The sequence below is a fragment of the Janthinobacterium sp. GW456P genome (assembly GCF_002127655.1).
Taxonomy (GTDB): Bacteria; Pseudomonadota; Gammaproteobacteria; order Burkholderiales; family Burkholderiaceae_D; genus Janthinobacterium.
The window spans coordinates 57,672-169,671 of the sequence record NZ_NEHB01000002.1 but is presented as its reverse complement, the minus strand read 5'-3'; the positions used below and the strand labels follow the sequence as shown (position 1 = coordinate 169,671).

Here is a 112,000-nt window from a genome sequence, read left to right as displayed (position 1 = left end):
GCCCGCGTCATGTTCAAATTCAAGGAGTTGCTGGAGCAAAACGCCGACAGGCTGGCCGAGCTGATCACGCGTGAACACGGCAAAGTGTTTACGGATGCGAAAGGGGAAGTGACGCGCGGCATCGAAGTGGTGGAGTTTGCCTGCGGCATTCCGCAGATGATGAAGGGCGAGTATTCGGAACAGGTGGCCGGCGGCATCGATGCCTGGTCGATCCGCCAGGCGCTCGGGGTGTGCGTCGGCATCACGCCGTTCAACTTTCCCGTGATGGTGCCGATGTGGATGTTCCCGATGGCGATTGCCTGCGGCAATACGTTCGTGCTGAAACCGTCGGAGCGCGACCCGTCGGCCAGCCTGCTGCTGGCCCAATTGTTGACGGACGCGGGCTTGCCCGACGGCGTCTTCAACGTGGTGCAGGGCGACAAGGAAGCCGTCGACGGCTTGCTGCACCACCCGGACGTGCGCGCCGTCAGCTTTGTCGGTTCCACGCCGATTGCCGAATACATCTATGCGACGGGCTGCGCGCAGGGCAAGCGCGTGCAGGCCTTGGGTGGCGCGAAAAACCACATGGTCGTCATGCCCGACGCCGACATTCCCCAGACGGTCGACGCGCTGATGGGCGCCGCCTTCGGTTCGGCCGGCGAGCGCTGCATGGCCATTTCCGTCGTCGTGGCGGTCGGCAATGTGGCGGATCAATTGGTGGACGCCTTGGTGCCGCGCATCGCGGCGTTAAAGATCACGCAGGGCATGGATTTACAAGCGGAAATGGGCCCCGTGGTGACGCAGGTGCACAAGGACAAGATCGCCGGTTACATTGCCACGGGGGTCATGGAAGGCGCCAAGCTCATCTGCGACGGGCGCGGCTTCGTGCTGCCCTGCCATGAGCGCGGTTTTTTCCTCGGCGGCAGCCTGTTCGATCACGTCACGCCGGAGATGACGATCTACAAGGAAGAAATCTTCGGCCCCGTCCTCTGTATCGTGCGCGTGCCTGATTTCACGGCGGCGCTGGACCTGGTCAACGCGCATGAATACGGCAACGGCACGGCCATCTACACGCGCGACGGCAACACGGCGCGCGAATACACGCACCGGGTGCAGGTCGGCATGGTGGGCGTCAACGTGCCGATTCCCGTGCCGATGGCTTTCCATAGTTTCGGCGGCTGGAAGCGCAGCCTGTTCGGCGACCACCATGCGCATGGCCCCGAAGCCGTGCGCTTCTACACGAAACAAAAGGCCGTCACCCAACGCTGGCCCGCTTCGACGGCGGCCGGGGCCGAGTTTGCCATGCCGACCCTGAAGTAAAGCGCGCTGGCGGCGCGCTGCATCAGCGCGTCAGCGCGCCGCCACGTGTCCGTAGCAGGTCTTCAGTTTCGCATAGTCGTAAAAGACGCTGCCCGGCGCGATCCGGGCGCCGTCGCAAGCGGCCTGGAAGTCCGTTTCCTTTTCGTTGTACAGCAGGCGCACGATGAGCTGCCCTGCGTCGTTGCGGTACACATCCCACTGCATATTGGCCGCCAGCGGCGAGATGCTCTGGCCGCGCCATGGATTGTTTTCATAACTGTAGCTGAGCGATGCCGGCAAGGGGGCCAGCGCCTGCTGCAAGCCCATGGCCGACGCGAGCGGAATGATCATCTCGGCGTGCGTGAAGCGCAGTTTGGCCGCGTGGCGCACATCGCCCCTGGCCAGCGCATCGACCTCATTGAAAAAATCGTCGCGCAAGGCCAGCGCAAAGCGCCAGGTCACGCCGCGGCTTTCTGTGGTGGACGGTCCCTTCTGGTAAAAATCCTCATGGTCGGCGACATGGGCGTAGTAGCGCGCGTCCTCTGCGGGCATGTAGCGGCTGAAATCGGCCGGCACTTCATGCCGCATGCCGGCGGCGATCGCATACAACTCATACAGTTTTGTCGCGGCCGCATTCAGGCTGCGGATGACGGTCTTGCCGCTGCCCGTCATGGTGCGCGTGAGCTTGCCGTCGGCGCTGGTGAAGGTGTAGCTGCCCGTGTCCGCATAGCTGGCGCGGCCGCCTTCAAACTGCTCGAGGAAGGCCGGAGAAAACAGCCGTTCGAGCACGTGCCGCGCATGCGCGGTCGCCGCAGGCAGCCTGGCGGGGGCGTCCATCAGTGCGTGCAGCTGCTTGGTGCTTTCATAGTACTGGTAGGCCTGGCTGGCGGCATAGGTGGCGTAATACGGATTGGCCGGATCGGTGACGCGGTCCGTCTGCGGCGCCAGCTTGTGCGCGTACAGCAGGAAGCGGTTGACGCCATCGGGCAGTGCTACAGGTGCGCGTCCCTGCGGATACGGCGCCGGCGCGGGCGGCAGGTATACCAAGGGCGCCAGCGCGGGCGCGTGCTCGAGCAGCGACTGCGTGAAAAAGCGTGCGCTGTCTCGCGCGCGGTCCACGCCCGAATGGATGGTGACGAGCTGGCGCGGCGCCGTCGCGGCGTCTTGCCCCACCTGTGCGAACAGGGCGGGCAGGCGCGCCAGCATGCGCACGGCCAGCTGCCGGTGCTCGTCGATACCCGTCTGCGACAGATTGCCGTAGCCCGGTTGTTCGATACCGGCCACGCCATAACCGAGCAAGGCATTCGCCTTCATCAACGCCAGGATGTCGGGACCCAGCTCGCGGCCCAACGGCGTGAGCGCATCCTGCGCCGCCGCCTGCTGCCACATCGCGTACAGGGCCGCGTCGTTCTTCATGCCCGTCAATCCGCGCGAACCGTGGCGCGCCACCAATTGCGTGTAGATGGGCAGGAAGCCGGCCGGTGGCGCGGCATATGTGGCCGGGTCCTGCTGCGGCGCATACGGCGTCTTGGTCTGGTAGTGGCCTTCGACGGCCAGCGCGGGACCGGCGCCTATGGCGAGGGCCAGGGCCAGCGGGATGCTGGCCAGGGAAAGCGATGGAGGCATGGGATTCCGTGACGTGATGATCCAGGCGCCAGCCTAGCATCAAACGTCAATCAAGCGGGCACGGCTGGAGCCGGCCCGCCCACGCTTCCCGCCTACTGCGCCACGTGGCCGTAGCAGGACTTCAGCTTTGCATACACGTAGAAATGGCTGCCGGCCGCAAAGCGCGCGCCATCGCAGGCGGCCTGGAAGTCGGTTTCCTTTTCGTTGTACAGCAGCTTGACCAGCACATTGCCGCTGGCGTCGCGATACACGTCCCACTGCATGTTGGCCGCCATCGGTGCCACGTACAGGCCGCGCCAGCTGCTGTTGTCATAGCTGTAGGTCTGCGCCGCCGGCAGCGCGCCGACGACGGTCTTCAGGCCCATGGCCGTGGCCAGCGGGATGATGGCTTCCGCATGCGTGAAACGCAGCTTGGCGCCGTGCGACAGGTCGCCGCGCGCGATGGCGTCCACTTCCGTGAAAAAGTCTTCGCGCAGCGCGCGCACGTAGTTCCAGGTGACGCCGGCGCTTTCCGTGGTGCCGGGACCCTTGTTGTAAAAATCCTGGTAATCCTGCACGAAGGCCTGGTACTTGGCCGCGTCCGACGGCATGTACTGCACGAAGTCGGCTTTGACCTCGTTCGTCATGCCGGCCATGATGGCGTACAGGTTGTACAGCACGGAAGCTGCGTCGGCCAGGCCCTTGATGGTGGTCTCGCCGTCGCCAGTGACAGTGTTGGTGAACTTGCCGTCGTCGCTGGTGAAGCTGTAAGTGCCCGTATTGGCGAAGCTGTAGGTGCCGTTGTCGATCTTGTCGACAAACGCCTTGGTGAACAGTCGTTCCAGCACTTCACGCCCCAGGGCGCGCGCCGTGGCGTCAGTATCAATGGCCGTGTATTTAGCCAGGAAGTCGGGGCTTTTCAGGTAGTTCTGGTAGGCCTGGCTGTCCTGGTAGGTCTGGTAGTAGCCATCGAGGGCATCGGTGACCAGGTCCGTCTTCGGCACCAGCTTGTGTGCATACAGCAGGAAGCGGTTGGTGCCATTTGGCTGCGCCACGGGCTTGCCGGCCGGGTAGCCGGCGGGCGCGGGCGGCAGGGTGATCAGCGGCGCGACGTTTGGTGCCGTGGCGGCCAGCGACTGCGCAAAATATGCGGCGCTGTCCTTGGCGCGGTCCACGCCGGAACTGACGGTGACGATCTGGCGCGGCGCGCTGGCGGCGCTCGCGCCCAGTTGCGTGAACAGGGCGGGCAGGCGCGCCAGCATGCGCACGGCCAGCTGCTTGTGCTCATTGATGCCCGTCTGCGACAGGTTGCCGTAGCCGGGCGCCGTGATGCCGTCCACGCCATAGCCGAGCAGCGCGTTGGCCTTCATCAGTTTCAGGATGTCGGCGCCCAGCTTTTGCCCCAGCGGCGTGAGCGCATCGTCGGCGGCGGCTCTTTGCCAGACATTGTAGAAGGCGGCATCGTACTTCATGCTCGACAGGCCGCGTGAACCGTGGCGCGCCACCAGTTCGGTGAACACGGGCGCGTAGCCGGCCGGCGCGGCTTCATACGTGGCCGCCTCCTGCTGCGGCGTGTACGGCGTCTTGGTCTGGTAGTAGGTGGCGGGCGGCGGCGTCACAGGGGGCGTCACCGGCGGCGTGACAGGGGGCGTTACCGGCGGCGTTGTCTCGCCGCCGCCACAGGCGGCCAGGGAGAGCATCAGGATGGACAGGGGAAGATGGCGTGCGTGCAGCATGGCGTTTCCTTTGGATGTGAGTTGCCCGGGCGCGCCGCGCAGGACGGCGCACCCAGGGTAGACAGGCAGGAGGGGGGTGTTACAGCTTGAGGGCCTTGGCCAGGCTGTTGGCGCGCGCATCGCGCTCGCTCAATGGCGCCAAGCCATGGCGTTCCTCGATGAACTTGAGGATCGACACGGTTTCATATTCGGTATGGTCGATATGGCCGCCTTCGCTGAACGGCGAGATGACGAGGGCGGGAATGCGCGTGGCCGGGCCGAAGCGATCGCCTTTGGGCGGTGCCACGTGGTCCCAGAAACCGCCGTTTTCATCGGTGGTGACGATGATGACGGTATCCTTCCATTGCGGGCCTTCCATGATGGCGTTGATGATGGCGACGCCCTCGTCGTCGCCTGCCGCCACGCTCGATTTGTCCATCCCCGGATGCATGTTCTTCTTGCCCATGGGCTTGTAGAACGAGACGGGCGGCAGCTTGCCCGCCTGGACGTCGGCGATCATGTCGGAGCGGTCCTTCAGGTGCGTGGCGCGCTGCTGCGGGCTGTCGATGAAGCGCTTGAAGTAGGTGAACGGCTGGTGGTGATACGAGAAGTCGTCGGCCTTCTTGCCCGACTTGGTCGAGGCGACGGCGATGTCGTAGCCGTCCGCATAATAGACCCACGAGATACCCTTGTCCGTCAGGCGGTCGCCGATGGTGGGCATGGTTTGCGGCGGCAGGAAGGTCTGTTTCTTGGTCGGATCGAACAGCAGCGGGCCCTGCATGGTGTTGACGGCGTAGCCGTCCTGCGTCACTTCGGCTTCCTCGCCCTTCTTGTGGCCCGTGCCGCGTTCATCCTGGGCGACGATGGACTTGGGCGCGTTCGGGAACACGGGTGTGCAGGCGCAGGTCAGCCACATGTGGTTGAGGAAGGAGCCGCCGTAGGCGGACTGGAAGAAGCGGTCGGCCAGGGTGTAGCGCTGCGCCAAGGCCCACAGTTTGAGCTTGCTGCCGTCGAAATAGCCCATGGGCAGGGCGCCCGTATTGCCCTCGACGACGAAGCGGTCGTTCTTGCCGTCGTTGATCTGGCGCTTGTGCGTCCAGAACGCGTGCACGGGACTGGCCGTCTTGTCGCCCAGCGACACGCTCGGCTCCATATGGAAGGGCGCGTTGGCGATGTCGCCCTTGAAGCGCTGGTCCAGGCCGCCCTTGTCGAGCGCCACGGCAGGCAGCATGGCATACGGCTTGCCGTCGGGGCCGGTCTGCGTGGTGGTGTCCGGCGAGCGGCCATTGGCGATGCCGTCGGCGCCGGGAAAGGTGCCGAACAGGTGGTCGAAGCTGCGGTTTTCCATGTACACGACGACGATCTGGCCGATCTTCGCCAGCTTCGGATCGGCGGCGGCACTGGCAGCCGTATTGTGCTGCATGCCGGCGGGGGTGGTGCAGGCCGCCAGGCCGATGGCCCCGGCGCCGAACAGGGCGATTCTTAGAACGTGGTTCAACATAACGGTCTCCTTGATACGCCTCCGTGGACGGGGCGCTTTTTTTAGTGGTGTGGCCAGAACAGGCATTTTGAAGAAATTGCACACGTGTGCAGTACACGTGTGCAAACAGTAACCCGGATTTTTTTTGATGTCAACAAGTACAGGCGGAGGATGAAAAAGTGTGGAAAACGGGGAACGGCGGGCGATGCGGGGCGGTGGCGGCGGGCAGACAGCGTTGCGCCATCTGCCGTATTGAATCGCTTAGCGCGTCGTGCCGCGCCGCACCAGGGTGACGGGGACTTCCTTCAGGCGGCCCGGCATGGCAAATTTTTCCATGCGCTCGACCAGGCTCTTGACGGCGCGGCGCGCCAGTTCGCCCGCATCCTGGCGGATGGTGGTCAGCCGGTAGGCATCGAGCGATGCCATGGGAATGTCGTCGAAGCCGATGACCTGCAATTGTGCCGGCACGTCGATGCCGTACTTGCTGCGGGCCGCGTCGATGAAGCCGCAGGCGATCAGGTCGGTGGCGCAAAAGACGCCGTCGGGCAGCTTGCCCGAGGCGAGCAGGGCGTCGGCCGCTTCCTGGCCCGCCTGGTAGCCGATGGCGTCGGCCAGGTATTCGCCGGCCGTGCAGCGCTTCTTCGCCACGGCCGGCGCCAGATGGTCGAGGAAGGCCTTGCCGCGCGCGATGCCGCTGAAACTGCTGGCGCGCGTGTTGACGAAAGCCAGCCGTTTGGCGCCGCTGTCGAGCAGGGTGCTGGCCGCGAGTTCGCCGCCATGGCGGTTGTCGCTGTTGACCACGTCCACGCCTTTCAGGTCGCGCGCACGGTTGATCATGGCCACCGGTACTTGCCGCTGCAGGTATTCCGTCGCCACGGCGGACGGCGGCGAGCCGGACGTCATGATGACGCCGGAAATCTTGTAGCTGAGGAGGATGCGCAGCAATTCGCTGAGGCGCTCGGGATCTTCCGCATTCATCAGCAGCGGCACCAGCGCATGTTCGCTCAGGCTGCGCGTGACTTCGCCCAGCAGGGCCACGCGGAACGGGTCCGTGAAGCCCGTGATGACGACGCCCACCAGATTGCTCTGGCCCTGGTTCATGCTGCGCGCCAGGATGTTGACCTGGTAGCCCAGCGACTGCGCCGCTTCCATCACGCGGGCCCGCGTTTCGGGCGCCACGCTGGCGCCGGGCGTGAACGTGCGCGAGACGGCGGAGCGCGAGACGCCGGCCCGTTTGGCGACGTCGACCGAAGTGACCCAGGACTTGTCTTTTTGTTCCATTGACGGTGTAGATGATTGAGAGGCTGATGCACGATGCGGTGCGGCGCAACGCCGCGCCATCATCTTAGCCGAAAATCCCGGCCGCGGCGCGAACTGAATGCCAGTCCCGCGCCTTGGCCATCGTGCCGGTGCTCAGCTTCTCAATCGCCTTACCACTTCGGCGTGTACTTCAGGGTGAACTGCACGTTGCGCGGGTCGCCATAATAGTTGTTCGACCCGGTGGTGTTGTAGGAAGGGATGATGTAGCGCTTGTCGAACAGATTGTTGACGTTGACCGACAGGGCCACTTGCGGCGTGGCTTGCCAGCCCAGGCGCGCACTCCAGATCGAGAAGCCGGCCACCTTGAAGGTGCGCTCGGTATCGAGCGTATGGCTTTGCAGGCTGGCGCCGGCGCCCACGCTGAACTTGTCCCATGCACCGGGCAGGGTATAGCTGGACCAAAGGCGCAGCATGTGCTTTGGCGTCCAGGTGGAAAAGACCTGGCCCTTGTTGTCCGGATCGTCGAGGTAGGTCGTCGTCGTGTAGGCGTAGCCGGCCGACAGCTGCAGGCCGCGCGCCACTTCGCCCGATGCTTCCGCTTCCAGGCCCTGGCTGCGCACCTTGCCCGAGGCGCGCGAGCAGTACCAGCCGTCGCAGGCGAAGCCGGCAGCGTAGTCGGTGACGGCGCGGTCCTTGTGCTCATAGCGGAACACGGCCAGCGCGGTGTTGACCTTGCCGTCCAGCAGTTCCCCCTTGATGCCGGCCTCGTAGTTGCTGCCCGTGATAGGCTTGAGGGTCCGGCCCGCCACGTCGTGGTTCGTCTGCGGCGTGAAGATGTCCGCATAGCTGCCATACAGCGACCATTGCGGGTTCAACGCATACAGCAGGCCCACCGATGGCGTGAATTTGGCCGTGGTGCGGGTGGCGTCGCGGTAGCCGTCCGGCGTGGCATACAGGAAGTCGTACCAGCTGAAGCGTCCGCCCAGCAGGGCTTTCAGATTGCCCGTCAACTGGCCATTCCAGGTGGCGTACAGGCCTTTCTGGCGCATGTCGTAGGTGCTGTAGCTGGTCACGCCCGCCGGGCGCGCGGCGATGGTGTCGAAATCCTGCCACGGCCGATTGTGCTTGATGTTGAAGATGTCGGCGCCCGTCTCCCACGCGCGCGCATAGCGGTCGTTCGACGTCATGCTGACATAGCTGGCGCCGACGACGATTTCCTGCGCGATGCCCATGCCGTCGAATTTGCCGCGTGCGAAGGCGTCGATGCCGCGCTTGCGGTTGTCGAAATCGGTGGAAAAATCGCCATAGCGCGCGCCGCTGCCATCGGGCTTGATGGCGAACGCCGTGCGCTGGTGCGTGGAGCTGGTGCTTTCATTCATCCCCAGCGCCGAAGCCTTCAGGCTCCATTGCGTGTTGAAATGGTGTTCCAGGTCCAGATAGACGGTGCTCTGTTCCACCAGGCTGCGGTTCCAGTCGGCGCCCGTGAAGGTGGAGCGCGGCAGCGGCAGTTCGCTGCCATCCGCGTAGCGGGGCAGGCCGATGAAGGTGGGGCGGCCGTGGGCCTTGACATGGCTGGCGGCCAGGCCCACGGTGGTGGCTGGCGCCAGGTCGTAGTCGAGCGCCGCGTACAGGGTGCGGTTCTTGCTCCACACCTGGTCGATGAAGGAGTGGCTGTCGTCCTCGTCGACGATGGCGCGCCCGCGCAGCGTGCCTGCCGCATTCAGGGGCGCGCTGATGTCGGCCTGGACGCCGTAGTGGTCCCAGGAGCCGGCGCGCCCTGTCAGCGTGATCGCGCGCGTGGCCAGCGGGCGCTTGCGCACCAGGTTGACGGAGCCGCCGGGGCTGCCCGTGCCGACCAGCATGCCGGAGGCGCCGCGCAGCACTTCCAGGCGGTCGTAGATGACCATGTTTTCCTGGCCCCAGTTCCCCAGCGCATAGGTGTTGCGGTCGATCGGCACGCCATCGTACTGCCATTGATCGATCTGGAAGCCGCGCGCCGTGATCACCACGCCCGGGCCCACGCCATGCACGCCCACCACGCCGGTGACGTTGTTGACGGCTTCACGCAAGTCCGTGATGCCCTGGTCGTCCAGGCGCTGGCGCGTCAGCACGCTGACCGATTGCGGAATCTCCTTCATCGACTGCTCGCCCTTGCCGATGGTGAGCTTGCGCGCCGTGTAGGAGCCGCTGCCTTCCGTCGTGGCGCCTTGTTCGGACTGGCCGACGATGGTAATCGACGGCATCGTGCGTTCGCCAGCAGAGGCGGATGCCGCGGCGGCCGTGGGCGCGGGCGCCGGCGCGGCCACCAGCACGTAGCCGGTGGACGTCTTGCCGATGGCATAGCCGCTGCCGCGCAGCAGCGCGGCAAAGCCGTCATCGAGGGCGTAGCTGCCCTGCAGGCCTGGGCTCTGCAAGCCCTGCACCCTGGCGGCATCGATGACGATGGACACGCCCGCCTGCTGCGCATAGCGGTTCAGGGCACCGGCCAGCGGGCCGGCGGGGATGCTGTAGCTGGCGGTGGCCGGATGGGCCTGGGCGAGGGCCTGGACGTGCATGCCGGCGCCGGCCAGCAGCAGGGCGGCCAGGGCCAGCGGGCGCAAACGCGTGCGCAGGGTATGCGGGGAGGAAGCGGCAACGACTTGAACGTACATGGTGACAGCCTTTTTTGATTGATCTCAGCTGCCTTGACGCGCGAGATGCGCAAAGTGGAACTGCGAATGCCAATTATTTTTATTTATTTTTTTGCGGGGCCGCTGGCGGGCGCGTCGACCATCACCAGGTAGCGCGTCAGCATGCGGATGCGCAGCTGCGGGAAATTGTCGATCAATAGCTGCAGCGCCTTGTCCGTATCGTCCAGCGGCAGCACGGCCGCCACGCGGATGTGCGCGATCTGCGCGCGGTCGTAGCGCAGCTGGCCGGGGCGGTGGCGCGCCAGTTCGTCGAGCACCTCGGCCAGCGGCTGGTCATCGACCACCAACTGGTGCGCGCGCCAGGCATCCTGCAGGCTGGCCGCATCGATGTTTGTCAGTGGCCCGACGCCGTCGCTTGTGATGCGTGCGCGCTGGCCCGCCTGTACCACGACGGCCGGATGCCGCGGCACTTGCGCCGACACTGTTGACTCCAGCATGTTCAGGATGGTGGCGCCGTCTTCCCTGCGCACGCTAAAACGCGTGCCCAGCGCGCGGATCGCCGCCTGGCCGCTGTCGACGATGAAGGGGCGCTGCGCATCCTTGGCCACGTCGACGAGGATGTCGCCACGCAGCAGTTCCACATGCCGTTCGCCCCTATTGAAATGCACGTTGACGGCGCCGCCGCCGGCCAGGGTGATCTGGCTGCCATCGGCCAGGGTGTGCGTCGACCATTGTCCCGTGGGGCTGCGCAGGTCGGCCAGCAGGTAGGCGGGGCGCTCGCCGGCGAGCATGGCGCTGCCCAGCACCAGCACGGCCACGGCGCTGGCGGCGGCCAGCTGGCGCAAGCGTCGTGGCCGTGGCCTGATGGCCTTCAGGGCGGCGCGCGCGGGACGATGGTCGCCGCCGGCCGGTTCGCGCACGGCGTGCAATTGCCCCAGCAGGTTTTCCATGCCGGCGGCTGCGTTCGCGTGCAGCGGGTCGGCCGCCTTCCATGCGGCGTAGCCGGCCTGCGCGGAGTCGCGCTCGGCCGGGTCGTCCGCGCTCAGGCGCACGATCCAGCGCGCGGCCTGTTCGGCGGCCGCGTCGGTGCGCGCGCCGCTCATGCCGCCATGCCCGGGCAGGCGTGGCGGCAGGCCAGCAAGGCTTGTACCAGGTATTTCTGCACCATGCGCGTGGAGACATTCAGCTGCGCGGCGACGGCGGCCTGCGGCAGCTCTTCCAGGTAATGCAGCAGAAAAGCCTCGCGCGCCCGGGCGCTCACCCCGGCCAGCGCCGAGGCGATCTGTTCGAGCGCCTGCACGGCCATCAGGACCTCGTCCGGCGACGGCGCGCCGGGCAGGCTGTCGGCCAGCAGGGCCAGTTCCGCCAGGTAGCTGCGTTCGAGCACTTGCCGGCGCGCGCGGTCGAGCAGCAAGCGTTTCGCCGTGGTGGACAGATAGGCGCGCGGTTCGCGCATGCCGAACAGCGCGTCGCGCGAGCTGATGATGCGCACGAAAGTGTCTTGCGCCACATCGGCCGCGCCATGCGGGCAGCTGAGTTTTTTGCGCAGCCAGCCGAGCAGCCAGCCGTGATGCTCGCTGTAGAGCGACTGCACTTGCTGTTGCAGGCTGGGCTGAATGGCGGACATGGGCGGCGAACAATATAAATGAGAATTATTCTCATTGTAAGCGCCAGCGGCGGATTGCCACAATCCCCGATTGCATGTGGATGGGGCTGATGTTGCGCGCAGGCCGCATGCACGGCGGCTGGACATGAAAAAACCCGCCGCTGCGCAAGGCAGGGGCGGGTTCATCAATGCTGCAAATTCTTGGTGGTGATAGGTGGACTTGAACCACCGACCCCAGCATTATGAATGCTGTGCTCTAACCAACTGAGCTATATCACCAAACAGACCGGTCAGACCGGATGCTGGTTTGACCAGGATAAACCTGATCGATGTTCTTTGGTGGTGATAGGTGGACTTGAACCACCGACCCCAGCATTATGAATGCTGTGCTCTAACCAACTGAGCTATATCACCCAACAGCCGAGCATTATCCAGTCTTCCGATTTCCTTGTCAATGCCGGCCAAGAAAAATCTGTGGATTTTTCGCGATGGCGGGCCGTTGTGATTATTTCAGCAACGCTTGAATCTGCGCCAGCATCTGCGCTGCCGGATCGCTGCCCAGGCAATCGATGACGCTGCGTTCCGGCATCGAGCGCAGCCAAAGTCGAGCCTAGCGCTTGGCCAGTTGTTCCGTGGCGTTGCTTATTTCAGCAGAGGACCGATCTGCGCCAGCATGGCGCTGGCCGGATCAGCGCCCAGGCAATCGATGACGCTGCGTTCCGGCATCGAGCGTAGCCAGGTCAGCTGCCGTTTGGCCAGCTGGCGCGTGGCGATGATGCCCGTCTCGCGCAAGGCGGCGCGGTCGATGCGGCCATCGAGGTATTCCCAGGCCTGGCGGTAGCCCACGCAGCGCATCGAGGGCAGGCCAGGATGCAGGTCGCCGCGCCGGCGCAATTGCTCCACTTCGTCGAGCAGGGCATCGTTCTTCAGCATGAGGTCGAAGCGCGTGGCGATGCGCGCGTGCAGCACGGCGCGGTCCGACGGCTCCAGCGCGAACGATTGCAGCTGGAACGGCAGCACGGTCTTTTCGCGCCGGGCCAGCAGGGCCGACATGGGCTGGCCGGACAGGGCGATGATTTCCAGCGCGCGGCCGATGCGCTGCGCATCCTGCGGTGCCAGGCGCGCGGCCGTGACGGGGTCTTGCTGCGCCAGGCGCGCATGCATGGCGGGCCAGCCGATGGCGGCCGCGTCTTCTTCCAGCCGGGCGCGCAGCACCGGATCGGCGCCGGGCAAGTCGTCGAGGCCGTCGGCCAGGCCCTTGAAGTACAGCATGGTGCCGCCGACGAGCAGCGGCAGCTTGCCGCGCGCGGAAATCTCCGCCACCAGGCGCAGGGTGTCGTTGCGGAACTGCGCCACGGAATACGCGTCGAGCGGATCGATGATATCGATCAAATGATGCGGTACCTGGGCCAGTTCTTCTTGCGAGGGCTTGGCCGTGCCGATATCCATGCCCCGGTAGACGAGGGCGGAATCGACGGAAATGATCTCGGACGGGATGGCTTGCGAAATGGCCAGCGCGCTGGCTGTCTTGCCGCTGGCCGTGGGACCCATGATGGCGACGGCCAGGGGGAGTTTTTTGATTGTTGTCATATCGATTTTAATATCGTGCAAAAGAGCCTGGCAAAACGTTCAGGGCAAGGCGCACCGCCGAAGACAGTACGGCTAGTACGGCGAGGCGGTGCAACGCCGCCATGGACGTTTTTCAGGCTTTTTTATTGGCCGCGAAGGAACAGCTTGTCCAGCGCATTGATCTCGACCTGCACCCACGTGGGCCGGCCGTGGTTGCACTGGTCGGCGCGTTCCGTGCTCTCCATCTGGCGCAGCAGGGCGTTCATTTCCTGCACCGACAAGATCCGGTTGGCGCGCACGGCCGTATGGCAGGCCAGGGTGCCCAGCAATTCGTTCTGGCGCTCGATCAGCACGCGCGAGCCGCCGTATTCGCGCACGTCGCGCAGCACGTCGCGCGCCAGCGTCTGTGCATCGGCGTTCTTGAGCAAGGTCGGCACGGAGCGCACGGCCAGGGTGGTGGGCGACAGGGCGGCGATGTCGAAGCCCAGCGCTTTTAATGTCTCCTGGTTTTCATTTGCCGTCGACACTTCGATGGCGTCCGCATAAAACGTCACGGGGATCAGCAAGGATTGCACCTGCATGTCCTGGCCGGAGACCTGCGCCTGCAGCGCGTTTTTCAGCTGTTCGTACAGGATGCGCTCGTGCGCCGCGTGCATGTCGACCAGCACCAGGCCCTTGGTGTTCTGCGCCAAAATATAAATGCCGTGCAGCTGGGCCAGGGCAAAGCCCAGCGGATATTCTTCGCGCGCCATCGCTTCGGGCGAAGCGATATACGGCTCGACCTGCGTGATCGGCGAGTTGGCGGCACCTGGGCCGCCGCCGAACAGGGCGCCGTAAGCCGCCGTGTCCTGGGCCACGCCTGGCGCGTCCGCAAAGAAGGGGCGGGCCGCGCCGGGCGAGGCCGGCGCGAAGGTATTCGTAAATTGCGCGCCGAACGAGGTCTGCGTCTGTTCGCGGCGCCAGATGCCGGGGCCACCCAAACCCGCGCCCGCAGTATCTCCGCCGAGGCTGGAGGCGGCGGGCAGCGGTGCCGGCACGCTGCCGAAGGCCGTGGCCGAGGTCTGCGCCAGCGCGCGCTGCACCGCATGGAAGACGAACTGGTGCACGGAACGGCTGTCGCGGAAGCGCACTTCGATCTTCGACGGGTGCACGTTGACGTCGACCAGGGCCGGGTCGAGGTCGAGCGCCAGCACGTATGACGGGAAGCGGTCGCCATGCAGCACGTCCTGATAGGCCATGCGCACGGCGTGCACGAGCAGCTTGTCGCGCACGAAGCGCCCGTTGACGTAAAAGAACTGGCCGTCGGCGCGCGCTTTCGATGCCGTCGGCAAGCCGGCAAAGCCGTGAATGCGCAGGCTGCCAGCCGACTCGTCGAGCGCCAGGCGCGCTTCGGCGAAGTCGTTGCCCAGGATGTGGGCGCTGCGCTTGGCCAGTTCGCTGATATTCCACTGGTCGATGGTGCGGCCGTTGTGCGACAGCGAGAACGACACGTCGGGCCGCGCCAGCGCGATGCGGCGCACGACTTCGGCGCAGTGGCCGTACTCCGTCTGCTCGGATTTCAGGAACTTGCGCCGCGCGGGCGTATTGAAATACAGGTCCTGCACGTCGACCGTGGTGCCGTGCGCGCCCGACGACGGCGAAACGCTGCCATTGTGCGAGCCGACGATTTCCCACGCATGGGCCGCATCCATCGTGCGCGAGGTCACGGTGACGGCGGCCACCGAGGCGATCGAGGCCAGCGCCTCGCCCCGGAAGCCCAGCGTGCCGACGTTTTCCAAGTCGTGCAGCGAGGCGATCTTCGACGTGGCGTGGCGCGCCAGAGCCAGCGGCAACTGGTCTTTATCGATGCCGCGCCCGTTATCGGTGATGGCGATGCGTTTCACGCCCCCTTCTTCCAGCCGCACCGTGATCTGCGTGGCACCCGAGTCGAGGGCGTTTTCCAGCAGTTCCTTGACCACGGCCGATGGCCGCTCGACCACCTCGCCGGCGGCGATTTGCGAAATCAGCTGGTCAGGCAGGGCCTGGATCGGGCGGTGGGGCGTGATGGGAGCGTTCATGCGGTCATTATACCGGGGTCAGACCCGCAACGCCGCCTACGCAAAGCGTAGAGCCAACGTACCTGGGGTCAGACCCTCAACACCGTTAACACAAAATTTGGTGCCAACGTACGCGGGGGGCTGACCCCAGCCTTGGTCCATATTTACTTCGCCACCTCGCGCACCGGTATCGGCGCATTGCACAGGTCGACGTGGCCGGCCGTGACCTTGCTCCACGGGCCGCCGCGATGGCGCTGGGCTTCCAGCACGGCCTGGTAGGCGGCGCTGTCGGTGCGCATCACTTCCAGGTGCGCGCGCTGCTCTGGCGGCACGCTGGCGGCCAGGCGGATGGACTTGATCGGCACGTTTTTCTCGGGGCTGTCGTAAAAGCCCATGGGCGCCGTGCCCCGTGGCAGGGTCGACAGCAATGGCATGCCGGAGACGACCCTGCCGACGACCGTGATGTCGCGGTCCAGGTGGCGCGGCGACTGGCCGATGACGGCGTACAGTTCGGTGCCGCCGCCGCTGTCGCTGGCGCTGTCGCGGCCCACGCCCACGGTGGCATAGCAGTGCGTGAGCCAGGCCGTGCCCGTTTTTGGATCGCGCGCGGACGGAAAACCGTTCGAATGGCCCACCTGCGGCGCATAGCCGTCGACATCCGGCAGGCGCGTGAAGCTCCTGATGTTTTTCAGGGGGACCGTGAATTCGCCGGGCAGGGTGCGCTGGGCGTGCTGAATGGGTTTGGGATTTTTCTCGTTCGGATCGCCCCACTGCGCCACCCAGTTGTCCTGCGCGCGCGTGATGGCCAGGCCGTCGTAATACTGTTCAGCCACCAGGGCCTTGATGTTGGCCACGTGCTTCGGTGCGAAGTCGGGCGCCAGTTCGATCACCACGCGGCCGGCGGGAATGTCCAGGTACAGGGTGTTGTCCGGGTCCAGCGCACGCCAGTCGGACGGCTGCGAGGCTTTGATCACGTCGGCCAAGGTCGCCTTGGCGGGCAGTTCGGCGGGCGCCTTGATCTGGACAGGGGCTGCGTGGGCCGTCAGATGTGCAAGGCCCAGTACGGTGGCCATGGTCAGGCCGCTCAATGGGTGTCGATACATGTTTTCTCCTGGTGGGCGCGGGTTGCGCCGTGCAGAAAGTGTATACCGGAATGGCAATATTTCGTTGTAAAAACATTGCAGATGGCAATCCTGACAGTTGCCTGCCGATATGGCGTTTCCTTAACCTTTACTTAAAATGCCACATCGCCAAGGGCGCTGCCGAATTAATCACGAAATATCGGCCCGGGGACTGCCGTTGCGCTGGCCGGGTGGTGTATGATTCCGCCGCTACCTTTAGGGAAAAATATATGGATTTTGTGCAATTCCTCGACATGATCGTGCATGTCGACAAGACGCTGGGCCTCTTGATCGAGCAGTACGGTACTCTCGTGTATGCGGTGCTGTTTGCCATTATTTTTTGCGAAACAGGCCTCGTGGTGCTGTTTTTCTTCCCTGGGGACACCTTATTGTTTATCGCCGGCGCGTTTTGCGCGACGGGACAGATGCACCTGGGCTTGCTGATTGCCTTGCTGGTGACGGCTGCCGTTACGGGCAACACGCTCAATTACTGGATAGGCGAGGCCATCGGGCAAAGGGTGTTTACCCACGATTACCGCTGGATCAACAAGGATGCCATGCGCCGCACGCATGAATTCTTTGAAAAGCACGGCGGCAAGACCATCATCCTGGCCCGTTTCGTGCCGGTGGTGCGCACCTTCGCCCCCTTCGTGGCGGGCATTTCCGACATGACGCATACGCGCTTCCAGATGTACAACGTGACGGGCGCCCTGTTGTGGGTGGTCGGTCTGGTGACGGCGGGCTACTTCTTCGGTAATATTCCATGGATCCGTGACCACCTGACCTTGATCGTGCTGATCGGTGTCGGCGCCGCCGTCGTGCCGGTGGTACTGGGCGGCTTGTGGAAACTCTACAAGCGCATGGTCGGCAAGTCGGCGTAAGGCCGCATGGATCCGGGGCAGGCGCGCTGCGGCACAGCCCGCAGCCGGCCCCGGATCCCGTTCTTCTCTGCGTTGTTTCTGTTTTACGCCTGCGCTGATTCAAGTTTTGTTGCTTTCGAGCCGTAAACCAGAAGGTATTCTCACTTTCTGGATTTCCATGCGACATTTGAGCGCCCTGTTAGCTTGCAGCCTTGCCGCGATGGCGGCCATGGCAAGCGCCAAAGATGCCCCCGCTGCGGCGAGCGCGGCCGCCTCCGCGCCGATGTCGGCGTCGGCGCGCGCGGCCGCCATGAAAACCCTGACCGAATCGGTGAAGGGCAAGGAGGCCAAGGCGCCTGTCGTCGTCGCGCCCACGGCGCGCGAGAAGGAAGAAGCGGCCGAAGTCGACCTGTCCGAACGCATCGCGGCGCGCCTGGCGGAAATGCGCGCCACGCAGGCGGCCCGCGCCGCCGCCCGCGCCAAGCGCGCCGCCGTGGTGAAGGCCGCGCCGCCGCCACCGCCGCCCGTGCCGCGCGGCACGCACTGGTCGTATGAAGGCGACAGCGGCCCGGCCAACTGGAGCAAGATCAATGTCGACTGGGCCAAGTGCGGCAATGGCAACCGCCAGTCGCCGATCGATATCCGCGATGGCATGAAGGTGGAACTCGAGCAGATCAGCTTTGACTACCACCCTTCGTCGTTCAGCGTGGTCGACAATGGCCACACGGTGCAGGTGGGCGTGAGCGGCGGCAATTACATCACGGTGCAGAACCGCATGTTCGAGCTGCAGCAATTCCATTTCCATCGGCCGTCCGAAGAGCGCATCAATGGCAAGGCATTTGAAATGGTGGTGCACCTGGTGCACCGCGATGCGGAAGGCCGGCTGGCGGTGCTGGCCCTGTTGCTGGAACGGGGCGCCCCGCAAGCGACCATCCAGACCGTGTGGAACAACCTGCCGCTGGAAAAATTCGACACCATGCAACCGACCATCCTGCTCGATCCGGCCGAGATGCTGCCGGCGCGGCGCGACTACTACACGTATATGGGATCGTTGACGTCGCCGCCGTGCAGCGAGGGCGTGCTGTGGCTGGTGATGAAGCAGCCGGTGCAGGCGTCGCCGGCGCAGATGGCGCTGTTCAGCCGTTTGTATCCGCTAAATGCGCGCCCGGTTCAATCCGGTAATGGCCGCATCATCAAGGAATCGAACTAAGAGCGCCTGAAAAAAGCCCATGGCGTTGTTGCCATGCCTCGTCGTACATGCGTACTGCCTTCGGCAAGGCGCCTAGCCCTGGACTTTTTCAGTCACTCTTACATAAATTCGAGATGCTGGCGGCCGACCCATTCGGCGCCAGCGGCGAGCAGGTCGGGCTGGATCAGGGCAGGCTCGATGCAGATGAAGCGCTGGTACTCGTCGTCGGCCAGGTCGGGCAGGGCGGCCGCGTCTTGCGCGCCCGGGTTCCACACGACGGCATCCGTGAAGCCCTGCTGCTCCAGGCGCAGCGTGTGGCCGCCGGATTGCAGGGTCAAGGCGCCCGGCAACTGGTAATAGATGCGGTCCAGCTTGTCCGAAAATTGCAGCTCCTCTTCCGCCTGCAAGGCATCTTGCGGCGTCTCGTCCGAATAGCGCACGCGCTGCAGGCCGCCAACGCGGGCCTCGCTCAATCGATCGATCGCAAAATAGCTGTGCAGGGCGGCCGAGAACGGAAACGCCTGCTCGCCCGTGTTGTGCACGGACAGGTGCAGTTCCAGCGATTGGCTTTGCACGGCCACGCGCAGGCGCAGGGTAAAAGCCCAGGGCCAGCTGGCGGCGATCGCCTCCGGCAGGTCCGTGTGCTGCAGGATGAATTGCGCCCATGCCGCGCCATCGGTGTCGCCCGTCGATTCCAGCTGCCAGGCCGCCACGCGCGCAAAGCCGTGGCGCATGCCCGTGCCGCGCGCGCCGAATTGGGGGAAGATCACGGGCACACCGCCGCGGATGGCGCGGCTGCCGTCGAGGGAGGACTCCCGGCTGCAGAACAGGCGCTCCCGGCCATCGCTGGTCTGCCACGAAACCAGATGGCCGCCGTACAGGGTGACGGTCGCCTGCGCGCCATCGGCCGCGCGGATGGTCACGGCTGGCAGCTGGCCAAAGGTGCTGTTGCTCATGCTAGGCTTTCATGTCAGGTCAAACGGCTTTTCGCCAGCGGCGGATTCTTGGCAAAGTAATTCTTGATGCCCGTGACGATGGCGTCGGCCATCTGGTCCTGGTAGCCATTGTCGGTCAGCTTGGCTTCTTCTTCCGGATTCGAGATGAAGGCCGTTTCGATCAGGATGGACGGGATGTCGGGCGCTTTCAGCACGGCGAAGCCGGCCTGCTCGACGGAGCCCTTGTGCAGGCGGTTGATGCCGCCGATTTCGCGCAGCACGGCCTTGCCCAGCTTCATGCTGTCATTGATCTGCGCCGTCGTCGACAGGTCGAGCAGCACGCTGGCCAGCTGCTTGTCGTGGTTCTTCACGTTCACGCCGCCGATCAGGTCGGCCTGGTTTTCCTTGTTGGCCAGCCAGCGCGCGGCCGTCGACGTGGCGCCTTTTTCGGACAGCACGAAGACGGACGAACCGCGCGCCGTCGGCTGGATGAAGGCGTCGGCGTGGATGGAGACGAACAGGTCGGCCTGCACCTTGCGCGCCTTTTCCACGCGCATGCCCAGCGGGACGAAGAAATCGGCGTCGCGCGTGAGCATGACGCGCATGTTACTCTGCAGTTCCAGCTTGGTCTTGAGGCGCTTGGCGATGGACAGCACCACGTCCTTTTCGCGGCTGCCCTTGGCGCCCATGGCGCCCGGGTCTTCGCCGCCGTGGCCCGGATCGAGCGCGATGGTAATCATGCGCACGACTTTCTGACCCGGCAGGGGGCGCGCTTCGGGGCGCTGTTCCGGACGCAGTTCGGGCACCGGCGGCACGGTGGGCGCCACCGGCGGCGTCACGGCGGCCACGGGCGGCTTGCCGCTCTCGGGCAGCGGCAGCGCGGGCGGCGGCGTATGCGTGCCGGCCATGGGCGGCTTGGCCGGATCGCTCGACCAGTCGCCCTTTTCGATCATCTGCGCGATCAGGTCCGGCTCGCGCACGGGATACAGGTCGAAGATCAAACGGTGGTTGTAGGAGCCGGCGGGCGGCAGGGTGAACAGCTGCGGCGTGACTTCCTCTTTCAGGTCGAACACGAGGCGCACCACGTTGGGCCGGTTCTGGCCCACGCGCACCTGCTTGATGTACGGGTCGTTCGACTGGATCTTTGCCACCAGGCCCTTCAAGGTGGGATTGAGTTCCAGCCCTTCGATGTCGACCACCAGCCGTTCCGGATCCTTGACGATGAAGTGGGTCGCCTTGAGGATGCTGTCGTTTTCCAGGGTGACGCGCGTGTAGTCCTCGGCCGGCCAGACGCGCACGGCGAGAATTTGCGCCGCCATCGCCGACATGGGCGCGAACACGGACAACAGCAGGGTGCCGCCGGCCTTGAGTACCGTGCGCCGGGTGATGGGCGAGGAGATCAAAGGTTCGGGGCGAATTTGAGACGGTGAAGGCATGACAGACCCAATTCAGAAGACGCTTGCAATTCTACATCACGTCCTGTACCCGCAACGTTCAAATAAATATTCAGGTCGGCAGGCGGCAGCACCGGTTCGGCTTTCTCCGGCCATTCAACGATGCAGATATTGCGTCCGTCGAAGTCTTCGCGGAAGCCCGCGTCGAGGAATTCCTCGGCGCTGCCCATGCGGTACAGGTCGAAGTGGATGACGTTGACGCGCTCGCCGTCGAGCCGCACCGTGTACGGTTCGGACAAGGTGTAGGTGGGGCTTTTGACGTGGCCCGCATGGCCGGCCGCGTGCACCAGGGCGCGCGTGAGGGCCGTCTTGCCGGCGCCCAGGTCGCCGTGCAGGTAGATCGCCAGGCCCGGTGCCAGCGCGCGCGCCAGCGCGGCGCCCAGCGCGGCGGTGCCGGCTTCGTCGTGGAGGTGGGCTGTGAAGTGTTCGGTCATTATCTTCCGTATCGCATAAAATGGAGGCTGCTGTCATTGTAACCGCCCGCGCGCCTGCCGTTTTCCGTAAAGTCCCCTATGTCCGCCACCGTCACCGATCTCGCCGTCCTGGCGCGCACCATCAAGGAATGGGGGCGCGAGCTGGGTTTTGCCGAGGTGCGCATCGCCGACGTGGACCTGTCGCACATGGAAGCGCCTTTGCAAGCCTGGCTCGACGCAGGGTATCACGGCGAAATGGATTACATGGCCAGCCACGGCATGAAGCGCGCGCGCCCGGCCGAACTGGTGCCGGGCACGGTGCGCGCCATCAGCGCCCGCATGAACTACCTGCCCCCGGCGCTGGGGCCGGACTGGCGCGAACGCGAGGCGGCGCGCGACGCCGATCCCGCGGCGGCCGTGATCTCCGTGTATGCGCGGGGCCGCGACTATCACAAGGTGATGCGCGCGCGCCTGCAACAGCTGGCCGACCGCATCAAGGGCGAGATCGGCGACTTCGGCTACCGCGTCTTCAGCGATTCGGCGCCCGTGATGGAAGTCGAGCTGGCGCAAAAAGGCGGCTTGGGCTGGCGCGGCAAGCACACCTTGCTGATCAACCGCCAGGGCGGCTCTTTCTTTTTCCTCGGCGAGATCCTCATCGACGTGCCGCTGCCCGTCGACCCGCCGGAGATTGCGCGCTGCGGCCAGTGCTCGGCGTGCATCACGGTGTGCCCGACGCAAGCCATCCTTGGGCCGTACCAGCTCGACGCACGGCGCTGTATCTCCTACCTGACGATTGAGCTGAAAGGCGCCATTCCCGTCGAGATGCGCCCCCTGATCGGCAACAAGGTGTACGGCTGCGACGATTGCCAGACCGTCTGCCCGTGGAACAAGTTCGCCCAGCGCGCCGTCGTGCCCGATTTCGACGAGCGCCACAGCCTGGGCAGCGCCGGCATGGTGGAATTGTTCGCCTGGACGGAAGAGGAATTCAACCGCCGCATGGAAGGCAGCGCGATCCGCCGCATCGGCCACGAACGCTGGCTGCGCAACCTGGCCGTCGGCATGGGCAACGCTGCCGCCCAGGCCCGGGGCCAGGCCGACCTCGTCGCGGCCCTGCTGTCGCGCCGCGCGCATCCATCGGCCATCGTGCGCGAGCACGTCGAATGGGCGCTGGCGCTGCACGGCATCGATTAGCGCCGGTTTACGCCTGCTTCAGGCGCAGCGCCGACCAGTCGCTGTCGATGGCCACCATCGCCACGCTGTCGAGTCCAACGGCTTGCGCAAAGGCGCGGATATCGTCGCGGTGGATATCGCTGCCCACCTTCACGCCGCCCTTGCGGTAGGCCACCCAGACCGCGCCGCCGGGCGCCAGGCGCGCCTGCGCCAGCGGCAGATACTGCGCCAGTTCCGCGCGGCTGCGCGCGAACAGCAGCAGCCAGTCGGCGTGCTCTGCTTCACTGACGCACCGTTCCGCCGGCAACTGCGCCAGCAATTCGCCGTGTTCGCCGCCGTCATTGAGCACGGCCAGGGCCTTGGCATTTTTCACATACATTTTTTCAGCAATGGTTTTTTCAGGCATGGCAGGGGCGTGTCGATAGTGAAAAGACGAGCATAGCAAATTTCTCCTTGACTTATCGATATATCGTTATAAAATGACGATACCTACTAACGATATATCTTTAATGAGGCAACATGAGAAACTCACACCACGCAGAACACGGCCATTGCGGCCACCATCACCATCATCACGGTGAACATCGCCACGAACACAACCCTGATTACTTCATGCATGGCCGCGGCCCGCGCGGCTTCGACGAGCGCGGCGATGGCATGGGCGGCATGGGCGGTGGTCCTGGCGGACGAGGCGGGCGCGGCGAACGGGCCGAGCGCGTCTTCGGCCGTGGCGACCTGCCGCTGATCGTGCTGGCGCTGATCGAAATCAGCCCCCGCCACGGCTATGAAATCATCAAGGCCATCGAAGAGCGTTGCGGCGGCGCCTACGCCCCCAGCCCGGGCGCCGTGTATCCGACCTTGACCTTGCTGGAAGAGCAGGACCACGTGACGTCTTCCGAAAGCGCCAGCGGCAAGAAGCTCTACACGATCACGGACCTGGGCCGCGCGTATCTGGGCGAAAACCGCGCCCAGGTGGACGGCATCCTGGCCCGCCTCGACATGTTTGCCCGCGTCCAGGCGCGCAAGGCCTTGCCCGAGCGCGTGCACCAGGCCATGCACACGCTCAAGCATGCGCTGTTGCTGAACAAGACCAACTGGAGCGAAGCGGAAGCCGAGCGCGTCTCCGCCGTGCTGGAACAGGCGGCGAACGCCATCGTCGACGGCCACTGAGCCCACTTTACAAGGATACGCAATGACTATCGCATCCCCTGCAACACCACGCCCGCATGCCATCGAACGCGTGCGGCATGACTTGAAACTGCGCGTACTCACCGTCGTGCGCACCGAGCAGCTGACACCGCACATGCGCCGCATCACCTTGGCGGGCGACGACCTGGACGGCTTTGTCTCGCCGGCCCATGACGACCACGTGAAACTGTTCTTCCCCGCGCCGGGCCAGACGACGCCCGTGTTCCCCGTGCTGGGCAATGGCGCCAATCCCATCGAGTATGCGCAAGGGCCGCGTCCCATCGCCCGCAACTACACGCCGCGCCGCTACGACGCCGCGCGGCGCGAGCTGGAAATCGACTTCGTGCTGCATGGCGACGGCCCCGCAGCCAGCTGGGCGGCGCAAGCGGCGCCCGGCCAGACCCTGGGCGTGGGCGGGCCGCGCGGCTCGATGCTGGTGCCGCCCGACTTCGACTGGTATGTGCTGGTGGGCGACCAGACGGCCTTGCCGGCCATCGCCCGCCGCCTGGAGCAGTTGCCGGCCACGGCGCGGGCGATTGCCGTGATCGAGGTCGTCGAAGACGGCGAACAGATCGCGCTCGATAGCGCGGCACAGGTGGATATGCATTGGGTGGCGCGCAATGGCCGCCAGGGGCCGCTGCTGCTCGACGCCTTGCGCCGGATCGCGCTGCCGTCAGAGGGCGACGGCTACGTGTGGGTGGCGTGCGAGCACGCGCAGGTGCAGGGCTTGCGCGGGCACTTTATCGACGCCGGCGTGCCGAAGCAGCACCTGCATGTGGCCAGTTACTGGAAGCATGGGGCGGCGGAGCACCATGAGCATCACGACGAGTGATCTTGGTGTCGTCGGGTTACGCGCGCAGCGCTAACCCGACCTACGCCATATGGTTTGTATGACATGTAGGTTGGATTAGCGGCGCGCGAGCGCCGCGTCATCCAACGTTACCAGAATTATTTCAACAACCCCGCCAGCTCCACCGCCGTCTTGACCTGCATCTTGTCGAAGATATGCGCGCGGTGGACTTCCACGGTGCGCATGCTGATGCCCAGCTTGTCGGCCACCACCTTGTTCATCTTGCCCGCCAAAATCAGGTCCAGCACTTCGCGTTCGCGCGATGACAGGGTGGCCAGGCGCGCATGCACGGCGGCCAGTTCGCCGGCCTGGCGCGAGTTGGCAAGGCCTTGCTGTACGCGGTCCATCAGGTCGTTGTCGTTGAACGGCTTTTCGAAGAAATCGAAGGCGCCCCGTTTCAGGCTGTCGACGGCCATCGGCACGTCGCCGTGGCCGGTCAGGAAAATCACGGGCAGGCGCGCCGTCAGGTCGCGCTTGACCAACTGGTCGAACAGGGCGATGCCGTTCATGTCGGGCATGCGCACGTCGAGCAGCACGCAGTCGCCGGCGGCGTCGAAGCCGCCGTCGAGGCTATCGAGAAATTGCTGGGCGCTGGCGTAGCTGCGCGCCTCGATGCTGCGCGAGGCGGCCAGCCAGGAGAGGGAGTCGCGCACGACTTCTTCGTCGTCGATGATGTGTAGCATGGTGTCTCCGGCTTGTCGGTTATTCGTTATTGCTTGGTGCGGCGCGCGGCGCCGCCGGCACGCTGAAGGTAAAGATGGTACCGCCAGCGGGATTGGCGCCGAAGGTCAGCGCGCCGCCGTGAAACTCGATGGCGGTGCGGCAGATGTTCAGGCCCATGCCCATGCCTTCGGACTTGGTCGAGAAAAACGGCGAAAACAGCCGCTCGGCCACGTCCACCGGGATGCCGTGGCCATGGTCGATCACGTCCACCGTCACCATGCCTTGCTGCGCGTCGTGGCTGGCCCGCAGACGCATGATACGCCGTCCGGGTGCCGCGTCCTGCATCGCCTCGATGGCGTTGCGCGTCAGGTTCAGCAGCACTTGCTCGATCATCACGGGGTCGGCGCGCAGCAGCGGCAGGTCCGGCGGCAGCTCTTCCTGGATGGTGACATAGTATTTGCGCGCCTGCAGGTCGATCAGCGCGCGGATGCCGTCGATCAGCGTGCGGAGGGCGATATCCTGGCGCTGCGGCTCGCTCTTGCGCACGAAATCGTGCACGCTGCGGATGATCTGGCCGGCCCGCTGCGCCTGCGCGCTGGCCTGTTCCAGCGCCGGTTTCAGGGGGCCCGGATCGACGGGCGCGTCATGCTCGATGGCGCGGCGGATCAAATTCAAGGCCCCTGTCGTGTAGCTGGAAATGGCCGCCAGCGGCTGGTTCAGTTCATGCGCCAGCATCGACGCCAGCTCGCCCATGGTGGCCAGGCGCGAACTCGTTTGCAATTTTTCCTGCTGCTGGCGATTGAGTTCCTCAACGCGCTTGCGGTCGGAAATATCGAGCACGGAGCCCATCCAGCCTGTGTGCTGGCCGTTCTTGTCCACCAAGGGCGCCTCGAAGATCAGCACGGGCACGCGCGTGCCGTCCGGGCGCTGGAAATAGGTTTCGAACTGCGGCGTGGGATTGCCCGCCAGGGCCTTGACGAAGCGCTGCTGGTATTCTTCCAGCGCTTCCGGCACCCAGTAGGGCATGGGCGGCAAACGGCCGAGGATTTCCTCGGGCGGATAGCCGACGATCTGGCAAAACGCGGGATTCACGTAGGTGACTCTTCCTTCCAGGTCGCGCGCGCGCATGCCCGTCACCAGCGAGTTTTCCATCGCCGTGCGAAACAGCATCTGCTGGCGCAGCGCGCCTTCGGCCACCAGGCGGCGCGAGATGTGGCGCCACAGGGCCAGCAGGCTCCATAATAAACCCAGCGACAGGGCGATGACGGAGCCGACCAGCAGATTGGGCAGCAGCTTGGGCTGGCTTTTCACGCTGTCGGTAAACAGGGTGATGGTGGCGCCGGGCACGTCGAGCGCGCGCTTGTGCGTGTACACGCCGTGGCCGGGACCGGCGGCGGCGCGCCGCGCCAGCACCTTGTCGTCGCGGTCGATCAGCGAAATCTGGTTATCCTGCGCGAACCACCACGGCACCATTTCATCGAGCAGGCTGCTGATCTGGTAGGTGGCCACCAGGCTGCCGACATAACGCTGGCCATCGAACAGAGGCTGGTGGTAATCCATCAGCATGGCGCCCGGCGGCGCGTCGGGAAAGCCCGTCTGCTGCGAAGGCTGGGCGTATTGGCCCCGGTGCAGGCGGCGTGCATTGTCGGCCGCCGTCAGCGAGGCCGGCGAAAACGACAGGGCGTGCGGCAGCTTGTTGTCGCTGGTGGCCAGCACCTTGCCGTTGGTATCGAGCCACAGCACGCGCTGCAATTCGCGGCCATTGCGCAGCATCTGCTGCAGCCGTTCGTGCACTTTTTCCGCCGACAGGGAGCTGCTGGCGATGTCCACGCCCAGGTTGAACAGGCTTTCCTCGTTGCGCGCCAGCTGGAAGCGGATGGTCTGTTCCACCCACAACGTATCGGCGATCAGCTGCTCCTGGCGCTCGTTGCTTTCCATCTGGCGTGCCTGCCAGGGCAGCCAGAACAGGATGGAGAGGAACAGCAGCAGCAGGATGACGGGCAGCAGCCAGCGCATCGGACTCGATAGCTTGAAGCGGCGCGCAAGGGTGGGGGGAGTCGGCATGGCTGGCAGGGTAGCGGCTTATCGGGAACCGGCTATTGTGGTTAACCACAATAGCCGGGAGGGTTTCTTTGGCACAATATTCAAGTAGACAAATAATAAAGTTTTTCTAAAAACCATTCAGGAGACAGCAATGCAGATGAAAACCATGTTCGTCGCGCTGTGCGCGGCCATCGGCGCCACCGCCGGCGTCCACGCTTACGCGCAAGCCCCCATCGTCATCAAGTTCAGCCACGTCGTGGCGACGGACACGCCAAAAGGCCAGGCCGCCGAACGCTTCAAGCAGCTGGCCGAAAAAGCCACGAATGGCAAGGTCAAGGTCGAACTGTACCCGAACAGCCAGCTGTACAAGGACAAGGAAGAACTCGAAGCCCTCCAGCTGGGCGCCGTGCAGATGCTGGCGCCGTCGCTGGCCAAATTCGGCCCGCTGGGCGTGAAGGAATTCGAAGCGTTCGACCTGCCCTACATCTTCCCCACCAAGACGGCGCTGTACAACGTCACCGAAGGCGAAATCGGCAAGAGCCTGCTGAAAAAACTCGAGCCCAAGGGTATCACGGGCCTGGCCTACTGGGACAATGGCTTCAAGGTGATGTCGGCCAACAAGCCGCTGCATACCCCGGCCGATTTCAAGGGCCTGAAAATGCGCATCCAGTCGTCGAAGGTGCTCGACGCGCAGATGCGCGCGCTGGGCGCCAACCCGCAAGTGCTGGCCTTCTCGGAAGTGTATCAGGCGCTGCAGACGGGCGTGGTCGACGGCACGGAAAATCCGCCATCGAATATGTACACGCAAAAGATGCATGAAGTGCAAAAGCACGTGACCGTGTCCAACCACGGCTACCTGGGCTATGCCGTCATCGTCAACAAGAAATTCTGGGATGGCTTGCCGCCCGATATACGCGGCCAGCTGGAAAAAGCCATGCGCGAGGCGACCACGTTTGAAAAAGCCATCGCCCAGCGCGACAATGACCAGGCCCTCGACGCCATCAAGAAAGCGGGCAAGACGCAGATCTACACGCTGACGGTGCAGGAACAGGCCGAGTGGCGCAAGGCGCTGGCGCCCGTGCAGAAGGCCATGGAAGGGCGCATCGGCAAGGAGCTGATCTCGGCCATCAACAAGGAAAGCGCGAAGTAATCGCGCTGGCCGCGCCACCCGGCGCCGCTGTCAGGGGCATCCCTGTCTTTCTGTAGCAACGGCACCTGCGCGTCCTGCGCGGGTGCCAGCGTACCCGCATTCTTTGAAAGTCCACCATGAAATTTCTGGATCACCTGGAAGAGTGGCTGATCGCGTCCCTGATGGGCGCCGCCACCTTCATCATTTTCGTCGCGGTCGTGCACCGCTACCTGGCAGGCTTGCCCATCCCCGGCCTGCAAGACTTCCTGATTCAAATCAATACCAGCTGGGCCCAGGAACTGTGCATCTACATGTTCGTCTGGATGGCCAAGTTCGGCGCCGCGTATGGCGTGCGCACGGGCATCCACGTGGGCGTCGACGTCCTGATCAACCGCATGAACCCGCGCTGGCGCAATCGTTTCATCGTCTTCGGCCTGGCCGCCGGCGCCCTGTTTACGGGCATCGTCGGCACCCTGGGCGCCAGCTTTGTGTGGTCGATTGGCCACACGGACCAGACTTCGGCCGACATGGAAATCCCCATGTGGCTGGTCTACCTGGCCGTGCCGCTCGGTTCCTACCTGATGTGCTTCCGTTTCCTACAGGTAATGGTGCATTTCATCAAAACGGGCGCCTTGCCGAAACACGACCACTCGCATGTCGAGGGCCTGGAAGATGAACTGACGGCGGAAGAAAAAGGAGCCAAGGCATGAACGCGCTGATTATTTTTGTATTGCTGCTGGCGCTGATGCTGACCGGCATGCCGATCTCCATCTCGCTGGGCCTGACGGTATTGACGTTCCTGTTTACCATGACCAGCGTGCCCATCGAATCGGTGGCCCTGAAGATTTTCACGGGCATCGAGAAGTTCGAAATCATGGCCATTCCGTTCTTCATTTTGGCAGGCAACTTCCTCACGCATGGCGGGGTGGCGCGGCGCATGATCAATTTCGCCAGCTCCATGGTCGGCCACTGGCATGGCGGCCTGGCGCTGGCCGGCGTGATGGCCTGCGCGCTGTTTGCCGCCGTTTCCGGCTCCAGCCCCGCCACCGTGGTGGCGATCGGCTCCATCATCCTGCCGGCCATGGTCAAGCAGGGCTATCCGCGCGGTTTCGGCGCCGGCGTGATCACCACCTCGGGCGCGCTGGGCATTCTGATCCCGCCATCGATCGTGATGGTGATGTATTCCGTCAGCACCAACACCTCGGTGGGCAAGCTGTTCATGGCGGGCGTGATCCCGGGCATGATGCTGGCGATGCTGCTGGGCCTGACCACGTGGTTCCTGGCGCGCAAGCACAACTATCCGCGCATGCAGAAGGCCAGCTGGGGCGAGCGCTTCGTGACGTTCAAGAAGAGCGCCTGGGGCCTGCTGCTGATCGTCATCGTCATGGGCGGCATCTATTCGGGCGCTTTCACGCCGACGGAAGCGGCCGCCATGGCAGCCGTGTACGCGTTCTTCATCGCCGTCTTTGTCTACAAGGACTTGAAGATCAAGCAGGTGGGCAAGGTCTTGCTCGATTCGGCCGCCATGTCGGCGATGCTGTTGTACATCATCACCAATGCCGTGCTGTTCTCGTTCCTGATGACCAGCGAAAACATCCCCCAAGCGATGGCCGAATGGATCACGGGCAAGGGCCTGGGCGTGATCAGCTTCCTGCTGGTGGTCAACGTGCTGTTGTTGTTGGCTGGTAACGTCATGGAGCCGTCGTCCATCGTGCTGATCATGGCGCCGATTTTGTTCCCCGTCGCAATGAAGCTGGGCATCGATCCCGTGCACTTCGGCATTTTGATTGTGGTCAACATGGAAGTGGGCATGTGCCATCCGCCCGTGGGCTTGAACCTGTACGTGGCGTCCGGCATCACCAAGATGGGCATCTCGGAGCTGACCGTGGCCGTGATGCCGTGGCTGCTGACGATGCTGGCCTTCCTGGGCTTGATCACCTACGTACCACAAATCTCGCTGTGGCTGCCAAATTTAATTTACAACTAAAACAGTTGTCCCCGTCATGGCGCAAAAAAAGTCGATCCTGCCGAATAAATGCGCTATGATGGGCAGCCTTTAGGGGAAACACGTATATCCATATGCGCCCCGGTAGCAAGGCTGAAAGACAGAATTGGCAACAAGGTTAGTGGGGGAGTGGTCTATAAAAACGGTATTGATACCGGGGATCTATTGAGGAGACACACGTTTCACAGAAGTTGTTGAGTTATCGCTGCGTGCGGCCACAAGCCGGGACCGGCGGACCCAAACGACCGGGAACGTGAAGCAATATTTGAAGCGCACCGGCTGGTGCGCTTTTTTTTCGTGCGCGGGAAACGTCCGACGGCACGCCCGGAGTCGGTGCATAATTCCCGTAACGCGGTTTCCGGTGCCGGAAAGTTGTATATATGCCACACTTGAATAATGATCAGCAGATGAAAAAACAACAGGGCAGTGAACTGTTCAGCGCCATCGTGGCCGCGCCGTTCGGCGCCATGGGCGTGCGCGCGCAGGATGGCCAGGTATGCGAACTGGTCTACCTGCCGCCGCACTTTGCCGAGAAAGACGCGCAGGATGCCGTTTCCGAGCGGGCGTGCGAACAACTGGCGGCCTATTTCCGCGACCCCGATGCGCCGTTCGACTTGCCGCTGGCGGGCTTGGGCAGCGCTTACCAGCAACGCGTATGGGCAGCGATCGCCGGCATTCCGCGCGGCCAGGTGCGCACCTATGGCGACGTGGCGCGCCTGATCGGTTCGGCGCCGCGCGCCGTGGGCCAGGCCTGCGGTGCCAACTGGTTTCCCGTGGTAATCCCTTGCCACCGGGTCACGGCTGCCGGCGGCCTGGGCGGCTTTGCCCACCATGACGATGCGACGGGATTCCACCTGGGCGTCAAGCGCTGGCTGCTGGCGCATGAAGGCGTGGCGGCCTACCGATGATGAACAGTCTGCTGGCGCCCGACAACGCTACCCTGATCGACGAATTCTGCGACAGCCTGTGGCTGGAAGACGGCTTGTCGAAAAACTCGCTCGATGCCTACCGGCGCGACATGCGTTTGTTCGCGCGCTGGCTGGAAGTGGCGCGGCCCGGGCGCGAGGGCCTGTACGAGGTCTCCACGGCCGACATCGAGGCGTATTTCGCCGCCCGCCACGACGAGAGCAAGGCGACGTCGTCGAACCGCCGGCTGTCCGTGCTCAAGCGTTTTTACCAGCTGGCCTTGCGGCACAAGCATATCGCGGCCGACCCGTGCCTGAAGATGGTCTCGGCCAAGCAGCCGGCGCGCTTCGTGCACACCCTGAGCGAAGCGCAGGTGGAAGCGCTGCTGGCGGCGCCCGACGTGAGCACGCCGCTGGGCTTGCGCGAACGCACGATGCTCGAACTCATGTATGCGAGCGGCTTGCGCGTGTCCGAACTGGTCGACTTGCAATCGGTGGAGCTGAGCCTCAACGATGGCGTGCTGCGCATCACGGGCAAGGGCAGCAAGACGCGCCTGGTGCCGTTCGGTGAGCAGGCGCGGCTGTGGATCGAGCGCTACCTGAAAGAGGCGCGCGGCGTCATCCTCGACGGGCAGATGAACGATGCGCTGTTCGTCACGCGGCGCGGCGGCGCCATGACGCGGCAAATGTTCTGGGTCATCATCAAGAAACACGCGCTGAACGCCGGCATCACGGCGCCGCTGTCGCCGCATACCTTGCGTCACGCGTTCGCCACGCATTTGCTCAACCATGGTGCGGACTTGCGCGTTGTGCAATTGTTACTGGGTCACTCCGATATTTCCACGACGCAGATTTACACGCATGTGGCCCGTGAACGGCTGAAACTGCTGCATGCGCAGCATCATCCGCGCGGCTAAACATTTGGAGTTTGCTTCAACTACGTCATAATGTGCCTTATATGCTTATCTGTAACATCTAAAAACTAAAGAGGTAGTAAATGGCCAAGACAAATTTCCAATACGAAAAACGGCAAAAAGAGCTGGAAAAGAAGAAGAAAGCCGAGGAAAAAGCCAGGCGCAAGCTGGAAGCGAAAAACAATCCGAAGCCGGCCGATGGCGAAGAGGGGGCCGAGCCGGAAGCGGATGAGAGTGACGCAGATGCGGCCGATGACGCTACCGACGTTCCTACCCAGCCGCAATAATTCCCCTGTTTCTGACGACCGGCGCGGCATGGCCGCGCCGGTCTCCACTCGTTTTCCCTTCCCCCGCTACAAGCGCGGCCGCTGGCCGATCGCCAGTTGCAGCTGCGTGCTGGCGATGGCCGCATCGGCGCGCGCCTGCACATAGCCCTGATACGCCTCATCGGCCGAACGCTGCGCCGCCAGCCATTCCAGCAGCGAGGCATTGCCACTGAAGTAGGACAGGCGCATGCCGTCGACCACCTTTTGCGCGTCCACCAGCACGCCGTCGCGGTAGCGTGCCAGCCTGTCCTGCGCCGCACGCAGCTGCCGCTGTGCCGTGCGCACCTGCGTTTCCGCCTGCAGTTCCGCCTGGCGCAGGGCCAGCATCGCTTGCGTCACGCCCGCTTCGGCCTGCACGATGTCGCCCTTGTCGCGCCGCGACAGGGGGATGGGAATGGCCAGCGAGATGGATAGCGCGCGCGAACGGGGCGCGCCGTCGACGGGATTGCCGCTGGCGTCAAAGCCGTCATGGTAGCCGCGCGCGGCGGCCAGGCCCACGGTGACGGTCGGGTCGACCGAGCGGTTGGCGCGCACCAGCGCCGCGCCGTCGCGCAGATTGTCCACGGTGGCGCGGGCGATGCGCACGTCGCTGCGCGCCTCGAGCGCCTGCGGCACCAGCACCGCGGCATCCCTGTTTTCCTGCGTGGCGAAGTCGCAGGCCAGCTGCGCGTCCGGAAACAGGCTGTCGAACTGGCGGCCCAAGGGGGGCGACAAATTCAACATGGCGCTGTCCGCCTCGCTGCGCGCCTGCGCCAATTCGGCCTGGAACTGGTCGCGTTCCACGCGCGACTGCAGCAGCTCGATACCGCCCACGTCGCCCGCCTTGCGCCGCACGGCGTTCGCCTCGACGATTTTCGACAGGGCCGCCATGGTCTGCTGCTTGCGCGCGAGGACCTCGCGCGTGCGGCACGCTTCCGTGAACGCGGCGGCGGCCGTGCCATACAGTTCGCTCTTGAAGCCGGCCACCGTTTCCTCGGCCAGCGCGACATGGCTGTGCGCCGCCTTCAAGCGCGCGGCGCGCTTGCCGCCCGTCTCGATGGCCATGCTGAGGGCAGGGTTCCACGTGACGGGACGGTGCTCGACGCTGCGCACGGTTTCGCGCGTGGCGCCCAGCGTGAATTCGGGATCGGGACGCAGGCCGGCGATGCCGATGCCCGCCTTGGCCGAGACGATGTCTTCCTGCTGCGCCTGCAGTTCCAGGCTGTGGCTCTCCACCGCTGACAAATAGGTCTCGAAGCTCAAGGGGGCGGCAATGGCGCATGGCGCGATCAGCCAGGCCGCCAGCAGTACATTAAAACGTGTCATGGTTCACTCCTTCGGTATCGATCCGGCGTCGTTGTATGTGCGCCTCGATCAGGTAATACAGGGCCGGCAACAGCAGCAGGGTCAGTGCCGTCGCCGTCACCAGGCCGCCCACCACCACGGTGGCCAGCGGGCGCTGCACGTCGCTGCCCAGGCTAGTGGCCAGCATGGCCGGCGTCAGCCCCAGGGCGGCCACGGTGGCCGTCATCAGCACGGGGCGCATGCGGTCGCGCGCGCCTTCGAGCACGGCGTCGCGCAAGCTTTTTCCCTCGTCGGCGCGCAAGCGGTTGATCTGTGCCAGCATCAGCACGGCATTCAGCACGGCCACGCCGAACAGGGCGATGAAACCGACGGCGCTCGACACATTCAGGGTCATGCCGCGCAGGTGCAGCGCGGCCAGGCCGCCCAGCATGGCCAGCGGCACGGCCAGCAAGACCAGCGCGGGCTGGCGCAGGTTGCGGAACTGCCCAAACAGCAGCAGGAACATGGCCCCCAGGGTCATCGGCAGGATCAGGGCCAAGCGGCTTTGCGCGCGCTGCAGGTTTTCGAACTGGCCGCCCCATTCGACGTTGATGCGCTGGTGCTCGTCGGCCACGGCTTGCGCCACCAGCGGGCGCGCTTCGGCCAGGAAACCGGCCAGGTCGCGTCCGCGGGCATTCAGGCGCACGATGATGTGGCGCCGCCCCATTTCGCGCACGATCACGCTTTCGCCCGAGGTGGTGCTGATGCTGGCCACCTGCGCCAGCGGGATCCTGGCGCCGTTGGCGGCCGTGAGTTTCAGGCTGGCGATGGCGTCGGGGCTGGAACGCGTGGCGGGCGGGAAGCGCACGGCGATGTCGTAGCTTTTTTCGCCCACGTAGACCTGGCCGATGGGTGCGCCGCCGATGCCGGTGGCAATCAGGTCGGCCACGTCGGCCGCATTGATGCCGTAGCGGGCCGCCTTCGCGCGGTCCAGTTCCACCTTCAGGTTGGGCAGCGGCGGCTCCACGTCGACCGCCACGTCGGAGGCGCCGGGCACAGTCTTCAGGACATGTGCCACCTTGCCGGCGATGCGGCGCACTTCATCAAGGTCGTTGCCGAAGATTTTTACCGTCAGGTCGCTGTGCGCGCCCGACAATTTATCCTGCACGCCGTCGATAATCGGCTGCATGAAGGCCACCGTCATGCCGGGCAGGCGGGCGAAGCGCTCGTGCATTTTCGCGATCAGCTGCTGCTTGCTCATGCCCGACTTCCAGCTTGAATACGGATGCAGTCCCACGCTGGCCTCGATGTGCGACGGCGTCCAGTAATCGGTGCCGTCGTCGTTGCGCCCCGTCTGCGTGACGATGGTCGACACTTCCGGGAATTCCAGCGCTGCGCGCCGCAGTTCGCCGGCCATCTCCGACGCCTTGTCCAGCGTGATCCCGGGCGGCATCTGCACCTGCAGCCACAGCGAACCCTCATCGAGGTAAGGCAGGAAGTCGCGGCCGATGCTGCCGCCCAGGATGGCAAGCGCTGCGAGCGATCCCGCGCACGCCATCGCCACCCAGCGCTTCCTGCCCACCATGCGTTCGAGGAAGCGGCCATACGCGCCCGCCAGCTTGTCCAGCGCGCGGTTATGGAAGGTGCGGCGCGGCTTGCGCAGGGCCAGCCAGGCCAGGCCCGGAATCAGCACCAGCGCCACCACCAGCGCACCGACGAGCGCAGCGCCCACCGCATACGCCATCGGCGAGAACAGCTTGTACTCGATGCGCTGGAAGGCAAACAGGGGCAGATAGGCGGCGATGATGACGGCCATGCCGAACATGATGGGGCGCGCCACCTGCAAGGTCGCCTCGATGGCATCCTGCAGCGTGAGGGGCCGTTCCTGCTCCCGTTCTCGGCGGCGCAGCATGTTTTCCAGCACCACCACGGAACCGTCGACGAGGATGCCGAAGTCGATCGCCCCCAAGGACAGCAAATTGGCGGGAATCTTAAAATGGTGCATGAAGATGAAGGCGATCAGCAGGGCCAGCGGAATCGTCAGCGCGACGAGGGCGGCCGCGCGCGGGCTGCCCAGATACAGCAGCAGCACCAAGGCGACGAGCAGCATGCCTTCGCCCAGGGTAAATCCCACCGTGTGCAGGGTGGCGTCGATCAGCGAGCTGCGGTCCAGGTAGGGCACGACCTTGACGTCCTTCGGCAGTACGTTGGCATTCAGGTCGTCGACGGCCGCATGGATGCCGGCCAGCGCTTCGGATGGATTGAAATCCTTCAGCAGCAGGGTGATGCCTTCGATGGTGTCCGGGTTGTCGTCCTTGCCCAGGATGCCGCGCCGCTCCACGTTGCCGTAGGCGAGCTTGCCCAGGTCCTTCACCAGCACGGGTACGCCGTCCTTGCCGCTGACGACGACATTGCCCATGTCGTCGAGCGAATGCAGCAGGCCCACGCCGCGCACCACGTACGATTGCTGGCCGCGGTCGATGACGCTGCCGCCGCCGCTGATGTTGTTGGCGTTGATGGCGTCCTTCACCTGCGCCAGCGAGAAGCCGTAGCTGTCCAGTTTTGCGGGATCGAGTTCCAGCATGAACTGCGTCGTCAGGCCGCCAAAATTGCTGACGTCGGCCACGCCGCGCACCTGCTGCAGGCGCGGGATCACGGTCCAGAACTGCAGCTCGGACAGTTCGCGCAGGGAGCGTGTTGTCGATTCCAAGGTGTAGCGGTAGATCTCGCCCGTGGGCGAGGTGTAGGGATCGAGCCCCGGCTTGGCGTCGTACGGCAGGTTCACGCTGGCCAGGCGCTCCTGCAGCCGCTCGCGCGTGAAGTAGCCGTCGCTGCCATCCTCGAACACCACGGTGATCAGCGACAGGGCGAACAGGCTGCGCGTGCGCAGCACGTGCATGCCGGGCGTGCCGAGCAGGGCACGTTCGAGCGGAATGGTGATCTGCTGCTCGATTTCCTCGGCGCCCAGGCCCGGCACCTGCGTGACGATCTGCGAGGTAACGTCGGCGATGTCGGGATAGGCTTCGATGGGCAGCTGCTTCCAGCAGTAGACGCCGTAGACGGCGACGAACAGCAGCACCAGCCAGACGATACCGCGCCGCTGGCAGCAGGTGGCGATAAAACGGTCAATCATTGAGCAGCACTCCTTCCTTGACGACGATGCGTTCGCCCGCTTTCAGGCCGGCGAGGATTTCCACCTGTTCTCCGTGGCTGGCGCCCACTTCCACCGTGCGCGGCGTGAATACCAGCGGGCTGCGCTCGACCATCACGCGCGTCGTTGGCCCGCTTTGCAGCACGGCCGCCGCGGGCACGAGGAGGGCGCGGCGGCTGGCGCCGGCGAATCCCGCGTGGGCAAACATGCCCGGCTTGAAGGTGCCGGCGCGGTTGTCGATGGCCACGCGCACTTTCACCGTGCGCGTCTCGGGATCGAGCACGGCGCCCACATAGGCGACCTTGCCCTCGAAAGCCTTGCCGGGCCAGGCGTCGACGGTGATGCGTGCCGTCTGGCCCACGGTCACCTGCGCCAAATCCCTTTCGGCCACGCTGGCCGACAGCCACACGGTGGACAGATCCGCCACCGTCATGACGGGCGCGTTGATATCGTTCCAGTAGCCGCCCTGGGCGCCTTCCATGGCGATCACGGTGCCCGTGATGGGCGAGCGCAGCACGTAGTCCCTGCGCGAACCGCGTCCCCCGGCACCGTACTGGGCCAGTTTGTCGGCGCTGGCCTGGGCGTCGCTGCCGGCCTGCGCAAAGGCCGCCTGGGCCGCCTCGTATTCCTTGCGCGCGGCGATTTCCGCCTCGAATAGCGTTTTCTGGCGCTCCAGTTCCTGGCGCGCCTGCAGCAGGGCGGACTTCGCCTTGCTGTCGTCCGCGTAGGCGGCACTGAGTTCCGCCGAGTCCAGCGTGAACAGCGGGTCGCCCGCCTTCACGCTGTCGCCCAGCGCCCGCTGCAGGCGCGTGATGCGCCCTGCCAGGGGCGGCGTGATCTTCACCAGTTTTTCCGGCATCGCTTCGATGCTGCCCGGCGCCTCCGTCTGCGTGGCGATCTCCTGTTCCTGCACGGCGGCGACCTGCAGGCGCTGGCGCAACGGCGACATCTTGTCGACAGCGATGCTGCCGTCGTCCAGATGCATCGATTGGACGGGCGGCATGGCTGCCGCCGTCGGTTTGGCGCAGCCGGCCAGGGCTGAGCAGGCGAGAGCGAGGGCGCAGCTGGCGCCCAGGGCGTTGCGGGTGGTCGTGTTCATCCCGTGTTTCCTTGTTATTGATGGTGATGGGGCATGCGTGGATGCCGTGCCCAGGCGGGCAATCGGAGGGAGCGCGGGCAGCGATATGAGAACAGCTCACTACAGCGCCGGAAAAGCATAGCAAGGTGCTCCTGAAGAAGCGCCCAAGAACGCCTGAATCATTCTTCAGGTTCCGTGCGCGCGCGGCGCGGCGCGGTAGAATGCCAGCATGGAAAACAAGGCGCGACGCGAAAGGCAGGCATGAGAATCCTCCTGGTGGAAGACGACCGCAAGGCGGCGCGCCTGCTGGCCCGTGGCTTGCAGGAAGAAGGTTTTGTCGTCGATGTGGCGCACAGCGCGGAAGAGGGCGAGGATGAAAGCTACGCCGTCGATTACGACGCGATCGTGCTGGACTGGATGTTGCCGGGCAAGCAGGGCATCGATTTTTGCCGCGACTTGCGCGCGCGCGGCATCCAGACGCCCGTGCTGATGCTCACGGCGCGCGATGCCACGGCCGACCGCGTGGCGGGCCTGAACACGGGCGCCGACGATTACCTGACCAAACCATTCGAATTCGAGGAGCTGCTGGCGCGCATCCGCGCCTTGCTGCGCCGCTCCGACATCAGCCGTCCGCTGGTGCTGGCGCTGGCCGATTTGACGCTCGATCCCGTCAGCCACCAGGCGACGCGGGCCGGCGCGCCGCTGGTGCTGACACCCAAGGAATACGCGATTCTGCTGATCCTGCTGCGCCAGGCGGGCGAAGTAGTCAGCCGCGCGCGCCTGGCCGAGCAGATCTGGCAGGCCGACCTGATCGGCATCGACAACCTGATCGACGTCCACGTGCGCAACCTGCGGGGCAAGGTCGATGCGCCGGGCTTGCCGCCATTGATCCACACGGTGCGCGGACGCGGCTTCCGCCTGGCGGAAAACCACGGTGGCTAGCTTTCGCAAGCGATTGCTGCTGGTGCACCTGGCCGTCATCCTCGCCATCGTCGCCTGCACGGCGCTGGCCGGTTACTGGGGCCTGTCGCGCGCCGTGCATGGCCAGCTCGATGCGGCCCTGCTGGCGCTGGCCGAGACGGAAATGGCCATGCTGCCGGCCGCGCCGCGCCAACCCGTGCAGGTGCACGAGGTGGCGCCGGGCCAGGCGCCGCCGTCGTTGACGCGGCTGGACCGCCTGGTGCAGATCATCGATGGCGAAGGCCGCGTGCTGGCGCGCAGCCGCAACCTGGAGGCGGCGCAGCTGCCGGCGCCAGCGGCCCTGCTGGCGCGCCTGGCGGCCGGCGAGACCGTCTTCGAGACCCTGCCGAAGTTCGGCGAGGAGCCGTTGCGCATGGTGTCGATTCCCGTGCCTTCGTCCGGCGCGCGCCTGGCGGTACAGGTGGCCGGCTCGCTCGACGACATCAACCACGTGCTGGCCGCCGCCACCGTGCTGTTTGGCGCCATGGCGCTGGCCTTGCTTGCGGCCGTGGGCCTGGCCGGCGAAATGCTCACGCGCCACGTGCTGGGCGCCATCGACGACGTGGTGGACCAGGCGCATTCGATCGGCGAAGCCAGCCTGCACCAACGCCTGCCCCATCCCGGCACGCAGGACGAGATCGGCCGCCTGGTCGATACCCTGAACGCCATGCTGGACCGCCTGGAACACGGCTACGATGCGCAGCGGCGCTTCACTGCCGACGCTTCTCATGAGCTGCGCTCGCCCCTGTCGCGCCTGCGCACGGAAATCGAAATCACCCTGCGCCGCCCGCGCGAAGCACCCGAGTATGTGGACGCGCTGGCGTCCTGCCTCGATGAAGTGCAGCGCCTGACGACCCTGGTGGAGGAACTGCTGATGCTCACACGCCTGGACGTGGGCCAGGAGCGCAATGCCGTGGAAACCATCGCCCTCAATCCGCTTGTGCGGGCGGCGGCGCAGCGCCTGGAAAAGCCGGCAGCACAGCGCGGCATCCGCATCGTCTTCGATGATAGCGTGGCCGTGCACGCGCGCGTGGCGGCCGGCCCCGTCGACCTGGTGCTGGCCAATCTGCTCGACAACGCCGTGAAGTTTTCGCCGCCCGGCAGCGTCATCACCGTGCACGTGGCGCGCGAGGGTGCGCATGCATTGGTCGGCGTGGCGGACGCGGGCCCCGGCATCGGCGTGGAAGACTTGCCGCATCTGTTCGAGCGCTTTTACCGTGGCGCCCAGGCGCGCGCGGGCGAGGCGCCGGGCTTCGGCCTGGGCCTGGCCCTGTCGCAAGCCATCGTGCATGCGTACGGCGGCAGCATCGAAGCGCGCAACCGCCCGCAAGGCGGCGCGCTGTTTATCATGCGCCTGCCCGCCTCAAGCTGACGGCGCCACGCCTTCCCAGCGCACCTGCCGCACTTGCGGCCAGGCGCCCGCGCGGTTGACGAAGCGCACCAGCACGGCGCGCTGCACGGCCTGGCACAGCACCGTGGCGATCAGCTGCACCACTTGCCTGGCTGCGTCCCAGCTGCGCAGCATCTGCGATGGCGCCAGGCCCGCGCCGCGCAGTTCGGCCAGCAGCAGGCGCACCACGTGGTCGGCCTGCGCCGCAGGGCAGGTGACCGTCAGGCGGTAGGTGGCGACAAGCGGCCCACGCCGGGCAAACCAATGGAAGAATTTTTTCATCGTCACACTCCCCGTTCGGCGACAAATTCCGCGTTGTTGACCAGCGCCCAGCGCACGGCCGAGACGCTGCCTTCCAGGCTGACCTGGCTGACGATCTGCTCCAGCAAGCCCAGGCTGGACAAGGGCGTGAGCAGGTCGGCGCGCACTTCGATGCGCCCGGCCTGCGCCGCGTCCTCGCTGTGCAAGGATTGCAGCATCAGCGCCGGCATGCCGCTGATCAGGCGCAGCATCAGCTTGCGCACCTGGACTTCCTGCTCCGCCTCGCACACGGCGGTGACTCTGTAGATGCTTTCCGTCTCGATGCCCGCCTCGCTGCCGTGCGCGTTGATCCGTTGCGCCAGGTGGCGCAGCACCAGGTTAGCGACCAGGACAAAAGCCGTGCCGATGGCCGCTTCCAGGGCAAACCCCAGGCCACACAGGATGCCGATGGCGGCCGAGCACCACAGGGTGGCGGCCGTGTTCAGGCCGCGCACCGTCATGCCCTCGCGCATGATGACGCCGGCACCGAGAAAACCGATGCCCGACACCACCTGCGCGGCGATGCGCATATGGCCAGAGGCATCGCCTTCGAGCACGGAAACCATCACGAACAGCGAGGCGCCGACGGACACCAGCGCATTCGTGCGCAGGCCCGCCATGCGCTGGCGCAGCTGGCGTTCGGCGCCGATCATGGCGCCCAGGGTCAATGCCGCGGCAACGCGCAGCGCAAAGTCAAATACCACCATCAGTTTCTCCCGGCTGGGGAGGAACAGGCGAGTGCAAGGGCGAAGGCGATTCGCCCCGAAAGGGGGCAGCAGGCGGGGATGACGGGCGGTGGAACGATGAGGAGGGAAGTGCGGCGTATGGACATCGCCGCGGGTAAGACCACACCTTGCCGAGGGCAGGGCGGGCGGAATGCGCGCGTCTTGCCTAAGGCCGATCGCCGATGGTCAATCGACTACTGTCACTGGAACAAGCACCCACGAGTCACTCCATATCATTGATAACGGGGACAGTCTAGCCAGCGCAGCCGCTTTGGTCAACTGAAGCTCTCTTCAGGAAGCCGCCGCGTCGTCCCCGCCAATGCGGGGACGGTGAAGGCGAGCGGTAGAAACTTAATGGGCGGCGTCGGCATGTGCATCTGTGTGCGCATGCTCTCCGCCGCCGAAGAAGCGCGCGGCGCGCTTGCCCAGGCTGTCGAGATAGGTGTAGGCGACGGGCACCACCACCAGCGTCAAGAGCGTTGAGGTGATGACGCCGCCGATGACGGCGCGGCCCATCGGCGCCTGCGATTCGCCGCCGTCGCCCATGCCGATGGCCATCGGCAGCATGCCGAACACCATCGCCAGGGTCGTCATCAGGATGGGGCGCAGCCGCACTTGCCCCGCTTCCAGCAGCGCCTCGAACTGCCCCAGGCCTTCGCGCTGGCGCTGGTTGGTGAAGTCGACCAGCAGAATCGCATTCTTGGTGACCAGGCCCATGAGCATGATGAAGCCGATCACGGAGAAGATGTTCAGGGTGCTGCCCGTGATCAGCAGCGCGGCCAGCACGCCGATCAAGGACAGCGGCAGCGACACCATGATGGCGACCGGCTGCAAGAAGCTGCCGAACTGCGAGGCCAGCACCAGGTAGATGAAGATCACGGCGATCCCCAGCGCCATCATGGCGCCGCCCATGGTTTCGGCCATCTGCTGCGCATTGCCGGCCACGTCGAAGCGCACGCCGGGCGGCAGGTCGATGGACTTGATGGCTTTCTGCACGTCGGCGTCGACGTCGCCGGCGGGGCGGCCCTGCACGCCCGCATAGATGGCGACCCGGCGCTGCAAGGCCTGGCGTTTGAGCACTTGCGGGCTCGATGACGGCACGAAGTCGACCACCTGGCGCAGCGGGATCATGACGGGCTTGCCGTTCGCGTCCAGCTTGCTCGACGCGAGCGACAAATCGGCCAGGTCGGCCACCTTCTGGCGGCCCGATTTCGGCAGCTGCACGTTGACGTCGTAGTTTTGCCCGTCGGACGCCAGCCAGTGGCTGACCGTGTCGCCCGCCACGAACGGACGCAGGGCATTGCCGATCTGCTGCACCGACAAGCCCAGGTCGCTGGCCAGTTCGTTGTTGATCTTCACGGTGGTCGACGGATTGGCGCCTTCCTGGCTGTATTCCATGTCGGCCAGGCCCTTGATGTTGCGCATCTTGTCCATCAAGGTGTGCGCCACCGCATCGAGCTTGCCTTCATCCGTGCCGAGGATGGCGATGAAGATGGGGCGCTGGCCGACCGACAGGGTGATGCCGGCGATCGGCGCCAGGCGTTCGCGGATCAGCTTTTCCAGTTCCTGCTGCGAGCGGCGCTTGTGCGTCTTGATGTCCGTCAGCTTGAGGTTCACCTCGGCCGTGTTGCGCCCATCGGGCGTGCCGATATTGGCCACCAGGCTGTCGATTTCGGGAAATTCCTTCAGGGCCGTTTCGATCTGGCGCACTTTGCTGTCTGTGTAGTCGAGGCTGGAGCCGACGGGCGTCTTGAAGCGCAGGTTGACCCAGCCCTGGTCCGTCTCGGGGAACATCTCGCCGCCGATCATGGGCACGAGCATCAGGCTGCCCGCGAATAGAAACACGGCCGTGGTCAGGGTGGTCTTGCGCCAGCGCAGCGCCACTTTCAGCACCTTGCCGTACCAGACGTGCAGGCGATCGATGCCCGTCTCGATCCAGGCCATGAAGCGGCCCAGCCACGGCGCGTACTTGAAGCGGTCCTTGACGGGGTCGCGCCAGACGGACGACAGCATGGGGTCGAGGGTAAAACTGACGAACAGCGAGACGAGCACGGCGACGGCCACGGTGATGCCGAACTGCAGGAAGAAGCGGCCGATGATGCCGTCCATGAAGGCGACGGGCACGAACACGGCGACGATGGCAAACGTGGTGGCCATCACGGCCAGGCCGATTTCATTGGTGCCGTCGTTGGCCGCCTTGTAGTGGTTCTTGCCCATGCCCAGGTGGCGCACGATGTTTTCGCGCACCACGATGGCGTCGTCGATCAGCAGGCCGATGCACAGGGACAGCGCCATCAGGGTCAAAAAGTTCAGGGTAAAGCCGAACGCCTTCATGGCGATGAAGCTGGCCAGCACGGAGATCGGCAGGGTCAATCCCGTGATGATGGTCGAGCGCCACGAGTGCAGGAACAGGAAGACGATGACCATGGTCAGCACGGCGCCTTCGATGATGGTGCGCTTGACGTTATTGAGCTGGCTTTGCACGCGTTCCGACTCGTCGTCCAGCACGCGCAGCGTGATATCGGGCGGCAGCGTCTTTTGCAGGTCCGCCGCCACCTTCAGGATGCCGGTGCCCACTTCGACCACGTTGGCGTCCTGCACCTTGGTGATTTCCATCGTCACGGCCTGCTGGCCGTTCATGCGCGAAATCGACAGTTCTTCCTGCTCGCCGTCGACGACGGTGGCCACCTGGTCCAGATAGACGGGGCCGACGGCGCGGCGCGCGACGATGATCTTGCCGAACTCGCGCGCATCCTTGATCTTGCCTTCCACGCGCACCAGCTGCTCGGCCGCGCCATGGCTGATGGAGCCGGCCGGCAGATTGGTGTTCGTCGCCTGGATGGCGCGGATGACTTCATCGACGCCGATGCCCTGGGCATTGAGTTCGACCGGCTTCATGCTGATGAGGATCTGGCGCGCGCGCAGGCCGCGCAGCTTGACCTGGCCCACGCCGGCCACGCCCTGGAAGCGCTTGCTGATGATCTGCTCCGTCATGGTCGACAGCGCGCGCAGGTCATGCCCCGTCGACGTCAGCACGATGGTGGCGATGGGGCGCTCGTTGTCGCCTTCGGCACGGGCGATGAACGGGTCCTTGGCTTCCTTCGGGAAGCGCGGACGGACCAGCGCCACCTTGTCGCGCAAGTCTTGCATGGCCTTGTCCATGTTGGTCGACAGCTCGAATTCCAGGTAGACGCCGGCGCGTCCTTCCCACGAGTTGGCGCGGATGGTTTTGATGCCGCTGACGGTGTTGACGGCGTCCTCGATGGGGCGCGTGATGTCGTTTTCCACCGCTTCGGGCGAGGCGCCCGGGTAGTTCACTTCGATGGCGGCGAACGGGAACTGCACGCTGGGCATGCTCTCCACGCCCAGGCCCCGGTAGGAGAAGATGCCCAGCACCACCAGCGCCACCATGACCATGGTGGCGAAGACGGGGTTCTGGATACTGACTTTGGTCATCCACATGGCTTAATCCTTCCGTGCCAGCACGGCTGCCGGCGCGGCCGGGGCGGCGGGCGTAGCTGACGGTGCGGCGAAGGTCACGCCGTGGCCCGGTTTCACGCCATCGAGCTTGGCGACGATGACTTTTGCGCCCGGCACCAGGCCCGATTTGACCTCGGCATAGCCTTCATCGTCGTTGCGCAGTCCCAGCACGACGGGCTGGGCGACGACCTTGTTGCCCACCAGCGCATAGACCACGGGGCCCTGCTTTTCATTGCGCACGGCCGTCAGGGGTACCAGCGGCGCCACGGGCGAGCGCTCGGTGACGATGCTGCCCTTGGCGAACATGCCGCCGCGCAGCGCGCCATCGCCATTGTCGACGGCGATGTAGACGAGCATGGCGCGCGAGCCGCTCTCGGTGGTGGGGTTGATGCGCGTGACCTTGCCGGCGAAGTCGCGCGCGCCGAAGCCGTCGACCTTGAAGTGCACGTCCTGGCCCAGCTTGATGCGGGGAATCTCGGCGCTGGGCACGGGTGCTTCCAGGGTCAGCTGGGCCAGGTTGACGATGGTGTAGACGGGCATGTCGGGCGCAACTTTTTCGCCCGCCTGCAGGTGCCGCTTGCTGACGATGCCGGCCATCGGTGCGCGGATCACCGTGTCGGCCAGCGCGATGCGGGCGATGTCGACCATGGCGGCGGCGGACTTGACGTTGGCGCGCGCCAGGTCGACCGAGTTTTGCGTCGTGTCGTAGGCCGTCTGCGAAATGTATTTTTGCTTGAGCAGCGCCTGGCTGTTCGCTTCATTCTTGCTCGCCATCGACAATCGCGCCTGCGCTTCATCGAGCAGGGCTTGCTGCTGCGTCAGGCGGGCGCGCAGGTCGGCCGCGTCCAGGCGCACGAGGACTTGCCCGTTGGCTACTTGCTGGCCTTCCTGCAAGGTCGTTTCCTGGATCACGCCCGACACCTTGGCCTTGATGGTGGCCTGGGTCACGGGCGCCAGCGAGCCGGACAGGGGCAGACTGATGCTGAGGGCGCGGGCATCGATGGCGGCCACGTCGCCCTGCGCCAGTTCATGCACGGGCGTCTTTTCCTGCTCCTTCTTCTTGCTCGCTTGCTGTTCAGTAACTTTGGCTGCTTGCTGTTTCGATTGCATCACCGTCCAGCCGCCGCCTGCCAGGCCCAGCACGACGAGGATCAGCACGGGAGTGCGCCAGCGCCGGCGGCGCGTGGCGGCAAGGGGGGAGGCGGGGGGCAGGGTCTCGTTTTTCATAGGTTTTTTTTCAGGAGCGGCGCAGGGGTTTGGCGCCAGGTCTCGGTGCGGCCGGCCTGCGGCAGGCCGGGGGAATTCGGGTAGCGCATCACCGTGGCGGCCGCAGACAACACGCCTGCCGCTGCGGCCGTTCACGGCGATGCGCATGTTGCCACTTTAGGAAGATTCAAGTCCGGCCGCCATCGCCGTGCGACAGATTGCACAAAATCGGGGCTGGAATGCAAAAAACGGCGACCAAAGACCACCGCCAGCATGCGCGCCGTCCACGTCACGATGCTTGCGCCTTCTCAAGAAGCCGATTCGCCGGCGCGCAAGAATGGTTGGGATGGTTGCGCCACCGGACAGGCCATACGCCTGCCGGTTGCCGCGCGGCCGCGCCACGGGGGACCTGATGTCTGATCGGATTGCCGGAGCCTCCCCGTCGCCGGGCCGTTTGCTGGCCGCGGCCGCACCACAGGCGGGGCCGGCCGGCAAGGCGCTCGATTTGCTGTCCATCATCGTGGCCGCCGTCGAACAGGCGCCCGGCCTGGCCGTACGCGGCATCGACCGCGATGGCATCGTGCGCTACTGGAGCGCGGGTGCCGCGCGTCTGTACGGCATGGCGGCCGAGCTGGCGCTGGGCCAGCCGTGGGCCACGGTGGCCGCGGCGCTGCCGGCCGGCGCCGTGACCGAGGAAGTCGCCGGCGAACTGGCGGCCGTGTGGGAGAGCGGCAAGGCGCGCGGCTTGCGCCTGTGGAAGCTGGGCGGCGCCGGCGCCGCGCCGCGCTGCATCTGTTCCACCGTGTTTCCTGTCGTCCAGTCCGGAAGAGTGCGGCAAGTGGTGTGCATCGATCTCGACATCACGGCCAGCGGCCAGGATGGCGCCGCGCGGTGCGCCTTGTTGCTGATGGGGGATAATTTCCGCCAGCTGTACGACAAGTCCGCCGATGCCATTCTGCTGCTGCGCGACGAGCATATCGCCGACGCCAACCCGGCTGCCATTGCCCTGTTTCAATGTGAAGACCGGACACGCCTGCTGGGGCGCCGCCTCAGCGACTTTTCGCCCTTGCGCCAGCCCGATGGCGCATTGTCCTCGTTGCGCGGCACGCAGCTGGCGGCGCAGGCCCACGCCGACGGCAATTGCCGCTACGACTGGCGTTACCAGACGTGCACGGGCCAGCTGTTCTGGGGCGAAGTGCTGCTCACGTCCGTCACGCTCGACCATAGCTATCTGTTTTACGCCGTGATCCGCGATATTTCCTCGCGCAAATTGGCCGAGCGGGCCCTGTACCTGTCGGCGCAGGTGGTCGAGCATGCGCGCGAGGCCATCGTCGTGATGGACCCGCAGCAGCACGTCGTCAGCATGAATCCCGCGTACAGCGAGATCAGCGGCTACAGCCCGGACGAGATGCTGGGCAAACCCTTCGTCCCGCACGGCGTCGAGCCGGACGTGCCCGCGTTTTTCGACCACGTGTGGGACGAAGTCGATGCCAACGGTTACTGGCAAGGCGATATCGTCGGCCAGCGCAAGGCGGGCGGGCGCTATCCGGCCTGGCTGTCGCTGACGGCCATCCGCGACCCGCAGGGGCAATTGAGCAATTACCTGGCCATCCTCAGCGATATCAGCGAGCGCAAGAAAAACGAGGAGCACACGCGCCACCTGGCCGAGCATGATTTTCTCACCGACTTGCCGAACCGCGTGCTGCTGCTGGACCGGCTGTCGCTGGCCCTGGCGGCCGCGCGGCGCAAGCTGAGCATGCTGGCCATTTTGTACCTGGACCTCGACCATTTCAAGCACATCAACGACAGCATGGGCCACCACGTGGGCGACCTGCTGCTCAAGGAAGTGGCGCGGCGCCTGGTGCGCTGCGTGCGCGGCGTCGACACGGTCAGCCGGCATGGCGGCGACGAGTTCGTCATCATCCTGGCCGAGGTGGGCGGCATCGACCAGGTGGCCCACGTGGCGGCCAGCCTGTTGCATGCCGTCACGCAGCCCTATCAACTGGGCGAATACGAATTGCATGTGTCCACCTCGATCGGCGTGGCCGTCTTTCCCAGCGACGGCGACAGCATCGATAGCCTCGTGCATAACGCCGACATCGCCATGTACCACGCGAAAGAAAGCGGGCGTAACAATTTCCAGTTTTTCAATGCCGAGATGAATGCGCAAATCGTCGAGCGGGCCAGCCTGGAGCAAGGCTTGCGCGAAGCGCTGGGCCGCGACGAGTTCGTGCTCGAATTCCAGCCCGCGCTCGATGTCGCCAGCGGGCAAATCCTCGGCGCCGAGGCGCTGTTGCGCTGGCGCCACCCGCAACTGGGCGTGCTGCCGCCCGAGCGCTTCATTGCCGTGGCCGAGGAGTGCGGCTTGATGGTGTCGATCGGTAACTGGGTGCTGCGCCACGCCTGCCTGCGCGCGCGCGCCTGGCACGATGCGGGCCAGGCCTGGCGCGTGGCCGTGAATCTGTCGCCGGCGCAATGCCTGCACAATGACTTATTGCTCAGCGTGCAAGAGGCACTGGCCGTGTCGGGCTTGCCCCCCGCCTGCCTGGAACTGGAAGTGACGGAGTCCTTGCTGATGAAGGGCGGCGCGCGCCTGGCCGGCGTGCTGGCACAGCTGCGCGCGCTGGGCGCCAGGCTGGCCATCGACGATTTCGGCACCGGCTATTCGCGCCTGGCCAATCTGCGCCATTACCCGGTGGACAAACTCAAGATCGATCCTTCGTTCCTGCCTGCCGCGGCGGACGGCGCGGCAACCGAGTCCGACACGGCGGTCGCCGCCACCATCATCGCCATGGCGCGCGAGCTGCAATTGACGGTGATCGCCGAAGGCGTGGAAACGGCGCAGCAGCTGGCGTATCTGCGGGGGCAGGGCTGCCAGCAATACCAGGGGCGCTTTGCCAGCGCGCAAGTCGCGGGCAGTGCGCTGGCGAAGTTATTGAATTAGTGAATGTTTCCCCGCAGCTTGATGCGCGCCAGCACTTGGCCATGGTCGGAGGCATGCGGCAAGCCCAGCAGCAAATGGTCGTTGAGATACGTCACTTCCTGCAGCACGCCGATGGCGCGCGGCGAGGCGGGATGGAAATGCTCGGACACGAGGATATGGTCGATCGTCATATAGGCGCTGTCGTGGATATTCGTGTAGCCCACGTGGCGCAGGGCATCTTGGCGCAGCTGGATGGCGTTGGCGTCGTACAGGCGCGCGCGCATTTCCATGCCGGGTTCGCACGGCGCGCCCGCGCCCATGACGATGGAAGTGGTGACGGCATTGGCGATGTCGTTGAAGTCGCCCAGCACGATGCGGGGACGGCCGGTGTAGCCCAGCTCGCTTGCCAGCACGCGCAGGGCCACGGCTTCCGCGCCGCGCCGCTGCAGCGAGCGCAGGTTGGCCAGCGCATAGGCGGCCGCATCGTTGCCGTCGCCATGGCGGTAGTCGGGCCGGCGCGATTTCAAGTGCACGACGACCACATCGGTGAGTTGTCCTCCCGGCAAGATGACCTGGACATGCAGAGGCGCGCGGGCGAAGCGGCAGGCGTTGTCGTCGGCGGGCTGCCTGTCGGCGGACACGCTCATGCCGGCGGGAAAATCCGCCCAGGCCACACCGGCGCCCACCAGCGGCAAACGCGACACGAGCGCCACCGTGGGCAGCATGCGTCCGGCGCCATCGATCGCATCGTAGCCGGCCAAGGTGGCTGCGCGGTAGTGGCGCGTGCGCGACAGGACGTCGCGCAGGGCCGCTTGCGAGAAAATTTCCTGGAAACCGATCACGTCGGCGTCGAGCAGGTCGATCTGCCGCGCCGTCCACTCCGCCTTGGCCTCGTATTGCGCCGGGCTCAACGGTTCCAGGTTGTCATACAATTTCGCCCCGGCGGGAGCCAGGTTGCAGACATTGAATGTGGCAAAGCGGATTTCTTCCTGCATAATTAGCACTCCTCACTGAACGATCAGCGTATCACGCATGGCTAAAAAAGAGCATATTTCCGAAACCCAGGCGACGCAGCTGCTGCGCAAGCATCGAGTTTCCTTCGAAGAACACCCGTATCCGTATGAAGAGCACGGCGGCACCAGCGTCTCGGCGCGCGAGCTGGGCGTGCCGGAACATGCGGTGATCAAGACCCTGGTGATGCAGGACGAGGCGGCCAAGCCGCTGATCGTGCTCATGCATGGCGATTGCAAGGTGTCGACCAAGAACCTGGCGCGCGGCATCGGCTGCAAGTCCGTCGAGCCGTGCAAGCCCGAGGTGGCGCAGCGCCATTCCGGCTACATGATCGGCGGCACCTCGCCCTTCGGCACGAAAAAGACCATGCCCGTGTACGTGGAGCAATCGATCCTGGACTTGCCGCGCATTTACATCAATGGCGGGCGGCGCGGTTTCCTCATCTCGCTGGCGCCGCAGGTATTGCTCGACTTGCTCAAGGCCAAGCCAGTGCAGTGCGCGCTGCAAGATTAAGAAAACCAGACGCCGCCCTGTCCCTGGACTGGACGCTGGTGTATATTCTGCTGCGCCAGCCTCGACGCTGGTGTAATAAACACAATAAAGGGAAGAAATGAATCCAGTAATCACAACCGTGGCAATGACAGTGGCCGCTTACTTGCTCGGCTCGATATCGTTTGCCGTGGTGATGAGCAAAGTCTACGGCATTGCCGATCCGCGCACCTATGGCTCGAAAAATCCGGGCGCCACCAATGTGCTGCGCAGCGGTAACAAGGGCGCCGCCGTCATGACCTTGCTGGGCGACGGCGCCAAGGGCTGGCTGGCCGTGTTCCTGGCCGACCATTTTGCCAGCGCGCTGGGCGTGGGCGACACGGCCGTCGCGCTGGTGGCCATCGCCGTCTTCCTCGGCCATTTGTGGCCCGTGTTCTTCCGTTTCGTCGGCGGCAAGGGCGTGGCCACGGCCCTCGGTGTGCTGCTGGGCATTAATCCCTGGCTGGGCCTGGCGACTCTCGCTACCTGGCTGATCATCGCCTATGCCTTGCGTTATTCCTCGCTGGCGGCCTTGGTGGCGGCCCTGTTCGCGCCGTTCTACTATGGCTTGCTGTTCGGTGTCGATCCCATCTTGCTGGCGGTCATCGTCATGAGCGTGCTGCTGGCCTACCGCCACAGCCAGAACATCGCGAACTTGCTCTCTGGTAAAGAAAGCAAGATCGGCGGCAAGAAGGACGCGGCCAAGGCCGCCGTGAAGAAAAAGTAAGCGCTTGATTTCCCGCGGCCCGCACGCATATGCTGTGCTTGCGGCGCCGCGCGGTGCGGCCGCCACCGACTCGCGCAAAGGCTGCCCACCATGAGTTCTACTCCCGCCATACCCACTCCCATCCGTATCGACTTCGTTTCCGACGTTTCCTGCCCCTGGTGCGTGGTGGGCCTGAAATCGCTGGAACAGGCGCTGGACAAGCTGCAAGACACCGTCCGGGCCGAGATCCACTTCCAGCCTTTCGAACTGAACGCCAATATGCCGCCCGAGGGCGAGGATATCGGCGAACATATCGCCCGCAAATACGGCTCCTCCCCGGAACAGATGGCGCAGTCGCGCGAAGCGATCCGCGCGCGCGGCGAGCAACTGGGCTTTACCTTTGCCATGGACAAGCGCGGGCGCATCTACAACACGTTTGATGCCCACCGTCTGCTGCACTGGGCCGAACTGGAAGGACGCCAAAAGGCACTCAAGATGGCCCTGTTCGATGCTTACTTCACCCAAGGCCAGGATCCGTCGTCGCACGCCGTGCTGCTGAAAGTCGCGGGCGACGTGGGCCTGGACACCGTGAAAGCGGCCGACGTGCTGGCGTCCGGCGCCTATGCGGACGAGGTGCGTGCGCAGGAGCGCTTCTACCAGCAGAACGGCATCAATTCCGTGCCCGCCGTCATCATCAACGAGCGCCATCTGATTTCCGGCGGCCAGCCTCCCGAAGTGTTTGAGCAAGCCTTGCGCCAGATCATCGCCGGCGCCTGAACGGGGCGCCAATGGCGCGCGCCACGGCGGGAATTTTCGGCTACACTCGGCACAGAAGGAGGATAGTCAAATGCCAATAGCCAGCTGGAATGGCGCCGTCATCGCGCAAGCGACCGATGCGCAGGTGCAAGTCGTTGAAAACAATATATATTTTCCATTGTCGGCGGTGACGCAGGAGTATTTGCGTCCCAGCAGCCACACGAGCGTCTGCCCGTGGAAGGGCACGGCCAGCTATTACGACGTCGTCGTCGATGGCCAGGTCAATGCCAACGCGGCCTGGTATTACCCCCAGCCCAAGGATGCCGCCAAGCAAATTGCCGGCCACGTCGCCTTCTGGCGCGGCGTCAGCGTCGAGCGCTGACACTTTCTTCCCATACTAAAAATCAATAGAAAGCAGACGATGGATTTACGCCTCGCCGTGTACCAGCTCGCCTCGGCCCATGCGCTCGATGCCAAACAAACCCGGCAGTTGCAGGAAGCGGCCGGTTTCCAGCGCGAACCGGCGCGCCTGGCCTACTGGCTGCCGCGCGGCGTGGCCGTGCTGGGCGCCGCGCTGCTGGGCATGGGCCTGATCTGCTGGGTCGCCGCCAACTGGGAAGACTTCGGCCGCATGGGCCGCTTTGCCCTGCTGCAAGGCGTGTTTGCCGCCGCCTCCGTGGGCGCCTTCGCCGTGCCCAAGGCGCGCATACCGCTGCTGCTGATGGCCTTGCTGGCCATCGGCGGCCTGTTCGCGTATTTCGGCCAGACCTACCAGACGGGCGCCGATCCATGGCAGCTGTTCGCCCTGTGGGCCGTGCTGGCCTTGCCTCTGTGCCTGGTCGCGCGCAGCGACGTGCTGTGGACGCCGTGGATGCTGGTGCTGGCCACGGCCGCCGCCCTGTGGATGCAGGCGCATGCGCGCCACAGCTGGCGCATCGATTCGGCCGATCTGGGCATTTTCGTCAGCGGCTGGCTGGCCGTGCTGCTGGCCTGTGCGTTTGTCTCGCCCCTGCTGGCGCGCTGGACGGGCGCCGGTGTATGGGCCTTGCGCCTGGGTCTGGTGCTGGCCACAATCCTTATCACGGGCACGGCTGTCAGCGCCCTGTTCGGCAATGAGATCGAATCGCCGTACTGGGCCGGTCTCGGCTTGCTGGCCGTGGCCGCTGTCCTGCTGGCCACGCGCCGCTACTTCGACGTGTTCGGCCTGAGCGCCGTCGCGCTCGGTATCAATACCTTGCTGGTGGGAGGGCTGACGCATGTGCTGTTCAACGGCCATGGCGATGGCGTCGGCGCGCTGATCATGCTGGGCCTGGTCGCTGCCGTGCTGCTGGCGCTGACCGTGCAAGGCATTCTGTGGCGCACGCGCCAGGAGGCGGCATGAGCAAGATGAACACTCAGCGCGACGATGCGCTCGCCGTCCTGATCGACGACGCCACGCGCGCCGGCCTGTTGCCGCCCAACGCCAGCCGCCCCGTGCAGGATGTACGGCCGTGGCCGCTGGTGCTGATGACGGCCTTCGGCGCCTGGCTTGCCGCCATCCCCCTGATGATTGCGCTGGGCGTGGGCCTGGAAAGTGTCGTGCGCCACGGTCCCGGCGCGTATGTCGTGGCCGCCATCGTGCTGGCGGTGTCCGTGCTGTTGATCCGCACGCGCGGCGTGGCGCTGTTTGTCGAGCAGCTGGCCGTTCCCTGCCTGCTGGTGGGCGGCGGTTTGCTCGGCTACGCCTTGTACCGCGACTATTCCACGCAGACGGCGTCGCTGCTGCTGTGCCTGGCAACCCTGGTGGTGGCCGCCGCCTTGCCGCGCGACTGGCTGCGCGTGCTGCTGGGGCTGGTCGCCTGCGGCTTGCTGGGGCTGGGCATCGTCGATAGCACGCGCGACTGGATCTTCGACAACGATCCGACGCAATTGTATCTGGCGTGGATGCTGGCCCTGGCATGCTGGCTGGGCGCCCACTGGCTGCAGAAGCAGGCCTTCAACGATGGCCGCGGCGCGCGCATCGCCGCCTTCCTGGAATCGCTGTCGACGGGGTGGGTATTGGCAATCTTGCTGGGGCTGGTCTTCTGGTCCGGCATGACTTTCATGCTGGGCGGTGCCCTGGGCGGCGGCTTCGCGGGCGAAGTGGCGCGCGAAGTGAGCCGGCACCATGCCGGCGCCTGGTATGCGCAAGCCTTGAACGGCGTCTCGCTCGTGCTGGCCACGGCGGCCGCCGCCTGGACGGGCTGGCGCTGGCCGGCGCTGCGCCAGCTGCCCGCCATCGGCGTGGCGCTGGTGCTGATCGTGCTGGCGTGGTTCATGCCGGCGCTCGGCCCCGTGCTGCTGATCCTCGCGTATTGCGTGACGAGCGGGCGTACACGCGTGGCCGTCGCGGCCGCGCTGGCGGCGGCGTGGATCATCGGCAGTTTTTATTACCAGCTGGCCTGGCCGCTGGCCAGCAAGGCGGCGCTGCTGGCCGTGGCCGGCGCCGTGCTGTGCGCGCTGTCGTGGCTGGCCACGCGCGGCGCCGTGCTGCACCTGGTGGAAAGCAAGCCGGCGGGCATGGCGGCCGAACATCGCGCCGTGCGCCTGGGCGTGCTGGGCGGCTTGCTGCTGGTGTTGCTGGTCGCCAATGTCGGCATCTGGCAGAAAGAGCAGCTGATCGCCAAGGGCGAAGCGATCTTCGTGGCGCTGGAACCCGTCGATCCCCGCTCGCTGATGCAGGGCGATTACATGCGCCTCAATTTCGTCAACCTGGGCGTCCTCTCCACGTTGGCCAGCGTGGAGCGGGCGCCCGGCCGGCCCTTCGTGGTGGCCCGGCGCGATGCGCTCGGCGTGGCCGAACTGCTGCGCCCGTACACCAGCGAGGCGCTGGCGCCCGGCGAATTCCTGCTCGAGCTGACGCCGAAGGATGGCAACTGGGTGCTGGTCAGCGATGCCTGGTTCTTCAAGGAAGGCGAGGCCGCGCGCTGGGAAAAGGCCCGTTACGGCGAGTTCCGCGTGCTGCCCGATGGCCGCGCCTTGCTGGTGGGCATGCGTGGTCCGGCGCTGGAGAAGCTGTAGCGCAAAAAGAACACCGGGGCGGCCATCCTGTAAAATTGCCCGATGGATAATATTACGCATTCGGTCATCGGCCTCGGGGTCGGCGAACTGGTACACCGCAGCCTGCCGCCCGAGCCGCAAGCCCCCGCACAGCGCACCCGGCGCGCGCTGTTTCTGTTTACGGCCTGGTTTGCCAGCAACGCGCCCGACCTGGACCTGGTGCTGACCAGGCTGCTGCCGCGCCCGTTCGGCTACATGCTGCACCACCGGGGCCACACGCATACCTTGCTGCTGGCCTTGCCGCAGGCGCTGCTGTTGCTGGCCTTGCTGTGGCTGCTGTGGCCCGGCGCCCGGCGCTTGCTCAAGGAAAGCGTGCCCGCCCGCATCGGCCTGGCGGCTTGTCTGCTGCTGGGATTCTGCTTGCACATGGGCATGGATTTCCTCAATTCCTATGGCTTGCACCCGTTTTACCCGTTCAACAGCCGCTGGCTGTATGGCGACATGGTCTTCATCGTCGAACCCATGTTCTGGGTGTTGCTGGGCGTGCCCGTGATCATGTCCTTGCGCTACCGCATCGTCAAAAGCGTGCTGCTGGCGGGGCTGGCGGCGGCCCTGTGCTTCTTTACCTATAAAACCTATCTGGCGCCCGCCGCGCTGGCCGTCTTGCTGGGGCTGGGCGCGGTGCTGGCCGTGCTGCAAGGACGCGCCGGACCGGCCGGACGCGGGCCGTTGCTGCTGGCCTTCGCGCTGGCCGCCACCTTCATCGGCACGCAAGGCGTGGCCTCGGCCCTCGGCCGTACGCGCATCGAGGCGGCCGTGCAGCGGCTCGATCCCGGCACGCGCGTGTGGGACGTGGCGATGACGGCGTTTCCCAGCAACCCGCTGTGCTGGATCTACGTCTCGCTCGACAGCAAGACGGACGTGTACACCCTGCGGCGCGGCACCCTGAGCCTGCTGCCCGGAGCGCTGGCGCCCGCCGCCTGCCCGGCCGGCCTGGCGGAAACCAGCAAGCAAGGCCGGCAACTGGCGCCCGGCATCGCCGTCTCCGCCCAGGCGGCCGGCAGCTTGGCCGCCTTGCGCGCCTTGCAGGAAGACAATTGCTATGTCGATGCCTGGTTCCGCTTTGCCCGCATGCCCCGCTTGAATGCGGACAAGCTGACGGATGTGCGCTTCAACCCCGGCATGCTGCCCAACTTTACGACCGTGGAACTGCAGCAATTCCGCAGCCGGCCTTGTCCCGCCTATGTGCCGGGCTGGGACCGCCCCCGTGCCGATATGCTGGCGCCGCCGAAATAGGGCGCATGGCATAAATATATTGCCTTGCAGCAAAAATATCGCGTGTACACTGACGTCGCCGTAGCAGTACATGCGACAATTATCAATTCAGCATGGATGTCATTCAGTTAGGACTATTTTGGAAGAGCAACACGCCTTACCGTATCTGCGGGAAACCTTGCTGTTTCTCGCTCTTGCCGGGATTTTTATTCCGCTATTGCAACGCCTGAAGGTTAACCAGGTGCTCGGCTTCCTGGCCGTGGGCGCCCTGTTCGGCCCGTTCGGCTTCGGCCTGTGGGCCGGCGATTTCACGTGGCTGACGTATTTTTCGTTCGTCCGCGCCGAGCAGGTCAGCGGCCTGGCCGAGCTGGGCGTGATGTTTTTGATGTTCATGATTGGCCTGGAATTGTCGACGGAGCGGCTGTGGGCGCTGCGGCGCTGGGTGTTCGGCGCGGGCGTGGGGCAGGTGGCCGTCAGCGCCTGCCTGATCGGCGGCGTCGCGTATTACTTTGGCCTGTCGCTGGAAGCGTCCATCGTGCTGGGCCTGGTGTTGTCGCTGTCGTCGACGGCCGTGGTGATGCAGTTGCTGACGGACCAGCGCTCGCTGCAGACGCCGGCCGGCCAGGCGGGCTTTTCCATTCTGATGTTCCAGGATCTGATGGTGGTGCCGCTGTTCATCCTGATCGACGTGTTCGCCAGCGGGCGCAGCGACGATCTGGCCTATCTGCTCAGCTTTGCGGCCGTGAAATCGGCCGGCGCCATCCTGTTGATCTATCTGCTGGGACGCCGCGTCATTCGCCCCCTGTTCCAGTTTTTCGTCAAGAAGCACCAGCCCGACGTGTTCATGGCTCTGACCCTGCTCAGCACCCTCGGCATCGCGGGGCTGACGTATCTGGCGGGCCTGTCAATGGCGCTGGGCGCCTTGCTGGCCGGCCTGCTGCTGGCGGAAACGGAATTTCGCCACGAAGTGGAAGTGACGATCGAGCCTTTTAAAGGTTTGTTGATGGGGCTGTTCTTCATGTCGGTGGGCATGCAGATCGATGTGCGCGAAATCCTCAAGTCGCCTGTCCTGATACCCCTGGCCGTGCTGAGCCTGTTTGCCTTGAAAACCCTGGTCATCAGCGTGATTTTTCGCATCGGCGGCTTTCACTGGGGGCGCGCCGTGGAAACGGGCGTGCTGCTGGGGCAGGGCGGCGAATTTGCCTTCATCGTCGTCGCGTATGCGCTGGGTACCAAGCTGATCGGCCCGCAGGTGGCGCAGTTCGTCATGCTGGTGGTGGGCCTGAGCCTGTTTGCCACGCCGGCGCTGGCCAAGGCCGCGCGCGCGTTCGGCAACTGGTGGGAACAGCGCCATCATCATCAGCTGGCAGACCTGGCGCACGACGCGCTGCCGCCGCAGGGCAGCACCGTCATCATCGCCGGTTTCGGCCGGGTGGGGCAGTTGCTGGCCAAGGTGCTGACGGAGCAGGATATCGCCTATGTGGCGATTGAAAATGATGCGCGCCTGGTGACGACCCTGCATCCGCGCGGTTTCCCCGTGTATTTCGGCGATGCCTCGCGCGCGGAACTGCTGCAAAAAGTGAATGCAGACCGGGCCGCCGCCGTGGTGCTGACGATGGACCATGCGGCGTCCGTGCTGCATGCCGTCAAATCGATCCGCCGCGAATATCCGCAGTTGCCCGTGTATGCGCGCGCCCGCGACGAGGCGCATGCGTTGGCCCTGATACAGGCGGGCGCCACCCTGGTCGTGCCCGAGGCGCTGGAATCGGCGCTGCAGCTGACGGCCACCGTGCTGCACACGGTGGGCCTGTCGGAAGCGCGCACGACGGACATCGTGCAAGCGGAGCGCGACCGGCGCAATGCCGTGCTGCTGGCGAAAAAATTGTCGTAGGGCAAACCTTAGTGCAAACGTGCGTGTCGCCGTGCTTTGTCAATTATCTATACAATAATAGTATATGAGCACACTAACCACATGAAAGCCGCGACGAAGAACGGGGCGGCCCCGTTGACGCCGCAGCAAATTGCCGCGCAGGAAACGCAACAGAAATATGGCAAGCCCGAGCGGGGCTGGCGCGAACAGGTGTACACCGTCATCTTCGAGGCGGAAACGCGCACGGGCCGCGCTTTCGACCTGCTGCTGATCGCCGCCATCCTGATCAGCGTGACGGTGGTCGTGCTCAGCAGTGTCGCCTCCGTGGCCGAGCGCTATGGCACCTGGCTGACGGCGCTGGAATGGTTTTTCACCATTTTATTTACCATCGAGTATTTCGCCCGCCTGTCGTGCCTGCAGCATCCGGTGCGTTACGCCAAGAGTTTTTTCGGCATTATCGACTTGCTGGCCATCGTGCCAACTTACATCGGTTTGCTGCTGCCCGGTGCGCACGTGCTGATCGACGTGCGCATTTTGCGCCTGCTGCGCATGTTCCGTATCCTCAAGCTCACGTCGTACGTGCATGAATACACGGTGCTGGGGCGGGCCTTGCTGGCCAGCCGGCGCAAGATCCTCATCTTCCTGTCGTTCGTCATGATGGTGGTCTTTCTGCTCGGTACGGTGATGTACGTGGTGGAAGGGCCGGAAAACGGTTACAGCAGCATCCCCACGTCGATATACTGGGCCATCAGCACCATGACCACGGTCGGTTTCGGCGATATCACGCCGAAGACCGATATCGGGCGCAGCATCGCTTCGCTGATGATGCTGCTGGGCTGGGGCATCCTGGCCGTGCCTACCGGCATTATCAGTGCCGAAATGACGGTACAGCGCAGTTCCAAGCTGGTCACCACGCGTACCTGTCCCACGTGCCTGAAAGAAGGGCTCGATGACGATGCCAATTTCTGCAAGAACTGCGGGGTTGCATTGCCGCCGCTGGCACGTGATTAATTCATAACCATATTTACTTTACTTTGTTAAGGCCAACATGATTCCAGTTCGCCTGATCGCGACGGGCAAAGCCGTGCCGTCGCTGAGCGTGACTTCCGCCAGCCTGGACCTGACCTTGGGCCATCCGGACGGCTACACCCTGCGCAAGAGCGGCGTGCTGTCGCGCTTTGTCGCCGCGCCCGATGAATCGCAAAGCCAGCTGGGCGCCGCAGCCCTGCTCGACGCGCTGAAGAATGCCAGCCTGCGTCCCTGCGACATTGACCTGCTGATTTGCGCCAATGGCGTGCCCGAGCAAGCGTTGCCGAACACGGCCTGCTTCGTGGCCGAACATGCGGGCTTGCCGCCAGGCACGCAAAGCTTCGACGTCAACGCCAGCTGCCTCAGTTTCATGGCCGCCTTCCGCGTGGCCGCGTCCATGCTGGCCGGCGGCGCCTACCGCCGCATCGCCATCGTCTCGTCCGACCTCGCTTCGCGCGGCGTCGACTGGAGCGAGCCCGAAGCGTCGATGATCTTTGGCGACGGCGCGGCCGCCGTCATCGTCGAGCGTGGCGACGGCAGCGCCGGCATCCGCGCCTACAAGATGGGCACGTATCCGGAAGGGCGGCGCTACTGCGAAATTCGCGGCGGCGGCACCGAGCGCAACCCCCGCAACGGCTGCGAGCCGGGCGACTACCTGTTCCGCATGGATGGCAAGGCCGTGTTCCGCCTGGCCGTCAAGGTGATGCCGGATTTCCTCGCGGAATTGATGCTGGAATCGGGTGCGGGCCTGGAAAAAGTCGACGTGGTCGTGCCCCATCAGGCCAGCCCGCTGGGCCTCGCGCATGCGGCGCGCATCCTCGACGTTCCCGATGCTAAAATCATCAAGATCTTTGAAACGCACGGCAACCAGGTGGCCGCGTCCCTGCCCACCGCCCTGCACGAGGCGGTGATGACGGGGCGGGCCGTGGCGGGCCAGCGTTTGCTGATGATGGGCACGGCCGCGGGCCTGACCATCGGCGGCATGATTCTTGACCTGTGAAGGTGGTGCGATGAGGCGGATACTGGTCACGGGAGCGACAGGCGGGCTGGGGCGCAATGCCGTGCGCACCCTGCTGGCGCAGGGCGTGGAAGTGCGCGCCACGGGCCGCAACGCCGCCGTGGGGCGCGAACTGGAACGCATGGGCGCGCAATTCGTGGCGCTCGACCTGGCGCAGGCCACGCCGCGCCAGGTCGATGAACTGGTGCGCGGCATGGACGCCGTCTGGCACTGCGCCGCGCTGTCGTCGCCCTGGGGCGCGGAGCGCGACTTCATCGCCGCCAACGTCACGGCCACGGCCCAGCTGTTGCGCGCGGCTGCCAGCCTGCACGTGGCGCGCTTCGTGCACATCTCGACCCCGGCCATCTATTTCGATTACCGCAACCGCTACGAGGTGCCGGAAACCTTCCGCCCCGACGCTTTCGTCAATGCGTACGCGCGTTCGAAAGCGATGGCGGAGAAACTGGTGCAGGAGTGCGTCGACCGCCACCGCGGCATGACGTGCGTGATCCTGCGCCCGCGCGCCATCTTCGGCCCGCATGACCAGGTCCTGATTCCGCGCCTGGCGCGCGTGCTGCAGGAGCGCGGCGGCAAGCTGCCGCTGCCCAACGGCGGCGCGGCCACCATCGACGTCACCTATGTCGACAATGTCGTGCACGCGATGTGGCTGGCCACCGTGCACAAGACCATCGCTTCCGGCGCCGCCTTCAACATCACGAATGGCGAGCCGGCGCGCCTGTGCGACATTTTGCGCACCTTGTTCTGCGAACACCTGCAGCAGCCGTTCGAGATCGTCAGCGTGCCATACCGCGTGCTGGCGCTGGTGGCGCGACTGATGCAGTTCGCCTCGCGCTTTACGCGCCGCGAACCATCACTGACGCCGTACAGCATCGGCGCGCTCAGTTTCGACATGACGCTCGATAATGCCAAGGCGCGCAAGGTGCTCGGCTACCGTCCCGTCGTCAGCCTGCAGGACGGCATCGCCCGCACGGCGCAGTGGATGCGCCAGGAAGCGGCGGCGCACAAGGTGGGCAAGGAGCGCAATGGCTAACATCACCGCATTTCGCGTCGGCCACTGCACCCATCCGTCGTGCATGGTCTTGAAAGGCAGCGGGCTGGCCAGCCGCTGCTTCCCTTCGCGCGCCTACCTGATCGAGACGCGCGCGGGCCTGTACCTGTGGGACACGGGATACGCCGAGCACTTCCGCGCCGCCACGTCGAAAGGCGTGTACCGCCTGTACGCGTGGGTGACGCCGATTTCGTTCGACGAGAACGAGTCGCTGCACGGCCAGCTGCGCGCACATGGCGTATCGCCCGGCGACATCCACACCTTGCTGCTGTCGCACTTCCACGCCGACCATATCGCCGGCCTGCGCGACTTTCCCGGCGCGCGGCTGATGGCCTCCAAAACGGGCTGGGATGCCGTGCGCGGATTGTCCGGCGTGGCCGCCGTGCGCCAGGCCTTCGTGCCCGAGCTGCTGCCACCCGACATCGCGGACCGCCTCGATTTCGTGGAAAGCGTGCCCGAGACGGCCTTGCCGGCGGCCTTGCTGCCGTTTACGCACGGGCGCGACGTCAGCGGCACGGGCGAGATCTACATCGTCGACTTGCCCGGCCACGCCATCGGCCATCTGGGCGCCTTCGTGCTGCAGGAGGGCGGCTGGACCCTGCTGGCGTCGGACGCGGCCTGGGTGCCGGAAAGCTTCCAGCAGCTGCGCGGACCGTCCGAACTGTCGTTCCTCATCCAGCACAAGCGCGCGCCGTACTATGCCACCCTGAACCGCTTGCACCAGCTGCACCGGTCGGGCAACGCGCGCATCCGCATCACGCATGAAGATACGGCTGATTATGTCGCCGTGGCGGGCCGCCCGTGAAGCGTATTGTCTGGCTGTTATTGTCGTACTGGCGCACGCGCCGTCTGCGTTTCGCAAGCCGCGCGCAGCTCGATGCCTACCAGCAGCGGCAACTGGCGCGTTTCATCGATGTGCTGTGCGCGCGCAGCACGTATTTTGCGCCGTACCGCAAGCTGCCGCTGGCGCAGTGGCCGACGATGAACAAGGCGCTGATGCTCGAGCATTTCGATGCCATGAACACGGAAGGGATCACGTTGGCGCAGGCGATGGAGGCGGCCATGGCGGCCGAGCATAGCCGCGACTTCACGCCGGCCGTGGGCGACATCACCGTGGGCCTGTCCTCGGGCACCTCGTCGCGGCGCGCCGTGTTTACCGTCAGTCCCCGCGAAAAGGCCCAATGGGCGGGCGTGATGCTGGCCAAGGCGCTGCCCGATGGCCTGTTTTCCGGCGAAAAGGTCGCGCTGTTCCTGCGCGCGAACAGCAATCTGTATACGGCCGTGCGCTCGCCGTGGCTGACCTTTGCCTTCTACGACCTGTTCCAGCCGTTCGACAGCCTGTGCGCGCAGCTGGCGCGCTATCAACCCTCCGTGATCGTCGCGCCGGCCCAGGTACTGCGCCAGCTGGCCTTGCGCGTGATCGAAGGCAGCCTGGTGCTGGCGCCGAAAAAAGTCATCTCTGTGGCCGAAGTGCTGGAAGCGCAGGACCGCGCGCTGATCGTGCAGGCGTTCGGTGCCGTGCATGAAATCTACCAGGCGACGGAGGGTTTCCTCGCCAGCAGCTGCGAACACGGCGTGCTGCATCTGAACGAGGAATACGTGCACATCGAGCCGCAGTGGCTGGACGATGAACAGCGTCGTTTTGTGCCCGTGATTACGGACTTTACGCGCATCACCCAGCCCATCGTGCGCTACCGCCTCGACGATATTTTGATCGCGCGCGCCACGCCATGCCCGTGCGGCCGCACCACGCGCGCCATCGACGGCATCGAAGGGCGCTGCGACGATATGCTGCTTTTGCCCTCCTTGCCATCGGCGCAAAGCGCAACCGTGGCCGTGTTTGCCGACGTGCTGACGCGCGCGTTTGCGCAAGCCTTGCCGGCGGACGCCGACTACCGCCTGCTGCAGTCGGGCGACAGCGCCCTGCAGCTGCACGCGGCGCTCGACGACGCTGGCCTGGCGGCCCTGCGCGCGCACCTTGCAACGGTGCTGCGCGGCCTGGGCGTGGCCGTCGACGGCCTGGCCTGGACGACGAGCGGCGAATTACCTCCCTTTGACCCCACCATGAAACGGCGCCGCATCCGGCGCCTTGCGACTGCATGAACCCTTCTTCCATGACCGTACGCGGCCGCCTGCTGCATTTGCTGGCCGGCTGGGGCAGCGTCGGCCTCGTGTATTTTTCCAGCGATGTGCTGCAAGGGCAGGGGATACTCCTGCCGGAAACGGCGCTCGACCGCGCCATTCCCTACACGGACGCCGCCATCTGGCTGTACCTGTCGTTTTTCATCCTGATTCCCTATGCCTACCTGGCGGCCGATGCGCCCCGCGTGCGCTGGCTGGCGCGCGCCATGGCGCTTTCCGCCGTCATGTGCGGCGTGGTCTTCCTGCTGTATCCGACTACGCTCGCGTATCCGCCCGTGGGCGAGGGCAGTGCCTGGAGCACGCAGGCGCTGCGCATGCTGCAGGCGGCGGATTCCGCGCAAAACTGCCTGCCCTCACTGCATGGCGCCCTGACATTGCTGTGCGTGTGGGCCCTGTGCGACACACGCCAGATGCTGCGCTCCGCGCTGGTCCTGGTGCTGGGCGTGGCCATCTGCTATGCCATCATCGCCCTGCGCCGGCACGTGAGCATCGACCTGGCCGCCGGCCTGGCTGTCGGCATCGCTGGCGGCATGCTGGCGAAAATGCAGGTATTCTGGACAGCTCGCCGCGCCATTTCCACTGAAACCGCATCATGATGAACCCCTTCGCCCTCTCTTTCCTTGTCATGCTGGCCTTCGTGCTGGCCGAACTGCTGATCCTCAAATGGGTACGCAAGACCCCCGTGCCGTGGAAGGACGTGATTTTCAACCTCAATTCCGGCCACATATTGATGTGGGTGTTCCGCGGCGTGGAAGTGGCCGCCTTCGCCCTGCTGCTGCGCCATGTGAATCTGCACATCGTTGACCAGTGGCCCGTGGCGGCGCAGTGGGTCTTCGCCTTCTTTGCCTGGGACCTGTGCTTTTACTGGATGCACCGGCTGCACCATAAGATCCCCCTGCTGTGGGCCGTGCACGTGGTGCACCACCAGGGCGAGCATTTCAACCTGTCGCTGGGCGTGCGCAATTCATGGTATTCGTCGCTGACGAATTTCCCCTTCATCGCCATCCTGGCCGTGCTGGGCGTGCCGCTGGAAATCTTCCTCGTCGTCTCGTCCCTGCATTACACGGTGCAGTTCTACAACCACAATGCGCTGGTGAACAAGTCCGGCATCCTCGATCGTTTCATGGTCACGCCCTCGCACCACCGCGTGCACCACGGCACGGACAAACGCTATATCAACCGCAATTTCGGCGGTACGTTGCTGCTGTGGGACCGGCTGTTCGGCAGCTTCCAGCCGGAACTCGAAGGCGTGGAAATGCGCTATGGCGTGAAGGGCATGATGCCCACGCATAATCCGCTATTGGCCAGCAACGGCAAGCTGTTCAAGTGGCTGCGCGCGCGCTTTCCCCACTGGCAGTCGCGCGGCACTTTCGAGGTGCCCGAACTGTTCATCGGCATCGGCGGCGTGATTTTGTTCGGCCTGGTGATCTATTACGTCAACCATGAAGCGGTGCTGGCCGGCGCGCAGCAAGCCATGCTGTTCGCGCTGATCTTCGGCGGGACCCTGGCACTGGGCGGCCTGTCCGACGCACGCCGCTGGGGCGCCATCGCCTGGGTCGCCATCTCGCTGGCCATGCCGGCCCTGTACCTGGGCTGGTATGGCGCGCGCGATGCGTGGGGCATGGTGTTTTTGGCCGCGCTGCTGGCGCATGGCCTCGACGGCGCGCGCCGCCTGTGGTGGCCGGCGGCGGAGACACGCGCGTGACGCCTGTGCCTTCCCTGCCGCCGCTGCGCTTCCAGCCCGCCCGCGATTCCGCCTTCCGCCGCGAACTGCGCGCGCGCGCCGATGCCTACCTGGCGGCCGAAGGAAAACACCGCTTCGGCGACTGGCGCCTGCATGTCAAAACCGTGTTCCTGGCCGTGCTGGCGGCGGGGTTGTATGCGCTGGCCCTGAACGCCGGCAGCACCTTGGGCTTTATCGCCAGCTATGTGGCCTGCCTGGTGGTGGCCATGGCGCTGGCCATGAATACCCTGCACGACGCGGCCCACAGCGCCGTGTTTCGCCAGGGACGCCTGAATCGCATCCTGATCCGCCTGGTGGGCTTGCCCGTGGGCGTCGATACGGATTTCTGGACCATCCGCCACGTGCATTTCCACCACACGTATGCGAACGTGGAAGGCTATGACCTCGACACGGAACCGAACCCTTTCCTGCGCCAGACGCCGTTCCAGAAATGGGCGCCGCAGTACCGCTATCAATACCTGTACTGGCCCGTGGTGGCGGCCCTGTCGCTGCCGTATTTGAACTGGTATGGCGACTGGCTGGACCGCTTCGGCAAGACGCCCGTGGCCGCGCACAGCCGCCTGCAGGGCTGGCGCGGCTGGTGCTCGTTCCTGGGCTGGAAGCTGGGCCACGTGGCGCTGGTGCTGGCGCTGCCCATGTGGGTGCTGCAGCAGCACGGCATCGGCTGGGGCGTGGTGCTGGGCGCGTATTTCCTGGGCCAGATGATCGCCTCGTGCGCGCTGGTGGCGCTGATCCTCGGCACGCACTGGGCCGAGGTGGAATTCTTCCAGCCGGGGCTGGACGGCACCTTGCCGCACGACTGGTACCAGCACACGTTTTATACGGCTTGCGACTGGACGCCGAAACCGCGCGCGCTGCGCTGGCTCGGCTACTGGCTCGGCGGCTTGAATCTGCACCTCACGCACCATCTGTTCCCCACCTGGAACCACCGCCATTACCCGGCGCTGGCGCGCATCCTGGCCGAACTGGCACCGCGCCACGGCCTCGTCTACCGCGAGCTCGGTTACGGCCAACTGCACGCTTCGCAGCAAGCGTTCCTGCGCGCGATGGGCCAGCCGCCCGCGCAGTCCTGACGAATCGCGCTTGACACTGTTTCTGTTCCATCTTACATTTCTGTAACGACAGAAATAAGAGAACATCATGGAATTGAGTCCGACTACGCAGAAATATATTCTGCACTGGGGCGAGATGGGCACCCGCTGGGGCGTCAACCGCACGGTGGCGCAGATCCACGCGCTGCTGTTCCTGGCCAACGAACCGCTGACGGCGGAAGACATCGCGGCCAGCCTGAACGTGGCCCGCTCGAACGTCAGCAACAGCCTGAAGGAATTGCAAAGCTGGGGCCTGGTGCGCATCACGCACGTGATGGGGGACCGGCGCGACCATTTCGTCGCCCTGCAGGATGTGTGGGAAATCTTCCGCGTCATCATGGAAGAGCGCAAGCGGCGCGAGATCGACCCCACCTTGACGGTGCTGCGCGAATGCGCGATCGAAGGGGAACAGGATGCGGCGATACCGCCGGAGACGCTGGCGCGCATGGGCGAAGTGCTGGCCTTCCTGGAAATGCTCAGTGCCACCTACAGCGATTATAAAAACCTGCCGCCGGCGACCCTGCAGCGCATGCTGTCGATGGGCGGCAAGGTGGCCAAGTTCCTCAGCCCGGAAGACGGGCCTGGCAAGCCGGGCAAGCCAGGTAAAAAACCATGAACGGCCCGTCTGAAGGAGAATTGTTCAAGAAGGTCATGGGAGCCGACTGGCTCACCCTGCACCCGGACATCCGCCGCCGCTTCGAGAAAAACCCCGCGCCTGGCCAACCCCTGTATTACCGGGGCGAGCTCAGTGAACTCACCAGTTCGCGTCTTGGAAAAGTGCTGGGCTGGCTCACGCGCCCCTTCATCGACGGCGCCTTGATCCCGCATGACGATCACGATTTTCCCGTCGATATCGAAGTCTATTCACGCCCCGGCTGCCCGTTCATTTTCAAGCAGCGCACCTACCGCCTGCATGGCCGCGCGCCGATCCGCTTCACCTCCTACATGGCGGAAAGCGCGAAGGGCGAAGTGCTCGAATACGTGGGCATGGGCCTGGGCATGAAGCTGCTGCTGCACGTGGAAGACGGCAATCTGCACTTCACCAGCGACGGCTATTTCCTTGATCTTTTCGGCTGGCGCCTGCCGCTGCCCGGCGTGCTCACGCCAGGCAAAACCTATCTGTGCCACCGCAACGAGACACCGCAGCAGTTCAACATCCGCATCGAGATCCGCCATGCCCTGTTCGGCACCACGTTTACGCAGGCGGGCGTGTTCCGCGAATCCGCCGCACCGAAAAAGGAGACACCATGAATACGCATCTGCTGGCCCTGCAACTGATGGCGGCGCAAGGCTGCCTGGGCGCCTTCGACACCATTTATCATCATGAAATCACCGAGGCGCTGCCGCAAAAGGCCTCGGCGCGCCTGGAACTGACCATCCATTCCATCCGCGCCCTGATCTACAGCCTGCTGTTCGTCGGCCTGGCGGCGTGGGAATGGCACGGCGCCTGGGCCTGGGTCCTCGTCATCGTGTTTGGCGTGGAAATCATGCTGACCCTGTGGGACTTCGTGGTGGAAGACCAGACCCGCCTCTTGCCCGCCACGGAGCGGGTCACGCACACGGTGCTGGCGATTAACGCGGGCGCCTTCATCGCCCTGCTGGCCCTCAACAGCAGCCACTGGGCGACCTTGCCGACGGCCCTCGTATGGCAGCCATATGGCTGGCTCAGCGTCTTCCTGGCCCTGTGCGGCGTGGGCGTGGGTCTGTCCGGCTTGCGCGACGCGTATGCCGTGTGGCAGCTGGGCCGGCGCAAAGAGATAGAGAAACAGGAGACGGAGGATCTGCAGTTTGCCAGCGCGCCGCAGTCCGTGCTGGTGACGGGCGCCACGGGTTTCATCGGCCAGCAGCTGGTGGCCGCCTTGCTGGCCGACGGCCATGCGGTGACGGTGCTGACGCGCCAGCCGAAGCAGGCCGCGTGGACCTTCGACGGTCAGGTGCGCTGCATCGGGTCGTTCGATGAATTGCCGGATGCGCAGCGCATCGACATGGTGGTCAACCTGGCCGGCGCGCGCATCTTCGGCAAGCGCTGGACGGATGCGCGCAAGGCGGCCCTGCGCCACAGCCGCGTGGCGCTGACGCAGGAACTGGTGGCATGGATCGCCCGCGCGCGGCACAAGCCGAGGGTGCTGCTGTCGGCGTCCGCCATCGGCTACTACGGCGTGCAGCCCCAGGGCGACGCGACGGAATTGACGGAGGAGAGTGCGCCGCAAGCCATTTTCATGTCGCAGCTGTGCCAGGAATGGGAGGCGGCCGCGCGCCAGGCGGAGCAACATGGCGTGCAGGTGGGCTGCATGCGCTTCGGCCTCGTCTTCGGCCACCAGGGTTCGCTGACGCAGATGCTGCTGCCGATCCGCTTCGGCGCGGGCGGCCCGCTGGGCAGCGGCAAGCAGTGGGTCACGTGGGTGCACGTGCGCGACGTCATCCGCGGCATCGCCCATCTGGCGCGCCGCAGCGAACAGGGCGCGGTGAGCGGCGCGTATAACTTCTGCGCGCCGGAAGCGATCGGGCAGCGCCGCTTCGCCCAGGTGGCGGGCGCCGTGCTGCACCGCCCCAGCATCGTGCCCACGCCCGCCTTTCTCATGCGCGCCTTGCTGGGCGAGCAGGCCGACCTGATTGTGGAAGGCCAGCGCGTGGCGCCGCGCCGCCTGCTGGGCGACGGTTTTGCCTTCCGCTACCCGCAGCTGGAAGGCGCGCTGCGCAGCCTGTAGCCTGGCGTAGAATGGGGCATGGGAGGAACCGAACCATGTCCCGCTTCAGCCATACGATAGACAGCCATGTTTACCAGTTCGCCAGCCTGAAGGAGCTGTTGGCCAAGGCCACGCCGCTGCGTTCTGGCGATGTGCTGGCCGGTGTGGCGGCATCGAGCGCGCGCGAACGCGTGGCGGCGCAGCTGGCGCTGGCCGAGGTGCCGCTGGCGCTGTTCCTCAACGAGGCGCTGGTGCCGTACGAAGACGATGAAGTCACGCGCCTGATCATCGATGGCCATGAGCGCGCCGCGTTTTCCCCCATCGCCCACCTGTGCGTGGGGGACTTCCGCGACTGGCTGCTCGATGACGCGACGGACACGCCGACACTGACACGCGTCGCCGCCGGCATCACGCCGGAAATGGCGGCCGCCGTCTCGAAAATCATGCGCCTGCAAGACATGGTGCTGGTGGCCCGCAAATGCAAGGTCGTCACCGCTTTCCGCGATACCCTGGGCCTGGAAGGGTGCCTGTCCACGCGCTTGCAGCCGAATCATCCGACGGACGACGCCACCGGCATCGCGGCGTCGATGCTCGATGGCCTGCTGCTGGGCAGCGGCGATGCCGTGATCGGCATCAATCCGGCCACCGACAATGTGGCGCAGGTGGTCGCGCTGCTGCAGCTGCTCGACGCCGTCATCGATCAATACGCGATTCCCACGCAGTCCTGCGTGCTGACGCACATCACCAATACGATCGAGGCGATCCGCCGCGGCGCGCCCGTCGACCTGGTGTTCCAGTCGGTGGCGGGCACGCAGGCGGCCAACCGTTCCTTTGGCATCGACCTGGCCCTGCTGGCCGAGGGACAGGCGGCGGCCCTGTCGCTGGGGCGCGGCACGGTGGGCCAGAATGTCATGTATTTCGAGACGGGGCAGGGCAGCGCCCTCTCGGCCGGCGCCCACCAGGGCATGGACCAGCAGACGTGCGAGGCGCGCGCCTATGCGGTGGCGCGCGCCTTCCAGCCGCTGCTGGTCAATTCCGTGGTCGGCTTCATCGGCCCCGAATACCTGTATGACGGCAAGCAGATCATGCGCGCGGGGCTGGAAGACCATTTCTGCGCCAAGCTATTGGGACTGCCCATGGGCTGCGACGTGTGCTACACCAACCATGCGCAAGCGGACCAGGACGACATGGATGTCTTGCTGACCATGTTGGGCGTGGCCGGCTGCAATTTCATCATGGGCGTGCCGGGCGCGGACGACATCATGCTCGGCTACCAGAGCACCTCGTTCCACGACGCGCTGTATGCGCGCCGCGTGCTGGGTTTGCGTCCTGCGCCCGAATTCGAAGCGTGGCTGGCGCGCATGCGGATCACGGATGCGCAGGGAGACTTGAGCGCTGTGCTCGCGCCGGCCTTCCAGGCGGCCCTGCTGCGCCTGGATAACTAGGGAGGAAGCATGGGCGAAACCGATCCTTGGCAGGCGCTGCGCGCGCATACGGCGGCGCGCATCGCGCTGGGGCGCCGCGGCGTGAGCGTGCCGACCCGCGCGCAGCTGGCGTTCCAGCTGGCCCACGCGCAGGCGCGCGACGCCGTGCACCTGGCGCTCGATGACGAAGTCCTGGCAAGCGACTTGGCCGCGCAGGGGCTAGACTGCGTGCCCCTGCACAGCGCCGCCGCCACGCGTGCCATCTACCTGCAGCGGCCCGACCTGGGGCGCCGGCTCGACGACGCTTCGCGCGCGCGGCTGGATGGCGGCGCCAAGGGCGTGGACCTGGCGCTGGTGGCGGCCGACGGCCTGTCGGCGCTGGCAGTGCGGCGCCACGCGGCGCCGTTCCTGGCCGCTTTGCGCGCACGGCTGGCGCTGGAAGCGTGGACGCTGTCGCCCGTGCACATCGTGGCGCAGGGGCGGGTGGCTGTCGGCGATGAGGTGGGGGAATTGATAAAAGCGCGGGCCGTGCTGGTGCTGATCGGCGAGCGGCCGGGCTTGAGTTCCCCGGACAGCCTGGGCCTGTACCTGACGTGGGCGCCCAAGGTGGGGCTGCTGGACGAGCGCCGCAACTGCATCTCGAACGTGCGCCCGGAGGGGCTGGCGTATGCGCCGGCCGCGTACCGGCTGCACTACCTGCTGTCGCAGGCGTTCAGCCGGCAGCTGTCGGGCGTGGAATTGAAGGATGAAACGGTGGAAGAGGGCGCGGCCCTGGCGGGCGCGCGCAACTTCCTGCTGGCGTGATCAGACTTCGCGGATCTCGTCCAGCGGCCAGCGCGGGCGCACGTTGAACGAGTAATCGTGCTTGGCGGCGTCGGGGTTGATCTGCAGGCGCATGGCGCCGGCAAAGGCGATCATGGCGCCGTTGTCGGTGCAGAATTCCAGCTCCGGGTAATACACTTTAAAACGCTTCTTGGCGGCGGCCGCATTGAGCGAGGCGCGCAGCTGCGCGTTGGCGCCCACGCCGCCGGCGATCACCAGGCGCTTCAAGCCCGTGTGCTTGAGGGCCGACACGCATTTGGCCGTCAGCACGTCGACGATGGCGTCGACGAAGCCGCGCGCGATGTTCGCCTTGTCCTGCTCGCAGATATTGGCGATGACTTTTTCTTCATGGTTTTTCACCACCGTCAGCACGGCCGTCTTCAAGCCGGAAAAGCTGAAGTTGAAATCCTTCGAGTGCAGCATGGGACGCGGCAGTTTATACGCCAGCGGGTCGCCGAATTCGGCCAGGCGCGAAATGGCGGGGCCGCCCGGGTAGCCGAGGCCCAGCAGCTTGGCCGACTTGTCGAACGCTTCGCCGGCCGCATCGTCGAGGGTTTCGCCCAGCATCGTGTACTGGCCCACACCATCGACGCGCATCAGCTGCGTGTGGCCGCCCGACACCAGCAGCGCGATGAAGGGGAATTCCGGCGGCTCGGACGCCAGCAGCGGCGACAGCAGGTGACCTTCCAGGTGGTGGATGCCCAGCACCGGCTTGTTGATGGCCAGGCCCAGGCTGCAGGCCACGGAAGAACCGACCAGCAGCGCGCCGGCCAGGCCCGGGCCTTGCGTGTAGGCGATGGCGTCGATGTCGGGCAGGCTCACGCCGGATTTCGCCAGCGTTTCTTCCAGCAGCGGGATGGCGCGGCGGATATGGTCGCGCGACGCCAGTTCCGGCACTACGCCGCCATATTGCTCGTGCATGGCGACTTGCGAATAGAGGGCGTGCGACAGCAGGCCGCGTTGCGTGTCGTACAAGGCCAGGCCGGTTTCGTCACAGGAGGATTCGACGCCAAGAACAATCATGAAGGTACTGAATAGGGAGGAGTAATCCGCCATTGTAAAGGAAAGCCGGGCGGTTCACCGTGCGGCCGGCGCACCATTTCGGCGGCAGTGTGCACTTGCGCAGTGCGGCGCGGGCCGGTTTTGCCCAGGATTCCGGCTGTTTTGCGCCTATGCAGGCATTGGCACCGCTCTTGCTTAGACAGGCGTGTGCCTTTCTCACGGGAGCTAGCAATGTCGGAACAATGGAAAATGATTTGCCGCCTGAAGGACATGCCGCTGGCGGGCGCGCGCATGGTGCAGCGGGGGCTGGCCTGGCAGGACTTGCCCGGCGTGGCGCTGTTTCGGGCATTGGATGATACGGTCTACGCGTTGCTCGACGCGGTGCCCTGCCTGGGCGGTCCGCTGGCGCATGGGGTGCTGATGGAGAAAAACCTGATGGGGCCGAAGAACAGCTGGATCATCGAGCTCGATTCGGGCCGCCTGGTGGCGCCCGTGCAGGGCATGGCGCGCCTGTACGCCGTGCGCATCCTCGACGGGCGCATCTACCTGGACATCAATGAACTCAATATCCCGGCCAGCAAGGCGGAGCAGGCGCTGGCCGGTTCGTTCGCCGTGCTGCCGCATGTGCAGATGGCGTGATATGCCGCGTGGTGGTGTCGGCTTACGCGCCGCGCGCTAAGCCGACCTACGCCGACCTGCGCCGGCCTACACATTGATGCCGTCATCCGGCAACATCGTTGGGCGTAATTTTTTACGCCGGGCGGTTCAGCAAATGCGCATGCGCGTCGCGCAGCATGGTGGCCGTCGTGTCCCAGTCGATGCAGCCGTCCGTGACAGAGCAGCCGTAGGTCAGTTGCGACAGGTCTTGCGGGATCTTCTGGTTACCGCCAACGATATTCGATTCGATCATCACGCCCACCAGCGAGCGGTTGCCCTGGCGGATCTGGTTGACCACGTCGCCCATCACCAGCGGCTGCAGTTCCGGCTTTTTATAGCTGTTCGCGTGCGAGCAGTCGACCACCAGGTTGGCCGGCAGCTTGGCCTTGGCCAGCGCCTGTTCGGCGATGGCGATCGAGACCGAATCGTAGTTCGGACGGCCGTCGCCGCCGCGCAGCACCACGTGGCCGTAGGCGTTGCCGCGCGTGCGCACGATGGCCACGTTGCCTTCGGCGTTAATGCCCAGGAAGGAGTGCGGATGCGCCGACGACAAAATCGCGTTGACGGCGATGCTGATGTCGCCATCGGTGCCGTTCTTGAAGCCGACCGGTGTCGACAGGCCCGACGACATTTCGCGGTGCGTCTGCGATTCCGTCGTGCGCGCGCCGATGGCCGTCCAGGCGATCAAATCGCCCAGGTATTGCGGCGAGATGGGGTCCAGCGCTTCGGTGGCGGTGGGCAGGCCCAGTTCGCACACGTCGAGCAGGAACTGGCGCGCCTTTTCCATGCCTTCGTTGACCTTGAACGAATCGTCCATGTACGGGTCGTTGATATAGCCTTTCCAGCCCGTGGTGGTACGCGGTTTTTCGAAATACACGCGCATCACCAGCAGCATCGTATCCTTGACTTCCTCTTGCAGCGCTTTCAGGCGGCGCGCGTAATCGAGGCCGGCGACGGGGTCGTGAATCGAGCACGGACCGACGACGACGAACAGGCGCTGGTCCTTGCGGTCGATGATGCTGCGCAGCGCTTCGCGGCCGCGGCTGACGGTGTCGAAGGCGCTTTCCGACAGGGGCAGCTTGGCGTGCAGTTCGGCCGGTGTCGGCATGGGCGCGAAAGAGGTGACGTTGATATTTTCGATGTCTGGCGTATTCATGATTCTGGCTCGGCTTTCGCGATTGCGTTCTTTAAGAGGCAATAGTGTAGCGGAAATGCGGCCTGGCGGCGGGGATGGACCCAAAACGAGAATGGCTCAGTTGTTTTTATGGCAGGGCCGCCACGCCGCCAGCCCCTTGCTGCCGGCGCTCAGTGGCCGCCGGCCAGGCTGGCGCCAACGCTGTAGCGGGCGATGCGCTGGTAGTTGCCGGCCAGCTCGGGCGGCCGGGGCAGGCCGGGATGGCGCCGCACATGCTCTAGGATGGCCGTCTCATGCTGGCGTATCTGCGCATCCAGGCAAGCGATTTGCTGGCGCAACAGGGCGTGCAGCGCATGCTGGCCAGCCCGCAGGTGCGCATCGAGGCGCGCCGAGTCCTGCTGGCGCACGCCTTCGATGGCGTGCAGGCGGCGCAGCCACAAACGCAGTTCCACGTAGGCGGGCGAGGGCGGCGTCCAGCATGCGGGGCGTTTTTCCTCGCAGTAATTGGCCAGCACCACGGCGCTGTGCGCCGCGTTCGCGGGCAAACCCTGGCCGCGAAGATAATCGTCCAACTGCGCCGGCTGGGCGTCGCAGACCAGCATGCCCATCTCGGCCAGCGCGCGGGCGGGCGCCTCGCTGTACGGGGCGTCGAGACGCATGCAGGTGCGCAAGCCCATGACGGGCACGTCGTTCCTCTGCAGCCAACTGCGCAGCCAGCGGTAGCCGGCCAGGTCGTTTTCCAGCACCTTGCACAGCACGTCGCCGCCCGAGCGCAGCACGGCTTTCAGCAGCAGCTTGCTCGTTTCGATGCCGACGAAGGCAGTTTCCTGTTTGCTCGCGTGTTCCATGATGAGTCCTCCCGTGCAGTCTTATACGCAGCGGCAGCGCGTTCGGATGCAGCGGCGATGTAAAAATAGCCGGAAAGACTGTTGCATCGGCACCCAAGCCGTCGGCCAGCCCGGCTGCATGGGGAAAAATCCGTGTAAGCTGGCGCCATGACGACTGTATCCATCCCCCATACCGATGTGGCCGGTGAGCCATTTCCCGCTGCACGTTTCATCAAAGAAATAGGACGCGGCAAGAACGGCGCGCGCAGCATGACGCGTGACGATGCCCGCGCCCTGTACCGCGCCATGCTCGAGGGCCGCGTGTCGGACCTGGAACTGGGCGGCATTTTGTTATCGATGCGCATCAAGGGCGAATCCGTGGACGAGATCGCCGGCTTTCTCGACGCTGCCGAGGCGTCGTTCGCCCCGCTGGCCGCGCCGGCCGGCGAGTTCGCCCCGATCATCATTCCCAGCTACAACGGCGCGCGCAAGATGGCGAATTTGACAGCCTTGCTGGCGCTGCTGCTGGCGCGCGCGGGCGCACCCGTGCTCGTGCATGGCGTGAGCAGCGACCCGGGCCGGATCACGACGGCCGAAGTGCTGGCCGCGCTGGGCGTGTCCGCTTCATCGGACCATGCGCAAGCCGAGGCCGCCATGGCGCGCGGTGAAGCGGCCTTCCTGCCCATCGAGGCGCTGGCGCCGCGCATGGCATATCTGCTGTCGCTGCGGCGCGTGCTGGGCGTGCGCAATTCCACGCACACTCTGGTGAAAATCATGCAGCCGTTCGCCGGTCCCGCCCTGCGACTGGTGTCGTACACGCATCCGGAATATCTGGAAATGCTTGGCGAATATTTCCTGACTGCCTGCGATCCCGCGCGCGGCGACGCTTTCCTGATGCGCGGCACGGAGGGCGAGACGGTGGCCAACGCCAACAAGGCGCAGCAGATCGACTGGTTCCACGGCGCCGAGCGCACGGTGCTGGTGGAAAAACAACTGCTGGTGGAAGAACTGCCGCATTTGCCGGCCGAGCGCGATGCGGCCACCACGGCGGCCTGGATCGCGGCCGTGCTGCGCGGCGAGGTGCCCGTGCCGCCATCGATCGCCGAGCAGGTGGCGCAATGCCTGATGGCGTCGCGGCAGATTGCAGCACGGCCGCGCTAGCCGCGCCGCCGCAGTTTACAATGGCGGCTTTGTAATCAGCGGTGACCGGAATTCTTATGGCAAAACAATTTGATGTGGCAGTGATCGGCGCGGGCGCGGCCGGCATGATGTGTGCGGCGGTGGCCGCCCAGCAAGGCAAGCGCGTGGTGTTGATCGATCACGCGGCCAAGCTGGCCGAAAAGATCCGCATCTCGGGTGGTGGTCGTTGCAATTTCACCAATATTAACGCCACCCCGCAAAATTTCCTCTCGGAAAATCCGCATTTCTGCAAGAGCGCGCTGTCGCGCTACACGCCGCAGGATTTCCTCGCGCTGGTGAAAAAATACCGGATCGGCTATCACGAAAAGCACAAGGGCCAGCAATTCTGCAATGAATCGGCCGAGCAGATCATCGACATGCTCAAGGACGAGTGCGCCGCTGGCGGCGTGCACTGGCGCATGCCGTGCAAAATCGACAATGTTGCCCAGCAAGGCGACGGCGGCTTCGTGCTGCAGACGGACAGCGGCGACATCGAGACGGCCAGCATCGTCATCGCCACGGGCGGCCTGTCGATTCCGAAGATCGGCGCCACCGATTTTGCCTACCGCATCGCCAAACAGTTCGGCCTGGCGATGGTCGAGCCGCGTCCGGCCCTGGTGCCGCTGACGTTCGACCCGGCCAGCTGGGCCCCGTTCGCGGAACTGTCCGGCATCGCGCTGGAAGTGGATGTGGAGACGGGCAGCCTGAAAGGCCGCAAGGCCACGGGCGCGCGTTTCCGCGAAGATTTGCTGTTCACGCACCGCGGCCTGTCGGGCCCGGCGATTTTGCAGATTTCCAGCTACTGGCTGCCGGGCGAGCCCATCGTCATCAACCTGCTGCCGGAAGTGGACGTGGCGCAGACCCTGATCGAAGGCAAGGGCACCCTGAAGAAGCAATTGGGCAATATCGTCGCCCAATGGCTGCCGCAGCGCCTGGCGGACTGCCTGCTGGCCGCGAACGGCCTGGCGCCGGACGCGCGCATCGCCGACATGCCCGACGCGCAGCTGCGCAAGCTGGGCCAGGCCATCAATGCCTGGTCCATCGTGCCGAACGGTTCCGAAGGCTACCGCAAGGCGGAAGTGACGCGCGGCGGCATCGACACGCGCGAACTGTCGCAGCAGACCATGATGGCCAATAAAGTGCCGGGCCTGTATTTCATCGGTGAATCGGTCGACGTGACGGGCTGGCTGGGCGGCTACAACTTCCAGTGGGCCTGGTCTTCCGGCGTGGCGGCAGGTATTGCCTTGCAGTAAGCAAGTCTGTAGGATGGGGTCAGGCGCTCCGTGCGCCGGCTCCGGTGCGTGGGGTTTACGCCACATTCTCGCCACATTCCGGCAGCGACCTCAGGCTGCATGCCGCACGCAAGTGGGGAGGGGCTTCCCTTTCCGAATAAAAGCTGCTACTATCTATCTCTTCCTATACACCACCTCAACGGTTTGAATTTTACATGACCACTATTCGCCTTAAAGAAAACGAGCCGTTCGAAGTCGCAATGCGTCGCTTCAAACGCACCATCGAAAAAACGGGTCTGCTGACCGAATTGCGCGCTCGCGAATTCTACGAAAAGCCAACAGCTGAGCGCAAGCGCAAGCTGGCAGCTGCTGTCAAGCGTCATTACAAACGCATCCGCAGCCAACAACTGCCGAAAAAATTATTCTAAGACTGTTCAGTCAGAACCAACCCGGGTAGTGCGGCGCCTTGTTCGCCACGGGTTTTGTTTTGATTCGCCTGGAGTACTACTTCAGATGAGTCGCATACCCGCTCCGGTTCGCCGCAGCGGGTTTTCGCTTTTGTGGCCTGCTGACTTTAGCCGTGCGCACGAGCACCCACCCACTGACCAACGAGGATTGCCATGAGCTTGAAAGAACAAATTACCGAAGACATGAAAAACGCCATGCGCGCCAAGGAAGCGGGCAAGCTGGGCACGATTCGCCTGTTGCTGGCGGAAATCAAGCGCAAGGAAGTCGACGAGCGCATCGAATTGACGGATGCCCACGTGACGGCCATCGTGGAAAAGATGATCAAGCAGCGCAAGGATTCGATCAGCCAGTTCGAAGCCGGCGGCCGCGCCGACCTGGCCGACATCGAAAAAGCCGAGCTGGTGCACCTGGTCGGCTACATGCCTGCCGGCCTGTCGGACGAAGAAGTGGCGGCCGAAGTGGCTGCCGCCGTGGCCGCCTCGGGCGCCGCCGGTCCGCAAGACATGGGCAAGGTCATGGCCATCGTCAAGCCGAAGCTGGCTGGCCGCGCCGACATGACGGTGGTCTCCGCCCTGGTCAAGAAAGCCTTGACGCCGGCAGCGTAAGCAAACAATAGTAGCAAGGGCTGCCAGCCGTCGCGCCGGCAGCCCCTTAACAGCCCACACGTTGACCTGGCTCAACCTCCGGCCACGTGCGGTAGTATAGTCTGACCCATAACAAGACCCGCCCTCGCCAGTGATACCTCAATCCTTCATTTCCGATTTGCTCAACCGCGTCGATATCGTCGATGTCGTGGGCCGCTATGTGCAACTGAAAAAAGGTGGCGCCAATTTCATGGGCTTGTGCCCGTTCCACAGTGAAAAGTCGCCCAGCTTTACCGTCAGCCCAACCAAGCAGTTCTATCACTGCTTCGGCTGCGGCGCGCATGGCACCTCGATCGGCTTCCTGATCGAATACTCGGGCATGGGCTTTGTCGATGCCGTCAAGGACCTGGCGCAAAACGTGGGCATGGTCGTGCCGGAAGCGGACGATAAAATTCCGCCGGCCCAGCGCGCGCAGATCCAGGCACAAAGCCTGGCCCTGTCCGACGCCATGACGCAGGCCTGCGATTATTACCGCGGGCAATTGCGCCACGCGCCGGAAGCCATCGCCTACCTCAAAAACCGGGGCTTGACGGGCGAAGTGGCCGCTCGCTTCGGCATGGGTTTCGCACCCGGCGGCTGGGACAACCTGCGTACCGTCTTCCCCGACTACGACGTGGTAGCCCTGGCCGAGGCCGGTCTCGTGATCGACAAGGTCGATGAAGAGGGCAACAACCGCAAGCGCTACGACCGTTTCCGCGAACGCATCATGTTTCCGATTCGCAATACCAAGGGCCAGGTCATCGCCTTTGGCGGCCGCGTGCTCGACCATGGCGAACCGAAATACCTGAATTCGCCGGAAACCCCCTTGTTTTCCAAGGGTTTCGAACTATATGGGCTGTTCGAGGCGCGCCAGGCCATCCGCGACGCCGGCTACGTGCTGGTGACAGAAGGCTATATGGATGTGGTGGCGCTGGCGCAGATGGGTTTCCCGCAGGCGGTGGCCACCCTGGGCACGGCGTGCACGCCCACCCACGTGCAAAAACTGCTGCGCCAGACCGATAACGTGATTTTCAGCTTCGACGGCGACAAGGCTGGCCGCCGCGCCGCCCGCCGTGCGCTGGAAGCGAGCCTGGCCCACGTGTCGGACAACAAGACAATCAAATTCCTTTTCCTGCCGGCGGAACACGATCCAGACAGCTATATCCGCGCATTCGGCGCCGAAGGCTTCGAGCAGCAGGTGCATGAAGCGATGCCGCTGTCGCAGTTCTTGCTGAAAGAAGTATCGGGCGAGCATGATTTGTCGGAACCGGAAGGGCGCGCCCGCGTGCAGTTCGACGCCAAGCCGCTGCTGCAGCTGATGGCGCCATCGTCGCTGCGCCTGCAGATCGTGCGGGGCCTGGCGCAGCTGACGCAGTCCACGCCGGCCGAGATCGAAGCCCTGTTCGAGCTGGCCAAACCTGTTGCCGTGGCGCACCGCGCGCCGCCGAAATCGGGCCGTCCCGTGCCTGTGGGCCTGGAATTGAAGATCATGCGCATGCTGGTGGCGCATCCGCCATTGACCCTGCGCATTGATGAAGCGGCCCTGGCCGCCTTCCAGCACCTGGGGCCGGACGCGGCGCACAGCCTGGGGCAGCTGGTGGCCGTGGGGCAGGCACTGGGCGAGCATGGCAGTTTTGCCGCGCTGGCGCAGCAGTTGAAGGAGCTGGGCAGCGAGTATGACGAGATCATCGGCGAGATTGCGGCCGGCACGGAATCCGATTACGACAGCGAATTGTCGTGGCTGGTGAGCACCATCCGCGAGATCAAATTGAATGCCTTGAAGGCGGAATTACAGCAATTGTTTGCGTCGGGTTTGCCATCGGAGAAAATTGGTGTACGCTACCGCGAAATCATGCAGGAACAGGGTGAGCTGGAACGCGAACGCGATGCCGAGTTGGTGAATCGCTAACCTTGCTCTGGGGATATGGCGCGCACTGGAAAAACATTTTTCGCGTGCTATAATTAAATGCTAAGTATTGTGTGCTTTGGCAAGCTAGTTCTGTTTCGTAAATAGTATTTGTTTTCAGTAAGTTAGGCTCTTGATCGGCGCGGTGGATCGTGTCGGCAGCCAGGGCCAACTGGCGCTTTCGGCGTTGCGGGCAAGGCTCGCAGACGCTGGCAAGCCGCGCCAGGCTCTCGCTCCCAACGCGGTCGATGCAGGAATTTTTGCCGAGGCGGCTGGCAACAGCCGGTGGACAGGAATTGCTGCGCTTCCCGCGGATCGTGGCCGATGAGGTGTAAGTAACGTAACAGTGTCGAATTTGCGTAGTCGGCAGGTTCGAAGATGGTGGTTCCCGCAGGTAGACAGGGAACTGGCAGCAAACTTTATCCTAATCCACCGTAAAGCAAGTCGTTGTGTAATCGAAAGCGCCTGTGCCAATCAAGAAACCCGAATCCAAAGCGGCTGCAAAGCCCACTAAAGTTACCACGAAAGCCGAAAAGGCGCTCGACCGGCCAGAAGCGCGCGTGACCAGCGCGCCGCCTGTGGTCAGCCAGACCACCGACGCCGCCACTCTGGCGGCCATCGATACGTCCGGTTATGTCTTGCCGTCGGTAAAAGTGCCAGGCCGCCGCGGCCGCAAGCCCAAAGAATTCCAGCCAGAAAATGATGAAGTCGCCGCCCTGAACGCCGTCGAGCGGGCCGAACTGAAGGCCGTCGACAAGGCCAAGGCCAAGGACCGCAAGGCGAAAGAGCGCGCGCTGCTGAAGGACGCGTTCTCGTCCGACACGGAAGCGAGCGAGGAAGAGCTCGAGCGCCGGCGCCAGAAACTCAAGACCCTGATCAAGTTCGGCAAGGAACGCGGTTTCCTGACGTATGCTGAAATCAACGATCACCTGCCCGAAAACATCGTCGATCCGGAAGCCATCGAAGGCATCATCGGTACCTTCAATGACATGGGGATCGCCGTCTACGAGCACGCGCCCGATGCGGAAACGTTGCTGCTGTCCGATAACGTTGCCGTCGTCACCAGTGACGACGAGGCGGAAGCGGCGGCCGAGGCCGCCTTGTCGACCGTCGACTCCGATTTCGGCCGTACCACCGACCCCGTGCGCATGTACATGCGTGAAATGGGCTCGGTCGAGCTGCTGACGCGCGAAGGCGAGATCGAGATCGCCAAGCGCATCGAAGATGGCTTGAAAGACATGATCCAGGCCATTTCCGCCTGCCCCGTGACGATCGCCGAAATCATCGCCGCCGCCGACCGCATCGCCAACGAAGAGATCAAGATCGACGAAATCGTCGACGGCCTCGTCGATGAGAACGAACCGGTCGCCGCCGCCCCTGTCGTGGCCGCTCCCGTCGAAGAAGACGAGGAAGAGGGCGAAGCGGAAGAAGAGGAAGAAGAAGAGGAAGAAGAAGCGAGCGCTTCGGGCGCCGCCGGTTTCTCGGCCGAGCAGCTGGAAACCCTGAAACGCACGGCGCTGGAAAAATTTGCCGTCATTTCTCAGCAATTCGACAAGATGCGCCGCGCCTTCGAGAAAGAAGGCTACAACTCGAAACCGTACGCCAAGGCGCAGGAAGCCATTTCGCAAGAGTTGCTGGGCATCCGCTTCACGGCCAAGGTCGTGGAAAAGCTGTGCGACACCCTGCGCGGCCAGGTCGACGAAGTACGCCATATCGAGAAGCAGATTCTCGACGTGGCCGTGAACCGCTGCGGCATGCCGCGCGCCCACTTCATCAAGGTCTTCCCGGGCAATGAAACCAACCTCGACTGGGTCGATGGCGAAGTCAACGCAGGACACGCGTACAGCGCCATCCTGGGCCGCAACATTCCGACCGTCAAGGAACTGCAGCAGCGCCTGATCGACCTGCAGGCGCGCGTCGTGCTGCCGCTGCCGGACTTGCGCAACATCAACCGCCAGATGGCGGCCGGTGAAATGAAGGCGCGCAAGGCCAAGCGCGAAATGACGGAGGCCAACTTGCGCCTGGTCATTTCGATCGCCAAGAAATACACGAACCGCGGCCTGCAATTCCTCGACCTGATCCAGGAAGGCAATATCGGCCTGATGAAGGCGGTCGACAAGTTCGAGTACCGCCGCGGCTACAAGTTTTCCACGTATGCGACCTGGTGGATCCGCCAGGCCATCACCCGCTCGATCGCCGACCAGGCGCGCACGATCCGCATTCCCGTGCACATGATCGAGACGATCAACAAGATGAACCGGATTTCCCGCCAGATACTGCAAGAAACGGGCGCGGAACCCGATCCGGCCACCCTGGCGATCAAGATGGAAATGCCCGAGGACAAGATCCGCAAGATCATGAAAATCGCCAAGGAACCGATCTCGATGGAAACGCCGATCGGCGACGACGACGATTCCCACCTGGGCGACTTCATCGAGGACAACAACACCCTGGCCCCGGCCGATGCAGCGCTGCACGCGTCCATGCGTGGCGTGGTCAAGGACGTGCTCGATTCCCTGACGCCACGCGAAGCCAAAGTGCTGCGCATGCGTTTCGGCATCGAGATGTCCACCGACCACACGCTGGAAGAAGTGGGCAAGCAATTCGACGTGACGCGCGAGCGCATCCGCCAGATCGAAGCGAAGGCGCTGCGCAAACTGCGCCACCCATCGCGCTCCGATAAGCTGAAAAGCTTCTTGGAAGGCAACTAGAAGCCAATAGGGCTTGACGCGCGCCCCCGATACCCCTATCCTCGCGTGTCCGTTTCCAAAACGGCCGCGCGAGGCGGGTTTTCAACAGCGCCGCCAAGCCGCAGTCCCCTGGGCCTCTAGCTCATGCTTGGTTAGAGCAGCGGACTCATAATCCGTTGGTGCCGTGTTCGACTCACGGGAGGCCCACCAGAATTCAGCAGCATCGATCAAAGCCCCGGCGGGCCACTGCCGGGGCTTTTTTTATGTTGTCGTACAATCGCGGCATCGCGAATGATGAAGGATGAAAACGACATGACGGCTGAAGTGAAAATTGAAGATATCGTGGTGGGAGATGGCAAGGCGGCGGCGCGTGGGGCGCTGGTGACGGCGCATTACCGGGGCTGGCTGGAAGATGGCACGGAGTTCGACTCGTCGCACAAGCGTGGTGAGCCGTTTCGCTGTGTGTTGAGCAATAACAAGGTGATTCAGGGCTGGATCCTCGGTTTGCACGGCATGCAGGTCGGCGGCAAGCGCAAGCTGTGGGTGCCGGCGGATCTTGCGTATGGCGAGCGGCAGGTGGGTTTGATACCGCCGCACTCCAATTTGAACTTCGAAATCGAGTTGCTGGAAGTATTGACGCGCGATTGATCGTTTGACGCGCAATCAGGCGGGCAGGGCGCTTGGCTTTACTCTATGCGAGCAGCGGCGTGTTGACGTGCCGCTGCCAGCGTATTTCAGGTGGTGCGCCTCTGGAAGATCAAGCCTGTTTCAAGTTGCGCGGCATCGCGTTCAGCGCCGGCACGATGTCATGCAGGCTGGCCACTTCAAAGTTGGGGATGGCGGCCGAGGCATTCGCCATGCCGTCCGGGTTGAACCAGCAGCTGTCGATGCCGTAGCGGTTGGCGCCGAGGATGTCGGCGTCCAGCCGGTCGCCGATGATGATGGTCGACTCCTTGCGCAATGCGCGCGCCATCTTGGCCGCGTATTCGAAGAAGCGCACATCGGGCTTGGCGTGGCCGCACGCTTCGGAGGTGGCGACGAAGGAAATGTAGTCGCCCAGGCCGGAGGCGGCGATGCGGCGGTTCTGGATGGTTTCGACGCCGTTGGTGATGATGCCTACTTCACCGACGGCCGACAGCGCTGCGCACACTTCTTTGGCGCCATCGATGAGCACGACCGTGTCTGGCAGCGATTCCAGGTACAGGCGGCTGGCCCGTTCCGGGTCGATATCGATACTGTTCTGTGCAAAGGTCTTGCGGAAGCGCTCTACCTTGAGGAAATCCTTGGTCACGCTGCCCGTCTCGAAACGTTTCCACAGGTCGACGTTGATTGCCTGGTACTGGGAAAACAGTCCGTCAATGCCGTCGCGCAAGCCCAGTTCGTGCATGGTGTGCAGGAAGGAGCGTTTTTCGGACGCCCGGAAGTCGAGCAGGGTATCGTCCAGGTCAAACAGGAATAGCTGGTAGGTCATGGTATGTGTTGAAAACGTGGAACTTGTCTTGCATCGTAGCACGTAGCGCTGAGTTCGGTTGGCCGTGCGCTGGGCGGGCGCTCTACGGCATTCGCTGCCGAAACGTCACCTTTGCTCAATTCCTGGGCATGAGCCGGCGCTGCATCGCCGTCAATCTGGGTAGTCGCCCTGGAGTTCCCGTGCGATGACGCCAACCGGTCGCTGCAGCCAGCACCGGACTGGCCGTAGCTTGGATGCCGATTTGCATGGCACGCTGCTGGCGGCTGGCGGGGACAGGCTGACGCCAGATTTCCGAGAGGCGATTACATGCCCACCCACCAGTTGAGCAAGGTTTCGTCGTCGTCGTCATCGAGGTTGACGTAGATATTGGCGAAATACCATTCCACACCCGTCGCTGCGCGGAAGGCGTCGAAGGGGCCGTTGACGTTGTAGATGCCGTGGTGTCCCGGCACGCTGAAGGTGAGGTTGCCCTTGTACTGGCCATCCATGGTGCCGCCCAACTGGCTTTGCACGTCGCGTTCGAGCTGGTCCACTGCTTCTTGCGGCACGTCGTCGGCGTAGACCTGGATGCAGAAGTTGCCACCGCGTTTCAATACTTCGGCAGGCGCGAGCGGGTCGGCGATGTTGACGATGTCGCCGCGGGCCAGGTTCAGGGTCAGGCCGGGCGAGGCCAGCAGTTCATAGACGTGCTCGTCGATCTGGCGCGCCGGCAGGGTTTCATACACGGGGCCGCTGGTGTTTTCACCTGCCAGTACACGGATGTGTGGCAAGCCTTCGCAATTGATGTCTTTCATTAACTCTTTCTTGGTGGCGGCGAGATGGGGGTATAGCAATATTGTACCGGGTAGCTGCCTGCTGGCGGGGTACGCAATGGTGCAGGCGAGGAGTCGCGAGGGGAAAGATGGTGCAGGCAGGCGCTTGTTGATGTGGCACCGTGCGCTTGGTGCCGTCACGGTGCCTGCCGCAGGCAGTCAGACTGGCGGCGTGGCGAGGAAGGCCGGCAGGGTTTCCGCCGAGCGTGTGTAGGCGTGCACGGCGGGGTAGTCCGCCGGCTTGACGATGTCGGCCGTTTCCAGCAGGGCGAAGCTCCAGCCGACGGCGATCGTCACGCCCGCCTGGTCGATACTGCCCGTCTCGCCCGGCAAGGGCAGGTGCGCGCATTCCTGTTCCAGCGCGCTCCAGGCGGCATGCAGTTGCATGCTGACCCGTTCCAGCCACGGCGCGTGCTGTTTGTCGAGCGGACGCAGCTTGCGTTCGTAGACGATCTGCACGGCTTTTTCATAGGCGGCCAGAGCCAGGCCCGTCAGGCGCAGCGCGCGCACGCTGTCGGCGAAGGCGAGGCCGGACGTCGCGGGATGCAGCAGAGACAGATACTGCAGAATCAGGGTGGAATCCATCAGTACTTGCCCGTCATCAAGTACCAGGGTCGGCACCTTGATGACAGGGTTGATCGCGCGCACGGCATCCATGTTGCGGAACACGGAGAGCGGCAAGTGTTCGTAGGCAATTCCCTGCAGTTGCAAACAGATGGCGACCCTGCGCACATAGGGCGAGTCGAGCATACCGATCAGTTTCATGGCCAGTCTCCGGGGTAGTCGGGGAGCGCCTACGATACCTGTTTGCCTGTCCGGTGGCCAGCGCCACGCTTAATTGTGTGCGCTGATGCCGCTGCGGAACTGTTCGAAACCGGCGCGTGCGGCTTTATAGCAATTGCCGGCGGCCGCTTCCAGGCCTTCGCGGTCGAGCACTTCGACTGTGCCGCGACGGTACTGGATCAAGCCTTCATCCTGCAGCTTGCGTGCCGTGACGGTGACGCTTTCACGGCGTACGCCCAGCATGTTGGCCATGGTGTCTTGCGTGACCTTCAGTTCGTTCGACAGGGAGCGGTCGAGGCGGTCCAGCAGCCAACGGCACAGTTTTTGTTCGATGCTGCAATGACGGCCGCCCACCACGTTCTGCGCCATTTGCGCAAACATGGCGCTGGTATAGCGCATCAGCAATTGCGCCAGCGCGCCGCCTTCATTGAACACTTCGCGCAGGAAGGCGGTTTTCAGGCGGTAGCCGTAGCCGGCCGTCTGTACGATGGCGGTGCAGGTGGCGCGCTCGGCTTCGTACAGCACCACGCCAGCCACGCCTTCGCGGCCGATGACGGCGATCTCGGTGGTGGCGCCGTCTTCCATCACGTACAGCAGGGAAACGATGGCGTTGGTGGGGAAGTACGTGTATTCAATCTTGCCGCCGCAATCGAACAGGTGCTTGCCGGCAGGCAAAGCGACCAATTCCAGCTGGCAAAACAAGCGCTCCAGATCGGCGCGCGACAAGGCGCGCAGCAATTCGTTCTGTTGGGCGCCAGTGATGCTAATCATGGGCGTAGCCGGTGCGGCTTGCCAGTTATGCTGGGCGGCGGCGTGGCTATTCGTGGCTGGTGTCAGGTTGCTATAAGCTTTGTACATGGTAGGGCCTCGTCTTCTGATTTTGTTGGATGGCGCTGCTTTTCTGGCTTGCTAGCGTTGTGCTGAATCTTGTATCCACTATAGAACCAGGGGGCACTGACGGGCATCGGATGAGCCGACGTGCTTATGTAGGCTAGGAACATTGCCTCGTGTCATCCAACTCCTACGCCTGCTCTTCATTTTCCCGTTTGGAAACAACAGTGTTTGAACAAAAATGCGGTACGCTGCCCGCTACACCTGAACTTTGGCCGCATGCCGCGATCAAAGCACTCTGCGCCGCAGTGCGTCGGTGATAAAATGTTGCCTTTTGGAAATTTAACCGGCGTTTCGGTATGAGCCGCCGCATTACATGCGCCGTGTTGGTGCGCGCCTGTCTTGTCCCGTTTACCTGTTAATGAAGGAACGCAACGCATGAAATGGTTTTTTGATCTGAAAATTGCCACCAAGCTGATCTTGTCGTTTGGCGCCGTACTGTTGCTGACGGCAGCGCTGGGCGTGTCGGCGATCTTTTCCATGGCGCGCATCAATACCGCATCGACGGACCTGTCCGACAACTGGATGCCCAGCGTACTGGCGGCCATGTCCATGCGCAGCGATGTCAGCGATTTTCGCCGCTGGGAACTGGCGCACATGCTGGCCGCGCAGGATGCCGACATGGCGCAGAACGAAACGCGCATGACGGAAACCCAGGCCAGGCTGAAGGCCGATGCCGACAAGTACCGCGGCCTGATTTCCGAACCGGGCGAGAAGGAAGTGTTCGAGCGCTTCCTGGCGCTCAACGATGAATTCATGCGCCTGCACGCAACCATGCTGAGCCTGTCGCGCGAGATGAAAAAGGAAGAGGCGCGCGCGCTGGCCGTGGGACCGTCGGCCCAGGTCATGACGGACATGATGGCGGCGCTCGATAAACTGGTGGCGATTAACACGGACGGCGGCGTGCGCTCGAGCGCCAGCGCCGACGCAACCTATGCGGCCTCGCGCGCCAGCCTGATCGGCTTGCTGGTGGGTATCGTCGTCGTCGGCATGCTGCTGGCGCTGTGGGTGGCGCGCAGCGTGGCGCGTCCGCTGATCGAGGCCGTCGGCGTGGCGCGCCAGGTGGCGGCCGGCGATTTGACGGCGCATATCGTTGTGCAATCGCAAGACGAAACGGGGCAATTGATGCAAGCCCTGAAAGACATGAATGCCAGCTTGCAAAAGCTGGTGGGCCAGGTGCGAAGCGGCACCGATACCATCGCCACGGCGTCGAGCCAGATCGCCGCGGGCAATCAGGACTTGTCGTCGCGCACGGAAGAGCAGGCCAGTTCGCTGGAAGAAACGGCCTCGTCGATGGAAGAGCTGACCTCGACCGTGAAGCAGAATGCGGACAATGCGCGCCAGGCCAACACCATGGCGCAGACTTCGTCGAGCATCGCCATCGAGGGCGGCAAGGTGGTCAGCGAAGTGGTGGGCACGATGGCGTCGATCAATGCCTCGTCGCGCAAGATCGTCGACATCATCGCCGTCATTGATGGGATTGCTTTTCAGACCAATATTCTGGCCCTGAACGCGGCCGTCGAGGCGGCGCGCGCAGGCGAGCAGGGGCGTGGCTTTGCCGTCGTCGCCACGGAAGTGCGCAACCTGGCGCAACGCTCGGCCGCGGCGGCCAAGGATATCAAGGTACTGATCGGCGATTCGGTCGAGAAAGTCGAGGCGGGCTCAAAACTGGTCGACCAGGCGGGCCGCACGATGGATGACATCGTTGCCAGCATCACCCGCGTGACGGACATCATGAGCGAGATCACGGCCGCCAGCAGCGAGCAGAGCGCCGGTATCGAACAGGTTAACCAGGCCGTCGCCCAGATGGACCAGGTGACGCAGCAAAATGCGGCCCTGGTGGAAGAGGCGGCCGCGGCGGCTGAATCGATGCAGGAGCAGGCCGCCAACCTGAGCGCCGTAGTCAGCATCTTCAAGCTCGATGCGGCCGGCGCTGCCGCGAGCCGGCCGCGCACGACCGTCAACGTCAAGGCGCCGGCAGTCGCGGCACCGGCAACGGCGCCGCGTCAACTGGTCAGCACGGCGCGCCGCGCGGTGCCAGTGGATGAGTGGGAAAGCTTTTAATTGAATTAAGTTAAGCGCGCTTGCGCGGTTTCTTGACGCCCTGGGCAGTGGGGACGGCAGCGGCTTGCTGGCGCTGCTGCCAGGCCCTCAGGGCCGCTTCGTAGGCGGCCAGGTCCTCCTGGTACATTTCCAGTACGCAAAAGGTGCAACCGCTGTGGCAGCACTCGTCATTGCCCGGTTTGCTGGGCGGCTGCGGTTGCGGATCGAGGGGGAAAGGCGGGGTGGGCATGGTGAGGGACGGGGCGGTGGAGCTGGCATAGGAGCGGGCATAATACGGCATCCCGGCGCCTCGTTGCTGGAACGCTTTTTGCTCAAAAATCACGGTTTCCGTGTACAGTTGCGGTGAATTAGGGTATCGTTTACAGCACTGATATTGTATCTTCTGCGCGCGATGTTCCGCCGGCGCGATCTCCGCCGCCATCGCAGCACATCTCTTCGACGCTCCCGCATACGCCATACAGCATGTCCCGGAGCACGGAGGTGCCGCAAGAACAATGATCCATGGCTTGCAAGACGGAGCTGCCCGTGCCCCGAAATGTTGTTTATTGAGAAAGCATGGCTTCCGCAGTGCGGAGGCACACCAGAAAATTTATGTCTGAAACCGAATCGACTCCTACGCCCAGCCCGGCGATTGCCCCTGAAGCGGCGCCCGTCGCCGCTGCGCCTGCACCAGCACCAGCACCAGCACCTGCCGCATCCGCTGCTCCCAGCCTGACTTTTGCCGACTTTGGCCTCGCGCCGGAAATCCAGCGCGCGTTGACCGATCAGGGTTACACCCATCCGACACCGATCCAGGAACAAGCGATACCCGTGGTGCTGCAGGGCCGCGATGTGATGGGCGCCGCGCAAACGGGCACCGGCAAGACGGCCGGTTTTTCCTTGCCGATCATCCAGTTGCTGATGGCGCACGCCAGCAGCAGCATGTCGCCGGCGCGCCATCCTGTGCGCGCGCTGATCCTCACGCCGACGCGTGAGTTGGCGGTGCAGGTGGCGGAAAACGTCAAGGCCTACGCCAAGCACACGCCGCTGCGCTCGACCGTCGTCTTCGGCGGCATGGACATGAAGCCGCAAACCGTCATCCTGCGCGGCGGCGTGGAAATCGTCATCGCCACACCGGGCCGCCTGCTCGACCATATCGAGCAAAAGAACATCAGCCTGAGCCAGGTACAGATGCTGGTCATGGATGAAGCCGACCGCATGCTGGACATGGGTTTCCTGCCGGACTTGCAACGCATCATTAACTTGCTGCCGAAGCAACGCCAGAACCTGATGTTCTCGGCGACGTTCTCGCCAGAAATCAAGAAACTGGCCGCCACCTTCCTCAACGATCCGCTGACGATCGAGGTGGCGCGCAGCAACCAGACGGCCGACAAGGTCACGCAAGTGGTCTACAAGGTGACGGAAGACCAGAAGCATGCCCTGGTCGCCCATCTGCTGCGCCAGCGCGACTTGAAGCAGGTCATCGTATTCTCGAACACCAAGATCGGCGCCTCGCGCCTGGCCCGCGTGCTGGAGCAGGAAGGCATGAGCGCCACGGCGATTCACGGCGACAAGAGCCAGCAGGAACGCATGGCGGCGCTGGAGGCGTTCAAGAAGGGCGAGATCGACGTGCTGGTGGCGACCGACGTGGCGGCGCGCGGCCTGGATATTTCCGACCTGCCTTGCGTCATCAACTTCGACTTGCCGTACAACGCGGAAGACTATGTGCACCGCATCGGCCGCACGGGCCGCGCCGGCGCCTCGGGCGACGCCATTTCGATCTACTCGGATAAGGACGAGCGCTTGCTGGCCGATATCGAGAAACTCATCAAGCAAAGCATCAAGCGCGGCGAATTGACGGGCTTCAACCCGGCGCCTGCCCGCAGCGGCGACAGCGAGCGCCGTCCGCCGCGCCGCAGCGAAGGTGGCGAGGCACGCCCGGCGCGCGCCCCCGAGAGCCGCCATGCCGGCGATAGCCGCGACAGCCGCTCCGCGGAGCGCGGTGCGCGTCCCGCTTTTGGTCCCGGCGCACGACGCGAAAAGGCTGATCCCTGGTTCCTCAAGCCATATGAGCCGGCCAAGGCCGCAGCCCCGGCTGCCGCCAGCATGGCGCCTGCCGCAGTCAAGCCGAAGCAGAAAGTGGCGGCATTGCTGGGTGGTTTGTTGAAGCAGTGAATCCCAGTTGAGAGATGATTGTGCGTTTTGTCGAAAAATCACAATTCTTGCGCCGTGAAATGGCCATGACCACTGCCGCAAATGGCAGTGGTAGGCATGACGTCATGCACGCGAACGGCGCCCTGCAGATGCAGGCGCGCAAGTTGACTGTCCGATGGATAATGCCTCTCTGGCAAAAGACTGCCAGATCGCATGGACATCGGTGACCAAAAAGATATCCTTGTCGATCACGGGGACAGACAGCTGTGCGGCTGCGCGTTCGTCAACGCCCTTGTGCCTGTGACGAAATATGGGATTTACCCGGTGCAGTTGCGTGCCGCCAAGATCCCGACTTGTTCATTCGCAATCCGTGATTATTCGCATGTACACTCCGGCGTTGGGCTGGAAATATCATCTGGAGCGCGCCTTTCTTCGATTCCTGCAACTGGAGTTCGTGGGCTCCGACCATTCCGGTACAAGTGACTCGGACTGCCAAACGGGGCTGGCCAAGCGCGGCTGCGCCGCCCTTTCAAGCAGCGCCAAGGTCACGTGTTGAGGTAAATTATCCTGGAGCAGGAAGATTCCAACCTGCCGCTTAGTTTGCTCAGGTGAGCAAACTAAGCGATAAAGTTGATCCATTCGGCTAGCCGCATGATCAGCTCCCTGCATGATGGGTATAGAGAGTCAGACAGCACGGCCACGGAGATGCGTCCATGCTTTCCGTTATTATCGATTACAGAGCCTTAAATATCAAACTTCGAGCGGTTCTTAATCCACCAAGCGCGTCCTAATACGACGATTATAGATCCAAACAATCCTATTGCAAATGCCCGTAGCAGCGCAGCAGACAGGCGTGTCGAGCGGTGTTCCGGCAAGCTTGGCCCCGCGATAAAGCGACTCTTTTCGAGGTACAGGTTATTTGCCAACTGGTTGTCTATGGTGATTTTGTTGTACACCTCTTGGGTTGTCTTATCCTTTAGATCTTTGGTCTTGAACACCGCTAACTTTACCGACTCCAGTCCGCGCAAGACGGTCTCTCCAGATTTAGTGTTATCCAGCAGAATTTTAGCTTGACCATAATATTCACGCAGCAAAATATTTTTTTGCTGTTCGCGCTTCGTATGGTAGATCAATTCGTCGGTTATCGCTGTATCTACTTCTGTCGTCATTAGTTGCGTGACCGGCGACAAATAGCGTGCATTGTCTTCCGTGACTGAAATCACCTGGCGCGAAGTTTGGTTGGCCGATTCCGGGTAGCGCATCACAATCTGTTTCAGGGCTGCGCTTTTACGTTTATAAAGATCAAGTTTTTCTCTATTTTCAATAATGTCATTATCGAGTTTGGTAATAAGTGCTGTAATTTCGCTATACTTAAAACGCAATACATCGGAATAAATCATATAAGTAATGCTGTCCATTGCGTAGCGCCCCAACAATCCAACCATACGCTGGGCGTTTTCCCCACTTCCTGCCGCATACACAATGCGTAGGCCAATGACATTGTTACCACCATCCTTGGGTTGATCCATTAACTCCTTGGCATCAAGTTTTGTGAATGGGAAAACTGGCTGCATCAGTTTTGAAATTTCTTCCGCAGAAGAAAATACTTTGCGTAGGCCATCTACGCCAGGTGTGGCTTCAAGCTTGTTTTGCTGAATAAATTCGGTAAAGCGTCCGCTAGTACTGAAGAATGCAGCATAACGTTTATAATCGGCTAGCATGATACCAGGAGGAGGCTCTTTGTCTTTCATATTTCTATCCAACGGTATTGGAATTGCTCCGCCGAACTGCAGGAAACCCTCACTTTGATATTTTGCCGCATGTATTCCCTGCCATAAGCCAAGTCCTGATGCAACGACGGTGACGCCAATAATTATCCAGCGCGAGCGCCATAATGGAGGGAATAGATCCATCAGAGGAATTCCAAACTGGTTGCCGTCATTATTTTCTTCGCTGAGCTCATCATATTTTTCCATAATTTTTTACTATCTAAGTCGATGTTGATAAAGGTATTTTTTTCTAAAATAATTTTTACTCGTATGGCATACGACTTGGTCGCATCATGTCTATTACTATGTAATATTGAAAGATGTAAGATGCATTTTTATCATCCACTCTAAAAAACATCATCTATTATTTTTACTATTCAGGCGAATGCTACTGCATAAAATAAATGGATTTATCAACAGATATCTATTAGCGTGGTACATTTGGAAAAAATGTAAAACACTCATCAGTTTTCCAGTGCAGGAGAAAATGACGTCAATTGTATGTTAACAGTGCGACGCTCCTTAGTATATCCTTTAATCGCAGTCTGGCAGGATGGCCGCTTGCTTGGTCAAGGCGGTCATCGATACGAATTTGTTTTTTGCCACCTTCCCGAGAACGTCAAGGTGGCGTGGCTTGACTTCCACTGCTGTTGCTTCCGCACCACTATTAATTCGAATTTTGTAGATGGGGGGATGTTTTTGAGGAATCGCCGGGCAGCGTTAGAGACTTTCTTTGCTCGTACCAGATCAAATCCTCGATTCCGCATTGCGGTGAGTATTCCTGAACGGCACGCAGCAGCAAAGTACGTACAGTCTCGAATTCAAAACGCTCGCAAGCCGCGTCCAAGTCGCTTAAAATAATCTGTAATTCAGCCCAAGGAATTTCAGATTCTTGGGCGCGCATGATAAGGGGATGTTCGGTTCCTTCAACGTTATCGCCAATTAATAATTCTTCATACAGTTTTTCCCCTGGGCGCAAGCCGACGTGGGAAATTTCTATCCCATCTGGCGCGGCTTTGCTTCTGACTTCAAGTCCGCTCAGATGCACCATTCTTTCGGCGAGGTCCATAATTTTGATCGGTTCTCCCATATCGAGGACGAATACATCGCCACCCGAACCCATTGCGCCGGCTTGCAGTACTAGTTGTGCAGCTTCAGGAATAGTCATGAAATAGCGTGTAATTTCCGGATGGGTCAACGTGATTGGTCCGCCATTCATGATTTGTTTACGAAACAACGGCACCACCGAACCGGATGAACCCAGTACATTGCCAAAACGCACCATGCAGAAGCGCGTTCGATTGCCTTCGCGCGCAAATGCTTGCAAAATCAATTCTGCTAAACGCTTGGTGGTGCCCATCACATTGGTCGGACGTACCGCTTTGTCAGTTGAAATCAGTACAAAACATTTTACTCCTGCATCCACTGCCGCTCGCGCAATGCTTAAAGTGCCGAATACATTATTGCGTACCCCTTCGATCGGATTGTGTTCTACCAGCGGCACATGCTTATAGGCGGCAGCGTGGTAGACCGTTTCAACCGTGAAGGTGCTCATGATGCGTTTGCATTTTTCCGTATCCAGTACAGAACCAAGAAAAGGAATCAGATCCAGTTCAAATCCCTGGCCGCTGTTCAATCCCTTGAGTTCCTGTTTGATGGAATAAAGAGCAAATTCGGACATTTCCAGTAAAATCAGACGCGCCGGTCGCAAACGGATAATCTGCCGGCATAGTTCGGAGCCGATCGAGCCCCCGGCACCCGTTACCATCACGGATTTGCCAGTGATGCAGCTGGCGACCAGCGTCAGATCGGGCGCGACTTGGTCGCGCCCCAGCAAATCTTCGATTTCAATGTCGCGCACATCCTGCAGGCGCAGCTCGCCGCTGACCAGGCTTTCCACCGGCGGCGTCACTTTGACCTTGACCTTGAGCGTTTCCAGCTTGTTCAGGATGTGCTTTTGCCTGCTTTTAGACAGCGACGGCATGGCCAGCAGGACTTCGCTGATCTTCGCCTTGCTGATCAACTCCGGCAGATAGGCTGCGCTATGGACCTTGATACCGCCTATGGTGGCGCCATTTAATTCCGCCATATCGTCGATGAAGGCCACCGGCAGATACTCCTCGCCCGCGCGCAGTGCTTTGGCCAACTGCGAACCAGCTTTTCCCGCGCCGTAAATAGCGACCCGCACCGTTTGCTGGCTGCCATGCGGGTACAGCAGAAAACCACGCGCCAGGAAGCGACTCGCCACCACATAGGTGATCGCGCTGATCCAGTAAATACCAAAGACGCCGCGCGACAGCCCCGACATATGGGTGACCAGGGCCGCCAAGGTGACCAGCATTGCTACTGAAATAGTAACGCCGAGTATGACAACATAAACGATTTTCTGGTCGATGAAGCGGATGACGGCACGGTACAAGCCTAGCCGTATGAAAATAGGAATCGAAATGACCGGTACGGAAATAATCAGCCACAGGTAATGCGTAAACAATGGGGCGCTTGATAAATCGTACCGCAAGAGAATTGCGCAACAAAATGTTAGTGGCAGGAAAATTAAATCTGCCGTCGCCGCTATCAATTGTTTCTGGATACGTGATAAATCAAGAAATGATTTCATTTTTCTATTCAAGCGTAATTGGAGATGAGTGCTATTGAATGGCGAATATTATCTGCCGCCAGCACATGATGCAGGAATAACAACAACCGCCAATCTAATGGGTCACCCCATCGCGGCGTACGACTTTCATGAATGTCAGTAAGATAATTTTCAAATCCAGCGCCAACGATTGATGTTGCATGTATTCCACGTCGAGTTTGACCTTTTCTGGAATCGGCAATTCGTCGCGGCCGTTAACCTGAGCCCATCCGGTCAGGCCGGGCAGGATTGCGTCCACTCCATTCTGGGTGCGCAGCGCGATCAGGTCGTCCTGGTTGAATAGTGCCGGGCGTGGGCCGACAAAACTCATATTACCGCACAGAATACTCCAAAGCTGGGGTAGTTCATCCAGGCTGGATTTACGTAAAAAAGAGCCGCACGGTGTCAGGAAGCGCTTCGGATCGGCCAGCAAATGGGTCGCCACCGCAGGCGTGTCGGTACGCATGGTACGGAACTTCGGCATGCGGAAGATCTTGTTGTAGCGTCCCACCCGATCCGACCAGTAGATCGCCGGGCCTTTCGATGTCAATTTGACGCACAGCGCCACCAGCACGATAGGGAGCAGCAAAATTAGGCTGGCCAGCAGGGCCAGCAGCAGGTCGAATAGTCGTTTCATGCTTATACTTGTTATTGTTTCAGAAAGTGTGCCACGGTTTTATTGATGGATTCCTGTATATCCGGCACCGGTTTCCAGCCTAGCGTAGCTTTGGTATGGGCGATGTCCACTTGCAGCGAGCCGAGCAGCCGATCCGCCACCGCTTTCTTGCCCAGCAGCGCGGCGCAACGCTGGATCAGCCCGGCCGGCACCGGCATCAGCCATGTGCGCTTGCCCATGCCGCTGGCAAGCATGCGCAACAATTCACCGATGCTGACATCGTGATCGTCCGACACCATGAAGGTCTGGCCCGGCGCAGCAGGATGACGGCAGCACAGGATCAGCAGATCGACCAGATTGTCCAGCGCCACCATGCTGCGCTGGTTATGAATCGCCCCCAGCGGCAGTGGCAGTCCGATTTTGGCCAGTTGCATCAGACGCATGAAATTGGCGCGTACACCGGGCCCGTAGACCAGCGGCGGGCGGACAATCACCAACTCCAATCCGGTGGCCAGCGCCACTTCTTTCAGCGCCAGTTCGGCCTCCAGCTTCGATTGGCCATATGGGTCTTGCGGCGCGCCTGCGTCGAAGGCGGTAAACGGCCGGGTGCCTGTGGCCTCGCCATTGACTTTCACGCTGCTGACGAAGACGAACCGCTTCACTCCATGCTGGGCGGCCTGCCTGGCCAGATGCACGCTGGCAGCCACATTGACGGCGCGGAAAGCGGTCAGCGGATCGTCCGATGTGTCGTTCATGACGTGCACCCGCGCCGCCAGGTGGATCACCGCATCGCAGCCAGCCAGGGCCTGCGACCAGTCGGTCGTGGCGCTCAGTTCGCCAACCGCCAATTGGGCTGGATTGCTTGCCTTGCGTACCGCGGCTGTGCAGGTAATGGAGCGCCGCTCCAGTTCGGCGCACAAGGCCGTACCGACAAAGCCGCTGGCCCCGGTAACGAGGATGTTAGACATGGCTGCTCACTTTATTCTTGGTTGACACGAGATCAGCAAAATGGCCTTCCAGCTTATCGATCAACAGTTTTTTCTCAAATTGTTCTGCATAGCAGCGCTGCGCCGCTGCGCCCATCGCGGCGCGTTGCTCTACGCCGGCGTCGGCCATGCGCACCACGGCATCGGCCAGGCCGGCGGCATCGCCGGCGGCACAGGCATAACCGGCGCCCGACTCGCGAATCACTTCGGCGCCTTCGCCATCGAGCGCGCCGATCAGCGGCAGGCCCGATGAGAGGTAAGTCTGGACCTTGCCCGGAATCGTCATGGCAAAGATCTCGCTGGCCTTCAGTGTCACCAGCAAGGTGTCGGCATGGGCAAAAAACGATGGCATGCGCTCGAGTGCAAAGCGGCCCGGCATCAGCACCTGATCCTGCAAGCCGCGGAGCGCGACCTGCGCCCTGACCCAGTCGGCCATGCGTCCGTCACCGACAATAATCCAGCGAATCTCGCGCCGTTCGCGCAAGCGCTCGGCAGCGTCCAGGATGGTGGGGAAATCTTGCGCATCGCCGATATTGCCGGCGAATAGGACATTAAATGCACCTTCTTTGGACGGCACCTCAAGAGCCGGGATCACCGTTTCTTCATGAAACAATTCTTCCGCCCAACTAGGGAAATAGCGGATTTTCTCGCGTTGCGGACAATACTTTTCTATCCCGCCGATAAACGATTTGGATTGCGCCAAAATCAAGTCGCAGTGGCGATAAATGAAGCGCACCATTACTCCGACCGCATTGAGCACCTTGCGTGATTTCACGACGCCAACGGCGCTTAGCGATTCCGGCCACAAGTCAAGCGCCCAGAACACGATCGGCGTCTTCTTGAACAACTTCAGCACCAGAGCCGGGATGCCGACAGTGATCGGCGATGGCTCGTACACGAAAATCACATCATATTTCTTGCCGATCAGTTTGAGCGGGCCGAGCAAGGAGCCGGATAAAACGAAACTCAGGTAATTGAGCGCCAGGCGCAAGGCTCCCTTGCCGCGCGGCGTCAGCGGTACCCGCACCACCCGGACCGCGCCAAATTGCGTATATTTGGCTCGATTCTCGCTGAAATCCTCGTAAATTTTTCCCTCAGGATAATTCGGCCAGCCCGTCAATACGGTGACTTCATGCCCCCGCTGCTGCAATTCCGTCGCCAGGTCATTGATGCGAAAGTTTTCTGGCCAAAAATACTGGCTAACGATTAATATTTTCACGCTGTCGCTTATCCCGCCTTGTGCCACACTTTACGGTTCACGTAATCGGTATAGCTGTGCAGGATGCGTATCACTTTATCGGACACGTTCGGCGCGCTGTAATCGGCCACCAGCTTCAGATCGCGCGACGCGCCGCGCTGCTGGCTTTCCAGGATCGCCAGACCCTGCAGCACGCGCTCCACTTCCAGGCCGGTCATCATGACCGATGCTTCCTCCATTCCTTCCGGCCGCTCGTGCGCTTCGCGGATATTAAGGGCCGGGAAATTGAGGATGGACGATTCTTCGGTAATCGTACCGCTGTCGGACAGCACGGCTTTCGAACTCGATTGCAGCTTGACGTAATCCTTGAAGCCCAGCGGTTTCAGCAGCCGCACCAGGGGATGGAAGGTGACTGCCTTGGCGTCGACCTTCTTTTGCGTACGCGGATGGGTCGATACGATCACCGGCAACTGGTAGCGTTCTGCCACGGCATTGAGCGCCGCCACCAGCTTGGTGAAATTGATTTCGGAATCGATGTTTTCCTCGCGGTGCGCGCTGACCACGAAATACTGGTTTTCGTTCAGGCCCAGGCGCGCCACGGCGTCCGAAGCGTCTATGCCGTCTTTGTAATGGTGCAGCACTTCATACATCGGGCTGCCGGTCTTGATCACGCGGTCCGGCGGCAAGCCTTCGCGCAGCAGGTATTCGCGCGCGATGCTGCTGTAGGTCAGGTTGATGTCGGCAGTGTGGTCGACGATCTTGCGGTTGGTTTCTTCCGGCACGCGCTGGTCGAAGCAGCGGTTGCCCGCTTCCATATGGAAAATCGGAATCTTGCGGCGCTTGGCGGGAATCGCCGCCAGACAACTGTTGGTGTCGCCCAGGATCAGCAGCGCGTCCGGCTGCACCTGCTCCAGCACGGCATCGACGGCGATGATAATCTTGCCGATGGTTTCGGCGGCATTCGCTCCTGCCGCGTTGAGGAAGTGGTCAGGCTTGCGCACTTCCAGGTCGTGGAAAAAAATCTCGTTGAGTTCGTAATCGTAATTCTGTCCGGTATGTACGAGCACATGCTCGCAATGCTGGTCCAGCTTGGCCAGCACGCGCGACAGACGGATAATTTCAGGCCGCGTGCCAACCACGGTCATGACTTTCAGCTTTTTCATTGTCAAACCTTGTAGGTAATCGTATCGGGATGCTGGCGGTCGAAAATCTCGTTAGCCCACAGCATGACGATCATTTCTTCGTCGCCGATATTGGTAATGTCGTGCGACCAGCCGGGAATGGTTTCCACCACTTCCGGCGACTTGGCGCTGGTGCAATGCTGATGCGTGGCACCGCTATCGATATGGCGGAAGCCGAAACGGGCTTCGCCCTTGATCACCAAGAATTTCTCGGTCTTCGTGTGGTGATAATGGCCGCCACGGGTAATCCCCGGATGCGCCGTAAAAAAGGAAAACTGCCCGGCGTCATGCGTCTTCAGCATTTCCACAAACACGCCGCGCGGATCTTCATGCTTGACCAGCGGATAAGAAAACTGTTCGGGCGTGAAATAGGTGATGAAGGTCGAGTACAGCGCGCGGGTCAAGCCGCCGCCGACAGCCTCGGTAACCAGGTTGGTGCGGCTGTCCTTGAAGATTTGCAATTGCTGCGCCAACGCGCCGACGCTGATGCGGTACACCGGCTGCACTTCCTGGTACTCGGCCGGCACGGGCGTTTGCTGCATCACGTCCAAAAATGCGGCGATGACGTCGTCGATATACACAAGTTCGATCTGCGCGGCCGGGTCGTTGATTTGCACCGGCAAACCTTGCGCGATATTGTGGCAAAAGGTCGCCACCGCCGAATTGTAATTCGGCCGGCACCATTTGCCGAACACATTCGGCAGGCGGTAGATATATACTGGCGCGCCGCTTGCCGCACTGAAGGCACGCAGCGCATCTTCGGCGCCGCGCTTGCTGCTGCCGTAGGCATTGTCGCGTTGTGCCTGGATAGACGAAGTGTAGATGACGGGCACCGCGCGACCGCTTGCCCGCAGTGCGTCGCACAAGGCCTGGGTCAGGTCGGTGTTGCCTTGGGCGAACTCCGCTTCCGTCTGCGGCCGGTTGATGCCCGCCAGGTGGAAGATGAAGTCGGCCTGCGCCGCCTTTTCGCCCAGTGCCTTCCAGGATTCACCCTTGACGAAGGTCTGCACCTCGATGCCGGCCCGTTCGCGCAAATGAACCATCAGGTTCCTGCCGATGAAGCCCTGGGCTCCGGTGACTAAGACTTTCATGCACTTAACCTTCCGCTACCGCTGCTTCGCCGCGCACGATGGCCTGGATGAAGTCGAGCTTCATTAGCAGCTTCTGCATGCCGTCCTGGTCCAGGCGTTCGGTATTATGCGAGTTGTAGTCTTCAAATGTGGAAATCTTCTGTTCGCCCTGCTCGACGAATTTTCCGTAATTCAAGTCGCGCAAATCGGGCGGCACGCGGAAATACTCGCCGAGGTCGGTAGCCGCCGCCATTTCCTCACGGCTCAGCAAGGTTTCATACAGTTTTTCGCCGTGCCGGGTACCGATGATATTGACTTCATGATCGGGCTTGTCGAGGATCGCCAGCAGCGCCTGCACCAGCACCTCGACCGTGGCGGCCGGCGCCTTTTGCACGAACATGTCGCCGTTGGTGCCGTGCTCGAAGGCGTACAGCACCAGATCGACCGCGTCTTCCAGCGTCATCATGAAGCGCGTCATGGCCGGATCGGTGATCGTGATCGGCTGGCCGGCCTTGACCTGTTCAACGAACAGCGGGATCACCGAACCGCGCGACGCCATCACATTGCCGTAGCGGGTGCCACAAATGACAGTCTTGGCATCATCCAGGTTGCGCGATTTGGCGACCATGACTTTTTCCATCATGGCCTTGGAAATCCCCATCGCATTGATCGGATAGGCAGCCTTGTCGGTGCTCAGGCAGACCACTCGGCGCACGTTGTTCTGAATGGCGGCTTCGAGCAGATTGTCGGTGCCAAGGATATTGGTTTTCACCGCTTCCATTGGGTGGAATTCGCAGGAGGGCACTTGCTTCAGTGCGGCCGCGTGGAAAATGTAATCCACGCCGCGGGTGGCGTTGAGCACGCTGTCGAAATCGCGCACGTCGCCGATGTAGAACTTCAGCTTGGGGCTGAGGTACTTCTTGCGCATGTCATCCTGCTTTTTCTCATCGCGGCTGAAAATGCGGATTTCACCGATGCCGGTGTCCAAAAAACGTTTTAACACGGCATTCCCGAAAGAACCCGTACCACCGGTAATCAGAAGAACCTTGCCTTCAAACATAATATCTCTTTTCCGTTAATCGCATTAACTTGTGATGTTTAAGACTCGCCCAGTGTGTTGCGCACCAACTCGTCGCGTTGCTGCACATTGGGATAATTGATCAGTACTGCCTTGTAAGCGCCCTTGAAGACGAACAGGCTGCCGGCAGAGGCGCCGACCACGCCGCAAGCGCGGATCAGTTGCGCGACGTCGTCGAGTGAACCGGCGCCGCCCAGGATGGTGATCGGCAGTTTCACGGCGGCGCGTATCTTTTCAGCCAGCGCCAGATCGTAGCCTTTCATCTGGCCATCGTTTTCAATCGAATTGATAACGATCTCGCCCGCGCCCAGCGCCTCGGCCTTTTGCGCTACTTCCACCGCGTTCAGCTTGGTATTCTTGCGACCGTTGTGCAGGAATACATCGTATTCCTTGCTCAGCATGCGTTTCTTGACGTCCAGCACCACGACCACGCTCTGACTGCCGATTTCATCGGCGATCTGGCGGATCAGTTCCGGATTTTCAATCGCCGCCGCACTGATGGCGATTTTTTCCACGCCCAGGCTGATGATGCGCTTTGCCTGCGCCACGGTGCGGATGCCGCCGCCGTAGCACAGCGGCATGCGGCACTCGGCCGCCAGGTCGGCAATGAGTTTATAGTCCGGTTCGACGCCGTTGACTGTGGCATCGATGTCGAGCACGATCAGTTCGTCGCTTTCCTTTTCATTGAAAATCTTGACGGCATTGATCGGGTCGCCCACGTATTTCGGATTCTTGAACGACACCGTCTTGACCAGGCCTTCTTCATGCACCAGCAGACAGGGGATGATTCTCGGTCTCAGCATTTACAGCTCCGCAAAGTTTTTCAGAAGCAAGGCACCATAGTGGTGGCTCTTCTCGGGATGGAATTGCACCCCGTAGACATTGCCGGAGCGAACCGCACAAGCGAAATTGAGGCCGTAGGTCGAACTCGCCATCACGCTCTCAGGCTGCGCACACTCGAAAAAGAACGAATGCAGGAAATAAAAACGCGCATCGTTCTCCAGGCCGGCGAACAGCGCGTGCGGCACGACGGGGGCGACATCGTTCCAACCCATGTGCGGGGTCGGCAACTGGGCCGACAGCGCTTCGCCCTTGAAGGCGCGCACCTGGCCCGGCACCCAGCCCAGGCCCGACAGCTTGCCTTCATCGCTGCCTTCGGCCAGGATTTGCATGCCGACGCAAATCCCGAGCACCGGCACCTGCTCGTCGCGCACCAGGGTTTCCAGGGTGCCGCGCATGCCTGAGGCGTCGAGCAATTCCATCGCATGGTCGAATGCGCCCACGCCCGGCAAGATGATTTTGCTGGCGCCTTCCAGCTCGGCCGCAGTTTTCACCGCCATCGCCGGAATATTCATGCGCTTGTACATATTCGAAAAAGCGCTAATATTGCCGAGGCCGTAATCGACAATCTTGATCATCGGATGATCGCCTTCTGGAAGCCGATCAGGCGCAATGCCTTGGTGATGAAATTGAGTAGAGACATGCTGGACTTATAATCCGAGTAACTCTTGTTCTCGCCATGCATCAAGGCTTTCAATTCATCGATTGTCAGCCCCAGCTTGGTAGCAATGTATTCGAAATCCTGGGCCACGGTCGCCTCGTCGTAAGCCTTGATGGCGATCTTGTCGAGCGCTTCCTGGCGGCTCAGTTGACCGGTCAGTATCAAGCTGGAGAAGTGGGCGCGGCGCTTGTCGAAGCCAAATTTGGTCGGCAGCCAATAACCTTCATAAAATCGGGTAAAACGCGATTCATAGTGTTTGTGTGCATACTTTTGCCAGCCATAGGTGTCAACCAGCAATTGCATTGCCTCCTCCTTAATGAAAGGCACGCAATTAAGCGGCTTGACGACTTTGACACCCTTCACGAAACGGTAGTAGATCTTGTACTTGAAAATGTCGCACAGCGGAAAGGTTTTCAGCTTGCGCTTGCCGAAGCGGCTATGGATATCTTTCAACTGGGTCAGGTCGGACGCATGGTAGTGCCACTCCAGGGGCTCGCGCACGCATTCGGTGGAATAGTTGGCGCCCGTCAGGATGTACTTGACCCCGTTTTTGGCGGCGAAATTGTACAGCGACGCAAAAAAAGCGTGATCTTGCGGCGTGTCGATATGCGGCACTTGGGCCTTGAAAAAGGCCAGTTGTAAATCCTGCATTTCCTGCCAGTTCACGACTTCGGTATGCAGGTCGAAACCGAGGCCGTCCACCATTTTCTCGATATTGTTGACTGCTTGCTGCGAGTTCCAGCCGGCATCGACGTGGAACAGTAAGGGGCGCAAGCCATGTTGTTTGGCCAGATAGGCCACGTAAGAACTATCGACGCCACCGCTCAGGCCGATAATGCAATCGTGCGGCTTGCCAGCACCATCACGTTTGATGCGCTCGACGTCTGCCAGCAATTGCTGGTGGCCGCGCTCGTCCGGATGCCAGTTTGGAACGATATTAGCATGATAATTGTTGCAGTAATCACACCAACCTTTTTCATCGAAAGTAATGTTCGAATCCGAGGTGTCCATGATGCAATTGCTGCAGATAGCATAGTCACGCTTGGTTTGCATTGATTGATCCATGAGAAATAATTGTCAAAATTGAAAATTGCAAAGATAATGTACGGTCTGATAAAATTTTAAGATTTCAGCAAAGCTAACTATTATACAGGAATACCTCCCCCTTCAAACGCGGGAGGCGCATTTTTTGAGGCAAAATACAGAGAATCTACCTTATTTTTAATAAATTAAAGGCATTATTACTCTCTGTTTCATTTGGCCTGTATTCTCGGATAATTTGAAAATATAATGGCGCACCACAACTCGCGGCGCCTGAGTCAAATTCCGGGGCGGGTGCCGACCGCGTGCATCCCCCTTGCTTCGAAGGGCCGGGTGCTCTTTGCCGGCGCCGGCAAGTCTTTTGAGGCGCGATGGCTGGCTGTCCGTTTTGCTTATCACTTAGATTATATCTGTTGTCCAAGCCTGTCAGCCATTCTTGCTAGTACTGTGTGGGTCATGGCGATTTTTTGCCGACACTAGCCGTGCCTGCGGTATCTTTTCCGACATGTGGTGATCGCAATCGGCTGCCGTCGCTTATGCTGGCGGAAAGTGCGCCATGCAGCGGCATCATAGACCAGTCCCTGTCTGCTTCGAGCGTTCTGCTGCAGGCCTGGGCAACTGTCTGCGCTGAGTTTGAAAGGGTGGGTGCGCGCATGCAACTTGCGGCACCTTGCCCACCTTGATGGTGCGGTAGTTTTGAGCGCTTTGTGTCAGGGAAGTGTTACAAATAATTACATAATAGGTGTGGCGTATTGGCCTCAATTTTATCCTCGTGCATGCGCCAGGTATGCGAATATCTGCTGGTGTCATGGTTCCCTGTTGTTAATGGGCGTATCGCCTGAGCCAAGCTATTCCTGCTATCGACCAGATCGCGAGCGCCTGGACTCTGATCGAGACTGGTGGCGGCATGAGGGTTTGGCCCGGTCGGCCGACTTGTCGCGTGGCGGCACGCTGCCCAGACAGCAAGGAAGCGCCGGCTAAGCGCAAGTTCGGGCGCAGGGGCGCCTCATCATGATCCTCGGATTGATTGCGAAGTGGCAACTGAAAATGATCAGCAAGTGGCAGGCATGAGCCTGATACTCTGGTCAGCACATAATTCGGTCGCTGCAACGAAGGTCGAGCCTGGTATTGCCCACTGTGCTTGCTTTTAAGCGAGTTGGCTGCGCGCCCGCTTACTCGCTTGTCGCAATCGGCTTTCATGGTAGCTAGGTGCCAAAATGGCGCTGCTGCGCAAAGGCTCCGTGTTATACTGGCGCCAGTGTAATGGCAATACTGGTTTTTTGTAAACGAGGGTTGGTATTTATTAAATCCCTGTTGCGTTAGAAGCAGCATTGATCTTGATTCTAAAAAAATGTCACATTAGCAATTCTGATGAATCCGATTTCAATAAAAATACTGCGCAACGTGTTTCTTTATTTTTGCGATTTATAAAAAAGTATTTAACATTGATGAAATTCATTCGAAATCCAGGCTGCTGCCTGCCTGATCTTGTGGTAGACCTTTTTGTGGCATTTCCGGGCGATCTTTCGGGAATGCACATATGAAAACGCTGGCGTTGATACCTGCGCGTGGCGGTTCAAAAGGAATTCCTCGCAAAAATATTAATATGATCGCCGGCAAACCCCTGATTGCCTGGACGATCGAGGCTGCGCTGGCGTCCACTCTGCTCGATGGCGTAGTGGTAAGCACGGATAATGCTGAAATCGCAGAAGTGGCGCTGCGCTACGGCGCCCAAGTACCGTTTCTGCGTCCGGCCGAATTGGCCCGTGACGAGACTCCTGGCGTGGAGCCTGTGCTCCACGCGCTGCAGCAATTGCCGGACTATGATGCGGTGCTGCTGCTGCAGCCGACATCTCCCTTGCGCAGCAGTGCCGACATCGATGCCTGCGTTGCTTTGGCGCGCGAGCGGGAAGCCGTTTCGGTGGTGTCAGTCAGCGAACCCGATGCACATCCTGACTGGATGTACCGAATGACGGCAACGCTGCAACTGGAAAAGTTGTTGGCTTCCCAATCGCACACTCGACGCCAGGATCTGCCGACTGTATTGACGCTGAACGGTGCTTTATACTTCGCCAATGCCGACTGGTTGCGGAGCAGCCGCACCATGCTTGCCGAGGAAACGCTGGCTTATGTCATGCCAGCGGACCGTTCGGTCGATATCGATACCCCCCTGGACTGGAAATTCGCCGAATTATTGTTGAACGAAAAAATATGAAAAAAAAGATATTAATTACTGGCGCCGATGGTTTTATCGGCTCCCACCTGACTGAGGCTCTGGTACGCGCGGGCTATGATGTGCGTGCCTTTGTTTTGTACAATTCATTCAATTCCTGGGGATGGCTGGACCGCTGTTCGGCCGACGTCAAGGGCAAGTTTGAAGTGTTTGCCGGCGATGTGCGCGACCCGAACGGCGTGCGTACCGCGATGAAGGGATGCGATGCCGTATTGCATCTGGCTGCGCTGATTGCAATTCCATATTCCTACCATTCGCCCGATACTTATGTCGATACGAATATCAAGGGTACGCTGAACATCGTCCAGGCCGCGCGCGACCTGGGCATCGGCAAGGTGGTGCAAACCTCGACCAGTGAAGTGTATGGTACGGCGCGGTTCGTGCCGATCACCGAAGAGCACCCTTTGCAGGGCCAATCGCCATATTCTGCAAGCAAGATCGGCGCGGACCAGATCGCGATGTCCTTCCACGCCTCCTTTGGTACCCCGGTTACTCTGTTGCGTCCGTTTAATACCTACGGCCCGCGCCAGTCGGCCCGCGCGGTGATACCGACAATTATTACCCAGATCGCGGCAGGCATGCGCGAGATCAAACTTGGCGCGGTGCACCCGACGCGCGATTTCAGTTATGTCGCCGACACCGTTGCCGGTTTCATCGCCGCCATGGAGTCCGAGCGCGGCATAGGCGAAGTGATCAATTTGGGCAGTAATTTCGAGATTTCGATCGGCGACACCGCGCACGCGATCGCCGAGGCAATGGGCGTGGAAATTTCAGTTGTCACCGATGACCAGCGTCTGCGTCCGGAAAAGAGCGAGGTCGAGCGGTTGTGGGCCGCCAACGGCAAGGCGCGTGACTTGCTCGGCTGGCAACCGCAATACGGCGGCCGCGACGGTTTCATCCGCGGTCTGCAAGAAACCGTTGCCTGGTTCAGCGATCCCGCCAATTTGGCCAGTTACAAAGCCGATATTTACAACGTATGAACGATACCTCTTCCCAACTCTCCCTGCCGCTGCAAGTGGTCGCCGCCATCCGCTCGGTGGTCGGCGAGGGACCTGCAGCCCTGCACGAACCGCGTTTCCGTGGCAATGAGTGGAATTACCTGAAAGAATGCCTGGACTCCACTTTCGTCTCGTCGGTGGGTAAATTCGTCGATCGCTTTGAGCAGCAGTTGGCCGAATTCACCGGCGCCGCGCGGGCCGTGGCCGTGGTCAACGGCACCGCTGCTTTGCATGTCGCGCTGCGCATGGCCGGCGTCGAGCCGGGCGACGAAGTGTTGTTGCCGGCATTGACCTTCATCGCTACCGCGAATGCCGTCAGCTATTGCGGGGCGACGCCGCATTTTGTCGATAGCGAAGAAACTTCTCTGGGCATGGATGCGCAAGCCTTGCGCGAGTATTTGAATGGCAGCACCGAAATGCGCGGTGGTCAGTGCATCAACCGTCAGACCGGCCGCGTCATCCGCGCCATGGTGCCGATGCATACCTTTGGCCACCCGGTCGATATCGACGCCTTGCTCGGCGTGGCCCATGATTTTCATCTGCAAGTGATCGAAGACGCAGCCGAATCGCTGGGCAGCACTATCGGCGGACGTCATACTGGCACTTTTGGCGTGATGGGGACGCTCAGCTTCAACGGCAATAAAACCATTACCACTGGCGGCGGCGGGGCGATCCTCACCAACGATCCGGAATTGGGTGCCCGGCTCAAGCACATCACCACCACGGCAAAGATCCCGCACCGCTGGAATTTCCTGCATGATGAAATTGGCTACAATTATCGTTTGCCTAACATTAATGCCGCACTCGGTTGCGCCCAGCTTGAACAATTGCCTGGTTTCCTTTTGAGCAAACGGCAATTGTTTGACCGTTACGCGGCCGCGTTCGCAGGTGTGGAGGGCATGCATATGGTGGCGGAACCGGCCGGCCGGCACAGCAATTATTGGTTGCAGACCCTGGCGCTCGACGAAGCGCATGCCAGCTATCGCGACGAAATTCTCAGCGCCACCAATGATGCCGGCCTGATGACGCGCCCAGTATGGCATTTGATGCATCGCCTGCAACCCTACAGCTGCGCGCCGTGCGCGCCAGTGCCCGTGGCGGAATCGCTCGAACGTCGCCTGCTTAATTTACCGAGCAGTGCAGGCTTGTAAATATTCTCATTGTATGTTGGCCTGGAGTGATTTTTTTTGATGGAAATAAAATAGTTACTTCAGGCGGAGGCGGTGCTTTAGTGGCAAATGATATTAAGCTTGTAAAAGAGCTAAATATGCACCTTGTCAGAAGGAAGAACAGGCCAATGCATTGTTCTTAGAAAAGCGAATTGTGAAAACATCAAGCAACATTATTGAATAACTTGTCATGCAAAAAAAAGATATAAATATACTTTTCCTCGGAGGCGCCAAACGCGTTTCTCTTGCCGAAAAATTTATTGATGAAGGTAAGGAAAGAGGTCTAAATGTAAATATCTTTTCATACGAGTTAGATATTAATGTTCCAATCTCATTGGTTGGAGAGATTGTTATCGGATTGCGATGGAGTGATAAGAACTTATACGATCATTTGCTTGAAACTATTAAAACAAAAAAGATTAATATTGTACTGCCTTTTTTGGATTACGCTACTATCGTATCAGCCAGGCTGAAAAAGCTCGTGGAGGATAAAGACGTTTTCATGCCGGTTTCGGACGAAGGTATATGTGAAGTTTTTTTCAACAAGCGCCTTGCTAATGAGTGGTGCATAGAAAACAGTATAAATATACCTTCTGACACTAATAATTACCCATTGATAGCAAAGCCGATACATGGGTCTGCATCCAAAGGTATCTTAATACTTGAATCACCTGCAGATTTTGATAACCTGACAAATAAAGAAAATTATCTGGTTCAGAAATTTGTTAAAGGTAAAGAATACAGTGTAGATGTTTATGTCTCTGTCCAGGATAAGGAAATAGTTTCAATTGTTCCAAGGATACGATTGGAAACTCAGGGCGGCGAATCTATAAAATCTATCACGCTTAAAGATGAAAGATTAATAAATTTTAGCAGGGAAATTATTGAGAAAACAAAATTAGTTGGCCCTCTTACGCTTCAGTTGATTGAAGATTCGGCAACTAAAGAACTTTACTTTATGGAAATTAATCCAAGGTTTGGTGGCGCTGTACTAAATTCAATTTTTGCCGGTGCAAATTCCCCAAAATATCTTTTAAATGATTTCTATAAAATAAAGAATTCATATGATGGAAATTGGATCGATAGTTTCTTAATGATGCGACGTTTTTCAGAAAATTATAAAATATGCAAATAATAATAGACATGGATGGTACAATTTGTACCGAAGAAAAAACATATAGCAGATCAATGGCTAAGCCGTTGGATAATGCAGTTGAATCTGTAAATAATTTATATGACGAAGGACATACAATAATCATTTATTCTGCGCGTACCTGGATGGAATATGAGATGACTGTGGACTGGTTGTCAAGGTATGGCTTTAAATACCATCAGCTGATGTTAGGAAAGCCGATTGGAGATGTGTGGATCGATGATCGTGCTATTACCTGTAATGGATGGGATAATGTTAATAAAATTCTAGACGAAAAAAGAAAGAAAAAATGAATAAAGTTCTAATCATTGCTGAGGCAGGTGTAAACCATAATGCGGACATTAATATTGCAAAAAAATTAATCGACGTTGCCAAGGAGGCTGGTGCTGATATTGTTAAATTTCAAACAGCAGTGCCGGAGCTCGTAATGACTGAGCAGGCGGAAAAAGCAGTTTATCAAATTGATAATACCGGTATAGCTTCTGAAAGCCAGCTGGATATGGCTAAAAAAATTCATCTTCCTCTTGAAGCTTATAAAGAGTTACTGGATTATTCAAACAGCGTGGGGATAAAATTTTTATCAACGCCTTTCGATCATGTTTCAATTGATTATTTGTATAATCTTGGTCTTGATATATTCAAAATACCTTCGGGAGAAATTACTAACCTTCCATATCTTCAGACAATAGGAAGAATGAAGACGAATGTAATTTTATCTACAGGAATGTCAACGCTTGACGAGATAGGTGAAGCGCTAAAAGTTTTGATTGCTGAAGGAACTTTAAAAGAAAACATCACCGTTTTACATTGCAACACCGACTATCCTACAAAGATGACAGATGTTAATCTTAAAGCGATGATAACTATCGGTGAAGTGTTTGGGGTAAAAATTGGATATTCTGACCATACCCTTGGTATTGAAGTGCCGGTTGCCGCTGTGGCAATAGGGGCGACTGTGATTGAAAAACACTTCACTTTAGACCGTTCAATGGATGGTCCTGACCATTTGGCATCTCTGGAACCTGATGAATTGAAAGAAATGGTTAATTCTATCAGAAACATTGAAAAGGCTATGGGTTCAGCTGAAAAGTTGCCTACTGAATCTGAAACGAAGAATATAGTTATTGCTAGAAGAAGCATTCATATAGTGGATGGCTTAACGAAAGGGCATATCATAACTGAGAAAGATTTGATTATGAAAAGGCCGGGAGATGGAATTTCTCCTATGTATATTCAAAATGTTTTAAATAAGAAATTAAATAAAGATGTAGCGAAAGATCATAAACTTTCGATTGACGATTTGGTTTGAATTGAAAGCCATGATTAAAATAGCCTTACTTACAAGTTCACGAGCAGATTACAGTATATATTATCCTTTGATTAAAGAAATTCATAAACAGAAAATCTTTGAATTGGATATTATAGCTTTTGGCAATCATAATTCCTTGATTTATGGTAATTCTGTTGGCAGGATTGAAGAGGATGGTTTTAGGGTCAAGTACAAAATTGACGCCTTGGTTCTTGGTGAATCTCCAGAGTCAATTTCTGATTCTATGGGTTTGACGATGATGAAATTTTCATCAATCTGGAGTCTGGAAAACTACAAATTAATCATTTGTTTGGGAGATCGTTATGAAATGTTTGCGGCAGTAGCTTCTGCTGTGCCATTTAACATTCCGGTTGCACATATTTCGGGTGGGGAAATAACTTTAGGGGCTATTGATAACATCTTTAGGAATAGCCTGACGCTAATGTCTAAACTCCATTTTGCATCAACAGAGCAGTATAAAGACCAAATCGTTAAGATTGTCGGAGATGAGCATAAAGACGCGGTCTTTAACGTAGGTGCATTAAGTATAGATAATCTGAAGAATGTTGATTTTCTTTCTGTCGAAGAGTTTAAGAAAAAATTCAATATTGATCTGACTAAAAAGAGTATTCTGATCACTTTTCATCCGGAAACTGTTTCATTTGAGAAGAACGAAACCTATACAGATGAACTTATCGCTGCTCTAACGCAACTGAAAGCTTACCAGCTGATCATTACAATGCCTAATACTGATACCATGGGTAATATGATCCGCCTGAAACTGAAGGATTTTATAAGTTCTAATGTCAATGCAGTAGGAATTGAATCCTTTGGCACTTTAGGATACCTGACCTGCATGAAACATTGTGAATTTATGTTGGGAAACACCTCAAGCGGTTTTGTTGAAGCATCATTTTTCCCGAAATTTGTTATAAATCTTGGTGATAGGCAAAAGGGAAGGATTGAAACACCTAACATCTATACAACGCCGGTTACCAAAGAAGATATACTTAATACGGTGAGAAAAATTGAAGCAACACCATTGCCGGAAAAATGCAACATTTATGGTGACGGCAATACCGCATCTAGAATAGTAAATGCTATTAAAAAGATACTTTAGTGTTTTAGGCGCCGATACCGTGATTGGTTCCGGGTCGGCGGTCTTGCAGGATTGCATAGCCAGTTCGGTTTACATCGGCGT

Annotated in this window: 96 protein-coding genes, 3 tRNA genes and 1 pseudogene; 54 read left to right on the top strand and 46 right to left on the bottom strand. The window is 62.1% G+C overall.

The genetic code is table 11. The features are described 5' to 3' along the window. Positions 1–1,299: CoA-acylating methylmalonate-semialdehyde dehydrogenase (locus CBW66_RS03145; RefSeq protein ID WP_086153607.1), on the top strand; the 1,299-nt coding region annotated here is incomplete at its 5' end. A gap of 30 nt (positions 1,300–1,329) precedes the next feature. On the opposite strand, the gene CBW66_RS03140 is transcribed toward CBW66_RS03145, so the two are convergent. The 13 genes and pseudogenes from CBW66_RS03140 to CBW66_RS03085 form a co-directional block, all read right to left on the bottom strand. Then, positions 1,330–2,904 (bottom strand): histidine-type phosphatase, encoded by a 1,575-nt coding sequence (locus CBW66_RS03140; RefSeq protein ID WP_086137001.1) that lies wholly within the window; start codon positions 2,902–2,904, stop codon positions 1,330–1,332. Between the two features lie 92 nt (positions 2,905–2,996). Beyond that, on the bottom strand, positions 2,997–4,619 hold the full coding sequence (locus tag CBW66_RS03135) for a histidine-type phosphatase (protein WP_086137000.1): 1,623 nt from the start codon (positions 4,617–4,619) through the stop codon (positions 2,997–2,999). A gap of 79 nt (positions 4,620–4,698) precedes the next feature. Beyond that, positions 4,699–6,099 (bottom strand): alkaline phosphatase family protein, encoded by a 1,401-nt coding sequence (locus CBW66_RS03130; protein ID WP_070220788.1) that lies wholly within the window; start codon positions 6,097–6,099, stop codon positions 4,699–4,701. A 240-nt stretch (positions 6,100–6,339) separates the two neighbouring features. Next, a complete protein-coding gene (locus CBW66_RS03125) occupies positions 6,340–7,359 on the bottom strand; it encodes a LacI family DNA-binding transcriptional regulator (protein WP_086136999.1) in 1,020 nt (339 codons plus the stop codon). 149 nt (positions 7,360–7,508) lie between these two features. Further along, entirely contained in the window at positions 7,509–9,989 is a 2,481-nt protein-coding gene (locus CBW66_RS03120; protein ID WP_086136998.1) for a TonB-dependent receptor, read from the bottom strand. Positions 9,990–10,072: 83 nt separating this feature from the next. Continuing rightward, entirely contained in the window at positions 10,073–11,071 is a 999-nt protein-coding gene (locus CBW66_RS03115; protein WP_086136997.1) for a FecR domain-containing protein, read from the bottom strand. Beyond that, positions 11,068–11,595: a sigma-70 family RNA polymerase sigma factor gene (locus CBW66_RS03110; RefSeq protein ID WP_086136996.1), complete on the bottom strand. Its 528-nt coding sequence runs from the start codon at positions 11,593–11,595 to the stop codon at positions 11,068–11,070. Before CBW66_RS03110 ends, CBW66_RS03115 begins: the two co-directional genes overlap by 4 nt. 181 nt (positions 11,596–11,776) lie before the next feature. Then, positions 11,777–11,853: transfer RNA gene (locus CBW66_RS03105), tRNA-Met, on the bottom strand. A gap of 58 nt (positions 11,854–11,911) precedes the next feature. Continuing rightward, positions 11,912–11,988: transfer RNA gene (locus CBW66_RS03100), tRNA-Met, on the bottom strand. A gap of 91 nt (positions 11,989–12,079) precedes the next feature. Continuing rightward, positions 12,080–12,211: pseudogene (locus CBW66_RS29320) on the bottom strand (tRNA (adenosine(37)-N6)-dimethylallyltransferase MiaA); the annotation flags it as partial. Positions 12,212–12,216: 5 nt separating this feature from the next. Next, positions 12,217–13,164, bottom strand: a complete 948-nt coding sequence (miaA, locus tag CBW66_RS03095) for a tRNA (adenosine(37)-N6)-dimethylallyltransferase MiaA (RefSeq protein WP_086136995.1) — start codon at positions 13,162–13,164, stop codon at positions 12,217–12,219. Between the two features lie 122 nt (positions 13,165–13,286). Next, the gene (gene mutL / locus CBW66_RS03090) at positions 13,287–15,200 is read right to left on the bottom strand and encodes a DNA mismatch repair endonuclease MutL (protein WP_086136994.1); all 1,914 of its coding nucleotides are present in this window, start codon (positions 15,198–15,200) and stop codon (positions 13,287–13,289) included. Between the two features lie 143 nt (positions 15,201–15,343). Next, positions 15,344–16,282: a peptidylprolyl isomerase gene (locus tag CBW66_RS03085; protein ID WP_086136993.1), complete on the bottom strand. Its 939-nt coding sequence runs from the start codon at positions 16,280–16,282 to the stop codon at positions 15,344–15,346. Between the two features lie 248 nt (positions 16,283–16,530). Between CBW66_RS03085 and CBW66_RS03080 the strand changes: the two genes are divergently transcribed. Next, positions 16,531–17,181, top strand: coding sequence for a VTT domain-containing protein (locus CBW66_RS03080; protein WP_086136992.1), 651 nt, complete (start codon positions 16,531–16,533; stop codon positions 17,179–17,181). Between the two features lie 208 nt (positions 17,182–17,389). Continuing rightward, positions 17,390–18,370 carry a carbonic anhydrase gene (locus CBW66_RS03075; protein WP_230492038.1) on the top strand — a complete coding sequence of 327 codons (981 nt, stop codon included), beginning with the start codon at positions 17,390–17,392 and terminating at the stop codon, positions 18,368–18,370. A 98-nt stretch (positions 18,371–18,468) separates the two neighbouring features. Here the strand turns inward: CBW66_RS03075 and CBW66_RS03070 are convergent, their stop codons facing one another. Genes CBW66_RS03070 through tsaE form a run of 3 tightly spaced genes read right to left on the bottom strand, consistent with a single transcriptional unit; the run spans position 18,469 to position 21,172 of the window. Beyond that, complete coding sequence (locus CBW66_RS03070; protein WP_086138518.1) at positions 18,469–19,305, bottom strand: D-hexose-6-phosphate mutarotase; 837 nt, start codon at positions 19,303–19,305, stop codon at positions 18,469–18,471. Between the two features lie 14 nt (positions 19,306–19,319). Beyond that, a complete protein-coding gene (locus CBW66_RS03065; RefSeq protein ID WP_086138517.1) occupies positions 19,320–20,720 on the bottom strand; it encodes an N-acetylmuramoyl-L-alanine amidase in 1,401 nt (466 codons plus the stop codon). Next, the gene (gene tsaE, locus CBW66_RS03060) at positions 20,684–21,172 is read right to left on the bottom strand and encodes a tRNA (adenosine(37)-N6)-threonylcarbamoyltransferase complex ATPase subunit type 1 TsaE (protein WP_086138516.1); all 489 of its coding nucleotides are present in this window, start codon (positions 21,170–21,172) and stop codon (positions 20,684–20,686) included. The genes CBW66_RS03065 and tsaE overlap by 37 nt, the downstream gene beginning before the upstream one ends. Before the next feature lie 78 nt (positions 21,173–21,250). On the opposite strand from tsaE, the gene queG reads away from it, so the two are divergent. After that, a complete protein-coding gene (gene queG, locus CBW66_RS03055; protein WP_086138515.1) occupies positions 21,251–22,342 on the top strand; it encodes a tRNA epoxyqueuosine(34) reductase QueG in 1,092 nt (363 codons plus the stop codon). Between the two features lie 7 nt (positions 22,343–22,349). Here queG and CBW66_RS03050 read toward each other — a convergent pair whose 3' ends face one another. Further along, entirely contained in the window at positions 22,350–22,727 is a 378-nt protein-coding gene (locus CBW66_RS03050; protein ID WP_086138514.1) for a DUF3052 family protein, read from the bottom strand. Positions 22,728–22,840: 113 nt separating this feature from the next. Between CBW66_RS03050 and CBW66_RS03045 the strand changes: the two genes are divergently transcribed. Together CBW66_RS03045 and CBW66_RS03040 are read left to right on the top strand one after the other, a co-directional pair. Further along, positions 22,841–23,491 carry a PadR family transcriptional regulator gene (locus CBW66_RS03045; protein ID WP_086138513.1) on the top strand — a complete coding sequence of 217 codons (651 nt, stop codon included), beginning with the start codon at positions 22,841–22,843 and terminating at the stop codon, positions 23,489–23,491. Between the two features lie 22 nt (positions 23,492–23,513). Further along, positions 23,514–24,341 (top strand): siderophore-interacting protein, encoded by an 828-nt coding sequence (locus CBW66_RS03040; RefSeq protein WP_086138512.1) that lies wholly within the window; start codon positions 23,514–23,516, stop codon positions 24,339–24,341. 116 nt (positions 24,342–24,457) lie between these two features. On the opposite strand, the gene CBW66_RS03035 is transcribed toward CBW66_RS03040, so the two are convergent. Both CBW66_RS03035 and CBW66_RS03030 read right to left on the bottom strand, forming a co-directional pair. Beyond that, positions 24,458–25,042: a response regulator transcription factor gene (locus CBW66_RS03035; RefSeq protein ID WP_070223047.1), complete on the bottom strand. Its 585-nt coding sequence runs from the start codon at positions 25,040–25,042 to the stop codon at positions 24,458–24,460. A gap of 19 nt (positions 25,043–25,061) precedes the next feature. Next, entirely contained in the window at positions 25,062–27,086 is a 2,025-nt protein-coding gene (locus CBW66_RS03030; RefSeq protein WP_230492039.1) for a PAS domain S-box protein, read from the bottom strand. A 130-nt stretch (positions 27,087–27,216) separates the two neighbouring features. Here CBW66_RS03030 and CBW66_RS03025 point away from each other — a divergent pair, with 130 nt between their 5' ends. From CBW66_RS03025 to CBW66_RS03000, 6 genes are all read left to right on the top strand, one after another. Beyond that, positions 27,217–28,215: a TRAP transporter substrate-binding protein gene (locus tag CBW66_RS03025; protein WP_086138510.1), complete on the top strand. Its 999-nt coding sequence runs from the start codon at positions 27,217–27,219 to the stop codon at positions 28,213–28,215. A gap of 116 nt (positions 28,216–28,331) precedes the next feature. Beyond that, positions 28,332–28,904 (top strand): TRAP transporter small permease, encoded by a 573-nt coding sequence (locus tag CBW66_RS03020; protein WP_086138509.1) that lies wholly within the window; start codon positions 28,332–28,334, stop codon positions 28,902–28,904. Beyond that, entirely contained in the window at positions 28,901–30,181 is a 1,281-nt protein-coding gene (locus tag CBW66_RS03015; protein WP_086138508.1) for a TRAP transporter large permease, read from the top strand. Before CBW66_RS03020 ends, CBW66_RS03015 begins: the two co-directional genes overlap by 4 nt. A 425-nt stretch (positions 30,182–30,606) precedes the next feature. Next, positions 30,607–31,107 (top strand): methylated-DNA--[protein]-cysteine S-methyltransferase, encoded by a 501-nt coding sequence (locus CBW66_RS03010; protein WP_086138507.1) that lies wholly within the window; start codon positions 30,607–30,609, stop codon positions 31,105–31,107. Then, the gene (xerD, locus tag CBW66_RS03005) at positions 31,107–32,021 is read left to right on the top strand and encodes a site-specific tyrosine recombinase XerD (RefSeq protein ID WP_170933104.1); all 915 of its coding nucleotides are present in this window, start codon (positions 31,107–31,109) and stop codon (positions 32,019–32,021) included. Before CBW66_RS03010 ends, xerD begins: the two co-directional genes overlap by 1 nt. Positions 32,022–32,101: 80 nt before the next feature. Next, positions 32,102–32,305, top strand: coding sequence for a hypothetical protein (locus CBW66_RS03000; RefSeq protein ID WP_086138506.1), 204 nt, complete (start codon positions 32,102–32,104; stop codon positions 32,303–32,305). Positions 32,306–32,371: 66 nt separating this feature from the next. Here the strand turns inward: CBW66_RS03000 and CBW66_RS02995 are convergent, their stop codons facing one another. Genes CBW66_RS02995 through CBW66_RS02985 form a run of 3 tightly spaced genes read right to left on the bottom strand, consistent with a single transcriptional unit; the run spans position 32,372 to position 37,857 of the window. Next, a complete protein-coding gene (locus CBW66_RS02995; protein ID WP_086138505.1) occupies positions 32,372–33,649 on the bottom strand; it encodes a TolC family protein in 1,278 nt (425 codons plus the stop codon). Beyond that, entirely contained in the window at positions 33,636–36,740 is a 3,105-nt protein-coding gene (locus CBW66_RS02990) for an efflux RND transporter permease subunit (RefSeq protein WP_086138504.1), read from the bottom strand. The genes CBW66_RS02995 and CBW66_RS02990 overlap by 14 nt, the downstream gene beginning before the upstream one ends. Next, on the bottom strand, positions 36,733–37,857 hold the full coding sequence (locus CBW66_RS02985) for an efflux RND transporter periplasmic adaptor subunit (protein ID WP_086138503.1): 1,125 nt from the start codon (positions 37,855–37,857) through the stop codon (positions 36,733–36,735). Before CBW66_RS02985 ends, CBW66_RS02990 begins: the two co-directional genes overlap by 8 nt. 240 nt (positions 37,858–38,097) lie before the next feature. Here CBW66_RS02985 and CBW66_RS02980 point away from each other — a divergent pair, with 240 nt between their 5' ends. Both CBW66_RS02980 and CBW66_RS02975 read left to right on the top strand, forming a co-directional pair. Next, on the top strand, positions 38,098–38,778 hold the full coding sequence (locus CBW66_RS02980) for a response regulator transcription factor (protein ID WP_070287908.1): 681 nt from the start codon (positions 38,098–38,100) through the stop codon (positions 38,776–38,778). Then, complete coding sequence (locus CBW66_RS02975) at positions 38,771–40,168, top strand: ATP-binding protein (RefSeq protein WP_086138502.1); 1,398 nt, start codon at positions 38,771–38,773, stop codon at positions 40,166–40,168. Before CBW66_RS02980 ends, CBW66_RS02975 begins: the two co-directional genes overlap by 8 nt. On the opposite strand, the gene CBW66_RS02970 is transcribed toward CBW66_RS02975, so the two are convergent. From CBW66_RS02970 to CBW66_RS02955, 4 genes are all read right to left on the bottom strand, one after another. After that, positions 40,160–40,468: a hypothetical protein gene (locus CBW66_RS02970; RefSeq protein WP_086138501.1), complete on the bottom strand. Its 309-nt coding sequence runs from the start codon at positions 40,466–40,468 to the stop codon at positions 40,160–40,162. The two genes, CBW66_RS02975 and CBW66_RS02970, sit on opposite strands and share 9 nt — an antisense overlap. A gap of 2 nt (positions 40,469–40,470) precedes the next feature. Further along, positions 40,471–41,193, bottom strand: a complete 723-nt coding sequence (locus CBW66_RS02965) for an MgtC/SapB family protein (protein ID WP_086138500.1) — start codon at positions 41,191–41,193, stop codon at positions 40,471–40,473. Positions 41,194–41,562: 369 nt separating this feature from the next. Continuing rightward, positions 41,563–44,673, bottom strand: a complete 3,111-nt coding sequence (locus CBW66_RS02960; protein WP_086138499.1) for an efflux RND transporter permease subunit — start codon at positions 44,671–44,673, stop codon at positions 41,563–41,565. Positions 44,674–44,676: 3 nt separating this feature from the next. Next, positions 44,677–45,918 carry an efflux RND transporter periplasmic adaptor subunit gene (locus CBW66_RS02955; RefSeq protein ID WP_086138498.1) on the bottom strand — a complete coding sequence of 414 codons (1,242 nt, stop codon included), beginning with the start codon at positions 45,916–45,918 and terminating at the stop codon, positions 44,677–44,679. Positions 45,919–46,309: 391 nt separating this feature from the next. Here CBW66_RS02955 and CBW66_RS02950 point away from each other — a divergent pair, with 391 nt between their 5' ends. Continuing rightward, positions 46,310–48,841, top strand: a complete 2,532-nt coding sequence (locus CBW66_RS02950; protein ID WP_086138525.1) for an EAL domain-containing protein — start codon at positions 46,310–46,312, stop codon at positions 48,839–48,841. Here the strand turns inward: CBW66_RS02950 and CBW66_RS02945 are convergent. After that, on the bottom strand, positions 48,838–49,815 hold the full coding sequence (locus CBW66_RS02945; RefSeq protein WP_086138497.1) for an endonuclease/exonuclease/phosphatase family protein: 978 nt from the start codon (positions 49,813–49,815) through the stop codon (positions 48,838–48,840). The genes CBW66_RS02950 and CBW66_RS02945 overlap by 4 nt on opposite strands. Positions 49,816–49,852: 37 nt before the next feature. On the opposite strand from CBW66_RS02945, the gene ybaK reads away from it, so the two are divergent. The 21 genes from ybaK (at position 49,853) to eutC (ending at position 70,971) form a co-directional block, all read left to right on the top strand. Beyond that, entirely contained in the window at positions 49,853–50,344 is a 492-nt protein-coding gene (gene ybaK / locus CBW66_RS02940; RefSeq protein WP_086138496.1) for a Cys-tRNA(Pro) deacylase, read from the top strand. Positions 50,345–50,441: 97 nt separating this feature from the next. After that, positions 50,442–51,086, top strand: a complete 645-nt coding sequence (gene plsY / locus CBW66_RS02935; protein WP_230492040.1) for a glycerol-3-phosphate 1-O-acyltransferase PlsY — start codon at positions 50,442–50,444, stop codon at positions 51,084–51,086. Positions 51,087–51,176: 90 nt separating this feature from the next. Continuing rightward, on the top strand, positions 51,177–51,842 hold the full coding sequence (locus tag CBW66_RS02930; RefSeq protein ID WP_086138494.1) for a DsbA family oxidoreductase: 666 nt from the start codon (positions 51,177–51,179) through the stop codon (positions 51,840–51,842). A gap of 70 nt (positions 51,843–51,912) precedes the next feature. Beyond that, positions 51,913–52,203 (top strand): DUF427 domain-containing protein, encoded by a 291-nt coding sequence (locus CBW66_RS02925; RefSeq protein ID WP_086138493.1) that lies wholly within the window; start codon positions 51,913–51,915, stop codon positions 52,201–52,203. A gap of 39 nt (positions 52,204–52,242) precedes the next feature. Beyond that, the gene (locus tag CBW66_RS02920) at positions 52,243–53,202 is read left to right on the top strand and encodes a DUF2157 domain-containing protein (protein WP_086138492.1); all 960 of its coding nucleotides are present in this window, start codon (positions 52,243–52,245) and stop codon (positions 53,200–53,202) included. Then, on the top strand, positions 53,199–54,860 hold the full coding sequence (locus CBW66_RS02915; RefSeq protein WP_230492041.1) for a GDYXXLXY domain-containing protein: 1,662 nt from the start codon (positions 53,199–53,201) through the stop codon (positions 54,858–54,860). The genes CBW66_RS02920 and CBW66_RS02915 overlap by 4 nt, the downstream gene beginning before the upstream one ends. A 42-nt stretch (positions 54,861–54,902) precedes the next feature. Then, positions 54,903–56,135 carry a metal-dependent hydrolase gene (locus CBW66_RS02910; protein WP_086138491.1) on the top strand — a complete coding sequence of 411 codons (1,233 nt, stop codon included), beginning with the start codon at positions 54,903–54,905 and terminating at the stop codon, positions 56,133–56,135. A 118-nt stretch (positions 56,136–56,253) separates the two neighbouring features. Next, entirely contained in the window at positions 56,254–58,005 is a 1,752-nt protein-coding gene (locus tag CBW66_RS02905; protein ID WP_086138490.1) for a cation:proton antiporter, read from the top strand. Between the two features lie 81 nt (positions 58,006–58,086). After that, positions 58,087–58,995, top strand: a complete 909-nt coding sequence (locus CBW66_RS02900) for an ion transporter (protein WP_086138489.1) — start codon at positions 58,087–58,089, stop codon at positions 58,993–58,995. Positions 58,996–59,032: 37 nt separating this feature from the next. Further along, positions 59,033–60,013, top strand: a complete 981-nt coding sequence (locus tag CBW66_RS02895) for a 3-oxoacyl-[acyl-carrier-protein] synthase III C-terminal domain-containing protein (protein WP_086138488.1) — start codon at positions 59,033–59,035, stop codon at positions 60,011–60,013. Between the two features lie 10 nt (positions 60,014–60,023). Beyond that, positions 60,024–61,061, top strand: coding sequence for an NAD(P)-dependent oxidoreductase (locus CBW66_RS02890; protein ID WP_086138487.1), 1,038 nt, complete (start codon positions 60,024–60,026; stop codon positions 61,059–61,061). Beyond that, on the top strand, positions 61,054–61,884 hold the full coding sequence (locus tag CBW66_RS02885) for an MBL fold metallo-hydrolase (RefSeq protein WP_086138486.1): 831 nt from the start codon (positions 61,054–61,056) through the stop codon (positions 61,882–61,884). Before CBW66_RS02890 ends, CBW66_RS02885 begins: the two co-directional genes overlap by 8 nt. Next, complete coding sequence (locus tag CBW66_RS02880) at positions 61,881–63,182, top strand: F390 synthetase-related protein (RefSeq protein ID WP_086138485.1); 1,302 nt, start codon at positions 61,881–61,883, stop codon at positions 63,180–63,182. The genes CBW66_RS02885 and CBW66_RS02880 overlap by 4 nt, the downstream gene beginning before the upstream one ends. After that, complete coding sequence (locus CBW66_RS02875; RefSeq protein WP_086138484.1) at positions 63,179–63,817, top strand: phosphatase PAP2 family protein; 639 nt, start codon at positions 63,179–63,181, stop codon at positions 63,815–63,817. The genes CBW66_RS02880 and CBW66_RS02875 overlap by 4 nt, the downstream gene beginning before the upstream one ends. Then, positions 63,814–64,926 carry a sterol desaturase family protein gene (locus CBW66_RS02870; protein ID WP_086138483.1) on the top strand — a complete coding sequence of 371 codons (1,113 nt, stop codon included), beginning with the start codon at positions 63,814–63,816 and terminating at the stop codon, positions 64,924–64,926. The genes CBW66_RS02875 and CBW66_RS02870 overlap by 4 nt, the downstream gene beginning before the upstream one ends. Then, positions 64,923–66,038 carry an acyl-CoA desaturase gene (locus CBW66_RS02865; protein WP_230492042.1) on the top strand — a complete coding sequence of 372 codons (1,116 nt, stop codon included), beginning with the start codon at positions 64,923–64,925 and terminating at the stop codon, positions 66,036–66,038. The genes CBW66_RS02870 and CBW66_RS02865 overlap by 4 nt, the downstream gene beginning before the upstream one ends. A gap of 67 nt (positions 66,039–66,105) precedes the next feature. Continuing rightward, positions 66,106–66,672 (top strand): GbsR/MarR family transcriptional regulator, encoded by a 567-nt coding sequence (locus CBW66_RS02860; protein WP_086138481.1) that lies wholly within the window; start codon positions 66,106–66,108, stop codon positions 66,670–66,672. After that, complete coding sequence (locus CBW66_RS02855; RefSeq protein WP_086138480.1) at positions 66,669–67,307, top strand: DUF4166 domain-containing protein; 639 nt, start codon at positions 66,669–66,671, stop codon at positions 67,305–67,307. Before CBW66_RS02860 ends, CBW66_RS02855 begins: the two co-directional genes overlap by 4 nt. Then, complete coding sequence (locus CBW66_RS02850) at positions 67,304–68,764, top strand: TIGR01777 family oxidoreductase (protein ID WP_086138479.1); 1,461 nt, start codon at positions 67,304–67,306, stop codon at positions 68,762–68,764. Before CBW66_RS02855 ends, CBW66_RS02850 begins: the two co-directional genes overlap by 4 nt. A 35-nt stretch (positions 68,765–68,799) precedes the next feature. Next, entirely contained in the window at positions 68,800–70,188 is a 1,389-nt protein-coding gene (locus CBW66_RS02845; RefSeq protein WP_086138478.1) for an ethanolamine ammonia-lyase subunit EutB, read from the top strand. 9 nt (positions 70,189–70,197) lie between these two features. Further along, entirely contained in the window at positions 70,198–70,971 is a 774-nt protein-coding gene (gene eutC, locus CBW66_RS02840) for an ethanolamine ammonia-lyase subunit EutC (RefSeq protein ID WP_086138477.1), read from the top strand. Here the strand turns inward: eutC and tsaD are convergent, their stop codons facing one another. Continuing rightward, entirely contained in the window at positions 70,972–72,012 is a 1,041-nt protein-coding gene (gene tsaD / locus CBW66_RS02835; protein WP_086138476.1) for a tRNA (adenosine(37)-N6)-threonylcarbamoyltransferase complex transferase subunit TsaD, read from the bottom strand. Positions 72,013–72,222: 210 nt separating this feature from the next. Between tsaD and CBW66_RS02830 the strand changes: the two genes are divergently transcribed. Further along, the gene (locus tag CBW66_RS02830) at positions 72,223–72,630 is read left to right on the top strand and encodes a hypothetical protein (protein WP_086142928.1); all 408 of its coding nucleotides are present in this window, start codon (positions 72,223–72,225) and stop codon (positions 72,628–72,630) included. Between the two features lie 112 nt (positions 72,631–72,742). Here CBW66_RS02830 and CBW66_RS02825 read toward each other — a convergent pair whose 3' ends face one another. Together CBW66_RS02825 and CBW66_RS02820 are read right to left on the bottom strand one after the other, a co-directional pair. Continuing rightward, the gene (locus tag CBW66_RS02825) at positions 72,743–73,804 is read right to left on the bottom strand and encodes a 3-deoxy-7-phosphoheptulonate synthase (protein WP_086138474.1); all 1,062 of its coding nucleotides are present in this window, start codon (positions 73,802–73,804) and stop codon (positions 72,743–72,745) included. A 149-nt stretch (positions 73,805–73,953) separates the two neighbouring features. Further along, positions 73,954–74,631 (bottom strand): hypothetical protein, encoded by a 678-nt coding sequence (locus CBW66_RS02820; protein ID WP_086138473.1) that lies wholly within the window; start codon positions 74,629–74,631, stop codon positions 73,954–73,956. 147 nt (positions 74,632–74,778) lie between these two features. On the opposite strand from CBW66_RS02820, the gene ybiB reads away from it, so the two are divergent. The 8 genes from ybiB (at position 74,779) to CBW66_RS02780 (ending at position 83,356) form a co-directional block, all read left to right on the top strand. Then, positions 74,779–75,771, top strand: a complete 993-nt coding sequence (gene ybiB / locus CBW66_RS02815; protein WP_086138472.1) for a DNA-binding protein YbiB — start codon at positions 74,779–74,781, stop codon at positions 75,769–75,771. Positions 75,772–75,827: 56 nt separating this feature from the next. Then, entirely contained in the window at positions 75,828–77,042 is a 1,215-nt protein-coding gene (locus CBW66_RS02810; RefSeq protein ID WP_086138471.1) for an NAD(P)/FAD-dependent oxidoreductase, read from the top strand. A gap of 194 nt (positions 77,043–77,236) precedes the next feature. Further along, complete coding sequence (rpsU, locus tag CBW66_RS02805; RefSeq protein ID WP_008451879.1) at positions 77,237–77,449, top strand: 30S ribosomal protein S21; 213 nt, start codon at positions 77,237–77,239, stop codon at positions 77,447–77,449. A 192-nt stretch (positions 77,450–77,641) separates the two neighbouring features. Then, positions 77,642–78,094 carry a GatB/YqeY domain-containing protein gene (locus CBW66_RS02800; RefSeq protein WP_086138470.1) on the top strand — a complete coding sequence of 151 codons (453 nt, stop codon included), beginning with the start codon at positions 77,642–77,644 and terminating at the stop codon, positions 78,092–78,094. A gap of 130 nt (positions 78,095–78,224) precedes the next feature. After that, positions 78,225–80,021: a DNA primase gene (gene dnaG, locus CBW66_RS02795; protein ID WP_086138469.1), complete on the top strand. Its 1,797-nt coding sequence runs from the start codon at positions 78,225–78,227 to the stop codon at positions 80,019–80,021. A gap of 464 nt (positions 80,022–80,485) precedes the next feature. Continuing rightward, positions 80,486–82,729: an RNA polymerase sigma factor RpoD gene (gene rpoD, locus CBW66_RS02790; RefSeq protein ID WP_076567827.1), complete on the top strand. Its 2,244-nt coding sequence runs from the start codon at positions 80,486–80,488 to the stop codon at positions 82,727–82,729. Between the two features lie 110 nt (positions 82,730–82,839). Further along, positions 82,840–82,918: transfer RNA gene (locus CBW66_RS02785), tRNA-Ile, on the top strand. 102 nt (positions 82,919–83,020) lie between these two features. Beyond that, complete coding sequence (locus CBW66_RS02780; protein WP_086138523.1) at positions 83,021–83,356, top strand: FKBP-type peptidyl-prolyl cis-trans isomerase; 336 nt, start codon at positions 83,021–83,023, stop codon at positions 83,354–83,356. A 109-nt stretch (positions 83,357–83,465) separates the two neighbouring features. Here the strand turns inward: CBW66_RS02780 and CBW66_RS02775 are convergent, their stop codons facing one another. The 4 genes from CBW66_RS02775 to CBW66_RS02760 all read right to left on the bottom strand — a co-directional run bounded on the left by CBW66_RS02775 (position 83,466) and on the right by CBW66_RS02760 (position 86,545). Next, positions 83,466–84,179 carry a YjjG family noncanonical pyrimidine nucleotidase gene (locus CBW66_RS02775; protein ID WP_086138468.1) on the bottom strand — a complete coding sequence of 238 codons (714 nt, stop codon included), beginning with the start codon at positions 84,177–84,179 and terminating at the stop codon, positions 83,466–83,468. Positions 84,180–84,481: 302 nt separating this feature from the next. After that, a complete protein-coding gene (locus tag CBW66_RS02770) occupies positions 84,482–84,973 on the bottom strand; it encodes a DUF4265 domain-containing protein (RefSeq protein WP_086138467.1) in 492 nt (163 codons plus the stop codon). 177 nt (positions 84,974–85,150) lie between these two features. Continuing rightward, positions 85,151–85,756 (bottom strand): glutathione S-transferase, encoded by a 606-nt coding sequence (locus tag CBW66_RS02765; RefSeq protein ID WP_086138466.1) that lies wholly within the window; start codon positions 85,754–85,756, stop codon positions 85,151–85,153. A 69-nt stretch (positions 85,757–85,825) separates the two neighbouring features. Beyond that, positions 85,826–86,545, bottom strand: a complete 720-nt coding sequence (locus tag CBW66_RS02760) for a Crp/Fnr family transcriptional regulator (RefSeq protein WP_035828139.1) — start codon at positions 86,543–86,545, stop codon at positions 85,826–85,828. Between the two features lie 498 nt (positions 86,546–87,043). On the opposite strand from CBW66_RS02760, the gene CBW66_RS02755 reads away from it, so the two are divergent. Next, entirely contained in the window at positions 87,044–88,729 is a 1,686-nt protein-coding gene (locus CBW66_RS02755) for a methyl-accepting chemotaxis protein (RefSeq protein ID WP_086138465.1), read from the top strand. Positions 88,730–88,739: 10 nt separating this feature from the next. Here CBW66_RS02755 and CBW66_RS02750 read toward each other — a convergent pair whose 3' ends face one another. Beyond that, complete coding sequence (locus CBW66_RS02750; protein ID WP_230492043.1) at positions 88,740–89,009, bottom strand: oxidoreductase-like domain-containing protein; 270 nt, start codon at positions 89,007–89,009, stop codon at positions 88,740–88,742. Between the two features lie 311 nt (positions 89,010–89,320). On the opposite strand from CBW66_RS02750, the gene CBW66_RS02745 reads away from it, so the two are divergent. Next, positions 89,321–90,883 carry a DEAD/DEAH box helicase gene (locus CBW66_RS02745; protein WP_070287802.1) on the top strand — a complete coding sequence of 521 codons (1,563 nt, stop codon included), beginning with the start codon at positions 89,321–89,323 and terminating at the stop codon, positions 90,881–90,883. Positions 90,884–91,605: 722 nt separating this feature from the next. On the opposite strand, the gene CBW66_RS02740 is transcribed toward CBW66_RS02745, so the two are convergent. The 11 genes from CBW66_RS02740 to CBW66_RS02690 form a co-directional block, all read right to left on the bottom strand. Then, a complete protein-coding gene (locus tag CBW66_RS02740) occupies positions 91,606–92,838 on the bottom strand; it encodes a lipopolysaccharide biosynthesis protein (protein WP_086138464.1) in 1,233 nt (410 codons plus the stop codon). A gap of 460 nt (positions 92,839–93,298) precedes the next feature. Further along, the gene (locus tag CBW66_RS02735) at positions 93,299–95,248 is read right to left on the bottom strand and encodes a nucleoside-diphosphate sugar epimerase/dehydratase (protein WP_086138463.1); all 1,950 of its coding nucleotides are present in this window, start codon (positions 95,246–95,248) and stop codon (positions 93,299–93,301) included. 94 nt (positions 95,249–95,342) lie between these two features. Then, positions 95,343–95,903, bottom strand: a complete 561-nt coding sequence (locus tag CBW66_RS02730; protein ID WP_086138462.1) for a sugar transferase — start codon at positions 95,901–95,903, stop codon at positions 95,343–95,345. An 11-nt stretch (positions 95,904–95,914) separates the two neighbouring features. Continuing rightward, positions 95,915–96,850, bottom strand: coding sequence for an SDR family oxidoreductase (locus CBW66_RS02725; protein WP_086138461.1), 936 nt, complete (start codon positions 96,848–96,850; stop codon positions 95,915–95,917). Continuing rightward, complete coding sequence (locus CBW66_RS02720) at positions 96,843–98,087, bottom strand: glycosyltransferase family 4 protein (protein ID WP_086138460.1); 1,245 nt, start codon at positions 98,085–98,087, stop codon at positions 96,843–96,845. The genes CBW66_RS02725 and CBW66_RS02720 overlap by 8 nt, the downstream gene beginning before the upstream one ends. 8 nt (positions 98,088–98,095) lie before the next feature. Further along, positions 98,096–99,229, bottom strand: coding sequence for a non-hydrolyzing UDP-N-acetylglucosamine 2-epimerase (gene wecB, locus CBW66_RS02715; RefSeq protein ID WP_086138459.1), 1,134 nt, complete (start codon positions 99,227–99,229; stop codon positions 98,096–98,098). 2 nt (positions 99,230–99,231) lie between these two features. Next, complete coding sequence (locus CBW66_RS02710; protein ID WP_086138458.1) at positions 99,232–100,338, bottom strand: NAD-dependent epimerase/dehydratase family protein; 1,107 nt, start codon at positions 100,336–100,338, stop codon at positions 99,232–99,234. A gap of 4 nt (positions 100,339–100,342) precedes the next feature. Further along, the gene (locus CBW66_RS02705; protein WP_086138457.1) at positions 100,343–101,377 is read right to left on the bottom strand and encodes a polysaccharide biosynthesis protein; all 1,035 of its coding nucleotides are present in this window, start codon (positions 101,375–101,377) and stop codon (positions 100,343–100,345) included. A gap of 38 nt (positions 101,378–101,415) precedes the next feature. Further along, a complete protein-coding gene (locus CBW66_RS02700; protein ID WP_086138456.1) occupies positions 101,416–102,198 on the bottom strand; it encodes an AglZ/HisF2 family acetamidino modification protein in 783 nt (260 codons plus the stop codon). Next, positions 102,199–102,813: an imidazole glycerol phosphate synthase subunit HisH gene (gene hisH, locus CBW66_RS02695; RefSeq protein WP_086138455.1), complete on the bottom strand. Its 615-nt coding sequence runs from the start codon at positions 102,811–102,813 to the stop codon at positions 102,199–102,201. Then, complete coding sequence (locus CBW66_RS02690; protein WP_086138454.1) at positions 102,810–103,949, bottom strand: N-acetyl sugar amidotransferase; 1,140 nt, start codon at positions 103,947–103,949, stop codon at positions 102,810–102,812. Before CBW66_RS02690 ends, hisH begins: the two co-directional genes overlap by 4 nt. Before the next feature lie 1,528 nt (positions 103,950–105,477). Between CBW66_RS02690 and CBW66_RS02685 the strand changes: the two genes are divergently transcribed. From CBW66_RS02685 to neuC, 7 genes are all read left to right on the top strand, one after another. Then, positions 105,478–106,152, top strand: coding sequence for an acylneuraminate cytidylyltransferase family protein (locus tag CBW66_RS02685; RefSeq protein ID WP_086138453.1), 675 nt, complete (start codon positions 105,478–105,480; stop codon positions 106,150–106,152). Then, positions 106,149–107,150 (top strand): NAD-dependent 4,6-dehydratase LegB, encoded by a 1,002-nt coding sequence (locus tag CBW66_RS02680; RefSeq protein ID WP_086138452.1) that lies wholly within the window; start codon positions 106,149–106,151, stop codon positions 107,148–107,150. The genes CBW66_RS02685 and CBW66_RS02680 overlap by 4 nt, the downstream gene beginning before the upstream one ends. After that, positions 107,147–108,319, top strand: a complete 1,173-nt coding sequence (locus CBW66_RS02675; protein ID WP_086138451.1) for a LegC family aminotransferase — start codon at positions 107,147–107,149, stop codon at positions 108,317–108,319. Before CBW66_RS02680 ends, CBW66_RS02675 begins: the two co-directional genes overlap by 4 nt. Before the next feature lie 208 nt (positions 108,320–108,527). Then, positions 108,528–109,472 (top strand): ATP-grasp domain-containing protein, encoded by a 945-nt coding sequence (locus CBW66_RS02670; protein WP_086138450.1) that lies wholly within the window; start codon positions 108,528–108,530, stop codon positions 109,470–109,472. A gap of 8 nt (positions 109,473–109,480) precedes the next feature. Beyond that, positions 109,481–109,783 (top strand): hypothetical protein, encoded by a 303-nt coding sequence (locus tag CBW66_RS02665; protein WP_205701169.1) that lies wholly within the window; start codon positions 109,481–109,483, stop codon positions 109,781–109,783. Next, a complete protein-coding gene (gene neuB, locus CBW66_RS02660; protein WP_086138448.1) occupies positions 109,780–110,799 on the top strand; it encodes an N-acetylneuraminate synthase in 1,020 nt (339 codons plus the stop codon). Before CBW66_RS02665 ends, neuB begins: the two co-directional genes overlap by 4 nt. Positions 110,800–110,809: 10 nt before the next feature. Then, positions 110,810–111,919 (top strand): UDP-N-acetylglucosamine 2-epimerase, encoded by a 1,110-nt coding sequence (neuC, locus tag CBW66_RS02655; protein ID WP_205701168.1) that lies wholly within the window; start codon positions 110,810–110,812, stop codon positions 111,917–111,919. Positions 111,920–112,000: the final 81 nt, after the last annotated feature.

Coding starts and splice junctions, on each gene's coding strand:
- CBW66_RS03140 (WP_086137001.1), bottom strand. CDS start 2,904: ATGCCTCCATCGCTTTCCCTGGCCAGCATCCCGCTGGCCCTGGCCCTC.
- CBW66_RS03135 (WP_086137000.1), bottom strand. CDS start 4,619: ATGCTGCACGCACGCCATCTTCCCCTGTCCATCCTGATGCTCTCCCTG.
- CBW66_RS03130 (WP_070220788.1), bottom strand. CDS start 6,099: ATGTTGAACCACGTTCTAAGAATCGCCCTGTTCGGCGCCGGGGCCATC.
- CBW66_RS03125 (WP_086136999.1), bottom strand. CDS start 7,359: ATGGAACAAAAAGACAAGTCCTGGGTCACTTCGGTCGACGTCGCCAAA.
- CBW66_RS03120 (WP_086136998.1), bottom strand. CDS start 9,989: ATGTACGTTCAAGTCGTTGCCGCTTCCTCCCCGCATACCCTGCGCACG.
- CBW66_RS03115 (WP_086136997.1), bottom strand. CDS start 11,071: ATGAGCGGCGCGCGCACCGACGCGGCCGCCGAACAGGCCGCGCGCTGG.
- CBW66_RS03110 (WP_086136996.1), bottom strand. CDS start 11,595: ATGTCCGCCATTCAGCCCAGCCTGCAACAGCAAGTGCAGTCGCTCTAC.
- miaA (WP_086136995.1), bottom strand. CDS start 13,164: ATGACAACAATCAAAAAACTCCCCCTGGCCGTCGCCATCATGGGTCCC.
- mutL (WP_086136994.1), bottom strand. CDS start 15,200: ATGAACGCTCCCATCACGCCCCACCGCCCGATCCAGGCCCTGCCTGAC.
- CBW66_RS03085 (WP_086136993.1), bottom strand. CDS start 16,282: ATGTATCGACACCCATTGAGCGGCCTGACCATGGCCACCGTACTGGGC.
- CBW66_RS03080 (WP_086136992.1), top strand. CDS start 16,531: ATGGATTTTGTGCAATTCCTCGACATGATCGTGCATGTCGACAAGACG.
- CBW66_RS03075 (WP_230492038.1), top strand. CDS start 17,390: ATGGCAAGCGCCAAAGATGCCCCCGCTGCGGCGAGCGCGGCCGCCTCC.
- CBW66_RS03070 (WP_086138518.1), bottom strand. CDS start 19,305: ATGAGCAACAGCACCTTTGGCCAGCTGCCAGCCGTGACCATCCGCGCG.
- CBW66_RS03065 (WP_086138517.1), bottom strand. CDS start 20,720: ATGCCTTCACCGTCTCAAATTCGCCCCGAACCTTTGATCTCCTCGCCC.
- tsaE (WP_086138516.1), bottom strand. CDS start 21,172: ATGACCGAACACTTCACAGCCCACCTCCACGACGAAGCCGGCACCGCC.
- queG (WP_086138515.1), top strand. CDS start 21,251: ATGTCCGCCACCGTCACCGATCTCGCCGTCCTGGCGCGCACCATCAAG.
- CBW66_RS03050 (WP_086138514.1), bottom strand. CDS start 22,727: ATGCCTGAAAAAACCATTGCTGAAAAAATGTATGTGAAAAATGCCAAG.
- CBW66_RS03045 (WP_086138513.1), top strand. CDS start 22,841: ATGAGAAACTCACACCACGCAGAACACGGCCATTGCGGCCACCATCAC.
- CBW66_RS03040 (WP_086138512.1), top strand. CDS start 23,514: ATGACTATCGCATCCCCTGCAACACCACGCCCGCATGCCATCGAACGC.
- CBW66_RS03035 (WP_070223047.1), bottom strand. CDS start 25,042: ATGCTACACATCATCGACGACGAAGAAGTCGTGCGCGACTCCCTCTCC.
- CBW66_RS03030 (WP_230492039.1), bottom strand. CDS start 27,086: ATGCCGACTCCCCCCACCCTTGCGCGCCGCTTCAAGCTATCGAGTCCG.
- CBW66_RS03025 (WP_086138510.1), top strand. CDS start 27,217: ATGCAGATGAAAACCATGTTCGTCGCGCTGTGCGCGGCCATCGGCGCC.
- CBW66_RS03020 (WP_086138509.1), top strand. CDS start 28,332: ATGAAATTTCTGGATCACCTGGAAGAGTGGCTGATCGCGTCCCTGATG.
- CBW66_RS03015 (WP_086138508.1), top strand. CDS start 28,901: ATGAACGCGCTGATTATTTTTGTATTGCTGCTGGCGCTGATGCTGACC.
- CBW66_RS03010 (WP_086138507.1), top strand. CDS start 30,607: ATGAAAAAACAACAGGGCAGTGAACTGTTCAGCGCCATCGTGGCCGCG.
- xerD (WP_170933104.1), top strand. CDS start 31,107: ATGAACAGTCTGCTGGCGCCCGACAACGCTACCCTGATCGACGAATTC.
- CBW66_RS03000 (WP_086138506.1), top strand. CDS start 32,102: ATGGCCAAGACAAATTTCCAATACGAAAAACGGCAAAAAGAGCTGGAA.
- CBW66_RS02995 (WP_086138505.1), bottom strand. CDS start 33,649: ATGACACGTTTTAATGTACTGCTGGCGGCCTGGCTGATCGCGCCATGC.
- CBW66_RS02990 (WP_086138504.1), bottom strand. CDS start 36,740: ATGATTGACCGTTTTATCGCCACCTGCTGCCAGCGGCGCGGTATCGTC.
- CBW66_RS02985 (WP_086138503.1), bottom strand. CDS start 37,857: ATGAACACGACCACCCGCAACGCCCTGGGCGCCAGCTGCGCCCTCGCT.
- CBW66_RS02980 (WP_070287908.1), top strand. CDS start 38,098: ATGAGAATCCTCCTGGTGGAAGACGACCGCAAGGCGGCGCGCCTGCTG.
- CBW66_RS02970 (WP_086138501.1), bottom strand. CDS start 40,468: ATGAAAAAATTCTTCCATTGGTTTGCCCGGCGTGGGCCGCTTGTCGCC.
- CBW66_RS02965 (WP_086138500.1), bottom strand. CDS start 41,193: ATGGTGGTATTTGACTTTGCGCTGCGCGTTGCCGCGGCATTGACCCTG.
- CBW66_RS02960 (WP_086138499.1), bottom strand. CDS start 44,673: ATGTGGATGACCAAAGTCAGTATCCAGAACCCCGTCTTCGCCACCATG.
- CBW66_RS02955 (WP_086138498.1), bottom strand. CDS start 45,918: ATGAAAAACGAGACCCTGCCCCCCGCCTCCCCCCTTGCCGCCACGCGC.
- CBW66_RS02950 (WP_086138525.1), top strand. CDS start 46,310: ATGTCTGATCGGATTGCCGGAGCCTCCCCGTCGCCGGGCCGTTTGCTG.
- CBW66_RS02945 (WP_086138497.1), bottom strand. CDS start 49,815: ATGCAGGAAGAAATCCGCTTTGCCACATTCAATGTCTGCAACCTGGCT.
- ybaK (WP_086138496.1), top strand. CDS start 49,853: ATGGCTAAAAAAGAGCATATTTCCGAAACCCAGGCGACGCAGCTGCTG.
- plsY (WP_230492040.1), top strand. CDS start 50,442: ATGAATCCAGTAATCACAACCGTGGCAATGACAGTGGCCGCTTACTTG.
- CBW66_RS02930 (WP_086138494.1), top strand. CDS start 51,177: ATGAGTTCTACTCCCGCCATACCCACTCCCATCCGTATCGACTTCGTT.
- CBW66_RS02925 (WP_086138493.1), top strand. CDS start 51,913: ATGCCAATAGCCAGCTGGAATGGCGCCGTCATCGCGCAAGCGACCGAT.
- CBW66_RS02920 (WP_086138492.1), top strand. CDS start 52,243: ATGGATTTACGCCTCGCCGTGTACCAGCTCGCCTCGGCCCATGCGCTC.
- CBW66_RS02915 (WP_230492041.1), top strand. CDS start 53,199: ATGAGCAAGATGAACACTCAGCGCGACGATGCGCTCGCCGTCCTGATC.
- CBW66_RS02910 (WP_086138491.1), top strand. CDS start 54,903: ATGGATAATATTACGCATTCGGTCATCGGCCTCGGGGTCGGCGAACTG.
- CBW66_RS02900 (WP_086138489.1), top strand. CDS start 58,087: ATGAAAGCCGCGACGAAGAACGGGGCGGCCCCGTTGACGCCGCAGCAA.
- CBW66_RS02895 (WP_086138488.1), top strand. CDS start 59,033: ATGATTCCAGTTCGCCTGATCGCGACGGGCAAAGCCGTGCCGTCGCTG.
- CBW66_RS02890 (WP_086138487.1), top strand. CDS start 60,024: ATGAGGCGGATACTGGTCACGGGAGCGACAGGCGGGCTGGGGCGCAAT.
- CBW66_RS02885 (WP_086138486.1), top strand. CDS start 61,054: ATGGCTAACATCACCGCATTTCGCGTCGGCCACTGCACCCATCCGTCG.
- CBW66_RS02875 (WP_086138484.1), top strand. CDS start 63,179: ATGAACCCTTCTTCCATGACCGTACGCGGCCGCCTGCTGCATTTGCTG.
- CBW66_RS02870 (WP_086138483.1), top strand. CDS start 63,814: ATGATGAACCCCTTCGCCCTCTCTTTCCTTGTCATGCTGGCCTTCGTG.
- CBW66_RS02860 (WP_086138481.1), top strand. CDS start 66,106: ATGGAATTGAGTCCGACTACGCAGAAATATATTCTGCACTGGGGCGAG.
- CBW66_RS02855 (WP_086138480.1), top strand. CDS start 66,669: ATGAACGGCCCGTCTGAAGGAGAATTGTTCAAGAAGGTCATGGGAGCC.
- CBW66_RS02850 (WP_086138479.1), top strand. CDS start 67,304: ATGAATACGCATCTGCTGGCCCTGCAACTGATGGCGGCGCAAGGCTGC.
- CBW66_RS02845 (WP_086138478.1), top strand. CDS start 68,800: ATGTCCCGCTTCAGCCATACGATAGACAGCCATGTTTACCAGTTCGCC.
- eutC (WP_086138477.1), top strand. CDS start 70,198: ATGGGCGAAACCGATCCTTGGCAGGCGCTGCGCGCGCATACGGCGGCG.
- tsaD (WP_086138476.1), bottom strand. CDS start 72,012: ATGATTGTTCTTGGCGTCGAATCCTCCTGTGACGAAACCGGCCTGGCC.
- CBW66_RS02830 (WP_086142928.1), top strand. CDS start 72,223: ATGTCGGAACAATGGAAAATGATTTGCCGCCTGAAGGACATGCCGCTG.
- CBW66_RS02825 (WP_086138474.1), bottom strand. CDS start 73,804: ATGAATACGCCAGACATCGAAAATATCAACGTCACCTCTTTCGCGCCC.
- CBW66_RS02820 (WP_086138473.1), bottom strand. CDS start 74,631: ATGGAACACGCGAGCAAACAGGAAACTGCCTTCGTCGGCATCGAAACG.
- ybiB (WP_086138472.1), top strand. CDS start 74,779: ATGACGACTGTATCCATCCCCCATACCGATGTGGCCGGTGAGCCATTT.
- CBW66_RS02810 (WP_086138471.1), top strand. CDS start 75,828: ATGGCAAAACAATTTGATGTGGCAGTGATCGGCGCGGGCGCGGCCGGC.
- rpsU (WP_008451879.1), top strand. CDS start 77,237: ATGACCACTATTCGCCTTAAAGAAAACGAGCCGTTCGAAGTCGCAATG.
- CBW66_RS02800 (WP_086138470.1), top strand. CDS start 77,642: ATGAGCTTGAAAGAACAAATTACCGAAGACATGAAAAACGCCATGCGC.
- CBW66_RS02780 (WP_086138523.1), top strand. CDS start 83,021: ATGACGGCTGAAGTGAAAATTGAAGATATCGTGGTGGGAGATGGCAAG.
- CBW66_RS02775 (WP_086138468.1), bottom strand. CDS start 84,179: ATGACCTACCAGCTATTCCTGTTTGACCTGGACGATACCCTGCTCGAC.
- CBW66_RS02770 (WP_086138467.1), bottom strand. CDS start 84,973: ATGAAAGACATCAATTGCGAAGGCTTGCCACACATCCGTGTACTGGCA.
- CBW66_RS02765 (WP_086138466.1), bottom strand. CDS start 85,756: ATGAAACTGATCGGTATGCTCGACTCGCCCTATGTGCGCAGGGTCGCC.
- CBW66_RS02760 (WP_035828139.1), bottom strand. CDS start 86,545: ATGATTAGCATCACTGGCGCCCAACAGAACGAATTGCTGCGCGCCTTG.
- CBW66_RS02755 (WP_086138465.1), top strand. CDS start 87,044: ATGAAATGGTTTTTTGATCTGAAAATTGCCACCAAGCTGATCTTGTCG.
- CBW66_RS02750 (WP_230492043.1), bottom strand. CDS start 89,009: ATGCCGTATTATGCCCGCTCCTATGCCAGCTCCACCGCCCCGTCCCTC.
- CBW66_RS02745 (WP_070287802.1), top strand. CDS start 89,321: ATGTCTGAAACCGAATCGACTCCTACGCCCAGCCCGGCGATTGCCCCT.
- CBW66_RS02740 (WP_086138464.1), bottom strand. CDS start 92,838: ATGGAAAAATATGATGAGCTCAGCGAAGAAAATAATGACGGCAACCAG.
- CBW66_RS02735 (WP_086138463.1), bottom strand. CDS start 95,248: ATGAAATCATTTCTTGATTTATCACGTATCCAGAAACAATTGATAGCG.
- CBW66_RS02730 (WP_086138462.1), bottom strand. CDS start 95,903: ATGAAACGACTATTCGACCTGCTGCTGGCCCTGCTGGCCAGCCTAATT.
- CBW66_RS02725 (WP_086138461.1), bottom strand. CDS start 96,850: ATGTCTAACATCCTCGTTACCGGGGCCAGCGGCTTTGTCGGTACGGCC.
- wecB (WP_086138459.1), bottom strand. CDS start 99,229: ATGAAAAAGCTGAAAGTCATGACCGTGGTTGGCACGCGGCCTGAAATT.
- CBW66_RS02710 (WP_086138458.1), bottom strand. CDS start 100,338: ATGAAAGTCTTAGTCACCGGAGCCCAGGGCTTCATCGGCAGGAACCTG.
- CBW66_RS02705 (WP_086138457.1), bottom strand. CDS start 101,377: ATGTTTGAAGGCAAGGTTCTTCTGATTACCGGTGGTACGGGTTCTTTC.
- CBW66_RS02700 (WP_086138456.1), bottom strand. CDS start 102,198: ATGCTGAGACCGAGAATCATCCCCTGTCTGCTGGTGCATGAAGAAGGC.
- hisH (WP_086138455.1), bottom strand. CDS start 102,813: ATGATCAAGATTGTCGATTACGGCCTCGGCAATATTAGCGCTTTTTCG.
- CBW66_RS02690 (WP_086138454.1), bottom strand. CDS start 103,949: ATGCAAACCAAGCGTGACTATGCTATCTGCAGCAATTGCATCATGGAC.
- CBW66_RS02685 (WP_086138453.1), top strand. CDS start 105,478: ATGAAAACGCTGGCGTTGATACCTGCGCGTGGCGGTTCAAAAGGAATT.
- CBW66_RS02680 (WP_086138452.1), top strand. CDS start 106,149: ATGAAAAAAAAGATATTAATTACTGGCGCCGATGGTTTTATCGGCTCC.
- CBW66_RS02675 (WP_086138451.1), top strand. CDS start 107,147: ATGAACGATACCTCTTCCCAACTCTCCCTGCCGCTGCAAGTGGTCGCC.
- CBW66_RS02670 (WP_086138450.1), top strand. CDS start 108,528: ATGCAAAAAAAAGATATAAATATACTTTTCCTCGGAGGCGCCAAACGC.
- CBW66_RS02665 (WP_205701169.1), top strand. CDS start 109,481: ATGGATGGTACAATTTGTACCGAAGAAAAAACATATAGCAGATCAATG.
- neuB (WP_086138448.1), top strand. CDS start 109,780: ATGAATAAAGTTCTAATCATTGCTGAGGCAGGTGTAAACCATAATGCG.
- neuC (WP_205701168.1), top strand. CDS start 110,810: ATGATTAAAATAGCCTTACTTACAAGTTCACGAGCAGATTACAGTATA.